Below are 115,343 nucleotides of genomic sequence, written 5' to 3'. Positions count from 1 at the left end.
TCTGATGCGACGACGGAACTATGGCTGTCGATTCGACGGAATCCTGAAAATGAAATTCCAAGACTTCCATGCCTGGTGTACCAAACCGTGCATTCGCAGCAGTCCACAACGACGAGATGGGGTTCTAGCTCATTTGCTTAACCGTTCTTCACTCACGAGGAGTGAGATTCCTCTCACAAAAGCCGGCGACAGATGCTCAACCTCGGCGCGTCAGCTCGTAGTCAGCTAGACATCTTACAATCCTCGGTAGGGCTCGAGCAACGCGAGCTCAGCACCAAACCGTACCGACAGGAGAGCGATCCGATGTATGGCCGAATTGTTGGCTCATCTAGCCAATCCACAAGCGCTGCCCAGGGTGATGAAGCAAAGCATTCAGATGACGAGGGCTTTGCGGAAAGGCTTGCAGGCATGGCGCCCGATGCTGGCCCAAGTTCGTCTCAGGCAGCGACACGGCCGTACTTCGTAAGTTCCCAAGCTCCGATCCAAGAGATCGACATCGATGAGTTCGGGGATGAAGTGAAGGCCTTCTATGGTGAGGACATCAAGTACATTGCCGAGCGTCCACTGGAGTACTCGGATTTCATATCCACAAAAGCTCAGCGCGCGGCAAACGTTGCTAGAACCTATGGTCACACAGACGAAGATACGGACCAGGCGCGATATTACGCCTATCGCTTGGGTGACAAAACTGTCGGGCTTCTGAGGACAGAAGGCAAACTTCGGGTAGGAGGAAGGCGATTCAGCGCCCAGTTCCCCGGTCGAAACGAGGTCACATCCCAAGTAGATCTTCGGGTTACTCATCCGCTCGTCGAGAACGCTGGCGATATTCTACTCGAACATCAGCTTCGGCAAGACGGCGAACAAGCATTGATTATGTCAAAACCTGCGCTCCCGGGCATCGAGTCCCGCCTGGCTCAGATGGGCTTTGTTCCTGTGAGTGATAAGAATCACTGGGTACTTGATCCTCACCAGCATCCCGACAAGTGGACGCATAACGACGAAGGTAAATGGCAACGTGTAGGCAAACCTGAAGGATATCTTGCCGCCGAGAGTAGTGGTGCTCAGGCAAACATCAAGCGAGCTTCGAGTGAAGCAAGTGATGAGACAGAGTCGTCAGGCGATGACACGTCTTGGTACTTCGAGCGCCTAAATCTAGGTCCGGGGTCGGCTGCAGAATAGTCGTTGTGGACGAGGTCGGGCCTGAAAGCGGTGGCTACTTGAGCTCATCGAGGATGTTGCTGCAGAAATGGCTCGCCACTTCAACACGCGCCGGCGTTAGGCGGCGGGATCGCGCCCAGAGTGCTGCACCGACGCAGCGCGGGGCCGCTCGCCGCCAACGCGGCTTAGCACTCAGCTGCCTGCCCTTGCGCTGCGCAGCCCGGTGCTCCACCACCGCGTCGGCTAGGGGACGGTCTATCGACCAATCCTGCTTGAGCGGACATCTTGATGCCGATCGACGACATCGGCAATGCACCAAAGCAGAGCCCGTAAGAAGCGGCGGGCGCTCAAAAAGAGCCGGGAAGTGATCATAAAGCCGATCGAGGATAAGGTCTCTCTGCGGGACGGTCAAACCTAGCCGCGAGCCTGGTCAAGGATCGCGAAACCCTGCTGGCCTTCTACGACTTCCCTGCCGAGCATTGGGATCAACTGCGAAGCACGGATGAGATAGACTGGCGATTTCTTCATGGTGAGACGACGATTGCGGCGATCACTCGACTCCCCGTCCGCATCTGGCGCGGTATTGTTCGCAAAGACGTCGATTGCCGCTGCGGGCGGACGTCCGCGTCGGCTCCCAATAGACCTGGCGCGAATCCCTCCTGATGGCGGCTGGCACCGAGAGCGGTACCTTGTCCAAGATATTGGCGGTGTTGTGCAGCACCTAGCATCGCAGGTGTCGGGTCCAGGAAGCCTTCCAAAAGCCGAGCGCGCCGACGCCGACGGCAATTTCCGGGCCCATCCGGCAACCCGCGCTTTGCTTGATGTCGATCAGGAGCTCGCGCCTGATGGAACAGTATTGGTAGTGTCATTCACTGCGTATCGCTTGCTCGAGAGGTTTTGGCAGGCTTAGGGGCCGCTTGCAGGGTAAAGTGGCTGCAACAGCAGCAGCGGGCCAGAAGACGGACATTTCGCCGTTCCATGCGCGGGCGCAAGGGCTAGCCTAAAGGGGGCGCATGTTCGCCGCGTGCGCCCCCCGTTGCGGGTTGGGAGCGAGCGTTCACTTTGTGGGAAGGCACTTGCGATGCCGCGATGGATACGCGATCGCAGGGCATTGCAACCGGCCTTCCGCAGCGTGGCGATTGGCGAGCAGCAAAGACCAGTTGTCAAGTTTAGCAGTCCTGCAAATGGTCCAGAAAGGTTGGAGCTATGCTGGGCAGCCAGGCATGGAAAGGGCAGCAAGGCTCAATGCTCCTGCGAATTGTTCTGAATTTTGCGCGCAAGCGAAAGAAATTGGTATGCTGCGACGGCGAAGCTTTCGATTGGATCGCCGGAAACACGTTCCGGCACTTGTACACTTCTTGCACGGTGATTGCACAACGACAATGAAACGCGCCTTGCAACAACCGGGTGATGAATGCAGCCAAATCCCATCTATGCAATTTGCGGCTTTAACGACATTCCGAGCCGCCAAGCCATGGGATTCCATCTTATGGTCGTCGAAGATGACGGCAAGCACCGGCCGTGGTCCATCATCGTGGTGCGCTGGGGCAAAAAGGTGCTTGGCTATGTCAATAAATGCCCGCACAACAGCGTCAAATTGGACTGGGAACAGAACCAATTCCTCGATTCTTGCGGCACCCGGTTGATGTGCGGCAAGCACGGTTCGACCTTCGAACTCGGCACCGGGCGGTGCGTCGAAGGTCCATGTGAGGGTAGAGCGCTCACGCCGATCGCGTTGGCAGTTCTGGAAGGCGATATCTGCATCGTTGGTGTGCATCTTGTCGAAGACGATGCATGGGCAAATAACTGAAGACTGCGCTTAGACCGGCCGGTTCTCGTTGCGGTTTTTCACCGCTTCCATCCTCTTTAGCCCGTCGTCATACGAGATCTCCTCACACGACAGATCGAGATCCTTCGTGGCATCGAGGAGGCAATCAAGCTTACCCCGCGGATCGAGCTTCTTGATATCATCCTTGTTCAGCCCGACCAGGTCCATCATCTCCTTCCAAACGGTGGATTCATCGCAGGGTAAGACGTGGAAGTTAATATCGCCGAACTTCACTCTGTACTTCGCCAGCAAATCGATGTTGTTGCAAAACATGAAGTAGCCGCCGGTTGGGCTTAAGGTGCCGTCAAGGACGGTCGCGACGTCAGCAAGATATGCAAAGGAATGTAGGTAGCCGGCCAGCACCGGAATAGTGCGCTCTCCGTCCTGCGCGAACGTCAGAACCTGCTCGATCGAATAGTCTGGCGGTCGCTTCTCGTCCGCGACCTGAGTCTGGAACTTCAGTGCGACGTCGCCACGAAAGCCGAACCGGCCCGGCTTGGTAGTCGCACCTTTGAGTACGGCGTTAAGCAGGCGGCCCTCCTTCTCAAGTCTGCCAAGTGCGGTGTTCTCGATTGCAGTCATAAAATGCGTCCTTGATCTAAGCTCTTCACCGACCCGTTGGTCGGTGCCAGATCCGATGCAAATTGCCTGCCGCCGCAGCGTAGCGGCCCACCCTAAGAAGACAACGCGTCATTGGCTGGCACCGCCTAGAGTAGCCTTGTAGGAAATCCGACGCCTGTTCCAAAGCCAACGTGCGAAGGTGCGCATCATTAAGTGTCTGCGCGCTGGCACGTGGCTTGCTCTTGGCTACGTTCAAGCTGATGAGTGAAAGACGTGATCAACCTGACCGACAGCGCAGTGAATGCGATCAAGAGTGCGATATCATCGTCAACGCGCCCGTCCGGCGGTCTGCGCGTCATGATTGAAGCAGGCGGCTGCAGTGGCTTCAAATACAAGATGGGTCTGGCCGAGGAACCGAAGCCTGACGACACCGTGATCGAATGCGATGGGCTGAAGGTGTTCGTCGATAGCAAGAGCTGCGATCGTCTAGTCGGTACGACCATCGATTTCGTCGTGGCGCTGGAGGGCTCTGGATTCACCTTTCACAACCCGAACGCCACCGCAAACTGCTCCTGCGGGAAATCGTTCTGTTGATGAAAAACATTGTTCAGGTGATGAGAAGAAAACATCGAAGCGCGCCGGCCGAGCCAAAACAACTGAGGCAATCGTCGTCCACTACGACAAAGCGGGAGCGTCGCATTCGCGACGCGCTCGAACTCTTCATGCCTCATTCTATAACTCCACGGTGGCGGCTGGCAGCTGATCGGCATCGATGGCAGTCTGTTTATGGCTAGGCTGGCCGGTGCCTGTACGTCGTGTAAGCGTTCGAGGGCGAGCGTGGGACGTACGCACGTGGCTCGTGGGTAAAATCCGCGGATTTGGTCAGCTAATCCTCGTTTCTGGTACTGGTGGGGCAGTGGATTGAGCGAAGATCGAGCGCCGATTTACCTCGATAACAATGCAACGACACGGACTGATCCGTCCGTCGTGCAAGCAATGTTGCCGTTCTTCACTGAGAATTTCGGCAATGCCTCATCCAAGCATGCCTTCGGCAACGACGTCGCAGCTGCTGTGAGGCAGGCCCGGCGAAGCCTGAGGGACTTGTTAGGTAACACATACGATCATGAAATCGTCTTCACCTCGGGAGGGACCGAAGCCAATAATGCCGCGATCCTCTCTGCTCTGGCGACGCAGGAAGATCGAGACGAAATTGTCACTACTTCTGTTGAGCACTCCGCTGTACTTGCGCTAACTCAGCAATTGGCGACAAGGGGAGTCAAGACGCACATAGTACCCGTAGACGCTTGCGGCAGGCTCGATATCGAGGCGTTTCGCTGCGCGCTTGGGCCACGCACAGCCGTTGCCTCCGTGATGTGGGCCAATAACGAGACCGGAACGTTGTTTCCTGTGGAGTTTCTGGCAGGATTGACGCGTGAGGCGGGCGCGCTGTTTCACACAGATGCGGTCCAGGCAATTGGGAAGGTGCGTTTGAACCTAAGGGAAAGCGCGATCGACATGCTGTCGCTATCCGCGCACAAACTGCACGGCCCCAAGGGGGTCGGCGCATTATATTTGCGCAAAGGGACTAAATTCCGGCCGCTAATCTGCGGCGGATCACAGGAACGAGGGCGTCGCGGCGGGACCGAGAATGTTCCCGCGATCGTCGGCCTAGGAAAGGCTGCCGGGCTTGCGGCGGAGCGGCTTGAACCCGAGCGCATTCGCATTGGCGCTTTGCGCGACCGCCTTGAACGTGGAGTGTTGCGCAATGGGGAGTGCGTTGTGCTCGGTGACGTCAGCAATCGGTTGGCGAACACTGCCAATATTGCCTTCGACCACCTCGAAGGCGAAGCCATCGCCCACCATCTCGATCGGGCGGGCATAGCCGTGTCGCTCGGATCAGCCTGCAACTCCGGTTCAATGCAGCCATCGCATGTTCTGTGTGCTATGCAGGTGCCGACGTGGCGGATGCACGGCGCCGTGCGCTTTTCTCTGTCGCGTGAGACCTCGTTGGCGGAGGTCGATGAGGCCGTGTGCGCTGTGTCCGACGTTGTGGCTCGCATGCGCGCCATCTCCGGCGCCACTGTTAGGGAGTAGACCTCGTGAAGATCATGATCCGCCGGTCTCCGGAGGGCCTGTCCATCTACGTGCCAAAAAAGGATCTCGAAGAGAAAATCGTGGAATCCGAGTACGAGACTCTATGGGGCGGCTGGATCAAAGTGGCTAATGGCTGGCTGTTCGATTTGCCTGAGATGGCGAGCGACACCCGGTTGCCGATCACAATCAATGTGAAAAAGCGGGACGAGACCGGGCACAATCCGTGAAGACACTCCCGCAGATCGACTTTGTCGTTGCGGCGGCTGCGTGGGGCGCTCTCGTGGTTTGAGGGCCCCGAGCATCGTTCCATATCGTCCTGGCCACGCTGAATGGCGGAGATCCGTTCTGCCGACCACGCCAGACCGAATGCTCGGCTTCTTCGCCAGCAAGTTTGCGCCGCCGCGGGAAGTTAGGGGCAATACGGTCAGCGGCGACCCAGCATATCGAAATTAGCAAACATAGCGCCGTCGCAACGGAATTGACGACGCAGACAATCGCTCGCTCAGTTGAGCCGAGGCGGTTACACTCCATCCTGCGCCCCGTCGTTGGGCGTCCAGCAGGATCCGTGGTAGCCACTACTGGCCTTGTCGAGCCCGGATCCCCCCGCGTGTAACGGGCTTGCGAGAGCCGCAACGCGGCAAACGCGTTAGATGGAGCGGCGTTCGGGGGAGCTTAGCGCGAGAATGAATGCGCAAGGCATAGAGCTCTGGGTGAGAATAGCGACGTATCTGTCGTTTTGCTAACAAGCTCATCATGGCTGTTGTTGCATGCGCCAGTGCTAACGTAGCACTAACTCGATGGCCTGCTGCTGCGATTGCATCATTCTGGCCATGGCATGCAAGTTGCTACCCAGCTTTATGAGGCTCGCTCACGGATGGTCCTGGGAGAGCGACGATGTCTCCAGGGAAAAGCGAATGAACGCGGTCGTCGGACGCGGAACATATGTCAAAGCTGCAGTAAATCACGGCAAGATTATGCAGCCCACCACCGATCATAAGGGCAGCTGCGCTTCGGCCAAGACCGGGCAGGCGAGCTGCGGCTCGAAGGCCGGCCAAGGCGATCTGCCAACCGAAATCTGGGAAAAGGTTAAAGACCATCCCTGCTATAGCGTAGACGCGCACCATCATTACGCTCGCATGCATGTCGCGGTCGCGCCTGCCTGCAACATCCAGTGCAATTACTGCAACCGAAAATACGACTGCGCCAATGAATCGCGTCCGGGCGTGGTGAGCGAGAAGCTCACCCCTGAGCAGGCGGTCAGAAAAGTGCTCGCGGTCGCGACCACCATCCCTCAGATGACAGTGCTTGGCATTGCTGGACCGGGCGATGCTCTGGCCAATCCAGCAAAGACGTTCGAAACGTTCGAGCTGGTCTCCAAGGCGGCTCCCGACATCAAGCTTTGTCTGTCAACCAACGGACTCGCACTGCCGGACTATGTTGATACCATCGTCAGGTCCAAGGTCGACCACGTCACCATCACCATAAACATGGTTGATCCCGAAATCGGAGCCAAGATTTACCCGTGGATCTTCTTCAACCACAAGCGATACACGGGCATTGAGGCGGCAAAGATACTCACTGATCGCCAGCTGCAAGGCCTCGAGATGCTTAGCGAACGGGGTATTTTGTGCAAGATAAACTCGGTGATGATTCCCAACATCAATGATGACCACTTGGTCGAGGTCAACAAGGCGGTCACGTCGCGCGGTGCCTTCCTTCACAATATCATGCCGCTGATCTCCGCACCCGAGCATGGCACAGCATTTGGCCTCAGCGGTCAGCGCGGCCCGACCGCGCAAGAACTGAAAGCGCTGCAAGATGCTTGTGAAGGGCGGATAAACATGATGCGGCATTGTCGCCAGTGCCGCGCCGACGCGGTTGGTTTACTCGGGGACGATCGAGGCCCAGAGTTCACCACTGATCAGGTGATGAAAATGGACGTCCAGTATGACTTAGAGATGCGCAAGGCTTATCAGCAAAGAGTAGAGAATGAGCGCGTCGCCAAAGCCGAGGCGTGCCAAAAGGAGCTTGAGAAGCTTTCCGGAGAGATCAGCGCGATCACTCTTCTGGTGGCGGTTGCAACCAAGGGCTCTGGGTTGATCAACGAGCACTTTGGGCACGCAAAAGAATTTCAAATGTACGAGCTCTCTACATCAGGCGCCAAATTCGTTGGCCGACGCCGTGTGGAGGTTTACTGCCAGGGCGGTTATGGCGAGGAAGATAGACTTTCCACCATCGTGCGCGGCATCCGTGACTGCCATGCGGTCTTCGTGGCCAAGATTGGCGGCGGTCCGAAAAGCAATTTGATTAAGGCGGGCATCGAGCCGGTCGATCAATTCGCCTATGAGTTCATTGAGAAGTCGGCGATCACTTGGTTTAGGTCATATCTCGACAAGGTGAGGCGTGGGGAAGTCCAGCATGTAGAGCGCGGCGACGCCGCGATTCCGCTAGGAGCTCGGATCTCTGCGGCGTAAGGGGGAATATGTGCCGTTCAAAATCATCGCCTCGCAGTGCACGGGCTGCTCAGCCTGCGAACCCTTATGCCCGAACGTTGCTATATCGGAGAAGGAGGGGAACTTTGTCATTGAAGCGGCGAAATGCACCGAATGCGTTGGCCATTTTGACGAGCCGCAATGTGCAGCCGCCTGTCCGGTCGACAATACCTGCGTGGTTGACAGGTCCTTGCCTCGCTATCAAGCGCCAGAGTAAAGCGTGAGGTCTCATGAGCGGCAAGGTAAGACCTGGTGCTGAATCCGTCGCCCTCGTCGCAGGCGCCGGGTTCGCGCCCTTCGGGACGGCAACCGCTCTGCATTGTCCTGCGGTGGTGCTGCTGGGTCGGCAGCACGGCCTGGCGGCATCTCAGCGGTGCGAGGGCGCTTCGTGGTACGAGAGCGCCCTCCGAGGCAGCCCTCCCATCGTCGATGCGATTGACGATCCGGCGGGTGGGCACGAAATGATGCAGAGTGTTGCCCGCGTAGGCTAGGCGGCTTCTCTGCATCTGAAGAGGGAGCGGTGCATGAGGAGGGGTATATGAGCAGCATTGTTCGTGACAGCGACATCGTCGAGCTCAGCGACCCACCCGTCTTCAGCTTTGGCCAAAAGCTCCGAGCCAATCGCACCATCCGAAACGATGGCACCTATCCCGGCAAGGAGATTGGTGACGTCTTAGTCAAGAAGGGGGAGGTGGGTTACGTCGTCTCGATCGGCACTTTCTTGCAGCAATTCTACATCTACGGTGTGGCATTTCTGGACAGCGGCCACCGGGTTGGCATGAAACGCAAGGAACTAGAGCCGGTGGAAACCTGCGAGGAGATCGATGATCTGCCGTTGCCGGAGGAGTCATGACTCAGCAAGCCGTTCCGAAATATCGACGGGGCCAGCGAGTCAAAGCCGCAGTCGACCTCACCAACGATAGCTCATTTCCGAACGCGGAGCCCGAGGGAGTGTTGCTCACCGCCGGAGCGACCGGCGAAATCATCAAGGTCGCTATCCACACCGAAGCGAACGTGCCGGTCTATATTGTCGATTTTGGTGAGGCGCTGCTGATCGGCTGTCTTGAAGAAGAAATAGCAGTGCTTTGAAGGAGGCTTTCGCCATGAATGCCGCGCTGATGAGGAAAGCAAAGACGGGGTTGCTGCCTCACCCAAACGAGCTCGATCGCAAACGAATTGAGCGCGCCTTGAGCGCGCGCAAGCGCTATCTTTACGTCTCGCCGAAAGTTGGGCCGGTGAGAGGGGGCTACCTCGTCGAGAGCCCTTGTTGCTCGCGCAACATCGACACGGATGGCGCTCTCATCGATGTCGCCCTAATTCTTTATGATACCGTGAGCGGGATCTGGAAGCTTTTTCGCAAGAATCATGCCCAGGGAGTCTGGGAATTTTACAGCCTTTACCTCCGTTTGCCTTCTGCAATCGATGAATTGAACGCGGATCCTGAGCGCCTGTTCTGGCAATAAGGGGCCAGCCTTTTAGTTGAAAAGAAGCCACGATGGCGCTCACTGCGAAAGAATTGATCGAAATCGACCGACCAGCTTGCTGCGGATGGCGCCGGCTTGAGCCCGGGGCCAGTTGCCGCAGATTTATTGGGCCGCTGCGATGCTTCAGACGATCAAACCAGCCGTTCCGACAATTTCATCGTCTCGATCTTCATATGCTCGATCGATCGGATCGCAGATTACGGCCGACCCAAAGCGACCGACTAGCGGCCCGTTGGCGCGAAAGGAACGGTGTGCGGTGAGCACTGAATTTGCGGAGTGTCAGCTGGATGAGCGCACACCTATCATCGCAAGAGATGAGCAGGCGGGGATACGTGCTTTATACATCGTGACCCGCGCTGGAATGCCACCGGCGGCATGTACTCGTTCAGGAAAGGGGGAAGAAAAATGTTCCAGACGAGGGCGGACAAGGCCTGCTCAATCATAACAAGTATCGGCGTCAAGGGCCCGCCTTGAGGCCTGCGCCGAGTGCCCCGGGGCAAGCATGCTATCATCGAGATCGTTGGTCTCTTCGGCCCGTGATCGTGAGTGTTACCAAATAGGGATCGTATGAACTCGCAAGAAATCGTCATCCACGTCCGCTTCGCCCCGAACGGGAGGGTGATACAAATCAGCGAGCGTCCGGCACAGCTCACGCCAGACCAATGGTTTGATGTCCTCAACACCCGTGCCAGCTCGGCTTATCGGCCACTCACTCGTGGCCGCGGGGTTTTTCGGCTGAGTCGGACTGCGGTCGATATCTTCAGGCAGGAAACTGCGAGGCCGAGATGAGCGAACAGCAAACCGGCGGGACCTGATGAGCGAATAGTAGGGCTTGGGCGTCTTTCCGGCCGATGCCATTGACCTGAAAGAAGCCGTGGGGCTGTTAGGCCGGTTGGGGACCGCTGATAGAAGCGAGAAGCCAACGACAGATCGCTTACTTCGGCAATACTTGCGAGGCGCGCCGCCCAAAGCAAAGGATCGTTGCAGAAGTGAACGTTGCACATCTGATGTGATACTTAGCTGACTTGGATCGAGAATAAGCGACGGGTGGATAAACAGATCGACATGACAGGAGCGAGCTTGAAATTGACTAATAGGCGGCGCCGGTACGCGCAGGTCCTATCGCGCTTCTTTGGCGACGACAACCACTATGGCGCCGGCTCATCGCGCCTGTTCCGCAAGCGCGACTGGGACTTATGGTGCGTTCAATCGTAAGAGACTACTGGGCATTACGTGCTCGCACCCCGCTTCTTCAGCATCAACAGAGGATAGGCGCATGAACTCAGAAGAAGAAATGGAGCTTCCGCAGCTGTATCGGCATCATGTCTTTGCCTGCAACACGCAGCGTCCACCAGGACATCCGCATGGCAGTTGCGGCGCCTCGGGCGCGCAAACCCTGTGGGATCGAATGGGCAAGGCGATCGAAGCGCAAGGCCTCAACGATATCGGTTTCACGATGGCGGGCTGCCTTGGGTTTTGTAACTCTGGTCCCTTGCTGGTGGTCTATCCCGGCGGAATCTGGTACCGCGTGACCACGCCTGAGGACGTTGACGAGATCGTCAAATCCCATCTCAAGCAGGGCAAACGTGTCGACCGCCTTGTGATGGTGCTCAAGCGAAGTTAGAGGCGTCCTGGCGACCACTTGACCGGACCCGCAAGCATGGACGGCGTGCTCGTCCAGGAGCTGCTCGGCCGCTCGGATCGTCTGAGGTTGACCGTCCAACCCGAGCTCCGGGTCGCTAACAGTAGGTCATTGACATGTGCGCGGCGCATCTCCTCTTCTGAGGCCAAATAGGCAAAGTTTGTCCTTTGCAACGCGCGCCCACGCAGTAATAGAATTATAACGCGCCCATATGTTCGTATCGTCACTTACGTGCCGCCCGATTCGTAGCTCACAGCGAGAGCAATGCTGGTAATGATTGTCTGCCTCTGGCCAGCTGACGCGGCGATGACGTGTCAGCTAGCTTCCCACTGCACACGATGAGGGTAGGAGACACGCTTGACGCGCTCGCAGCGTCCGAGTCGATAACGGAGTCTCCTTGACCCTGTTCTCGCCCTCAGAACCTGTAAGCGACGCCGCCGCTGACGAGCCATGGGTCGATATTGGCGCGCCCGGTGACGGCAACCGCATTGTTTACGGTCGCGGAGTACTCCGGCCGCAGCCACAGCTTCTTCACGTCCAGGTTGAGGCCCCAGTGACGGTCAAGCATATAATCGAAGCCGAATTGGACCGCCGCGCCGAATTGGTTTCTGATGTGTAGATCCGTGACGGTAAGACCGCCGAACGACAAATTGGCTGCCGATTGGTTGAAGAATGCAGTGTAGTTGATGCCCACGCCGATATACGGCTTTATCGGGCCGAAATCGGTGAAGTGATACTGAAGGGTTAGTGTTGGCGGCAATAGCCAGGCGGTGCCGATATCGAGCCCCGTGAGTGCGCCATTGCCGCTGATGTGATGGCGAGTCGCGCCGAGAACAAGTTCAGCGGCTACGTTTTCTGTGAAGAAGTAGGTGATATCGAGCTCTGGTATGGCTCGCTCGCTAAGCGAAAGCCCTGAACTCGGTGACGACAGCGATGGCGTTCCAGCAACGTTGACTGAGCTACCTGCGGTATCCGGCAGAACGCCGAGCACGCGCAGGCGGATCATCCAGGGACTGGAGGCCACAGTTGGAGGCGCTTTATAGTAGACCGGTGCCGGGCCCAGATCCGCACCTTGGACCGAATTGCTAGCCAACGAGCTCGCAAGCGCGAGGACCGATGCCCTCGTCAGAACTGCTAGTACTCTCATCTAAGTCTCCATTCCAAAACTCGCGCGAGCAGCCGCGCGAGATCTCTGTCACACATGATGAACGGAGTAGTATTTGATACCGATCAAAAACAAAGCGACCGTTAGCACAATTGTCCCGCTAAGTTGCATTAGGATCACGGCCACGAAACATGTTCTGTTTTGATCGTAATAATCCAGTAGTCAGTTTGAACGGACCCTTTGACGAATCTGCTTCGCGGCGTTGGCGCTCCGAGTCAAGGCAGGCCGCGGAGGTCGCGCGTGATAAAGGTTACAGAATGCGACTACGTCTCTCACACGTTACAAAGCGGCGAGCGCGGCACTCCAGTGCAATACCGGCGATGCCGCGCTACGAGCAATCACTCGCGCGCCGTCTTGGCGGAGGTTACCCGCGGTTACTTCGCGTGAAGCAAGCCCGAAGTGAAAAACCACATTGTTGCCTTGCTTGTTCGCTGGCAGGGACGCTCAGCGTCTTCACGCCTGCCGGCACGGCGTGCAGTGTCCTTCGTGCAAGCATAACTCGAGATCATCTTGCGTCTTGCCGCCAAGCAGCGACAGCGCTGGCTCACGATCGAGTCCGGCACTTCGTGCCCCGTCTACGTCGATCAGCGGTCGTCGTATCAGGAGCGGATCCCGTACCATCAATGCGAGTGCGCTTGCCGCGTCGAGAGCATCGGGATTGACTTCGCCTGACTTGATACGGGGCCCGGCTCGGTTGAACCAGGAGTTAACGGGCATATTGCGAAAGAAGCCGCGCAGTTCGTCCGCATGCCATGGCTGCTTCAAGATGTCTTTCACGACCACGTCATGGCCGGCGGTCTTGAGCGCTTGAATCTGGCGCGCGTTATTTGCGCAGCCGGGTTTCTGATAGACGATGATTGTCGCCATGGCCGACCTATGTAGGGGTGCTGAGCTGACCAAGTGGCAGGCCGCTGCGGCTCCCCGCGAGCCCAGTTGAAGTTCTTCGGTCAACCCCGATATCTGCGCACCAAGCGCCATTCCGCATTTGCAACACTCGCCGCTGGTCCGCCAGGTTTCCGTCCGGCATATTCATTCTCCCGAAATCGCTCGGGTTGCGAGAGGAACAGCAAGCTCCGTTCCACAATTGGAGAGATCGGAATAGATCCCGTGATGCCGGCTTTTGTCGTTGATGTTTGTGGTTGTTTGTTTGTTTTCCGACAGGCCGCAGAACCCGTCACATCCGCAACAGCCAACGATCACGCGCCGGCTGGTTGGCTTTTTTTATGTGTAATCAGAAGTTCAATGTGTGGTTCAGGCGCTGGCACGGCTGTTGCTAATGAGCTGCAGCAACACTGAGTGAGGGCTGAGTGCACGCCGACGCCCAAGGCGAGCGATGCGCTCCTTCCCTTGAACCCGTGTGCCCCCGCTTCTGTGAGAGAACCAAGCTCGCACAAGAAGCGCGCAACGTTTGGCAAATCGGTTGATGGAGAGCAACATGTCTTCACTGAGACAAATCGCGTTCTACGGCAAAGGCGGAATCGGCAAGTCCACCACTTCGCAGAACACGCTGGCGGCGTTAGCCGAGATGGGTCAGAAAATCCTGATTGTAGGATGCGATCCGAAGGCGGACTCGACCCGCCTGATTCTGCACGCCAAGGCGCAGGACACGATTTTGAGCCTTGCCGCGAGCGCCGGCAGCGTGGAGGACCTAGAACTGGAAGACGTCATGAAGGTCGGCTACAAGGACATTCGTTGCGTGGAGTCCGGTGGTCCTGAGCCAGGTGTCGGCTGTGCCGGCCGCGGTGTCATCACCTCGATCAATTTTCTGGAAGAGAACGGCGCTTACGAGAACATCGACTATGTCTCGTACGACGTGCTTGGCGACGTTGTTTGCGGCGGCTTTGCGATGCCAATCCGCGAGAATAAGGCGCAGGAAATCTACATCGTGATGTCCGGTGAAATGATGGCGATGTATGCCGCGAACAACATCTCCAAGGGCATCCTAAAATACGCGAACTCTGGCGGCGTGCGGCTGGGCGGTCTGATCTGCAACGAGCGGCAGACTGACAAGGAGCTGGAGCTAGCGGAAGCGTTAGCCAAGAAGCTAGGCACTCAGCTGATCTACTTCGTGCCGCGCGACAACGTGGTGCAGCATGCAGAATTGCGCAGGATGACGGTTCTCGAATATGCACCCGATTCCAAGCAGGCTGATCACTATCGCAATCTTGCAACCAAGGTTCACAATAATGGCGGCAAGGGCATCATCCCCACCCCGATCTCCATGGACGAGCTCGAGGACATGCTGATGGAGCACGGCATTATGAAGCCGGTGGACGAATCCATCATCGGCAAGACCGCCGCCGAACTCGCGGCCTCGTAAAGGCGCGCGACGGATGCCGGTCTCCTCAACGCCCATCCCGGGAGGCCGGCATTCTGACGAGCGACCCTGATCAAAACCAGGTTGCGGCGCGCAAACCTGACCATTGTGGAGACCCGCAAAGTTATGTCTGACGCGCACTTGCTTCCGTCGCTGGCTGCTTGTGCCGTTGATATCAACAGCCAGATGCATAGGGGAATTGCAACCTACCGCATGCTCACCGGTGTGCATCCTGCAGATGCCGATATTACCATTGACAGCAAATTCGATCGCCATGTCGTGGCGTCTATCCTGGCGGCTGCCACAATGGATGGTGGCTCCCTTCCCGAGAAGGCTGGCCTGTCCGGCCTTGAACTGGTGGCCTTGCTGGAGCAGTACTTTCCCACGCTTGAGATCAATCTCGCAAAGCAGCTTTCGGCTTTCAACTGCGAAGAGGACGACGAGATCGCAATGCTGCGCGATCTCTTGCTCAAGCAACGATCGACGGAAGGGGATATCGGCCGCTGGCTGGCTTCGATGATCGCGCGCCGCGCGATAGAGCCGGACCATCTGTGGGAAGCTCTCGGCTTGCGCAATCGTGGCGAACTCTCTCGGCTGCTGAGCCGTCATTTCGCGCCGCTCGCCGCGCGCAATTTCAACAATATGCGCTGGAAGCGCTTCTTCTACCGCATGATTTGTGAGAATGAAGGTCTCGTGATGTGCACAACACCCGTGTGCAATCAATGCAACGACTTCAACATCTGCTTCGGTGAAGAAAGCGGTGAGAGCCGGATGGCCGTGCGCCGGCGCGATTTTCTGTTGTAGGCGGCTCGGCCGGTGGTTGCCGGCGACTGGCCATCTGAACTGCCGCAAAAGTCCGCTATCGCCCAGTCATCCGAGAAAGCCTCGCCTGATTTGGTAAGCCGCGCGGGACGTCGAGCGCGCGGCTGGCGCCGGTTCCATGTGAGCGAGTGAACATGTGTTCAAGGCCGCGGCGGCCCCCAAGTCTCGGCGACAATTCTCACATCCTGGCGAGCCGCAATTGCTAACGTTCAACTTGACGTAACAACAGGCAAGGCGTCCGCTTCATGACTTGTCGCATTTGCGACAATTCATTTGCTCAAGAAGGTCGAGGGCGGAAGCGGTAGGGTCATCAATGGGTTGGCCGGTACGGCAGGCCGGCATGCTGTTTGCTGAATCGTAGGTAGGTCAAATAATGAGGAGCTGTCGCGTGAGCGCCGCCAGCACCCCCGCCAAATCGTTTCGGCCCGACCAGGTGCGCGCCAAGCCGACCGTGCTCAACGACACGACATTGCGCGACGGCGAGCAGGCACCTGGCGTTGCGTTCACCACAGAGGAAAAGCTGGCTATCGCGCAGGCGCTGGCGCGGGCCGGAATCACGGAGATTGAGGCGGGAACGCCGGCGATGGGCAACGGGGAGATCGCCGCCATCCGCGCCATTGTCGAAGCAGATCTTCCGGTGACCACCATAGGCTGGTGCCGGATGCGGGAATCTGATGTCGACGCGGCGATCGAAGCAAAGGTGTCCATGATCAATATGTCGATCCCGACCTCGGATGTCCAGATTGCGGCCAAGCTAGGTGGTCATCGCGGCCTGGCGCTAGAACGGGTGAAGCGATTGGTAGGCTATGCCCGTGAGCGCGGACTTGAGGTCGCCGTAGGTGGTGAGGACTCCTCCCGCGCCGAGGTCGATTTTCTCATCAGACTGATGGCGACTGCAAATCCGAAGGAGAAATTTTCGATGATCAGCTCATCCATGCCAGCCGGTATCCTGGATCGGCTCAGCAAGGCCTCGTCGGCAGAGGAGTTTTTCTCGCTGCTTGGCGTCGATTACGACCCCAAAATCGTGAATGTCGCGCGCCTTCACATCTTAAAGCGCATGGGACAATATTTTGCTGAAGAGCAATTTGCTGGCACCGAAGAGCCGGAAATCAGAGCTAGGTGCAAGGCGATACTGGAGCAAGCCTATGCAGATTTCGTGACATCGTCACCGATCGATCAGCGAGTGTTCAAGGTTTTGAAGGATGCCGTCGCAGACCCTAAGAAGGCCGCGGCCTTTGTCCCGTTGAGCGAGTTGGAGTGACGCTGTAAGCGAATTGCGACCGACCGGCGCCGAGGCGATCCGATATTGGGGCCTTCTCTTTCGTGCTCAACTATCTGAAGCAATGACCGGAGCGGCGGTTGTCGTATTCCCGACCCATGTCTGGACTGCTCGCGTCAAAGGTATCGGCCGTTCGTTGAATTGTGTCGCAGGACATTACTTTCGACTGGCTTTCAATGGTCTTTGCAACTGGTACGACACTTGCTGTTGTCCTGCCATCCAAGCCGACAGATGGCAGTCGACCGCATGAGTTTGAAGGAGGACCTATGATGCTGCTTTTACGACATGCTGAGATCTGCGCTACCATTCCGAGGCCCATAGTCGCGTTAGCTTCCTTGGATACGGGTTTTGACTCGATCAGAGCTCTGCAGCGTCGGTCAGATGCTGGTCAATGGTAAGTCGTCGCTTCGCGTTACTCCTGCAGTCGGTATGCATAACAACATCTGCATCAAAGCGGTCCTCGATCCCGCTCAGATCGGTGCCCATCCCTTGGCGGATGGGAACTGTGCCACGAACAGCGCCAGCTTCGGCCCATACGGAATGCTTTCGTTTGAGGGGTGGGATGGATTGCGTGACAGGAGTGTTGCCAGGATCGCCCTCGTTTTCGCCGCCAATCTGGAGTCGTTGGGCCGAACTGAGTCGCAGGTACTGCGCAGCGTACGAACTCGCCAACTCAGGTATCGAAGCTATCGGTTAGAATCACCACGGCGCCTTGCCGAGCCGCGGTGGCGCTCGTCGAACCCGGCGAGTAACGGTTCGGTTTGGCAGAGCCCTCCAAAATCAGTCGGACGGGTGCTTCTTTTGCGACGACGTGTATTGTTGTCCGGCCGGTCCAAGCACGCAGGCGGCGCAGAGCAGCCAGCCACTTGCTAACCGAAAGTGATCTTCAGTTGACGAAGCGAACAAGCAATCCGTGGCGCCGGCGCCCCTATCGTTGAGGAGGAATTTGAAAGTATGAGCAACGTCAGCAGAACGGCCATGCCAGCGGCCGCCGGCCGCGCAGCAGCCAAAAAAGAGCTGCCGGAGCGCTTTAAGGCGTACAAGCACGTCTGGGTCTTCGTCGAGCTTGAGCGTGGTCAAGTGCATCCCGTTTCCTGGGAGCTTATGGGTGCAGGGCGCGGCCTTGCCGACAGGCTAAAAGTGAATCTTGCCGCTGTGGTTATCGGTCCGGAAGGGCAGCACACACGTAACGCCGCGCTTGAAGCCTTTTGCTATGGCGCCGATCTGGCCTATCTCGTGAGCGACAATGTTTTATCGGATTACCGTAACGAATCCTACACCAAGGCGCTAACCGAGCTCGTCAACACCTACAAGCCCGAGATCCTGCTGTTGGGTGCGACGACGCTCGGTCGCGATCTGGCAGGTTCCGTGGCGACGACCCTGTCGACGGGGCTCACTGCCGACTGCACCGCGCTGCACGTCGACGCCGATGGGTCGCTTGCGGCGACGCGTCCGACCTTTGGTGGCTCACTGCTCTGCACGATCTACACCCTGAATTATCGTCCGCAGATGGCCACCGTCCGCCCGCGGGTCATGCCGATGCCTGAGCGTGTTGACCGCGATGCCGCTCGTATCGTCGTTCATCCGCTCGGCCTTTTCGAAGAGGATATTGTCACAAAAGTATTGTCATTCCTGCCCGACCGCGATGCACAAACGTCCAATCTGGCCTATGCCGATGTCGTGGTTGCGGGCGGCCTAGGACTAGGATCGCCTGAGAACTTCCGGTTGGTGCGCGAGCTCGCAACCCTGCTTGGGGCTGAATATGGCTGCTCGCGTCCTCTCGTGCAAAAAGGGTGGGTTACGTCTGACCGGCAAATCGGCCAGACAGGCAAAACCATCCGGCCGAAGCTCTATATTGCCGCCGGCATTTCCGGTGCGATCCAGCACCGGGTTGGCGTCGAGGGCGCGGATCTGATCGTCGCCGTCAATACTGACAAGAACGCTCCGATCTTCGACTTCGCCCATCTCGCGATCGTCAGTGATGCCATTCAATTGCTACCGACGCTGACGGCTGCATTCCGCGCGCGGCTTTTGCCAGAAGCGCGCGCCCGGATCGCGGTCTAGAGGAGATGAGCATGATTGAAGAGAAATTCGATGCGATCGTAGTCGGAGCCGGTATGGCCGGGAACGCGGCGGCATTGACGATGGCCAAGCGCGGCATGAAGGTGCTGCAGCTCGAGCGGGGCGAATATCCCGGATCGAAGAATGTGCAGGGCGCCATCCTATATGCCGACATGATGGAAAAGCTGATCCCCGAGTTTCGAGAGGAGGCGCCGCTCGAACGCCACCTGATCGAACAGCGGTTCTGGATGATGGACGACCGCTCCCATGTCGGCATGCACTACCGTTCGGAGGACTTCAACGAGGAGCGGCCGAACCGCTATACGATCATACGCGCTCAGTTTGACAAATGGTTTTCTTCCAAGGTGCGTGAAGCTGGTGCGATCGTGCTGTGCGAGACCACCGTCACCGAGCTCGTACGGGACGATCGTGAAAGGATCGTCGGTGTTCGTACAGATCGCAGAGACGGGGAAATACATGCCGACGTCGTCGTCCTGGCCGAAGGGGTCAATGGCCTGCTCGGCACGCGTGCAGGCCTACGCGCGCGCCCGACAGCCGAGAACGTTGCGCTCGCGGTTAAGGAAATGCATTTCCTGCCTCGCGAGACTATCGAGGCGCGCTTCAATCTCAGGGGCGATGAAGGCGTTGTGATCGAGGCGGCCGGCACCATTTCTCGTGGCATGACCGGGATGGGTTTCATCTACGCCAATAAAGAGTGTATTTCGCTCGGCATCGGTTGTCTCGTCGGCGACTTCCAGCACACCGGCCAAACGCCGTACGGACTGCTCGATCAATTCAAGAGGCATCCCTCTGTGGCGCCCCTGATAGCAGGATCCGAAGTCAAGGAATATTCGGCGCATCTCATTCCCGAAGGCGGTTACAAGTCGATCCCGCAGCTTTTTGGGGAAGGATGGGTCGTAGTGGGCGATGCGGCCCAGCTCAACAATGCCATTCATCGTGAGGGATCCAATCTCGCGATGACCTCCGGCCGTATCGCCGCGGAAGCGATAGGTCTGGTCAAATTACGCGGCGAACCGATGAGTGCAACAAATCTGTCAATTTACAAGAAGATGCTGGACGATTCGTTCGTCATCAAAGATCTGAGGAAGTACAAGGATTTGCCGCCCCTAATGCATACTCACTCCCAGAACTTCTTTCTCACCTATCCGCAGCTCATCTCCAAGGCGATGCAGAACTTTGTGCGCGTCGATGGTACGCCCAAGGCTGAAAAGGAGAAAGCGAGCCTGAAATCCTTTGTCAAGGCGCGGTCATGGTCAGGTCTGTTCGGCGATGCTTGTCGTCTTGCGCGGGCCTGGCGCTGACCGCAACGGTGTGAAGTCCAACAATGGAAGGCCAAAGCATGAGTTCCGAACCCGCGGTGCGCGTCGAAGACAAGCTGTATTACAACCGCTATCTTGTCGACGTCGGAAACCCTCACGTCAAGGTCCGTGCGCACACAACGCCATCGCCGCAGCTACTTGCACTTTTGAAAGTCTGCCCCGCGCGGTGCTACGAACTCACCGACAGCGGCCAAGTCGAGGTAGCGGTTGACGGCTGCATCGAGTGCGGTACCTGTCGGGTTATCGCTGAGCCGACCGGCGACATCCAATGGAGCCATCCGCGCGGCGGGTATGGTGTGCTGTTCAAGTTTGGGTGATTGTGAACGAACGGCCATCGGCGACCGAGGCTAGGCGATGGGAAGTCATCCTATCCGTGGCGCATCGCGTGTCATTTGCGGGACGGCGGGAATTCGACCACGACGCTCTTCATAAGGACGCTGCGCAACATGACTTGCCGACGTGCCCCGCCGTGAGGCTCGTTCGGGAGCCGCAAAGGCCTTGTTGTGGCGCCACTGCGTGGCGCCCCAACTGCGTTGATCGAATGGCAGAGTAGAGATCAGCCTCTCGCCTGAGCGGGGACGGGCCCAGCGGCCTCGATAGCGATCGCCACTGACTGCGTGATCGCAGCAAAGCGCACGGCGGTGTGTATCGCTTTGGAAGAGACGCCCGCGGCCCTCAGTGTCTTCTCATGGGCATCAATGCAGACGCCGCAACCATTTATGACGGAGACAGCAAGCGACCACAGCTCGAAATCTGTCTTGTCCACCCCGTGATTGCCGATCACGTCCATACGTAGCCGTGGCGGCATCGTCTTGTATTCCGGGTCGGAAACGAGGTGAGCGAAGCGGTAGTAGACGTTGTTCATTGCCTCCACAGTGGCGGCGGCCTTCGCTGCGGCGATCTCTACAGAGGTCATCACGGCGGACGCCGCGGATTCCAGCGCGGCCACCAGCGCTGCATTGCGGGTGGCAGCCGCACTCGCCAGCAGCAGCCCGTATTTTCGTTGCAGCGAAAACGTCTCATCGGACACCACTGAGATCAAGTTAAGCCGGACATCCTTCGCGAAATCGGGAATCCTTATTTGTTCGATCCACGACATGCTGCCTCAAGCAACTTTCAAGGTTTCGCCGCCGATTTCGCGGTTGCAGGGACAGAGCTCGCCGGTTTGCAGCGCGTCCAGAACGCGGAGCGTGTCCTTAGGACTGCGCCCCACACTGAGATTGGTCGCATAAACGTGCTGGATCGTGTTTTGGGGGTCAACAATGAAGGTGCAACGATAGGCGACCCCTTCGGGTGAACGCACCCCAAGACCATCGACGAGCATTCCCTTTGTATCGGCAAACTGCCAGATTGGTAGATTGTGCAGGTCGACATGCGAACGCCGCCAAGCAAGCTTGCAGAACTCGTTGTCGGTCGAACCACCCAGTACAACCGCATCCCGGTCAGCGAATTCCTTGGAAAGACTGGCAAATTCGGCGATCTCTGTCGGGCAGACGAATGTAAAGTCCTTGGGGTAAAAGAAGATAATCTTCCATTTTTCCGGAAAGCTCATTTCGGTCAGCGTCTGAAATGCACTCTGCCCTTCTTCTTCCTGCGCATGAAAACCGGGCTTCACGCCTGTGATGTCGAATGACGGCAACTGACTTCCAATTCCGAGCATGCTGTCCTCACAAACTTGCTTCTTGTAGATCGTGACCTCACTGATGGAGCAAACTATATGCCACCCGTTCTTAGGTCCGGAATGGGTGCAACAAGGCCAGCCCAGCGGCTTGGATCCGGGCATGCTCGCGCGCTTGGTGGCTCGATCAGCACTAAGCTGACGGTCATCTAAAGCACCAAAGATCGCACAAGGCGTTGGGGCCAATCTGCAAAACACCGCTATACGTCAGCAGAGCAATAGCGACGGTCGCGCTGCCTTTGAGCTCGACGGCACGCGGGCGCTGGTCAGGCGCTTGGCGGGAAGATGGCAGACCTAAACCGTAGCGGTCTCGTCATTTGACCAGCAGGCACTGCAAAGCCGACTATGGACTTAATGTCGGCTTGCGTTATTTAGCGCGCGCGACGTCTCGCCATTGAAGGTCCACAATCGGTACATTTGCAAGACATCAAGGTGGCCAGCAGCGGACGCCGTAGCTAAGGTGGCTTCCGAAATGGCGAAGAGTTCGATGGACGATCGCGGAGCCGACCTGCTCGGCGGCCCCACTGTCACGTTAAGGTCGGCCGATATCGTTGTAACCAAAAAACCGCAGCTCGGGTTGAAGGCCCGGCCGCGTGGCACGTCAAGGCAGCAGCGTGCCAAGTCCGCGGTGAGGCTCGCCAGTCGGCAGTTCACGAGCGCTTCGCAATAGGACCGATCGCCTCCCCATCAGCAAATTCGCCAAAAGAACGAGAAGCAGCTGGTCGGGCCGAGGGCTGCGGCCTCGGCAAGCCTGTTTATATCAAGACAGAACATTGCTCTGCTGCCGGGTGGTTGCGAAATTGAGATCTTTTCTCCCCTGGCAACATCGATTGCGAGTATCATCTGCGTGCCATTTGCTCGCCTCGACTGTCGCTGCACCAGCTGCCGATGCGTACGTTTTGGTGCGCGACGTCCTGAGCCAGATCGGTCAGTAGCCGATCGAGATCGCTTTTAAGGCAAAGAGATACCCGGAACATTATTCGGATTATCTTATGTAGACCGTCGATCACGGCCGGGATCTTGTTGGTGTTCTTCTCGCATCGGGGCATAGCTGTCGAAGGTGCTCATGCGAATGTGGCAGGTGTTGCAAGCAACCGCTCGGCAACCCGAGCGGAACGGCGCGCGCGACCTCCGCGAATACTTCCCCTCCATTGCTAAGCCGTAGCGCATCAAAGGAGCGGCGTGTGATGCGCGCCAAAAGCGGCACGCCAGATCGGCCGGTTTCAAGGGTCAGAACCAAGGTGACCTCAGCCTCGCCGTGCGGCAGAGAGGCTTTTATGCGTGCTGGAAAAACATTGAGGATAGAGCTTGCTCGCCGTGGCTCGCGCGCGATGCTGACGTCGTCGGCAGCGATGCGTAGCCGCAGCTGCGCCCCCGGTGTAAGCGGCACTCCAGGTATCAGAAAGCGCACAGCTTTGAGGCGAAGCTTGATAAGCCCATAGCGCCCGTCATAGCCGCCGACCGTAGTATCAAGACAGACTGCCGCTTCGCCGCGCTTGGCAAGCGCCGAATCACTCTGAAGGACACTGAGCGGACCGGCCGTAGTCACGGCGCCATCCTTCATCATGACGAGATGATCGGCAAAATGCTCGATGTCAGCGATGTCATGGCTGAAGTAAATCATCGGCAATGGAAGCGTTTGCCGCATGCGCTCGAGAAAGGGCAGGATCTCGCGTTTGGCCGAGCGGTCGAGCACAATGAGTGGATCGTCAAGCAAGACTAGCCGAGGCTGGCCCAGCAGCGCACGGCCAAGAGCGAGTCGCAGTCGCTCCGCTCCGGAAAGAAGTGATGGCAAACGCTCGAGCAGTGGCGCCAAGGCGAGCAATTCGACCACACCATCAAAATCGATCAGTGTCGGTTCCGATTTGGACGCGTTGTATAAGAGTATGCGTCGGACAGACAAATGAGAAGAGAGAATCGGTAAGCGAAATACATATGCGACGTGACGCAGATGAGGCGGTCGAAATATAGTCTCATCCTGCCAGATCTCCCCGTCAATTGCACAGAATCCATTCGGCAGGCGCTGGACCCCAGCGATGCAGCGCGCGAGCGTAGTTTTGCCGCACCCGGGGGGACCAGAAATCGCTGTGACGCCTTTGGCTGGTACGCTGAATTGCGTATCTAGCGGAATACTTCCGAGAGAGCCGTTGAAGGCAACTTCGATACAGCCCTTTTTGGCTTCTCTAATGAAGCTTCGCATGTTCTGCATCTTCTCATCTAAATCAGGAGGCCAATGGCAGCAGTGGAGCTGATGGCCATGCTTTCGACGATGCCGTTTATGGCGCGGCAGCACGGCGTTTCCGCTCACGTGAGGAGCCTTGGGTGGGAGGGCGGACTGCAGATTTGTATCAAGCTCTTGTTAGCAGCTCCGCGCCGCTAGGAGTGTGGCAACCGGACGTTGCCCGCTGCGCTTGCCAATCAGAGGTAAAGCGCCATTCCAGCAGCGCAAGGTTGTCAGTCTGCTTGGCGGGCCGAGGGCTTCTAATGAATGTTGGAATGGCGCGGCTTGAAAGGCTTGGCAGTGAAGCTGTCGGAACACGCCGGAGCCGGATACTGGCTCGGGGCCAGAATTCGGCATCACGGATCCCACAGCTTTCCGAGCCGATTTGAAATTTGCGTCGGTCGTCACAATGTTGGCCTTTGCACTCTCAGGTGCGAGTAGCAGCAAGGCTAGGTCGATCAGGATGAATCGAATAAACCTCATTGGAATCCCGCCTCCGCCGCGACCGCTTTCTTCGCGGCAACTTGCTGATCCTTACCCAGCAATCGGCGTGCCGTTTTAAGGAATATCTGGCCGGCTATTTGCCAAGGGAGGCTTTGCATCGGCCTCCACCCTGCGTCTTAAATCGCTGCATCGTATTGTAGGACCTTGGACGTTCAACGTCGCCAACCGTACATGCAGGAGCTATGAGATGGCACCTGAGGGTGAACCATGCCTCTCGCGTTGGAGATGGTGCTTCGGCGAATGTGCGGCCACGCGTCGGTGATGCACAAGTCCCTGCCTCCGGCCGACGCACCTGCGCGAAGGGAGGTCGGCAGCCGCTCGCTGGTAAAAAGCGCTGATATGAGACGATATCCGCCGCCCGCTCGCTCAAAGTGCTTGAATCGATCGTAACGTCAGGATGTAGGCATTGCGAAGCAGAACGCCGTATTGGAGCCAACATCGGCACACAAGCGCTAAACGGCCGATCTCCGTGTGATCCCGGTCTTCGCAATGCGTGTTGCGCCTAGCGGTACGATGATTTCCGAGCGCCGGTATCATTGCGGCGCCCGGAACAGCAAGCCAGTGGCTGCCGAGGCGCTGCAATCCGGTAAACAGATCAGCCTGGCGGGGCAAAGAAAAAAGCAGTGAAGTATATGCGGTTTAAGAGAGGTTTGGTGAATCAAGCGCGACGAATAGGCGGGACTTGCAATGCGCATCGCTATGCAGCCGTCTTTGCTACGATCGCGATAGCAGCGAGCTGGTGCACAGGATACGCTTGCGCGCGAGATCGTCGGGCCGAGGAAGTGTTAGTGTCGTGCAAACCAGACGTGATCCGCTTCTGTGACCGCTTTACAGGCCGCAACGAAGCTGACGTGGCGATGTTTTGTCTAACAGAAAATTTCAAAAATTTACGCCGCGAATGCCGACGCGTTATGCCGACCGCCGCCGCGGGCAGAAACGACCGGTCGAGACAATCTCTCAACAAGCGTCCAGTAGGCCTTTATCGAGAGTGAGGCACGGCAATTGCGAACTCGAACAATAGTGAGATGTTCGGCCTGACCGGGCCTCCGGCTTTGGCCAGCTCGGTGGTTGCAAGTTGATCGGACTGGAGCATCAGCCTGCCGACGCGCGGCTCAACTATCTGAGGACTGATCCGCGGACCAATTGGCAGCAGTCGCGCTTTAATCAGCGCTGCAGCCATTCGGCGACTTCGAGGCTTTCGTGATTCGCGGTAACGGGTCCGATCGACAACTGTGTCAGCTGAGGGAGGAGGAATTGCCGGGATATATGCTGTAAATCCGTACTCCGCACCAAGCTAGACTGTTTGTGGCCGGCGATTAGGTGCTTTTGGGCAGGGGCTATGGGGTAGTAACAGGCAAAAGAGTCGCCCGAATATTTGCGTTGGAGGGTTGTTTCATTGCGGTTTCCCTTGGCTTCTCAGCTTGGGACTACCTTGGGCTGGACTGCCGGGTTCAAGGTAAACAAAGTGAGGTAGCAAAACCGCTTTTGTTAGCCGCTGATCGACTTCTCGAGGCATCCGCTTGATGCCATTGCGGCGTTCTCGATGGGCGCTTCAGGGGAGTCGCTTCGCCCGATCGTGGTGCTCTTGACCGAATACACTTTAGAGCTCAGGGCTAATGGGAACGCCGTCGACAGAAGTCTCTCAAAGGCAGAAAGCTGTTCATGCAGACGCTTCTCAACGGCCTCCCGCTGCGCGCCAGGCAGTTCAGTGCCAAGTGATCGACGGCAACGCCAGATTTCGTTTCGCAACCATCTGATCTCATTTAACGTATCATCAATCGAAGTCATCACAGATATTCGTTCCTGGAGTATCAAGCATGACGATCGTCTGAGCGGCCGTTGCTTGGCTCCGCATTTCTGCCGAATAGTTCAGCCGACGCCCGCCCGTTCGTCCCCGGAGGCGGCGAGCAAGATATGTGCAACTCTTGCCGGTCAATATCACCCTACATCGGGCGTGTGACGGCAAATCGCGGCAGAATTCGCGGTTTCACGGCGTCCCAATCGTGTGTCCTGCACAATTTCAGCGCTCCACAAGATCGGTTGGCCGACGGGCAGTTAAGTAGATCCGGCCTGCTATAGGCATGCACAATCGCCTACCCTAAACAATCTACGGGCGAGGTGGAACTTATCAACAACATGGGAAAGTCATGAGAACGAACTTTGAGGAGGGCAGCGATCCACGGCATGCGCCAGCTGATCAAAGAAGCGAACGCGGTTGCGGTTGGTAGTACAAGACAAAATGTCGATGGACGCAGGGTCGAGGCAGTTGAGCATTCCACAGACGGTCAATGCCGTCGACATCCGCTGCGCACCCCTCTGAAGATCGATTGAATAGCTTGGATCGCACGCTGCACCAGGTTGTACCGTTGCTGATGCGTAAAAGATCAAGGCTCACATGGCAGGCGTTGACGTCCCATCCCAAACGGAGATCACGACGACGACCTGCTAGTTTCCAGTTTGCTTGCCTGCGGGCGATGGCCGGGAAAGCCATTTAAGATGGACGGCACGGAGCGCCCGGCCGGCATCATCAGTACACTTGCCGGTTGGAGCGGCGAGACAGCGTCGATGATGGAATGAAGCGGGCATTAAAATGTGTGTGACCCAGCCAAGCCCCGTCTTTCCATCGCGCCGGGATCCGTCAGCTTACCGACAGCTAACTTTCGTATCATGAACGTCGCTACTCGCTTGCAGGCTCGGCTCAAAGGGCGCAGATCTCGCAGGCGAGACCGGGGCAGATTCCGATATCAACCGATCTGCGAGCGACACGTCGCCTCGTTCGCTGCACTGCTTGCAGTTGCGCGGCGCTACTTGCGCAGGCGTATTCGCGTCAGTCGTGCGGAACTGCCCGGTTGTGGGATTGCACCTCATTTCGGTTGGCCGGTGGAGCGTCAGCCATAGTGGGGGATTACCAGTTGTAAGATGCGCCGCCCCGGCGCGTTCGCTCCATTTTGACACGCAAGAAACGATATCGATGAACGCAGAACAGCTCGGGGCTGGTGCTCCTTCCGCAACTTCCGATTCAGAAAGCTCCGAACCCGGCTCCGCCGCCGCATCGCAGTGGGGCGAGGCGTTGAGGGACATGCACGGGTCCGGCGCCGAGGGGGCCGCCCGGCCCGAGTTGCTGGCCGACTGGGCTGCCGAAGACGGGCAGGGGCAACATGAGGATCGGCAACTGGCAGTAAGTCGAACGAGAGCTTGGCGCGGTACGGGTGATCTCAATGAGCTGCTAGATCTATCGTCCCTCTCCCTGACCGCCTTATCTGCGCCCATTCTGGCCGGAGTGCGCCGCCTGAATGTCGACAACAATCAGCTGGCAAGTCTGCCCGAACGCCTTCCAGAAACGCTTCAGGAGTTGGACGCGAGCGGTAACCGCCTGACCCACCTGCCCCGCCTTCCAGCCGGGCTGCAGAGTCTGAACGTCGATCACAATCAGTTGGCGAGCCTGCCCGAGCCTCTCCCGGCCGCGCTCGAATGGCTCAGCGCCAGCTACAACCGGCTGACCAGACTGCCTGAGACGGTCCCGCACCATCTGATATGGTTCGGTGCCAGCGACAATCTGCTGACCAACGTGCCCGAGACTCTGCTGACGCAGCTAGGCGGTGAGTCGAGCGTTAATCTGGAGAATAATCCGCTCGCCGATTGGGTGCAGGCCTGCCTGGCAGAAGCGATGCATGCCGGACACTATGCCGGCCCTCAGGTTTTCTTCTCGATTACCCCTGGAGCGGTGCAACTTCAGCCGCGGTCCCTGCAAGAGGTCGCCGCGGACTGGCTTGAGGGCGAGCCGACGGCAATGTCCACTTGGCAGCACTTCGCCCATGAGGCGGGGGCCGCGGACTATGCACGCTTCCTCGACCGGCTCCGGGGCACCGTGAACTACCATCATGAGGCGTTCCGTCAGGCGGTTGCTGATGACCTGCGGCAGGCAGCTGTCAGGCCGCGTTTGCGTGAGCAGTATTTCGAATTGGCTTCGGGAGCGAACGCGAGCTGCGAAGATCGCATTACTTTGGTCTGGAACGGCATGCAGACTGCACGCCTGAACGCTGATGTCGAGGACGGCGTCTATGACGGGCGACTGGGCGAATTGCTCCAGAACGGCCGCGTCATGTTTCGCTTGGAAGCGCTTGATAGGATCGCGCGCGAGAGGGTCAATTCACTTCGTCGTGCCGATCCCGACGTCGATGAGATCGAGGTCTACCTTGCCTATCAGACCCGGCTGCGGGACGCCCTGGAGCTGCGGCACACGGCTCCTGACATGCGCTTCATAAATGTCTCTCACGTGACCGAGGGGGATGTGGCCAGGGCCGAGGTATTAGTGCGGGAGCAGGAGGCGGCGGAATTTCCGGACTATTTGGCAGCGCGCTGGCAACCATGGGAAAGCGTGGTGAGGCGCATCGCACCCCAAGACTATGCTGACATGCAGGAGCGGCTCCTCGACGCGATGGGCGTACAGTTTGAAACCCGCTTGGATGAGCGGCTGGCCGAGCATGGTCTGACAGGCGATGCCGATGCCGAACGGGTCCTCGGCGCCCAGATACGAGACGAGATCGCCCGCGAGATCAAAGGCGCGGTCATGCATCAGGTGCTCGGCAAATTCGGCCTGAAGCTATGAGCGCTCCCGAAGGAAGACCTCGTCGATCCGGCTAATCGCTCACAAAGTCAAGGCGGTCATGGTTACTTCGAGGATGGGGCTGTCTGCATCAGCCATGGCGAATGAGCTGCTGTCGATTGCCCCTCGCGCTGTCCGTGCGCACGATTGTAAGGATGGAGATCCAAGCGGAAAAGTCGTATACGCGCAATGCGTTCGCGACGAACGCCATTGAAGTCAGCGGTCAACGAACCACTCATAGGCCGGACGAACAGATGGTGATCAGGCCGAACTCTTAAGTAGCCCTTGTGCAACGTAGGCTATCGATATCCGTTCCCCGTCGACGGTCAGACCTTCGCAGCGTCACATTCGAATCCAGCTCGCGAAACATGCTGTAATTGCGTCGAATCCATTGATGCAGCTCGGTGGACCAATCCTTCTCGTCGCGCAGATATCCAGTGAAGGAAAAGCTAAGCCGGTCTATATATCGTTTAAGGAACAGGGGAAGTGCGGAAATCCGAATCACCCGCTCGTGATCCATCACTTCCGGTAATTCGCCACGCAGCACGAATTCATTGTGGACGGTGACCAGCGACGCCGGCGGAATTCGCCGCCGTAGCATTTCATAAGCGCGAAAGGAGATGCGGTCTGCTCCCGCGACGAAGAGGATGATAGGGGCGACATAGCAGCGCGCTGTCTCCTTCATGAAGCCAATTTCCTCGCACATCTTGAAGAATTCGTCGAAGACGTGAAAGCCGAGGTCAATTACCTTGGGTACCCGATCGTGGATGATCAGAGGGTCCATCAGCTGCATCTTGCCGTAAGTGTCGATCACATCAGCGGTCTCCGTAATGTTGGGGAGATAGTCGAGCAATGAAGGCTCTTTCAAGTTGACATCGAACGATAGCGCTGTGCCGTTTTTCAGCAGCAAGAACTCGCTCATCGCCCGAGCGATGAGGGTTTTACCGACCTGCGGGCTAGGAGAGCAGATGATGTAGATGGGGGTCGCTAACATAGCCAGCAGATCAATTTCGTTCCGTATGTAGGCCCGACCGGAGCTCGCCGGATATGCCGCTACTTTTCGCCGGCCCGGGTGGCGGACTTGGCCCCCGCCAATTCCGTCAAGTTGATGCGATCAAATTCGCTCCAGACATTTGCCAGCCAGTGCCGGACATAGCCGCGCAGGACGAAGGAGTTGTTCGCGGGTTCATCGTTGCGTCCCTTGTTTGCCACGAAGTCTATGAATGGGACGGATGCGACTTCCACCTGCTCATAGGCCATCTCGTTGAGCTTCGGTATGGTCAACTCAGTCGCATGTTTGATGCGGTGAAAATAGGAATTATAAGTCGCTTGATCCCACTGGAAAAATTGAGTGTCGTTGATGAAGTTCTTGACCAGGTAGTACTTTGCGCCGCTCATGAAAGTCGCGGTTTCCGCGATCTCGTCTAGCGAAGCGATGGATGATCCCAGGATGTGGAACACGGCAAATGTGATCTGGCCCGACCGTGCTGAGTCCAGAAAGCCGATGTCGCGCAAGGAAGCCAACGCAGAGGACAGTAGGCCTGCCCGAGCATCGATGACGGTGACGGATAGCCCTGAGTTCAAGGTATCGAAGATCTTCATCTGGTCCGCCGTCGTGGTCATATCGACGATCTCAGTGATCTCGGGATAGAAGCGCTTCAGCGTTCCGCGGGGCGACTCTGTGTCGAAGGCGCGTGTTTGCACGTTGTTGACGCTGAAGTAGTCCAGTAGCGTTCGTGATACGGTCGTCTTGCCGACTCCTCCCTTGTCCGCACCGACCACAATTACAACTGGCTTAACCATCAACATCTCCTGAGACACTCGTTATTGCCGCGCGCAAGGTGCGCAATCGGCACGTCTCTGCTTTTGGGTGCGATCATGGCAGAAAGAAGGGGCAATGAACCTTCGATGCTGGAGCTCTGCAACTGATAAACGTTTTCAACATTGAGCGAGTAACATCGTCCGATGATGCAAGCCGGAGAATGGGACTAATCGCTTGTATTGGTGATCTACGTCAGGTTTGTGGGCAATTGGAATGCGCGGGCAAGAATCAACTGTCCGCCTGTTGTGATCGTTGTAACGACATAGGTTATCCATAGATGCCGTTGCTGTTGTTACTACTTTTCATGAAGCGACGGAAACTAACGTGGCGTCAGATTGGGAACTCGGCAGATCAAGGCGATGCGACGCGGTGCGCCTATGGCTTGGCAGACCACAAAGGTCTGCTGGATCAGATGGTCGTCTTTTCGGCAAAGAGCGAACCGGCTGGTTAATTTCTGAAAGATGATCCTGAACGACCGAGCTCTCACTCTGCTGATGAATGTCGGGACACGCGAAAGGTGGAGCGCGTGGGACACAGATTCGCCGAGCTACGTCCTACCGGTCAAGGAGGTTCTTAGTGGAATGAACGATGGCCATGGCACTCTCGTTGGCCGCTTCCTTGAAGCGGCAGACAGTGTACGCTCCGGCTTTAAAGCGCTTACTTTGGCTAACCCGAAGATCCAACCCGGATTGTCGCCTTGTTCAAACGCGTTTGCGCAAGAGCCGGCCTCGAGCGGTCGCATGGTAGCTGCCTCGCCCTGGAATATCTCCACAAGCTAAAGGCGGGTGCTAGATGCACTCTGCACGCAAGAGCGATGCGCTTGCTAAGCGGCCAGCCCTGCTAGAAAGTTCAATTGGGCGGCGTTGTCGCCCCGGCGTCTGGCTGATCGGCGCCTAGCTGGGGTGTGGTCCCCGTTGGCATGGGGGTGCACTACGCTGCGTCGTTCGAGGAGCGGCCGACGATAATTGTGAGCAGACCCTCACCCCACAGCCGCTGCGCTGCTCTCTTGGCGTCCTCCAGCGTCACCCCATCGACCAGGGCATTCTGCTTTTCGAAATAGTCGATGGGCAGCTTGTCGATCTGATTCTTCAGTAGCGTTCGCGCAAGCTTTGATGATGTGTTGAGAGCCACGTGTTGCGCGCCCTTCAGGTAAGACTTTGCGTCATCGAGTTCCTGCTGAGTAGGTCCTTCCTCCGCGATGTGGCGGACCTGCTTCTCGATTTCCTCAACCGTCTGACCGGCACGATCTGCGCAGGTGCCGCTGCTGCCGAGAAAAATGGCTGAATGGTCCAACCAGACAAGGTGCTCACGGACGAAATAGGCCAGTCCGCGCTTCTCGCGGACTTCGCGGAACAGGCGAGACGTAAGGCCGGCGTCCCCGAGAATGTGATTGACGATGTAGGCGGCCATGAAATCCGGCTCGCTCCGACGGACGGCCGGCCCCCCAAAGGTCACAACTGTTTGCGGCACATCGACCGGAATGAAGACCCGCTGTGGCGGCTTTGCTGCGATGACTTCGGTAACCGGCACCGCTTCTGCGTTGCTCGGCAGGCCGCCAAATGTCTTGTCGAGCAGCTTGCAGACGACCGCTGGATCGACGTCGCCGACAATAGCGATTTTGAGCGTGTCTTTTGCGATCACGCGTCGGACATAACCCTTGAGATCCGCGACCTCGATCTTCGGCACGCTTTCCAGCGAGCCCTCGGCTGGGCGAGCGTAAGGATGATCCCCAAACGCGACTTCGAGAAACTTGCGATGGGCCAGAGACGAAGGATCGGTCGAGGCGTGCCGAAGGCGCGCAAGCACAGTAGCACGGGTCCGTTCGACGTCGGCCGAGTCGAAACGCGGTGAGGTTAGCGCCGTCCGTAAAAGCTCGAAGGCCTCGTCCGCGTTGTCTTGGAGCGTGCACAAGGCACCGCGAAAGTGATCAGGGGTCACATGAAAACCCAACTCAATGGCACGACGGTCTAGCCGCTGATGAAAGGTCTTGAAGTCAAAGTCGCCGGAACCTTCCTTGAGCAGGCCAGACACCATGTGACCGACGCCAGGTTTTTGAGCGGGGTCCTGAGTCGCGCCGCCGGTGAAGGCATATTCCATCGTGATCAATGGGACGGTAGAATCCTGCACGAACCACGCCTCTATACCGCAAGACGAAACTAGGCGCTTGATCCTGGTTCGGCCAAGTGAGCTCGCGGCGGCAACTGAATTTGGCGAAGCGAGCATAGCGATGGAGAGCGACGCTCCGCGGAGAAGGATCCCACGTCGTGTGCAAGGATAAATCACTAGAGCTTCTCCCAGTGTCGTGGAGTAGACTCTTTTATGAGATAGCCGGTCACCGCTCGTTTCTTGTCGAGCCAGTTCCGCAGTGCTTCGTGCACCTGCCGTGCACCGACAGCGCGGATGTCCTCCGGCCAGCGTTCAATATCCTCAATGCATAGTCCCGTCGTCAGGCCGCGGCCATACCGGTGCGCGAGCATTTCCTGACTGTCCTGGGCATAGGTGACTTGCGCAATCAGCCGCGTCTTCGCGCTCTGCAGATCTTCGGTGCTCACGGGATTACGGGCAATGTCGGCGATGACCTCGTCGATGGACTGCTCGATCAGGCTGAGGTGGACACCAGGTTTTGGTATGGCGGAAATCGCGAATAGCGAGGGATCGAGTGCGGCAGATTGGTAGCTCGCTCTGACAGTGACCGCGAGCTGCTTTTCGACAACAAGCGAGAGATAGAGATATGAATTGACACCGCCGCCCATCAACTGCTCGAGCACCTCAAGCGCCGGACCTTCCCCAGCGGCGGCGGTGCGAGCCGACGGTACGAGATAATAGCGGTGCAGGGCTGGCTGCTCGACGCGGGAATCGGCCAACGTCACTCTGCGCTGCGCGGCCGGCGTCGGCTCCTGCGGCCGCAGGCGTTGCACGGGAATCGACGGTTGCGCGGGGATGCCGCCAAACGTCTCCTTCACCAGCGAGAGAATTTCCTTGGTGTTTACGTCGCCAGCGACAATCAAGATCGCGTTGTTGGGTGCATAGTAGCGCTTGTAGAAGCTAAGCGCGTCCTCTCGGGTAAGCGTTTCGATTTCCTGGCGCCACCCAATAACGGGGTGGCCATAGGGATGGTTAAGGTAGAGCGCCGCCATCATCTGCTCAGCAAGCCGGTTACCTGGTTGGTTGGCGACGCGCATATTGAATTCCTCCAGCACGACGTCGCGCTCGGACAGCACATCCTCGTCCTTGAGAATGAGACCGTTCATGCGGTCGGCTTCAAATTCCATCATCTTACCGAGGTGCTCGCGAGGCACGTGTTGGAAGTAGCTGGTGAAGTCGAATCCGGTAAAGGCGTTCTGATAGCCGCCGGCGCGCATAACAGCCTTGCGGAACTCATCCGCCGGATGTTTGGATGTGCCCTTGAACATCAGGTGTTCGAGGAAATGCGCAAGCCCCGATTTGCCAGGCGGTTCGTCCGCGGAACCGACCTTATACCAAATCATCTGAGTCACGACGGGTGTGCGATGATCCGGGATCACGACGACCTGCAGGCCGTTCTGAAGTGTGAAGCATGCTGGTTGATCTGATTTGCCTGGATCGGCAAAGACGCTGGCCTCGTCAGGAAGGTATAAGCCGGTGCCACTCTCCGTTTTGCGCTCGACCGCCGGGGCGGTGCGCGTCGTCGACTCCGACCTTTCAGCGGCGGTGCTTGCCGCCTTGCCGGTGACCGAAAGCCGGTTCTTCATGGCATCGCCTTTCGTTTCATAGTTGTCACTATCGTAGAAAATCCGACACGGCGGGGAGCCGCGCCTCGTCTTGGCAAACAGTGGAGCAAAATCCGGACCAATCGCCGGATGGCGCCTCGCGTACGCAACGGTACACAGCGACCTTGCGCGCAACGCCTCAGGAGAACTTCGCGTCCAATCGAGAATTCAGGTCAATCGAGCACGACGTGACGTCAGCACAACATCCGGCAGGCTCGCCATCACACGTCTCGCTCTAGAAGACGAGTGGCTTGACAATATTTCTCACCGCCCCAACGTGGCAGTCGGCGAGCAGCTCCTTGGAGTACATTGCGCCGAAGTAGTGCAGGACGAAGGTGCCAGAATAGCGGAGATTTTCGGTCGCGCGGATTAGGTTATTCGGTGCGAACCTGACCTCACCAAAGTCGGTCTGGCCAATCGCTCTTGGTAGTTCGTGTACGCTCTACATAAAGTTATAGTCATCATCATACGGATCGTTCGTGGGCATCGCCACGCTTTCGGCACACTTGGCATTGCTGCTGTAGTCTTCTATCGCGGCAAGATACAAAGGCGGTCTACCCGTTCGCTGCCATTTGCCGTCTTTGTTCTTCCATTTGTCCTGGTGCTTGTCGGGATCAAGCACCATGATCGAGTCACCTACCTCAAGAAAGCCCAAGGCTGCTGCGCGGGAGTTCGCTTCCGGATTGAAAGAGTGGGAGAGCACAAGCGGTTTGTTACCGTCGATCTGGACCTGATGTTCAAGCAAGATATCGCCCGCGCTATCGACGAGCGGGTGGGTAACCTAGCGGTCGGCAAGCTAGCATAAGCTTCGCTATCTCCGCCTCCCTCTTCATCGCCACGCTTATCTTGAACGAGCCAATGCGTTCCGGCCGCCCGCCTGCGGTGCTGAGCTGGCATCGCCGGCCTCCTTCTTGCCTTCAAGGGCGAGGGACAGTCCGAAATTGTTGCGCAGCATCGGGTTTGCGGGTTCCGCTGCGAGAGCTTGGCGGTATAGTTCTTGGGCCTCCTGATGGCGGCCCTCGTGATCGAGAACCACCGCTTTGGCATTCAATGCGCGCAGGTCGCCAGGGGCTGCCAATAACACGACGTCGAGCACCTCGAGCGCATCATTCGGACGGTTGCGGGCCAGCAGGGCTCGCGCAAGAGGAATCGCCGCATCGATGTTGTTCGGCTGTTGCTTCAATGCATCGCGCAGAGCCCCTTCATCAGGATCCCGGCCGAGCGCGTACGAAATGCGCTCGCGCACCGCGGGATCGATGTCTTCGTTGTGTGCGAGGCCAGATGTGGACGTCTGCTGCGGTGAGAGGCTATGTTTATCTGGGGCAGCGCAGCCAGCGAGCAGCACAATAGCCAGCATCGCAAGCAGAGCGGGCCGCGGCCCTGGACTGGCGGAACACAAATGCCGGCGGCACCTGGTTTCATTTTGTTTCATCGGCTACTCACGGGGAAGTGCGGCGCATTCTTAGTTTGCAGCTGCTAGGAGCCCTCCTGAGGAAGGCGCCTTGGGAAGCTTGACGGATCCAATCGGTTGGACCGTGAAGTCGGCGGCGAGATCTTGATAAGACAGAACAGGCAGGTCGATGCCGTTGCGCGTGAGAAAACCACGTACGAAACGGCGGATATCCATCGACCCAAGGACGACAGGTTGGCTCTTACTTTGCGCGATGGTGGCATGGATCTGACGAAATTGTGCAAGCAGCTTTTCGCTCTGCCATTCATCCAAGACGAGGTATGGGCCGACGGCAGTTTCCCGTACTGCGCCGCGGATGATTTCCTCGCTCTCACGCTCGATGATAAAGGCGACCACGACGCGATGAGCGTTAGCATACCGAAAGCAGATTTGTCGCTTTAAGGTAGCACGAACATATTCGGTGAGCAGGACGGCGTTTTGCTCGCGCTCGCTCCATTCTGCCAATGCCTCCAGGAGCAAGCGGGTATTGCGGATTGGAATGCCTTCATCGAGCAACCGGCGCAGGACCTCGGCGATCCGAGGGACGGTGGCCGTACGCAGCACCTCCTTCACTAGGTCAGGATATTCCTGCTCCATCCGGGCGAGCAATTGGCGGGTTTCCTGGATACCTACCAGGCGCTGTGCATAGCGTGTCAATGTGGAATGGAGACGTAAGGCAAGAACTTCGCTCAGGCGATGATATCCGATTCCAGCGGCCTTGAGAGCCGCTGCATGCCGTTCTTCGATCCAGACACGATTCGTTTCCGGGTCTTGCTGAAAGGGGATGCCGCTCAACTCGATGTTCGCCACATCGTCGTTGAGCGCCAGGTGCCCGGGATTGATCACATCGCGCTCAACTGGCACACTATCGACATCCACCCTGAATTGCGACGAGGACAAGCTCTCGCCGATTTGGGCCGGGATGCGCGGAATGGTGATGCCAAGGTCCGCCGAGACCAGCCTTGAAACACGCGAAATGCTCTCTTCCAGCTCGTCTTTGTCGATCGAATCCGTCAGGTTCGGCGCAAGGAACAACGCGATCGGAAGTGCTTCCGCATGTGCGGTCTGCTTCTGGGCCGCTGCCGGAGCTGGCGCCGAAGCAGCGGCGCTTGCTCCAATTTTAGCGGCAGGCTTGTCGCCTTTGGCGCCGATCTTGACGAAGCTGGCCGCAGCGAACAGGACGGCCAGCACGACAAACGGGAGCAAAGGAAAGCCGGGAACAAGCCCCATGAATACCAATACGCAGGCCGCTAGCCTAAGTGCCTGCGTACTTGCGGTAAGTTGGTGAACGATATCGGCGCCGAGTTTGAGTTTGGAGGGCCCGTTGACGCGCGTGACAATGGTCGCGGCGGTAATTGACAGCAGCAACGCCGGAATCTGCGAAATGAGCGCATCACCGATCGTCAAAAGCGTATATTGATGCAGCGCGTCATCGAGCGACATACCCTTTGAGAGCAGACCGATGCTGATTCCGCCCAGCATATTGATGCAGATCACGATTAGTCCGGCGATCGCGTCTCCCTTAACGAACTTCATGGCGCCATCCATCGCGCCATGAAGTTGACTCTCTTGCTCCAAGGCGGCACGTCGGCGGCGTGCTTCGTGTTGATCAATGTGGTTGTTGCGAAGTTCCGCATCGATCGCCATCTGCTTGCCTGGTAGCGCGTCAAGCGTGAAGCGCGCAGACACCTCTGCGACGCGTTCGGCACCCTTGGCAAGAACCATGAACTGCACCATGGTCACGATCAAGAATATGACAATGCCGACCGCGATATTCCCTGAAATGACGAAGTCACCGAAGGTGTGAATGATGCTGCCGGCGTCGCCCTCAGCAAGGATCAGCCGCGTTGTTGCAATCGTTAACGCCAGTCGAAAGACGGTGGAGATCAGGATGACGCCCGGTAGCGACGAAAAATCAAGCGGTGTGGTGAGATAGAGCGCAACCATCAGCAGCAATATGGCAAAGCCAAGATTGAAGCCGATCAGCATGTCGATCACGATGATTGGGATTGGCATGATCATCATGCCGATCGCTAGAAGCAGCATCAAGGCAACCATGAAATCCGGGTGGGCCGGAGCGCGCACGATGAAGTCACGCAAGACGTTGGCCATGATAGATCCCTATTGCTTTTTGATGAGGGCGGCCCTGCTCGCGCGCAGTGACACATAGCGCTGGAAGACCTCGCGAGCCTCGGGCATGCGGCCAGCGTGCCGCAGGGCGTGACTGCGCAGCAGCGTCATCGGTATGCGGGAAGAGGGTTGCGTATCGAGTGCGTCCAGTCTGTCCAATACGTCGAGTGCTTCATCACCAAGGCCCTCGGAGATTAGCGCGTAGGCGAGAATGCGGAGTAAACCGATGTCGTTAGAATGCTCGCGAGCTGCAATTCGCAACAGAGCCAGACTTTGTGCGCTCTGCCCGCACGCGAGATGTACATACGAAAGCGCGCAAAGCAGGTCGCGCTCCGGCCCGGAGATCGACAGAATATCGCCGGACTTGGAGAGTTCTGGAACCATGGGAGCGGGCCCATGCTGCAATCCATCAGGATCGGCCATGGCTAGCCCTTGATTAAGCTGTTTTGATTTTGCCGGAGCATTAATAACCGCTGTAGTTCCTGCTGCAGGATTACCAAACACTCTCGTGCCGTATTGTCCTCCGGTGTCGCCTCCAACGTCCGCGTCAAGCGCTCCAAAAGAGCACCATGCTTGTCGGCGCGCAGTACGTCCGGATGACGGAGGCGTGGAACGACGAAGGAGAGTAGTCCGCGGGACAGATTGGGACCATAGAGCAAAGCCAATACCGCGCGTGGATCTAGCTCATTTGCTCCTGCTTCGCTTTCGAATAAAGTGACGCGAGAGATGGCGCCGACGGAGCTGACCTCGAGCGTCGCTTCGCTCGCAACATCAATTGGCAGATCATGCGAAACCGTATCCCGCCACGATGCGCGCTTCGCGCCGCTATCCGCATGGGCGCCTTCGAGCTCGAGTTTATCACCTCGCGAGGGAGACGAGCCGATGACCGGTGCGTGCTGGCCCGCATCTAATCCCTGCGATCCGGTGTCGGGCCCTACGGAGTGCTGGGGCAGCCTAGCCATCGCCTTCTCCTTCTTTCTTGCAGGCTAGAGACCTCAATATGGCAAAGCGGCAGATCGGCCGTTGCGACTGAGCAGAACACGTCCATCCTCAATTCGATCAACGGTCCATCCATTGCTTAAGAGCGCACCGACGAAGTACTTCTGCCCGGCAATAAGCAGATAAGGTTCGCTTCCGCGCCAGACGGCTTGGACAGCAATTGAAGACGGCATCTTCTCCTCTTTCACCGTGACAGCATTCACAAGGGTCGTGGTGCCGTTGGTTTGACGATCGAACCATTGCTGGATCTCTTTCCATTTTACGACGAGGTTCGGCGTAATTGTGCCTTCCGCGGTCACAACGCCGGGGCCGCGCCCGATCTTAACGTCAAGAAGGCCCGCTCGTTCGATCTCTTGCCGCAGCGATACGGCCATTTCATCAGCAGCTCTCGGATCAGAATGATCAACGGTTGGCTTAGTGGCAATCTCGACCGTGCGCGACGAATGTGTACTTGGCACCACCGCTCTATCGCCTGGGGCGAAGATAGTTGAGACGGTGCCGATCACGACAGAGCTGAGCAGAACCAGGCTGAGTGCTAAGGTCAAGCTGCGGGAGCGCTTGCTCGAAGAAACCGGCTGGATATCCTCTGTCGACCAGCGGATGGACATCGCGCCAGCATGAACGACCGCGGGGAGGGGCACTCTGACGCGCTCACCTGAAGCGATGCTCGCGAGACCGTCTATGCTGATGTTGGCGGCGAGCGCCTCGACCTCGATCGAATCGTGCTGCGCGATGACACGAAGGTGATGCGGCTCAAGCCCTTGTTCAACGAAGATCATGTCTGCATCGAAGCCACTGCCAACAATGCTGTCGCCGCCCGCTGCCTTCCCCTTGAGCCCGGTATAGAGTCCCGAAAGCACCTCGAACTCGAGCGAAACAGAGCCCTTCACGACAACCTCCTGAATAACGAGAGAAGCCGTACGGCAGCGCCGTACGGCTCATCCAGATTTCGTCATTCACAACTCGGCGACGGTAGCAACGCGGTGAGCCACCCGTCTCGCAGAATTACTGAACGCGTTCGTCGGCGACCTTCTTCTCGGACGAGAGCTCGGTCGTGATTCGACGCATTGCCACGGCCTGGGCCTGAACCTTCTGGCTAACACGCTCGAATTCAGCCATCTGATTCTGGAAGCCCGTATCGCCCGTCGGCTGCGCCCCAGCAGCGCCGCCATTTCCGCCAACATTGTCAACTGCCATATCTACTTACCTTTCTGTTGGGATAACCTTGGTTCTGACTTGTTACGAGTTGTGGGCCGGCGAGATGATCGCGGGAATTGAGAGGACCATGGGCGTACCGCCGAGCGTGCTGAGCCCAAGGTTCAGCTCCGGGCTCTTGCAGAGGGTATCGGACTTGGGTTGTACCTCGCTCTTGTCGCCGGCGTCTTTGTCGTCTACGGCCTTATCGTGGCTACCCTCGTCGGGCACCAAGGTGTGGACCACCTTGTCAAAGACCTTGTCAACGCTCCCGCCCAGTGCCGAACCAATGGCCGCTCCGGCAGGCCCGCCAAGGTATCCGCCGGCAGCACTTCCGATCATTTCTCCGATCATCGCATTCTCCTATCCTCGTCTTGTTGCGCTCAATAGACGACTGCTCGCCTAGATTTCAGCGGCCTCATGCTAGGGGCGCTAGCTTTCGAAAAGCTGACGAGCCTCATGTTGAGGCGAGTGGGATGATCTTTTGCGGCAGCGTTGCACCTGCTCGCAATCATCGGCTCGCCCGGGCCGTCCCAGCCCGTTTATAATCGGCTTTGCTCAAGGCCCTGTGGGTGGTGCTTAGCTGCGCGTTCAGGAAAGAGTTTACCTTGCGGAGCCTGCGCAGGCGCGTGGCTTGGCGGATAGAGTGCGGAAGCGGGATAAGGTCATGGAGTTGTGCGGGTCTCAGCCCGCGCTAGACTCGTTTGGTCAACATGGGCGGCTTGTGCAAAGTCAGGTTCCGCGAAGATCCTCTGATGCCGGAGAGACTGGTCCGCGCACGTGTTCAACCCATCGATCGCTCCTCGCAGATGATGTGCACGATCGGCGGGAGCGCTGATTGCGCGGTGAGGATGGGATGACTGGTTGATAACCGGCAGACCTCGCGTATCGCGAAGACATAGGGCACCTCTGATAACAGCCGTTTCGTGCGAAGAGGAGGGTTGAAGGTTGCGATACAGCTTGGCGAAGGATGCGTCTCGGACATTCGATCAATGTCAAAGTGGATGCGGCTTCGCTCGCCCATCGTCGTCAGCTTTTCGACAGGTATTCGGGCTACGGTCGCTGTGAGTTAAATGGGCGTGATGTGATCGTGCAGCACTTAGTGTGGTGCGACGAAAGGAAGATCTCATTAGGGCTGCTGGTCTGGCAAGAGAAGTAGTCGTTCGTCCGGATGAGCTAATGGTGCGTTCTCGTGCAAATCGAAGCAGCGTACCTTGGTTGAGTATGCGCGCAGCGCTCGCGGTTTTACAGATTTCGTCTATGCAACAGGAGTAAACTAAATGCCGTATCTTCCCGTGGCTGGCCTTCAGGTGGTGGGCGCGTCCGACTCGATGAACGGAGTGGTGCCAGAAGGCGCGGTTGTCACTCCCGCCTTCAACGCCTTGTTGGGACAGTATGCTCCGGCGAGCTACCAGTACCTACCGGTAGCCTCACCAGCCCTCGTCAGTTCGGTCGCCGTTCCGGTCGTGGTAACGCCAGCCGTCGTTACGACCCAAGCTTACATGATGGCGCCTCCTCCTCCCACCATGCTGATGAGCCAGCTGAATCAAAATTCTGAGCCTGCTGTGGATCCGGTGTGGACGCACGAGGTCAAGGATGGCAAGGCCACGATCAACCTTGGGGACAAGTATACGATTACGGCCAATGAAAAGGATGGCACCTGGACAGTTCGCAACAACCAGACCGGGCATGTCACCGTAATTCATGGCGACCCCCACGTTGATGCCGACGGAGACGGCAAAGATGACTTCGATTTCAAGAAGGATATGACGTTTGAGCTCGACGACGGCACGAAAATTACTGTCAACAATGTTGACTACGGTAATGGTCAGGCCATCTCTTCAAAGCTTACCATTACCAACGGCCACAACGCGATGGTTGTCGAGGGGCTCGGCGACGACAAGGATGGAAAAAACAATCTAAGGGTGACCCAGTCCAATGCTGGCATGACCCTTGACGAGTTGACGTCCGATGGTGCCCAAACGATCCATGAGAGTGGCCAAGGCTGGGTCGATGGGGCCGGACGCGCGGTGAATCAGGCGAGTATCGATGCAGGCGAACAAGGGCGCGGGCCCGGTAATTACCAGTATGGAAGCGCAGCGCGTGCCTCTACCGCCCCCGTCTTCTTCGTTCCTCCTCCGCCGCCGCCTCTTGCGATGGTGCCTGTTGCGGTCGCCCAGGCGCCCACGCAGTCGTCTCAGCCGGCGCCGATCTGGTCGCATGAGGTCAGGGGCAGCAGGGCTGAGATCAAGCTTGGTGATAAGTATTCGATGCTCGTGGACGAGCATGACGGAACGGTGCTCATTCGCAACAATCAAACGGGCAAGATCACAGCGATCAAGGGCGACCCCCACGTCGATGCCGACGGTGACGGCAAGATCGATTTCGATTTCAAGAAGAACATGACGTTCCAGCTCGACGACGGCACGAAAATTACCATCGACACCGTTGATATTGGCAACGGCAAAACGATGGCCTCGAAGCTGACCATTACCAACGGCGACAATGCCATTGTCGTCGAAGGGCTAGGAGACCGCTTCGATGGTAAGAACAATCTTAAGGTGACGCAGTCGAATGCAGGCCGTACGCTTGATCAGCTGACTTCAGATGGAGCACAGACGATTTACGAACAGCCAGGCTCGGGCTGGGTTGATCGGTCTGGACGCCAGGTTAACCAGGCGATCATCGACAGCAATGAGAATCCAGGCACACCGTCGGACGCTTGAGTTGGCCGCAATCCTGGCTGGTCCTGCGAGGCGATCCCAGCTTATCGGGTAAGTCACTGAAGCGGGCGTTAGCGCCCGCTTTTCGTGTTCGGCGGCGCCAATCGTACCCACAGGCCCGCCATGACCCACGGATCAGGTACCCGCAACATTTTTCGATGCTGTTGTCAGCGGACCGGGAGCTGCGCAGGTATCTGCGCAGCGAGCGCCGAAGCTACCGACGTTACGATCTCACAGGATCTCTCTGGCACGCCATTTCGCGGGCGGCTGCAGTACCGATCCAGCACAGCCAGGTGACGGAATTGATCATAAAGGGAGAAGCGGTTGGTTCAGCTTGAAGCGTGCTGACTGAAAAGCGTGATGAACCCTCACTGAGGAGTGAGGCGCACGGCCGCGTAAGCTAGTCGCTGCGGTGTTTTCCGAGAGTTCCAAGTGCGATCGGATTGCGACCGGCCGCACCGCCCACCTGGAGGATCACCTAAGACGCATCTGGCGGCTGGTTTGGCAAGTCGGCGGCTGCGCCAGGTCGTTCTCGGTTCAGCTTGCCTTCCGAAGGTCCTTCCCTGTGCGCCTCTGATAATCCGGACCTTCACCCATCATCTAGCTCGCTCATCGCGTCATCCATATCTGACTGGGAATCGCTTATAACTTGGGTGGCGACGGCAACCAGAGCCTTTTCGAAGGCTCGCTGCAACAATGCTGCGGGCGAGTTTTCGCCGCCGTTCCCGGCGTTATCGGTGGTTGCGCCAGCTTCTGGCGCCGTTGCTGCGATATCGGCTGCGGCTGTGTCCATGTCATAAAACCAAGCTAGCGGGGGTGCCGCGAGATGACCTATTCCAGCGGTTCTAGCAGGCACAGCTTGCAAGAAGCTGACGAAGAGTGAGGCTGGATTGATACCGTGATTCCCTGTGCTCAGTGACTCGGTGGCTCCGCCCTTGGAGTTTTATGTGAAAAGGACGGTGCCGGTTGGAATCATTCGGCCGCTGCGTGGTTACCGAAAATCAACGCGTTCGGTTCGACTCCAGGCGCAGCTGAGAGCCAGTGGATCGGATGGGCATTTGCGTTGCCTGCAATAGAGAGCTGGCCTCTATCTCACGATACGAGCTAAGAAAGCGCACTAGCGAGGTGTGCCTTGCGCGGCTTCTGAAGCAGGCCATCGCGCGGAAGCAGCTGCGTTCGGCGCGGGCTGCATAAAGGAGATGAAGACCTTGGGTGGCGGGCAGAGTTTTCGCAAATCAATCCGGCGATCTTGATGATATTTATGCTTTCGATCACCGGGGGCATACTCTCTGAGAGCTGCTATCAGCAGGCCATTAACGCCAGATGCCAGAGTCCTCGCTTTGCGAATGATCAATCGTTTGCCAGGGAACGAGGACAAGCGGCGGCGTAAGCAGTTCGATGTTGAACGTGCTCAGGGGACGGTCATACCCTGACTCTCCTGATCCGGAACCCCCTTACCCTCGGCTCGACGCACGATCGTCTCGCGGTGCTCCTAAAGCGCAGCGTGACTCGCGGGGCTGGCACGCCAATTCTGAATTCGCAGCTAAATTGCAATGTTCTTCTCCGCGGGCCGTTGTGTTCTCAGCGAACCATATGAAAGCCATTTCGTGCATCCGGCTCGAGAGGTCTTTGACTAGGCCGCTGCCCCTCGCGAGCTGGTCTGGCACTTATGAGTGGCCGGAAAAGAGAAGAGTGGCCGCGGAATACCCCCGGGGCGCCTCTCACCAGGTGTCCTGCCATCTCTAAGTCTTTGTCGGCCGCGGGGAGTATCACCCTGCCGTGGCACGGCTGCAGCCGTCAGCCGATGGGCGAATCTTCCGCATCTATCGGTTGGTCTTGCTCTAACTCTCAGGCCAAAGGGTCGGATCACGCGAAGGTGTGAGACGAATGAAGCCGTCCTCTCTCCATTCGGCCGTGTGAGGCACACCGAGCATGGCGAAAACTGTTCTCGGGTTGTCTTTGCTTGGCTTCACTCCGCTGCGCTCCAGCATGTCGATCTGAGCGCCGGTGGCTGTTTGAGGCGCAAACACCCAAAAGTCTTTGGCGAGATGTCCGTCCCACATGCGGAACTCGGAAAGTTCTGACGGAGCTGCGGAAGACCCAGGTTGGGGCGGTCCCGCCTGCAGTGGCCGGGCATGGGATGGGCCAGCGTGAGACGGCTCACCCTGAAAAGCGGCGGTGTGCGATGGTCCTGCATGCGATGGACCCGCTTGTGGCTCACTGTGCCGTGGCTCGGCATGAGACGGGCCGGCATCCAGATTCTGCCATATCACATCTTGATCGAAGCTGGGATGTTCCTCGATCGCCTGGGCGATGGTCTGGGGCGAGAGATGCTGCCGGTCGTTTTCCTGCCCAGGCGCAGCATATAGATCATCCTGCCAACCCGAGTCTGGCGAATGGGGATCCGCTAAATCCTCGTAAGGCGGATTCAGGTGTCCGATATCAAAGTAGGGAGAGTAGGGGTGACCCGCGTTCAGATACGGTGAATAAGGCTCGCCCTGCAGCACTGGATGGGCGACGCTCTGCGCCAAAGCGGGAGCCTGTGCGCCGCTGAGCTGCTGCTCGAATTCGGTTGCATCTGAAGGCATCTGTGCTGTGTCCGGACCCGGGCTCGTATTCGCCGGGGCGACTGCATTGAAATCCACCCTGTTCCTCCTTCCAACTGATGACACGCATCGAGTTACGCGAAGCCTCAGCTAGCTCGGAAGCACGCGTGCGGAGGCCCGCATTGATCTCTAATACCTCGCGCCGCCTGCAAAAACGGCACTACCTAATTTCCCTTGGGCGTCTGGGTCTCTGGTCCCTCTATCAGGGTTGCTCCAAGCAAGGCAGCCGCCCAAACCTCGCATGCTCAAGCTGGGGACCGTAGCTTTCGAAAAGCTGACGATCGGATGAAATAGGCGTACGCCGGACGGACCGACTTTGCTCGGAGCGGTCTTGCACCTTCGACCTCACTTCTGGCCTGGACCGGTTTCGCGCAAAATGCCCTCATGGTGCGGTGTTTCGGGAGAACCTTCCGGCCGCCCGTCTCGCAAGACCGTGCTCGATGAACCGCGAAACAACATCAAGACCGACTCGCGTTGTGGCCTCTCGGCTGCGACGGGACTGCGCCGTGCCTGCGCTTCCGCCACAAGGCCTTTAAGGGTCTGATCCACCAGCGCAACAAATCGGGGTGGGCCAGAAGCAAGGATGAGGCCCTCTCCCGGAGCTGGTTTCACGATATAGCGTTCATCCGAGATGTTGAGGGCGTCGAGCGCGGAGTTGAACGCATCGAAGCTGATCGGGTTCAATACGATGAGCCGGCTTTGCGCCTCGTGGGCGGCGGAGATGTAAAGGACGAGCCCGTCGTAATACCACTGAAGATTGTACAGGGAAGTCAAACGGTCAAGGAATTCTCGTGGCGGCAAGTCAGGCATTCGCCCGCGAATCCGGCCCCTGACCTCGGCGCTGACATTGACCCTGATATTGAGATTGTTGCCGAACTCCTGCAGCGCCGCAGGAAGATCCTGATCGAGAACGGTGTAGCTATAAGGGGCAGACGGCAGGGAAAGGGATGCAGCAGACGAGCGCATTATGCCGATACAGATTAAAACGCCGGCACAAAGAGTTCTTTTTAGAATATGTACCATCGTAGATCGCGTGAGCATTCCCGGACGCCTTCCGCTCATCATCAAGTTGGAGTTTCGTTCTAGCTTGAAAACCAAAAGTGATCTTTAGATGACGCAGTCAGAACGATCTCCGTCAGGTTTTCGTCAGCTCGCCAGCCTATGAACTTGATCGGTTCATCGGTTAACGCCTAGGTCTCATCACAACAGCACAATGACTCATTCCATGTTGTTAGGCGCAACGCCGATCTCTCCCAGTTCGGCTGACTGTCTTTCCAGTGCCTGCTCGCCCGCAGCCGCTGGCGAGCAGGCGCGCTTCGAGCAGTCCCTGGCGCAAGTAGCTGCAAATCACGGATCTGCTCTCCCGCCCGCGGATCGGCCCGTAGCGGCTTCGCCGATATTGGAGGTCCAGCGTACGAATGTGCTGGCAAGTCCGCCGGGTGACCGAATCCTCCAAACCCTTTCCAGTATGTACCAGGGCCGCGCCGTTCCTCCGGCGGTTGCGTCGGCTGTCGTGACTAGTGTGCAGCCTGGGCCGGCTACGCAGCCGCTTTTGCAGACGGATAACGTCGGTGCACATGCGAATGGTAAACCGGTTGGAGCCGATTTTGAATCGATGATGACGAATCTGCGAGACGTATACAGGGACGTTATTCAGGTTTCCCTTGTCTCCAAGGGCACCAGCGCTGTCAGTTCGTCGCTCAACAAGCTGCTATCGGCCGGCTGAGTAAGCTGATGACTGGCGATACGAAAAGGGGTAGCTGTGGCGGCCGTCAATCGTGGCGGCGGCTTCGCATGTGTCTTGCGATGCCCCTTCTCCTCTCGCTGATCGGCTGTAAGGCTGATCTTTACACCAAAATTCAGGAGCGCGAGGCTAATGAGATGCTCGCGCTTCTCCTTGGCAAGGGCGTTGATGCTGCCCGTGTTGTCGCCAAGGACGGAACCAGTACAATCCAGGTCGAGGAAAAGCAGCTCGCTTATTCGATTGACCTGCTAAATGTCGAGGGGTTGCCGCGCCAATCCTTCAAGAATCTCGGCGAGGTGTTCAAGGGATCGGGCCTCGTTGCCTCGCCGATCGAGGAGCGGGCACGTTACGTTTATGCTCTAAGCGAAGAATTGTCGCGCACGATCAGCGATATAGATGGCGTCCTTTCAGCACGCGTCCACGTCGTTCTGCCGAAGAACGACTTGTTGCGACAAGATGCGACCCCGTCCTCAGCCTCGGTCTTCATTCGCCATGGCTCCAGCGCGAAGCTCTCGGCACTGTTGCCGCAGATCAAGATGCTCGTCGCAAACAGCATTGAAGGCCTGTCCTATGACAAGGTCGCGGTCGTCTTCGTGCCGGTCGAGCGCGCTCCAATCGAGCAGTCTGCCGCGCCGGTAGTCCCTACGGCTCAGTCAGCGAGAGCGGGCTCAGCGCCGTTACTTCCGCTTGCTGTGGGAGGCGCCGGAGCGCTATTCGGCATCGTATCTTGCGTATTGCTGGGCCCGCGCATGCGTCAGTTTGGACGATCATCGCGCAAGCTGAGCATGTTTGGTAGGGGCTCGCGCGTGTCTGCTGAGCAGGGGGCGGACAAAAAGTTGATTGCTGATGCGACATAGTCTGGACGCTCATGTCGGCATCAATGTCATCCACAAAACTCAATCATTCGTTCACGCTCGCAGTCGATCGACTGCGCGAGCTTGCTGCCTCGGTCGATCCCGGTCGTTTTGCTGGGCTTCTTGACCCGCTGCTTTCGCCTTCCACGTTGGCTCGGCTACAGCAGAGTGCCAGGCTGCAGCCAAGGCTCGCCGAACTGCTGCTGGGCAGCAAGGTAGAGGTGAGCTGCGCCGACTGGGACGAAGATGCTCTCCTTGGGCATGATCCGCGGCGGGCTGCGCTGCTCGCGGGCAGCATCTGGCATGCGCGCTCCATCCTCAAGTTGGTTTCCAGGCACGATCTGACGATATTAGTGCAGGTGATCGGTGCCGAAGCGCATGCGTTCGCAGTCCGGCATTTATCCAGTGCCGTCGCAATGACCCCGATCGTCGAACCGGAGCAATTGTCGCGACAAATCGAATACGATGGGCACGCTTGTCTCGGCGCCTGGCTCGAACAGACTTCATCGCTTGGTCGTATCCGCGTGCTTCTACGCTTGCCTGTTGGGACGGCGGCCGAGAGTCCAACTGCTGAACACCGTAGCGCAGCAGGCGCGCTGCTTTCTCTCGTCATGGCGCATTTGCGTACAGAGGCTGCCGGAGTATGACGGCCGATGACCCCGCATCACCCGCGGCCCCGCAGATTCGGCCACTTGGACCGTTGATCCCAGCTGCGCAGCTTGAGATCTGGCACGATGCCGTACGGGCGCGAGCCGCTGCCGAGCGGCATCTGCAGCGGGTTCGCGGGTGGGCACGCCAGGCTTATGAGCGGGAACGGGCGCGGGGTCGCGCCGAGGGCGCAAAGGCTGGCGCAGAGGAAATGGCGCGGCTGATTGCGCAGGCGACTTTTGAAGTGGCCCAGCGCAAGGCGCGTCTCGAGCGGGAATTGCCGCAACTGGTCTTCGAGATCGTTCGCGATCTGCTTGGCGCGTTTGACCCGGGTGAGCTGCTGGTCCACGGCGTTCGTCATGCGATCGAGCAAAGATACAAGAACACGGAGGTTTGCCTCCACGTACCCCCCCTGAGGGTCGACCTGCTCGCCAGTGAGTTCAAGGACTATGACGGACTTGAGGGCCGGCCGAAGGTCAGGATTGAGGCGGATCCGGCGCTGAGTGCGGACCAATGTGTCTTGTGGAGCGAGTTTGGCAATGTCGATCTTGGACTTGCCGCGCAGCTCCGCGCGCTGCGTCTCGGGTTTGGCTTGTCAGAGGAAGCTCAATCGTGACTGTGCAGCGACCAACCTACGATGCCGCCGCCACAGAAGCTACTGTAGAGGCCGCACTCTCGTCCTTGAGATCTTCCGCCAAGCACATCGATACACGCGCCATCCGCGGCCGGATCACGCGGGCGGTGGGCACGCTGCTGCACGCCGTCTTGCCGGAGGCTCGGGTCGGAGAGCTATGCCTATTGCAGGATCCTCGTAGCGGATGGTCGCTCGAGGCCGAGGTTATCGGCCTGTTACCGGACGGGGTGTTACTCACGCCCATCGGGGACATGGTGGGGCTGTCCAATCGTGCGGAGGTGGTGACGACCGGGCGAATGCAGGAAGTGGCTGTCGGCCCCGATTTGCTCGGCCGCGTCATCGACAGTTTTGGCCGACCGCTCGATGGCAAGGGCCTGATAAAAGCCAGCGAAACCAGACCGCTACGCGGCAGGGCGCCGAATCCGATGAAACGGCGCGGGATTGAACAGCCGTTCCCGCTAGGCGTTCGTGTCCTGGATGGCCTTCTGACATGTGGAGAAGGTCAGCGGATCGGAATCTATGGCGATGCAGGTTGCGGCAAGTCGACGCTGATGTCGCAAATCGTAAGAGGCGCGGCGGCCGACGTCACCATCGTTGCGCTGATCGGCGAGCGCGGTCGAGAGGTGCGTGAATTCATCGAACGTCATCTTGGTGAAGCCCTCCACCGTTCCGTCGTTGTAGTGGAGACCTCTGACCGTTCGGCGATGGAGCGGGCCCAATGCGCCCACATGGCGACAGCACTGGCGGAATATTTTCGGGATCAGGGGCTTCGCGTCGTTTTGATGATGGATTCGTTGACGCGCTTTAGCCGCGCCATGCGTGAAATCGGCCTCGCCGCAGGAGAGCCGCCGACCCGGCGCGGATTTCCGCCCTCCGTTTTCGCGCTGTTGCCGGGCTTGTTGGAGCGCGCCGGCATGGGCGAGCATGGCTCCATTACGGCCTTCTATACGGTGCTTGTCGAAGGTGACGGCACCGGCGATCCAATAGCGGAAGAATCACGCGGCATCCTTGATGGCCACATTATTCTGTCCCGCGCGCTGGCCTCTCGGGAGCATTTTCCGGCTATTGATGTGCTGTCAAGCCGCAGCCGTGTCATGGATGCGATCGTGTCGGTGCCGCATCGCAAGGCGGCATCTTTCTTCCGTGATCTGCTCTCACGCTACGCTGAGGCCGAGTTCTTGATCAAGGTCGGTGAATACAAGCAAGGCTCTGATCCGCTGACAGATCGAGCAATCGCCTCAATCGAGCAGCTGCGGGCCTTTTTGCGCCAGGGGCAGGGTGAGGTGTGCAGCTTTGAGGAGACGGTCGCATGGATATCGCGTCTAACGGCCTAAGTCCCGCTCACGCCTCAAAGCTGCGGCTCGTAAAGGATATGCGGGAACGAAGCGCCCTTCGTGAATTGTCCAACATGGAAGCCAAGCGCCACCTCGCGGTTCAAGCTGTCCAAGAAGCTTGCGAGCATCTTGCACATGCCGAAGAGCGCCGCGCACAGCTCGAGGCGGAGCTCTATCGGGAAATGCTAGCGGCCGATGCGATATCTGTGTGCGAATTGCAGCGACGCTATCATCTCATCATCGGGCGGCTCACAGACGAGATCAAAGCGGCGCAGCGGGTTCTTGACGAGGCCCGTGCTGCTCAAGAGCAAGCTGAGGCTGCGGTTCTTGAGGCCCGATCCGTTTGGACCAAGCGTTCAGCGGCGAGCCAGAAATGGCGTGAGATCGATCACGACGTTCGGCGCATCACGGATGCACATTTCGAGGCTGCCGCCGAAATCGAAGCCGATGATGAAGTCTTGCTCCGCTACCGGCGAGGCCGATCAGGGCAGACGGGATGTGAGCGAACATGATTGCAGATCCTCTCCCGCGCGAGCTAGGGGCCTGCGACGCGGAAGCCGCATCCGCGCCATATCGGCCGGCGGAACGCGCAGCCTTCATACCGACGATGATCCTCTCGCGCGCCGTGGCCTCGTGGCTTAACGAGATCGCAGCGTCGCGTGCGCCTCTGCAAGCGCGCCTCGGCGAGAAGCCGATGTCTGTGCGCGTGAGCCGAACCGTCTGGCAGGTGGAGCCGGCTGTGACGTCGATGCTTGACTGCGTCTTCGACGTAAATGGCGAAAGCTTGATTCTGTCCTTGCCAGCTCCGCTTGCGGAAGCGCTGATTGCGACCGTGCAGGATGGCCTTACCTTACCTTCTGAGCCGACGCGTTCGCTGGTCCTGGAACTTGCGCTGGAACCCTTGCTTGCCCCGCTGGAAAGATTGATGCAGCGCAATCTGCAGCTTGTTCGCACCGAGGAGGCGCCGAATATTAGGCCTTATCTTGAATTTGACGTCGCCTATGGTGAGCTCGCCAGCAAGGCGCGGCTGCTTCTATTCTCGCCACTTGACGGTCCCGTTCCGCCGGCTTTCACCGCGCTCGGCGAGCTGCTCGGCCGATTGCCGCGACAAACGGCCAGGCTGCCCTCCGAACTCCCGGTCGTCGTTGCAGGCCAAGTCGGTTCGCTTCGCGTCGCGATCGGCATTCTTCGCCGAGCAGAGCAAGGCGACGCGCTGCTCCCGGACGTAATTCCACTCGCGCGAGGCCAGATCATTCTCGCAGCAGACCGATTGTGGGCCCCTGCAGAGATCGGCGGCGACAGGCTGGTGCTGCGAGGACCATTCCGCTCGCGATCCCACCCCCTAACAAGTGAAGACATGATGCCCCAAAGCCAGGTGCAACAGCAGCCTCCATCAGAGGCGGATATCGACAGCATCGAGATTACACTCATATTCGAATGTGGCCGCTGGCCGATGCCCTTGGGAACCTTGCGTACCCTCAACGAAGGCCACGTGTTCGAACTTGGCCGGCCTCTGGATGGGCCGGTGGATATCCTTGCCAACGGCCAACGTATCGGCCGGGGCGACATCGTGCGGATTGGGGACGAGCTGGCCGTCAGGCTGCGCGGCAGGTTGACGCTTAATGACTGAGGTTCAACCCAGCATCCTTGCGCTTCTTGCGATCACCGTCGGCCTTGGCCTGCTGGCCTTTGCAGTCGTGACAACGACCGCCTTTATCAAGGTCTCGGTTGTTCTCTTCCTCGTGCGCAATGCGCTTGGGACTCAATCGATACCGCCGAACATCGTGCTTTACGGAGCGGCACTGATCCTGACCGTGTTCATCAGCGCTCCGGTGTTCGAGCAGACCTATAACCGGCTTACCGATCCGCAACTTCGCTACCAAAGTTTCGATGACTGGGTGACGGCCGCCAAGGAGGGACAGGAGCCGCTCCGAGCTCATCTGAAGAAATTCACTAATGAAGAGCAGCGCCGCTTCTTCCTGTCCTCAACGGAACACGTCTGGTCGGAGGACATGCGCGGCAGCGCCACGGCAGATGATTTTGCGATTCTCGTGCCGTCGTTTTTGATCTCCGAACTCAAGCGTGGATTCGAAATCGGCTTTCTTCTCTATCTTCCCTTCATCACGATCGATCTCATTGTAACGACGATTTTGATGGCAATGGGTATGTCGATGGTATCCCCCACGGTGATATCTGTCCCCTTCAAGCTCTTTTTGTTCGTCACGATCGACGGCTGGTCACGTCTCATGCACGGGCTGGTATTAAGCTACACGACGCCAGGAGGTTGACCATGAACGAAGCCAGCATCCTTACACACCTGAGTCAATCTCTCGTGCTCTTCATGATCTGGGTTCTGCCGCCGCTGCTCGCAGCTCTCATCTCTGGGCTGATCATTGGCCTCATCCAGGCGGCAACTCAGCTCCAGGATCAAACCCTGCCACTGACGGTCAAGCTTCTGGTTGTCGTCGCCGTGCTCGCCGGGTTTTCTCCCGTGCTCAGCGCTCCACTGATCGACCAGGCCGAGCACATCTTCAGTGAGTTTCCAGCACTTACCGCAAGATACTAGCAGAGGTTGGATGGCTGGCCTGTCACCCGCAGAGGCGCAAGCTCTGGTTCAGGGCACGATCGAGCTCGTGGCCGCAGCCGGCCTGAGTGCGGCCCGCGCCCTCGGCATCATGCTGGTGCTTCCCGTCTTCACCCGGCCGCGCATCAGCGGTTTGGTTCGGGGAAGCCTGACGATTGCGATCGGCCTGCCGTGCCTCGCTCACATCAAGCTAGGTCTGCAGGCCCTGGACCCGAACACGCGCCTAGTCAGCGTTACCATGCTTGGCCTGAAGGAGGTGTTTGTCGGTCTTATGCTCGGCATCCTGCTCAGTATTCCACTATGGAGCATACAGGCAGTCGGCGACATCATCGATACACAACGAGGAATTTCAAGCCAAGTTGCGGGGGAGGATCCCGCGACGCATAGCCAAGCGTCCGGAACCGGTCTTTTTCTCGGTGTTACGGCGGTTACGATCTTCGTTCTGGTCGGCGGGCTGCAGACCATGGTGAGCGGCCTTTATGGCAGCTACCTAGTGTGGCCTGTCTATCAGTTTCTGCCTGCCGTCACAGCGCAAGGGGCAATGGAATGTCTGGCCCTTCTCGACCGTATCATGATGACGACCTTGTTAGTCGCCGGGCCGGTGCTGGCCCTGCTGCTGCTGGTCGATGTCTCGGTCATGATGCTCGGCCGTTTTGCATCTCAGCTCAAGCTGAACGATCTCTCCCCAATGATCAAGAATGTTGCATTCGGGGTCATCATGGTCAGCTACGCCGTTTATCTGCTTGAATACGCCGGAGCTGATATCCTGACTTCGAACAACATGCTCGAGGATCTGAAGAAACTGTTGAAATGAGCTCTACGAGTGAGGAGAAAAAGCTTCCTCCGACGCCCAAGAAGCTGCGCGATGCCCGCAAGAAGGGGCAGAGCGCGCGCAGCTCGGATCTGGTGAGCGGCGTCAGCGCCTGTGCCGGTTTCGCCTGCCTGTGGTGGCGAGCGGGTGCGATCGAGGACAAGTGGCAGGAGACGGTCCGTCTAGTCGATAAACTGCAGGAGCAGCCGTTCACAAGCGCGGTGCCACAAGCGCTCAGCGGTTTGCTAGAACTTTCGATTGCCACGGTCGCTCCGTTGCTCGCCGCTGCCGTGACAGCAGCTCTTCTGGCCAATGTCCTGGCCAATGGCGGCTTTATGTTCGCTTCGGAGCCGCTCAAGCCGAAGCTCGAGAAACTGGATCCCATCAAAGGCTTGAAACGCATCGCCTCGAAACGTTCGGCCATCGAGCTGGGCAAGACCCTGGCTAAGGTGGTGTTGCTTGGTGCGACCTTCTTTCTCACCGTGATCGCGAGCTGGAAAGCGCTTGTGTACCTGCCAGTCTGCGGCATGGGCTGTTTTGGCTTCGTCTTCACCGAGGTTAAGCTGCTGATTGCGATTGCCGCTGGAGCTTTTCTGGTCGGCGGATTGGCTGACCTCCTAATCCAGCGCTGGCTGTTTATGCAGGACATGCGCATGACGGAAACGGAGGCCAAGCGGGAGAACAAGGAGCAGCAAGGCAATCCGCAGGTGAAGCGTGAGCACCGACGTCTGCGGCAAGAATCGGCCAATGAGGCTCCGCTCGGAATCAGTCGGGCCACGTTGATATTGCGGGGGTCGACAACGTTGATCGGTCTGCGCTATGTGCGCGGCGAGACCGGCGTGCCGGTCTTGGTTTGCCGTGGCGAAGGCGAAGCTGCTTCACAACTACTTGGTGAGGCGCGCGCGCTGCGCCTCACCATTGTGGATGACGATGTCCTGGCGCGTCAGTTGCTCGGCAAAGCAAAGCTCGGCAACCCTGTTCCCTCACAATATTTCGAGTCGGTCGCAAAAGCGCTCTATGCGGCGGGGCTGGTGTAGGTCATTCTGTCCTGACGCTGCGATCTGCGGCCAGGCGCTCGATGGACGCTCGGATGTTCCGCAAGGCGACGATGCGCTAGCCCGAAAGCCTCTGGGCCGCGGCCTCGCCGACCGGATCACCGCGTCAGCTGCGGCGCCAAGAGGCGCCACAACCTGTTCGCCCATTTCGAGAGCTTCAGCGCCTACAACTCAGCCGGCCTGTACCGCCGTGGGTAGAGGAGTCCTGCCATTCGGTTGACAAGCCGGTAGTGCTGATCGTCAACTAAGACGGCTGCCATCTGGAGCATGCTCTCTGTCGCCTATCTCGAGCCGCGCTGCTACAGGTTCATAGTCACAGCGTTTATACGTCTCAAGATCGGCCCGAGTGCCACATTGCGCCGCACACGTTCGAGAGCCGCAGGACATAATCCTGCGTGCGGGGAGAAAAGCAAGCCTCCAGCTAAACTCGGGGCTAAGGGTATTGCAGCCATTGTCCATCGACGCCGTCTTCCCGCGCAGGGTGCTTACAACGTCGATTGCTTCACCTAACCGAACTCGCTAGCTGACACCGGACAAGCTTCGGCGAACATCGCAGGTTCGCGCCGGCAGTTAGCTCGTCCTATCGAAGCATGGTTTCGCATTCGGTCGGCAAGAACCTCTGGATGATCCCGTATAGATCGCGTTCACTCCCTCCTTTGCTGGCACGTTACCAAATGAGGCAGGTATCGCGTGTTGGCAATTGTGGTACCTTGTAGGGGATGATCGAAATGAGCCTAGGTGTGGAGCGCTGCAGTGGCTTCAGCTGACCCGCCAAGAGTCCTACGATTGCTCTGAACTCAAGATGCCGCGAATTATCTAGCTCGTATTGCCGTAGATACCTCTGTTTGTCGAATAGATCTCTTGTTGGGCGGAGGGAGGCAGAGGCTGCGCGCTCAAGGGGGCACAGATCCGGTTGGGCGGCCGATGCCGGGATGAGTGATGACGTGATCGCCACAAGTCGGGGCGTCGGCCACTTGGTGGTCTGCCACCCTTCGACGTTTTTGTCGAAGGCAACCTGGCGGAGAACCAAAGCGAAGAGCCGCCTACCGCGCAGAATGCGAGCTCAACGACAAGGAAGAGGCCCTTCTGGTGGCCGCCTGCAGTCCTCCGACAGGCCGGGTGCTGGACACCGGAGCTGCTGGCTGGCGCGATCCTCAGGCTGACGTGGTACCAGAGCCTGTCGCCGGAACGTCGTTCTCACTCTCGACCGCGACTGGCCCACACGGGCCGCTTTCGTTTTGGGAATTTTCGGGTCTCGTCAGCTTTCAGTAATCCAGCCTGGATACAGAGCCGTTGTGGTTAACGGGACGTGGCAGGGACAGCGCTATCTATCCAGAACGGTCAGCGCCGAGTCACGCTTTCCGCTAAACTCAACGGCAGCGCGGGGCGGCAGGGATAGTGCCTTTAGCCAACCCCCCAAGTCGGTAGGCGCCAGGCCGCGCCCGCGCTGCTTCCTGTCGCTGACCTTCTGCAGTCAGCTTTAGTGGTTTTAAGCGTTCGGAGGGGGGACATGACGGCTTCAACTCAACATCTTCGACTTATGCGCCCAAGTGCGGCGCAACCAGCCGTTGCCAAGTTTGTCTCTTTATGTGCCCCCGAGCTTTCAGCACGGAGATCAGTGGGCGCCGGAAGAACTCAAGTTGCGAATGGGTTTGCACAAGCTTCTGCCATCCGTGTCTGAGCCAAAGAAAAGTCTCGCTCTCGGGGACGTGAACTACACAGCCAGTATCGGGCCGCCGGACTCGGAACACGAGATTTTTCTCCGCAGAAACTGAACTGGCTTCCGATTGAAGTCAGCCAAGACGGCGAGTCGTGCCCGCGCTGCCTGCGATCCGAAGCTGATGCCCGAGCCACGTGAAGCGACTACCAGTCTTGGGGCTATAGCTTCGTCGCCTTGGCCGAAGGTCTGCAGAACGCGCTGTGGTGGCTCGGCGGGCCAGCGCGTGAGCATCGCACCGGGCCAAGGCTGCTCAGTGACAATGGTTCGAATTGCGTGGCGGACGATCTGGCCGAGTGGCTCGACCGGAGGGCATGCAGCAGGTGCGCGGCGCTCCGTACGTCATCAAGACAAGGAAGAAGATTCGCCGTTCTCTGACTGGCCTCACTTTTGCTTGCTGCTCGTTCGCTGGAGGGCAGATCTGAGGTGGAGATTAGAATGTCTGCATTGTCGACTCTTAACGTACTTGCGCTTCCTTTGGCGACAATGATTGCGCTATTCCCAGCATCCGCAAAAGCGCCGATCTGGAGTTCGAGCGATCAGTATGGTACTTTTTCCCTTGATGGTTATTCCTGGAACAACGACGTATATGGTCAAGGTGTTGGGCCTCAGACGATCTCAGTGTATTCGATCAATCAATGGAGCGTGCGGTCGAATCAACCTGACACTGATGGCATTAAGAGCTATCCCCACGGAGCTTTCAATGTCGGGAAACCGCTGAGCGCGATCAACGACCTCAGGTCAAGCTTTAACCAGAGCGTCCCGACTGGCGGCCGTTGGAACTTCGCCTACGATATCTGGGATAGCTCAAATGCCTATGAGATAATGCTTTGGACCAACTACACCGGAAATCCCGACGGAAGCGGTGATGTTAAGCCCATTTCTTACAAGTATAACTCTTCAGGGACCGCCGCGATTCCAGTCTACACAGGCGTGAATGTGGGGGGAGCCACTTGGAACGTGTTTGAAGGCTGGAACAAACACAAGGTTATTTCGTTTCTGCGCAGCTCCAAAACCAACAGCGAGACTGTGGATATCAAGAGTATCCTGCAATGGATAAAGTCGAAAGGATACTTCGGCGACATAATCGTCGGCAGCGTCCAATACGGCGTTGAGATAACCTCGTCCCCAGGCGGACAAACCTTCGACGTCAATCATTGGGCTGTAATCTCGAAGTGACTACCTTGGGACCTACGAGCGGGGACAGCGGCAAAGGCAGTGCCAGAGCCGTTGTTCGAGCTGAGGTCGGGAGTCGGACTGGTCCATACTACCTGTGAAGTCGTCGAAGGTAAGGGACGATCGAGGGAAGGGACCAGCCCGAGGGGAGCCTGCTTCCGGCCGGGGCTGAATCCTCACATGGCGCTTGATGCTGTGCATACGGTGATCACGAACCAGCACGTGAACTGGGTGCTCGATGCCGACATACCCAGCTTCTTCGACTAGGTCGACCACGAGTGGCTGTTGCGGATGGGGGCGCACAGGATCGCCGATCCTCGCATCTTGCAGCTCATCGGGCTGTGGCTGCGAGGCGCGTTCTTTAGAGCGGCGAGAAGCAAGAGACGGACAGGGGCACGCCGCAAGCGGCGGGCATCAGCCCGCTCCTTGCCAACATCTTCCTGCACTAAATCCCCGATCTCTGGACCCAGAAATGGCGTCATCGCCACGCACGCGGTCTTATCGTGATCGTGCGTTACGCGCACGACTTCTTCATGGGCTTCGAGAACAAGGCAGATGCGCGGGAAATGCTCTCTTTGCCCTCAAGGCGGGGCTGGCCGGCTTCGGCCTGATGCTTCATGAGGTCAAGACGCGGCTGATCGAGTTTGGCCGGTTCGCGGCTCTCTCGCGTCAGCGGCGGCGAGCGGCGGCCAGAGACCTTCGCCTTCCTCGGCTTTACCCATTACTGTGGGCGGAACCGAGATGGCCGGTTCATCGTGAAGCACAAGACGGAAGGGAAACGCCTGACGCGCAAGCTAACGGCGTTGCGCCAGGAGGCCTAGCGCTCATGCACGCGCCACTGGCAACGCAGCACGAGTGGCTCGCCGCCGTTCTGCGCGCACACTATGGCTATTATGGCAGGCCGCACAATTGTCCAGCGCTCGACGGCTTCCACCGCGAAGTGCGTCCGACCTGGATGTTGTCTGAGACCGCGTAGCCAGAAAAGTCGGCGCATGGGCTGGCCGGAGTTCGAGACCCTGACGGCACGCTTCCGCCTGCCAACTCCACGCATCACTCGCACATGGGCGCAGGCGCGGATATGACGCGGGTTACCCTCGGGAAGAGCCGGGTGCGGGAAAGCCGCCTGACCGGATCTGTGAGGGCAAAGCCAAATGGCCGAGCTCCTCGACCACTTGCTCTGCAGAGCGCCGTGCTGCCGAATGCTTACTTGATTGATAGCTTCTTGAGATCATGGTGGCACTGGAAAGGTCGGATTTGCTCATCGCCCGGCATCGTTGAAGCGTCCATCTAAGATATCAGGAAGGAGGAGCTGTCCGAGGTGCCGAGGAGCCCCTCATTCAGCCAAATTGTGGCTGATGGAAGAGAAGAACGCGGCCTCCCGGTAGGCTTTCTGCCGTGTAGAGCTGACCGTGGATAAAAAAAGCGGTCATTGGGACGTCCCGGCTCGGCAGAAGGCCTAGACTCTGCAGAGTGTCGATCACGGCGGGCGAAGCCTCTTGGGAGGCGTGCGTCCATCCGTCGCCCAAGAACTCTCCCAGTTCAGGCGCTTGCGGGACTGGCTGATGGCCTGATGCAGGTGCGGCAGACGACAGAGGAAGGTTCGGCGCCAGCACCGAGGGAGCGTCCCCGCTCCATTCAAAGGGAGCCGCCGAATCAAGGCCTGGCGCCAGACCGCCGTAGATATCTGAGCGAGTCCTCGGTGCCGCAGGCGTAGCTTCGCCCGGCAAAGCGGGCCGAGGGTGATGAATGAGCTGAACGTCCTTGGGCCCTGCCGGTCCCAATATGGCCGTGTAGCGTTCGCCGCCGATCTCAAAGTTCATGATTGGATGTTCCGCAACAGGCAAGAAGTCCCACTGGCCCAAGGTGGTCAGCATCATGTCGGGGGCCAGCTGGGTGCGATGGGAAAAATTCTTGGGAACGGCGAACGAAACATCGAACGTATCACCGACAGCGGGCGACCGCAGATGGACGAGCTGAACATCATCAAGTCCTCCCGGTCCCAAGACGGCCATATAGCGTTCACCTCGAATATCGTAGGCCTTTACCCGCTGTGCTGCATCCGGCAAGAGGCCCCAGCGGCGAAGCCTGTGCATCATATTCGGCGGGGCCTGAGTCCCATGGGAGAAATCTTCGGGGACGCTCAAAGACGCATCAAAGGGCTCGCCAGCTGCCACGAACGTCTGCTCAAGCGTGGTCTGAGCCCCAGCGCCTTCGTTCATCATCTGCCGAAAGTGGTCTTCAGAGGCGGAATTCGGCTCCCTCGAGCTCGCCTGCCAAGTGGCGGCATCGAAAAGCTCTTCCTGAGCAACACTTTGCATCGGCGAGGGGACGGTTGAACTCATCGTTGGCCAAGGCAGCAGTGCATCGAAGGTTGGCGCCGGCATGAGGTTCTCGCGATCCGCGGCATCGAAAAGCGCGTCCTGAGGGACACTTTGCACCGGCGAGTGGATGGTTGAACTCATTGTTGGCCAAGGCACCAGTGCATCGAAGGTCGGCGCCGGCATGAGGTTCTCGCGATCCGCGGCATCGAAAAGCGCCTCCTGAGGGACACTTTGCACCGCCGAGTGGATGTTTGAACTCATTGTTGGCCAAGGCACCAGTGCATCGAAGGTCGGCGCCGGCATGAGGTTCTCGCGGACCGCGGCATCGAAAAGCGCGTCCTCAGGGACACTTTGCACCGGCGAGTGGATAGTGGAACTCATCCTTGGCCAAGACACCGGTGCATCGGAGGTCGCCCCCGACAAGAGCTTCTCGCGGTCCGCGGCATCGAAAAGGGCTTCCTGAGCGACACTTTGCACCGGCGATTGGGGCATTGAACTGACCGTTGGCCCAAGCATTGTCGCGGGCAAGAGGTGCTCGCCATCCGCGGCATCGAAAAGCACATCCTGGACGACACTTTGTACAGGAGAATGGGCTAACCCCACTCCATGCCAGACCTGCGGAGCATTGAACCCGGGCGGCAATGAGCCGCGCCCCTCCGCAACGTTTCCTGTCGGCTGCTCATCGGCCGGCCGCATGGGCGAGGAAGCGGACGGCTGAGTGACCTTGCGCGAACTGCCTCCTTCCCCGCCCAAATTGTTCTGCCTGATCGCGCGATAGTCGCGAAAGGCGTTCAAGGCGGCGATGAGGGCCCTGTCATTCGGAAACAATTTGTGCGCGTGGCCAAGCAGTTTATCATCATTGAGCTCGGCAATGGACAGGGGGCGGAGCGCTGCCGCCAACTTCCGCAGAGCGCTCGCATAGCCCTCGGCCCGACTCTTGCCGATCCGTCGACCAAAGCGTGCCTCGGCGGCGTCCCTGATGAGATTCTCATCTTTCCTGGAAGGACGATAATGTGTTGAGAGGGGGCCAGCGTTGGCGTCGGGCTCGCGATACCGACTGACCATTGACAATGCTGGGGCGATGATCTTATCGCCTGGCAGCAGCTTCTCAGCGTAGCGGCTCAACGTATCGTCATCCAGCCCAGAAATTGATTTGCCAGACTTCTTCAGTGCGTCCGCCAAGTTGCGAAGCCGACGATCATACATTTCGACGGTGGTTTTACTCGGCGGCTGCCCTCGATCGAGAGCCGCGGCCGACGCCGCTTGGATGAGGCGATCGTCTTCCTCAGTGACATCATATAGCGCTGCGTGAGGATATACGGGGCCCGCTTCTCGCACGCCTGCCAGGTGCTGCTCAAACGCAGCATTCGGCTGCTCCGGCTGTTCGACGGTCGCGTCTGACGCAGTGAACTCTTTATCGGCTGGGTTGATCGTGTTGAATCGGTCCATGGTCAGTCCGCTGGCATCGTTCTCTCGTTACTCCGCTACTCACGTTAGCTTTCCAAAATCTGACGTGGCCAGGCGGAAAGGTAGAATGAAAGGGGAATACGGCCGGCGGGACATTCCATCGATTGGATGGGACGACGATGATGCAAACCAGCTGCCGAGCGGGTTACTGAAATGGAGCTAGAAATGGGCGCTCCCTAGTCATAACGCCGTGGGGTCAAACGACCGGTGGTCGCCACGCCTAAGTCACCCTCTTGGACACGCCCCATAGATCGCAAACTCTCTCTTCCGGCGTCGATCTCGCACAAGCAGGTCCGGTCACGGTTTCACTGTCGAAGCGCTCAGGGTGATGATGGCGACCTTCTTGAGCACGCGCAGGCGACGTGGAATTTCCGGACGAGATCCATTGGTGCGGGTGAACAAGATCCACCACCCGTTCTCGATCTGAGCCATGCGGCACGTTGCGCTTGATCGTCACCACTCCCAAACCATAGCGCGGCTTTGCGCGTCACGATCGACTCGTCTCTCCTTGCTGACCACATGGAGGGCAGCGGTGTTGATTTCCGGACATTCGCCAAAAACTGCTATCGGAGCGGCTGTACATTCGGTGCTGTCGTTCCCGCCGCGTTCGGGGCTCCCGTACCTGGTCCCTCTTCTCCGTTGCTCTTGTTACGCGGGGGGAAGGTACCGTAGTTGGCCAGAGGAATGGCGGCGCGATCGCCATTACTTGTGATGACAGACCGATTATCCAGCAGGTCGAGCGGATCGTTTACCATAACTGCCAGATTGTTCTTGGTCGAGCAACCAAGCGTGGGTTCGAACGAATTGTCGTTCACGGCTGGTCCGACGATCAAAAGCGACGGACAGATCGGAGGATGGGCATCAAAGGTGATCGCCTCGATCCTCACGCCGGAACGGAGCGGCAAATCGACGGGGGAAGCGGACAGGCGGATGTTATAAGGAGCAACGCCCATGGCGCGGGCCTCGTGCGCCACTTGGGCAATGAGCCTGGGTGAGCCGGTGACATCCACGTGGAGTGCATCCCGCCGGCCGCCGCTGACGTTCGCGATAAAGCTCCGCAGCTGACGCTTTTCGGAGCCACGTAGGCTCTGCAGGAACAAGATACGTTTCTTCTGCTCTACTTGTATTGCTTGTTCAGCCGGCCCGAGATGGACCGAGGCACTATTTGCGCAGCCGCCCAATGTTGTCCCAATAACGATCAAGTGACACAAATGTCGTAAGGTCATTGACGATCCTCATTCGATGATAAAGCCGGCGCTGCCGGTCAATCCTGGTGCGCTGGTGCGAGGCGCATCGCGGTCCCGCGGCGGCCGGGCCACCGTGTTCGTCAAAATGCGCCCCGCGTCTGACGGAGGTGAGATGCGGTCCGTCGGCGCACTCATCTTGTTTGGGTTCGATGCCGGCCGCACGATGTAGGGCGTGACAATAATGACCAGCTCGGTTTCACGTTTTTGAAAATCTGAGGAGCGAAACAGCGCCCCTAGGATCGGCACATCGCCGAGCCAGGGAAACTCGCGGATGTCAGTGTTGAAGTTGCGCCTGATGAGGCCGCCGATTGCAAAGCTCTGACCGCTGGCGAGCTCGACAACGGTGCTCGCGCGTCGCGTCGAGAGTGCAGGGACCGCCATGCCATTGATTCTGACTTCGCCTTCGCTCGACAATTCGCTGACTTCGGGTTTCACACGTATATTGATCTGATTGTTGTTAAGCACAGTCGGGACGAATTCCAGGCTCACGCCGAACTGCCGGAATTGGACGGAAACCTGTCGATTGTCCTGCATGACTGGAATCGGGAATTCTCCGCCGGCGAGAAAGCTTGCGGCTTCGCCGGACATTGCCGTCAGATTCGGCTCAGCCAGGATTGAGGCGAGGTGCTCGCTCGCGAGGGCGTCGAGAACAGCGCTGAGGTTGGTATTGCCGGCGCTAACCCCGATACCGATTGTGCCGCCGCCGCCGGCCGCGCCGGACCCCCCCTCTTTGCCGCTAATGAGGAAAGCGCCGCTTGGGCCGGAGGCAGTGAAGTGGATATTGAGATCCTTGACTGCGCTGCGGGAGACTTCTGCCACCCGTACGCTGAGATTCACCTGCAACGAGCCAGCGACCTGTATCTTGTTGGCAACCAGCGCGCCCGCCCCAAGAAACTGCTCAGTGACCTTCCTGGCGTTCTCGACAACATCGGCATTGGGCGCGGTCCCGCTAAGAATCGCGCCGCGGGGGGTATAGCTGACTTGTATCGGATAGTCGCCGACCTCGGCCTTCAGCGCGGCCCGCAGATCCTCGATCGGTTGAGTAACGACAATACGCAGCTCAGCCAGCGCCTCTCCCTTGTCGTTCAGGGCGAACAGGCTCGTCCGTCCCGACTTTTTGCCAAAGACGAAGATCGTGGTGTTCGACGGCGCCTGATAGTCCGCAATCGCCGGGTCCGCGACAAAAATGCTCGCAGCCGGTCCCGTCAGATGAACTGTCTTGCCCTGCGAGGATGTAAGGCTAAGCGTGCCAGTGCTGCTGCCAGATCCCGCGCGTGGCTGTTCTGCTTTGCCATCTCGCTTTGTCTGAGCTGTGGCAGCAAACGGAAATAACAGAGCGACTGCGCACAGGGCGTAGCAGAGACGGTGAAAAGTGGCATGGTGCGAGCGGCCTGCCACCATGGACGGCTCATCAGCGCAGGCGGCATTGTCAACGATGTTCAAGGGAGTATCGCTTTCAGGTTCGATTGGCTAGGCAGCCGAGGCTGCGCCAATGAGTTCAAGGGTGTAACCGACACCGCGCGCGGTCTTGATCCTGAGCGTTGCACCCGCCTGGCTCAAATGCGTGCGCAAGCGATAGATCCCGACTTCCAGCGCATTGGTCGAGACTTCGTCGTCAAATGCATACAAGCTATCTTCAAGCGATGCGCGCGGTACGGTACGGCCCGCTCGGTTGAGCAGATGTTCAAGAATGCACACTTCCCGGCGCGCAATTCTGAGGATACGACCACCGACCGATACCTGTCGCGCGATCGGATCGAAATGCAGATTCCCGAATGTCACCACCGGCGCCGTCATTTGCGTTGACCGTCGTAAAATCGCTCGCATACGAGCAATGAGTTCGTCGGTAGACACGGGCTTAGGCAGAAAATCATCCGCGCCCGCATTGAAAATCGCAATCCGCCGGCCGAGATCATTGAGACTGCTCATCATCATGGTGGGCATTGACCGTCCCTCGCGCCGCAACTGCTTCAGCCAGTCCAATCCGTCGCCATCGGGCAAAGCCGATTCGAGCAGGACCATGTGGTAGTTCGCGCAATCGAGCGCGGCCGCCGCCTCATCCAGCGTGCGTGTTACGTCGACGGCGAAGCCGCAACTTAGCAGCACTTCCTTCACGTGGCGGGCAAAGTCCGCATGATGATCAACCAGAAGAATTCGCATTTCATTGCCTCTCGTCCATCCACGAAGACCTGAGCGCGTCACGGTTGAGCGTGGGGCTCGATGGGACTGAGAGGAGGCTGGACTGGTGTGAGTTTGAACAGCCGAAACGAGAGGGTGGAGCGGACCGCTGTGGCCTGCTTACGGCGTCGGCGCCGCTCAAGATGCCCCTCATGCCAGATCTGATTTTGTTTAAGAGACTGGCAACCGCGGCAGCCCGCTGAAGCGTCCGTGGGCCGATCGCGGCCGTTCTTGCACGCACTGACCCGGCCCCCGCAGTACGAATCGCGCCGAGCCGCGTAAGCGAAACCAAAGCGCGGGAGACGATCGGATTTGTGGCTGAACAGATGAGCGAAACCGACATGGAAACTCCCCAATTCGTCTTGGTCTGCGGCCAGTCTTGCTGGGCTGTCGAGCCTGTCGTGTCGTGAAGTCACGACAGTGCAAGTCTTTCCGGTATTCATGGACACCTCACGCGAGGCAGCTGGCCACTGGCTTCACAGGCCGAGATGCACGCCGAAACGATCAATGCCCCTCGCGGTCGGAAGAGCACCCTCTCGCTCGGAATTGTTCGGACGCAAGGTGTCAACCGTGCTTAAGTTCTGACGCGCCCGAGGTCCCCGCATACGGCGCAGCCCGGCGAAAGCTGCGAGCCATTGCAGAAACGAGCTCCACAGTTTTGCCATCGCGCATAGATCCCGGTGCCTACACCAGAACCATTTCGCCTCACGGAGTGCACGGCGCCAGAACGATCGGATCTCGACTTCGGAGTTGGAGTGTGTCCCGCAAGGCCGAGATAGCCGCTGCCAGCGTTCTTCTCGCACGGCGCATCTTGATTCGCTTGGGATAGCATCGGCGCTGCATCCTTTGATCTTCACATGGGCGATGTGGGACGCTGGTCCTGGAGAGGAGCTATCCAGCAGCATGATTTGGCGGCGCAGCGGAGCATTGTTCTTTTGAGACGTTCGCAATTCTTGCTACCTGTCAGGAAGAGTTCACGCGAGCGGGGTCGGTGTCGCGGTTGTCAGAAATCCTACAATCTGACGCTAGGTGAGGTTCAAGTGCTTTTGACCGCTGGTCCGTGGCAGTGCTCTTGAACTCGCAAGGACTCTTTGGCCATGACGACACGTCCTAACCAAACTATCGAGTTGCGCGTCGCGCGCGTCCATCTCCTCAATGTCATGAGCATATCGTCGGTCCAAATCAAAGCTTAGCTTGAGTCAAAGGCGATGACAGTGTGTGAAGGCGGTGGTCTTTGCTGGCCCTTTAGGTGTGACGTCGCGGTCGTGCGGTCGACTTCGTGCGTGCGATTTCAGCAGGGGGACAGTGGCGCCCCGTAATGCGATCTGAGGCGCAGGAGCTAACCTCTGCGATGCAGCCGCCGGAGCTCGCGAGCTGTTTTAACAGGCAAGGGACTGGAAGGGTTGCGAAACGACATTCTTGAATGCTGCCTCCATGCATCACGAGCGACTATGGAGCTTTTAGGCAAGATCGGCAAAATCGATTGTTTTGATGGAACGCATCCAGGTGGCGAATAGACCATTGTGCTGCGGCACGGCTTGCCGCGCGAGTGAGACTTTATTGACTTGATCTTTGATACGATCCTGTTCGATCTCTTGGGATCGATCGCACCATCAATGGCAGGTCGAGGTGCGGAAACGATCGATGCGCGGCCTTAGCGGCTCGCGTCGTCTGAACGTTCTTCCGAATGGTGTCGGCGGCGGCTGGATCGATGCGAGGAGGCCGCAGCACTCGAATGAGGCCGGGGAAGAACAAACAATGGCACGTGTGTGTCCTCCGCCACAATGTCGGGTACCTCTTGCGATGTGGGCGCCCCTTCTTCCCTCGCACGGGTCAAGGGATAGGTATCAGAGCCTGTGGCCAAGCCATTATCGTTGTTCGTGAAGCGGGCTCGCGGGGATGACCCTTCCTTCGGGTGGTCATCTAGTCAGCATTAAGGGACCTACGAGCATGGCGCAGTCGCCAGTTGGACTAATCGTTACTCTCCAGTCTTCCGCTTGAAGGGATTGTCTTCGCTGGCGACACGATAGGTTTCCAAATTGCCGCCCAGGAACAAGCGCTCTGTCTCACTAGTTGGCGTTCTGCCAAGCGAGCACATCAAATCCACATCCCCATCGATGTTGTCGCTATCCTCCACATTCATTGCAAGGCCAATACTGCTCAGTACGTCGTCGGGCGTCCACACCGCAGACTTCGGCACGACGTAGGTATGCAGCGTGTTGGCATTGTTTGCGATCGCTCTCGACCAGTGGTCGCGGGAAACGCTGAGTTTCGAAGGGTCTTCGACCAACGACACGAATGGAGAAGCGATCTGACCGCGCATATGCCATCCAGCCTGGCGTGCCAGGTCCAGGGGATATCGCTCCAGAGGGTCCCCAATGGACGAATGATCTCGCGCCGTGTTACGAACGTGTGATATTGCAGATGTCGTGGCTTCCGTGCGCGGTTTGCAATCGCTGTCCTGGTTCTGGAAACGATGCAGCTTGAGATATGTTGATGCCGCTATATTGTCGTAAATGCGATCCCGGTCGACACTGTTGTCCGCCGCTGGCGTCCATCGCGCTGATTGCTTTTCGGCGAGGGCGATCTCGTTCTTGAGCTCTTGGAGCGTGGCGCCCATTAGCGTTGCCGCAAGCTGGGCGCGCGCGCCGACAAATGATGGGGCTGGATAGCGACTGGTTTCCGAGGCCGCCGCGCCTGGCCCAGACGAGGAGCTGGCGGCGGCGAAAGGTGCCGCTAAGGGGAGTGAAGCCGAGGTTGGGTAGACCGAATCTACATCGTCTAGAGTCAAGTCATGCAGCTGCTGCTCGAAGCTTGCTGGGTCGTTTGAACTGTGCGCCGGCGCGCTGATCTGGGCGTTAAGCTCATCCTGGGGCACGTGGACCCGGCGCGGCTCCTGTGGCGGGAAGGGAGTGTCTGCGGCATTTCCTGGATCAACATTCATCTCCGTCTCCCTTCGAAGTGCAGGCGGTCGGCGTCGATCGTTGCAGGTGCAGCTTTCGAGAAGCTGACGGACCAGGAAGGAGGTCATTTAGCTCTGGAAGGAATCGAATAGATTCAGGCAACGTGGCGAACGCACAGCTGGACGGAAGCCGCCCGAAGCGACGGATCATAATACGGTGCTGCCTTGTGCCTTCCGGCATTGGTGTTCGATCAGGTCGAGATCGGGTCCGCTGGGTGAGCTTTTTCGGACCGCCGCGTCGGGTTCGCTCCACCACCTCATTGCGGACGCTTCATCTAGGGAGACGGCCCTTGCACAGCAAGACGGGCGAACTGGCGCTTGCCGGTGGTCGAGTGTCTTTCGTAGATCGTCTCTTTATGCAGATGTGAGAACTGCATTCTCTCGCCCGTTAGGACTGCGACGGACAAGCGCAACGGGCTTCCGTTTTGTTGTTTCCAAGCGGAGGACGAGGCTGGATCAAATCGTTGTAGTCGACGTGCGCGAAGCTAAGCCACCTCGGCAAACCTGACCTACGAGGTTGTGATGTCGGAATAGCTATCACAGCGACTTGCGCCTCATTGCGACAGGCTGCTTTTGTACAGGCGCGAGCGCGCGTTTGTCTGGAATCAGACAAGTGGCTTGCGAGCACGACGTCGTTAAAAGCGCAATCTGCGGTACTTATCGAGGGAGAAGAGCATATGAAGTTTACTGGCCGAGCACTAACGATCCTGTTGTCCTTGCTTTCGGCCGCGACCGCGAGCGCGCCGGCGAGAGCCGACGAGCCCTCGCCGAAATACACCGAGGTGCTTAGTGCCCTCCAGGCGGGTAAGAATGTAAAGCTCATACTAGACATGAGCCGCTGTAGCACAGCGGAGGGTGGCAAGCCTGCGTCGGCGACGCAAGCCGGTCTGGTCATCAATGCCTTCAGGGTGACCGTCCAGAACGGCATCAGCTTCGCCAATGCTCATCAAACGGTCGACAGCTCCGGACATGCCGTGACCGAGTACATCCGCCATAGCCTTAGCCGCGAAGGCAAGCTGACGGTGCGAGCCTCGAAACTTGTCGTCGGGACCACCGAACTCGTGAACCAGGGCGAATTCATCTGCGAACTGCCGGATGGCGCAAAGTTCATCTGGTAACGAAGAGCATAGAGCAGGGGGCGCTTCAAGGACTTAATCCTTTAATCGCGCGGACACCTTCGCACGGATACGGATCCTTTCGATCGTCAGGAACGATCAGAGTGTTTCTGACGGTCGTTTCGTCGGGCGAGGATCAAGTTGCACGAACGTGCTGCTCAGGTAACTCATGAGGGCCGCCGATCTAGATTCGATATCAGGGATTGGAAGATCGGCGGTTCAGGCAGTCGTCGGATGGGGGGAGCAAGGCTCTCACTTGAACGCTTCAGATGAACTCGCCAAGGACGCCCTCACGCAGTCTCCGGTCATCGTAAGAACATTCCAAGTCGATCCAGCCGCGGGCTCGCGTTGATGACACTCGACCTAGGCCGCCCAGGATGCGCTCGTATCCTTCATCCGCCTCTTTGGGGGTCCTTTCACCTTGAAATCTCGGTGCTGCCGAATGCAGCCACAAGTTGATTGAACCATCCCGCTTAAGATCATTTGAGCTGGCCGCTATGGGTTTGCTCATTCGTAAACTGCGTTCGCGCGCAGATCGAAGCTCTCTGAGCAAACGATCCGTGGTTTCGGCAGCTTGGGCAACTGCTCGAGGTGCCGACGAGCACCTCGTTCAGGCAAATTGCGCGCCAACGGAAGAGCTGAGCGCGGCCATCGGTTGGGCTGATCGCGTTGTATCGATCCATGCTGCGGTCGGCGGGCATGGTTACCTCGTTCTGTCGCGACTCAGTTAGCTTCGCAAAACCTCGACCTGGCCAGGCGGAAAGTAGATTGAACAATGATCGGCAAGGGCGTTCCAACCCGCGGATAAGTGCGGCGAACTTTAGAGACGATACAGGTTCGGGCTGAAACTCTCATGTTTCCAAGCGCGGTACTCGGCCAGTCCCCCGCGCTGGCCAGTTGGGCCGGAGTATTATTGGTAGCGTGAAACGCTACTGTTTGATTCTTCCGAGCGTCGGAAAAGGCAAGTCACCCTTTCCGAGGCCTGTACCACTCAGTCGTTTGTTCCTGACGTTTTGTATGGATTAGATGCGCTAGCGGTCCGATAGTCATCCAGGTTCCCGCCCAGAAATAGTACCTCACGCTCCTCGGTTGGGGTATCGCTCACCCAAGCCAGAGCGGGTTCGTCATTCTCAGTCCCGTCCTCGAGAATACTGACGATGTCTTCCGCCGTCCATGTTGTGACTCTCGGGACCGTGTAGGTGTGCAACTCATTCGCGTTTTCGGCGATTGCTTTGGCGCCATACTCGTTGTCATCGTCCGGCGAAAGGAGCAGTTGTGAGGCCTCCTCGGACAGTGACACAAAAGGCGAAGAACTGGTACCTCCCCTCATGTGCTCTGCCGCTGTGCGACCCAGATCAAGTCGTTGGCCTCCCCAGATATTCCAGGGGGCGGCTTCGTAACGCAAAGCCGCCATGGAACGCAAATGGGCCATCGCGCTTTGACGGTCCAACGCATGTGGCTTGCAATGGCTGGCGTGGTTTTGAAAGCGCTCCAGCTCCACGTATGACGATCCCACCACGTCGTCGTAAACGCGGCCACTATCGACGCGGTCGACCAACGATCCACTCGCTCGTGACCATTTTGCTGATCTTTGCGCAGCGATTTCGATTTCTCTTCTGAGTTCCGCAATGTTAGCGCACGTCAGCGTTGCGGCAAGTTGAGCGCGCGTTCCGACAAAGGATGCAGCCGTGCACCGTTCATTCTCCAGGATAGCTTGCGCTCTCTTGTTACCGTCTGTTACCGTCCGGCTCGATCCAGCCCCGGGTGAAGCCAATGCTGCGAGGATTGGCTGAGACTCTCTAAGCCGCTGCTCAAAGTCTGCTTGCGCTGTCTCTTCCTGTTGCGGCTCGAGGTGATCCATCCGAGCCTCGGATCGGTTGACGTCCTCAAATGGGTCCATGTCGGTCTCCCTTTGCTAGCCTTGTCAATACATTCGTACGAAGTTGATCCGATAAGGATCAGAAACCGAGATGCCGGCAATGTCGATAAGACGCACCGGCTCCGGTTCTCGAACCGATCGGTGTGTTGAGGGCGTATGGGTCGGAGTGACCGCCGATCCTAGTCATTCTTCTGTTCCAGAGTGTGGGCCATCAAGTCGGCCTGCTGTCCGGATAAAGATGCTGCCATGCTAGAAGGCTTAGCTGTCGAACAGCTGACCAGACTCATTGCTTGAAGAAAACGCGGTCTCCTTTCCGGCTACCCCGCGAGCCTGTTGTTCATTGCAGAGCAGAGTTTGGGAGATAGGGCCATCGTCGCTATCCGCCACGCCAGCGCCGTGTGAAGGTCCGGGGAAAAGCAGCGCGGCCGAAGCGCCGCTATCGGTGAGCTTGAGCGGCGTGGAGAAGTATGCCTGGGCCAGCTTGCATCGGCTCCGAGTGGATCTTCTTTAAGTGCTCGTCAAGATGCTAGCTGTGATCCGAACAGCTGAGCCTGGCTGCAGACGTCGGGCTCGTGTCCGGGCCGGGGTGGCGTGAAGCTCATTCCTCTGTCGGGACTGCTGAAACGAGACCTCGCGTGGGTGCGCCGGCCGCTGGCCGTAAACAAGAGCCGGGCGTGCGATTGCGATTCACGCATCCGCAACACTGGGGAATGGCTTAACTGACAACATTAAAACGCTGTGCGGGCGCGAAACGTTGAACTGCCAACCAGAGCTTGGCCGGGCCACAAACGATTCGGGTGCATAGAATCCGCGGCGGCAAGAACTGGCACACGGGTGCCTCGGTTCGGAAAAAGAAAAACGGGGCGTTGACGCTTGCAGCCGATGCGCCACACAATGCACCACAACGTCGGTCGCGCCTTACAAGCATATCGCCCGCGCAAGCCTTTGGTGTGGCCGGCAGGCGCAGCTGAACAAAAAGTCCTAGGGCAATCATAAGTCTTCCTGGGTCGATCCAAAGCGACCAGCCCGGATAGCCGAAGGAAGCGGCTCTTGGCGCTCGCGGGGTTTCATTTCTGTTGCTAATGGCGGGACGGCGATGACTTAGGTCAGAACGCCGGGCCTGCGTTCGTCCACCATGCTCGCGCGCAGCGTGTCGTCCGTGATCTTTCTCGCTGGAGGTGGCCGCGGACCTCGAGGCGAGCCAGACGGTTCGAAATGGCATTGATGAAGCTGATAGCCTGCGATTCATCACGAAGGCGCGCCCGACCCCATCTGCCGGTAAGTGACGCATTCGATACCCAACTGAGTGATTTCGTGAACGGTGATGCTCCCGATGTTTTACGCTCCAAGGCGTTTGTCTTCAAAAGTAACTGAGTCCCGTGCACATATCGCGGCGCTCTCATGAGGGAGGCCTCGAGGACGGGCATTCCTGCAAAGTCGCGTCGCGGTCGGTCATCATGCCGATAGAAAAAGCGAGAACATGCAGCGCCTGCAGGACAATCAAGCGAAGATCCGGAGGCTCTTCGAATGCAGCAGGCGCCACGGTGGTGCAGAACAAAGCTCAGCGCCCAAGCATTGCCTTAACGAGGCATCTATAATCTAGAATGTTTCATCGCATTATTGGATGGTTGGCTTGGCGCGGCCTTATTGATCGGATGTCGCTTTGCAACGGGGCGGTATGCGGTTGATCAACGATGTCTCACGAAATCTGTGGTGTGTTCTCGAGCGCATCAATTCATGTCCCTCGCTTTGAGCCGGCGCTGCCAATTAAAGTCGCTGCAATCACGCAGCGCATGTTCGAGGAGCGTGATCCGAGACCATTTGGGCTAAGCGATGAACAGATAGACGTCGCAATAGAAGGGGATGCCAACAGACGATAGTAGATTGAAATACTCAACTATTGCGTTTGTATGGTCTCGACCTCTAAAGATCCTCTGGTCGATCCTTGCTCGCCCGATCGCGAGTCCAAACGTTCCGATCGCGAATGGGCATCAGAACACCTTGCTGAGAAGGAGCTGGCTCGTTGATGAATTCTGGAGCGCCGATGTGAGTGTACTCGTGTGGGATCAACTAGCCGCTGGAACTGGCTGTCACGACGGCGTCAATCGGCAACCGCCGTGGTCGAAGCTCTTGCGGGCTGCGCCCGCGCGCAGAACATCACAGCACGCAGCCGAATTCCTCTTCGGTGATAGTTCTCTAACATCAGCCGACGGTTTGTTATCCCTGCCTCTAATCGGCTGCCCGGCGCACATTCAGCGTGAGCTTGCGCGAAAGGGCAGGGTGGTCGCTGACATTGACTTGTCCTCAAGGCCCACCAAGTGGCTCAGAGGCCGCCGCATTAGGGGTTGTGATGTCTTCGGTTAACTCCATGCTTCATCTCGGCCTAAATCTTCATGGCGCTGGTGGCCATTCCGCCGCGTGGCGCTGGCCAGGTACAAATCCAAGCGCCTTTTTCGATATCGAGCACTACGTCCGGGCTGCGAAGGTTGCGGAGCGTGGTCTGCTGGATGCTGTATTCCTCGCCGATACTCCCGCGATAAGTTTCGACATTACGCACCAGCCACCGCTGAATGGGCTCGAACCTACCCTCGTTCTTGCGGTGATTGCACGCGAAACGCAGCGGATTGGCTTGATCGCGACAGCGTCGACGACCTACAATGAGCCATACAATCTCGCTCGGCGATTCCAGTCGCTGGATGTCATCAGCCGTGGCCGCGTTGCCTGGAACGCAGTCACGACGTCGAGCCCGGCGACGGTAGCAAACTTTGGCGGTCGAGAAGTCGGGCGAGCGGATCGCTACAGACGGGCCGAGGACTTCGTTGAAACGGTCCGTGCTCTCTGGCTGAGCTGGAGCGGCGAGGTGGTCATCGCCGATCAGGCTGCGGGAGTTTACGCAGATCAGAGTCAATTCCGCCTGCTCGATCCCGATACCAATAGTTTCGGCATCCGAGGCCCACTGACGCATCCCGCTTCGCCCCAAGGTCACCCAGTCATCGTTCAGGCGGGCGGTTCGGATCCCGGACTACGGCTTGGTGCCCGCAGTGCAGATGTCGTGTTTGCGGCCGCCGGGGACTTGACGACGGCTCTGCGGGAGGCAGAGCGCCTGCGTGCGCTCTCTCGGCAATTCGGCCGCCCTGCGGGTCCGCTCATCCTGCCGGGCCTTGTCACCTGTATCGGGGGCACCGAGAAAGAAGCGGCTCGTCGCAAAGAAAAGCTTGATGGGCTGCTCGATCTGGAGCGCGCCACTGGCGCCCTTGCAAGAAGCATGGGTGTGGCGGTCGAGAAGCTCAGCCTGGAAAGGCCAATCCCGGAGGAGGTTCTGCCTGATGCAGATCATGTTCCGTTTTCTGTCGGTCACCATCGCACGATTGAAGCTCTGGCGCGTCAAGGTCGGACGGTTCGCGAGATCATCAGCAGCGTTCAAGCTTTTGGCCACCGCTTGCTTGTGGGTACACCCGAGCAGATCGCGGAGTCGATTGAGGCATGGTTCCGCGCCGGCGCGGTCGATGGTTTCAACATCATTCCGGATGTTCTCACCGATGGCACTTCAGCGTTTGTCGACAATGTGGTTCCCATCCTGCAGAAGCGCGGGCTGTTTCGCAAAGAATATCTGGGACAGACACTGCGAGAGCATTTCGGCATCTCTACTCCGTTCGAGCCGGCACGAGCCACAGCGAGCTCACCGCTCTGACGCTTCCTCAACACCAAATCTCTGGAGCCTGGATATGCATTTAGCCAATGCGCGGTCAGCGGGGCGCTTCACTGGCAAGTCCAACCGTCAAGCAAGAACAGTAGCGGCTACCCTTGTCATGCTCTTGGGCCTGTCCCAATTGGCACCCAGCGTTCATGCGCAGGAAGGCTTTGCCGGCAGCGTCAAGCGAGGAGGCGTTATTCGTTACGGGCATTTTCAAGAGCCTGCCTGCCTGTTCGGAGGATGGGTGCAGCAATGGTATCTGCAACGCCAGTACAGCGACAATCTGGTTGCGCGCAACGAGGACGGCAAGATCTTGCCATGGCTGGCCGAGTCTTGGACCATCTCCGACGACAAAAAGGTGTACACATTCGAGATAAAGCCGAATGTAAAGTTCACTGACGGGACCGCCCTCGATGCGCACGCCATCGCTGACAATATCAACGGATGGCTCAGCAATAACCCCGATCTTCGCAATCCGACTGCTGCTCCCTATCTCGGCGAGAGCTTCGAATCGGCAAGGGCGATTGCTCCTCTGAGATTGGAAGTAAAATTGAAGGTGCCGTTCCAGCCCTTGCTGAACGTCTTCGCCCAATCCTCACAAGGCATTCTCTCGCCATCGGCACTCAAACGTGGACTTGCGGTCAATTGCGAGAACCCCGTCGGTTCAGGTCCATTCATTGTCGACAAGTGGCACCATGGGCGAGAAGTCACCTTCCGCCGCAATCCCGACTACAATTCGGCGCCGGCCACCGCAAAACATCAAGGGCCGGCTTACGTTGACGGGATTAGTTGGAAGTTTCTGCCAGATCAGACTGTCCGATACGGTTCGCTGATCGCGGGCGAGACCGATGCCATATACGACATTCCGGCTGTCGCATGGAAGGACGCCAACTCCCGCTTTCCAGTATTGCGGCACCTGACCGGGGGCACCCCTCTGCGCCTCGCTTTGTATACGGCCCGGCCCCCATTTGACGACGTGCTCGTCCGCAAGGCCTTTGCCTATTCTACTGACCGAAAGGCCGCGGTCGGCACATCCTTCCTCGGCTCTTTACCGTTCGAAGGCAACGGTGCGCTAAGTCAGAGCTCGCCGGAATACCTGCCTGAACTCGGGCAGTCCTATGGGTACGATATTCGCAAAGCCAATCAGCTGCTTGATCAGGCTGGTTGGACTGAGAGAAATCCTAACGGCATTCGCGTCAAGAACGGTCGTCCGCTGATCGTGCGCATTTCCTATTCGTACGCCTTTCTGAAGCCGGATGGCGAGCAAGCCTTGCAAGTTGTCCAGCAGCAGGCGAAGGCGGCCGGTTTTGACGTACGTCTTCAACCCACCAATCCGGCTGACTTCTTCGCCGGGAAAAACCTCGGACCCGATGATTATGAGGTCGTTCTCCTCTATTGGGTTGCCCCCGGCGCTGAGATATTCCGGATCTCGTGGAAGCCCGATCAGAATGGCGAGCCCAATCGCTTCAATCCCTCACGCTACCAGGATTTGATGCTTTGGGACATCATTCAAAGGGCGGAACAGAATTTCAATGGAGCTGAACGTACCGCCCTTTATCAGCAGGCGGAACGGAAGATCGTGGATGAGGCGCCCGTTATTGGCCTTACTGTGCTGGACGTAACTTTGGCGACCAAGCCGACCCTGAAAGACGTTTGGCTGGACCGTGGGTCAGTTGGCGAACCTGTCTTCTATGATGCGCATTTTGATGACAAGAAATGATGCCATGAAGATAGCAACCCATCATCCCATTGGTTGGTTCACGCGCCGGATATTGTCCGGCGTGGTGGTGGTGTGGGCTGCCGCAACGTTTGCGTTCTTAATTCAGTGTGTGCTGCCTGGCGATCGCGCCCAGATCATCATTAATGTGACAAGTGGCAACGTCGGACCGGCATCCTCGGCAGAACTCGCGGCGATCAATGCGAAATACGGCTTTGATCAACCTCTCGTGGTTCAATACGGAAAATACATACTGGGAATCCTACATGGAGATCTTGGTGAATCCTACCAGCAGCATCGGCCTGTCGCAGGGATCATCACGGAGCAGATTGGGCCTACGATTATTCTGGCGGTCGCCGGGCTGCTGATCGCATGGATTATCGCCATCCTGACAACCTTGTTCATCGCCGGCAGAGACAACATATGGTCGAAGCTGCTCAATGACACGCAAGTCTTTTTGGCAACAGTGCCGCCTTACTGGCTGGCCACAATTTTGCTGGTTGTTTTTGCGGTAAAGCTGCGCATTCTTCCGGTCATCGGTGGAAATTCTCCGGTCGGGCTCATTCTGCCGACACTTGCGTTGGCTCTTGAACTCTCGGGCTTTTTCGGACAAGTCGTTCAGAACGAGTTCACGCGCGTGCTCGAGCAGCCATTCGTCACGTCCGCGCGGGCCAGAGGTATGAGTGATTTTGGCGTCAGGCTTCGCCATGTCCTCCGCCACGCCGCATTGCCCGGGATTACCTTGTCAGGCTGGGCGCTCGGCAAACTCCTTTCGGGCGCGATTTTGATCGAGGTGGTTTTCGCCCGTCAAGGCCTAGGTGGAGTCCTCGTCGCTGCAACGTCCTCGAGAGACGTTCCGATTGTCTCGGGAGCTGTTTTGATCTCTGCGGGCGTATTCGTTCTTGCCAATTTGATCGTCGATCTGACTTACCGGCTGGTCGATCCGAGGATCAAGCTGACATGAGCATGTTCGCCGAAGCCACCATATCTCGTTCGCTCAAAGAAGTCCTGGCAATCACGCGCCATGTTCCCTTCCGGGTTACCGTCTCTCTTATCATAATTGGCCTCTTTGCCTTCGCGGCTGTGGCCCCAAAGGTACTGCAGACGCACGATCCGCTCGCTATTGATTTGAGATCGTCATTGCAGTCTCCGTCGATCATTCATTGGTTGGGAACTGATCAATTGGGGCGAGATCTTTACTCTCGAATAGTCGAGGGAACGGGCCAATCCCTCGCCATCGGACTTGGCGCAACGGCGCTGAGCATGTCCATTGCCATCGTTTTCGGCGTCGCCGCAGCGCTTTCTGGTGGCGTAGTCGACAGCATTCTTAGCCGGATTGTCGACGTGCTCTTCGCGATTCCCACGCTCTTGCTCGCCCTTGTGTTCGTGACCGTTTTTGGCCCGTCGGTAGTGACTGAGGTCATAGCTGTCGGAATCGGCACAGCGCCAGGCTATGCGCGCATGATCAGGGGCCAAATGCTTGCCATCAAAGGGACTGGGTATGTGGAGGCGGCCAAGGTGCTGGGTCATCCATTTCCCCGTATTGTCTGGAGGCATATTCTTCCGAACGCCATGAGCCCGCTGACGGCAATGATGACGATCGGCGTAGGCCAGGCGATTATATGGGCCTCGGGTCTTGCTTTTCTAGGCCTGGGCGTCGCTCCCCCGGCCCCTGAATGGGGCGCGCTGCTCAATGCCGGGCGCAACTATGTGATCTACGCCTGGTGGCTGGAGATCATACCCGGTTTGGCGGTGACGGCGTTTGCTCTCAGCGTCACCATTGTCGGGCGCCATCTACAGGACCGTCTGGAAGGAAAAACGTGAATGTCCCAGGGCGGCCCCCAGCCTCTCTTGCAGCAGGCAGACCTCCTCACAGCCGATTCGCTGCGTGTTTCTTTCGGGCGCGGCATCGCCCAGAAAGCGGCTGTGCGCAGTATATCCTTCTCCCTGCGGCCGGGACAATGTCTTGCGATTGTCGGTGAATCCGGCTCGGGCAAGAGCGTAAGTGCGCGGGCTCTCATAGGCCTTGCCGGTCGCCACGCCAATGTTCATGCACGCCAGCTGAGCTTCGAGGGGACGGACCTGATCGGCCTTAATGATCGCGCTTGGCGGCGCATCCGCGGCAACAAGATTGGCTTCGTATTACAGGATGCACTCGTCTCGTTTGATCCACTTCGGCCGATCGGCAAAGAGGTTGGTGAAGGCTTACTCCTCCACAATGCGGTATCATCCCACGAGGAGCTCGCGCAGCGGGTCATTGCTCTCCTTAAGCTCGTCGGTGTCCCTGAGCCGGAGACGAAGGCCGAGCAGCTGCCGCATCAATTATCCGGCGGTCAGCGTCAGCGAGCTCTCATCGCGGCGGCTCTTGCACTCGATCCACGCGTCCTCATCGCCGACGAGCCGACTACCGCGCTCGACGTGATGGCGCAGGCTCATGTGCTGGCACTCCTCCAGGAAACCAAAGCCAGGGGCAAGGCGCTGATCCTGATCAGTCACGATCTGGCAGTGGTCTCCCGCGTGGCGGATGAGATCCTCGTCATGCGAGGAGGCGAGGTCGTCGAACGTGGCCCCGCCGTCCAGATATTCAAAGATCCGCGACACCCCTATACTCGTCAGCTGCTGGACGCTGTGCCATCAGGCCGGCCGCGCCGCTCACGTCTCTCACCATCGACTATTCTGCGCTTGCCTGGCCGGCAAACACAGCCGCCCGTGCAATCGTTGCCGCCAGCTCGTTCCATCCTGCTCGAAGCGACAGGTCTGGTTAAGCGCTTTGAGGGCCCGGATGGCACTTCACGGGCGGCTGTGGACGGCGTCTCCTTCGAACTGCGATTCGGAGAGACTTTGGGCATCGTCGGTGAGTCCGGATCAGGAAAATCGACGATGGCGCGCATGGTCATGGCACTGGATAACCCTGACGATGGAGTCGTTCAGTTTGCAGGCCGGCCTTGGAGCACGCTCGCGGAACGCGAACGGCGGGCTCGGCGGCGGGCAATATCGATCATCTACCAAGATCCTCTTGGCTCGTTTGATCCACGATGGACGGCCGGACGCATCATATCCGATAGTCTTTCGGGCGACGTCGAGAAACGGCAGCGGCAGGAGCGCGTTATTGAGCTGCTCGATATGGTCGGACTATCCGAGGCCTTGCTGGACCGACGGCCGCTCGATCTCTCGGGCGGCCAGCGCCAGCGCGTTGCGATAGCCCGCGCGATTGCATCAAATCCTGCCGTTATCGTCTGCGATGAACCCGTTTCGGCGCTCGATGTCTCAATCCAGGCGCAGGTCTTGGACCTGCTCGGCGATCTGAAGGACCGCCTCGGCGTAAGTTATCTCTTCATCTCGCATGATCTCAGTGTTGTTCGTCATATCAGCGACCGCGTCATAGTTATGCGCCGGGGGAGAATCGTCGATAGTGGCACCACTGAAGAGATTTTTCGTAATCCACAGTCTGATTATACCAAGAGCCTTATCGCGGCCATGCCGCGCCTTGTGCGTGTTGGACGGAGTGGTCATTCAGCTACGATCCTCGAAGAAGGCATCGCGTGAATGCCTTCGAATTCGACTTCCTTTCTCCAAAATTGTCTGTCGCCGATCGCGGGGGCAGCCGCGTTTGCCCGCGATTTGGTCGCGATTGCGCCCTTGCTCATTGCTCGGAAAGGACAATCTGTGGATCACGGGTTAAAACAGGGGACCGGCCGGCGCGCGAAGCAGGCCCGGCCGAGTTCGAATATAGGCTAAGCAAGAGGCCGACGACCCGCACCTGTGGAGTTGCAAGCCATCAATTGCCTGCCCGCAAGGAGTGCGGCTCTTGCTCTCCTGCAAACGGAGCTCGGAATCTTCGCTTTCGCGATAGCCTAGCCACGGTGCGGTTCCCGACAAAGACCGTGTTTGTCAGATTCGAAACATTCGGCGTCAATTTTGAATTCATGACGCCCTATTCAGTTCGCTAATTTCGACTGACGAGGCTGGCACGGTCGTTGCTACCGATAAGGTGATGGCGGGTTGAGTGCAGCCGTTGATGAAGGATCACTTTCCGCCCGCAAGCCGCGGGTCCATTCTGAAAAAGAAGACCTAGAATTTTGCGCATTCGGTTTGATGGAGAGTGATGTGGAGTTTCCCAGAGCTGACGAAATAATCCGCACTGTCAGATATATCGGCACTGTCAACGGACAGATCGTTGTCGAGGTTGGCGGGGCTTGGTGAACAATCGCGCCGAGTAGCGGTGGGGACGCATGACTAGGATGCGGCTGACGTGTTCAAGCGTCGGCTGCGAAGAACAGGCAACAGGAGCCTCATCGGCGCATCGTGTCGCCAATTCGCAGACGAGTTCACCACAAAGCGCATAACGTGGGTGCACGCCCAGCACAAAGAGGTCAATAAAAGGACCTCCAAAATCCGGCAATACGGAACCCTCGGCATGTCGCATAGGATCGGCGCTGATAGCGAGTGCACCGTGAATGAAGGGGCGGAGCATTGCTCAGATCCGAAGAACGAGCTTTCATCAGATGGCGAGTTCGTTCGGTACTGGAGCCGAGCTGCTGATAGGCTGCGCGCAGTGGCTGCTGTCGGCAGGCGAACCGAGGAGGCGATCAAAAGGACCGGGATTGGTTTGCAGCTATCCTCCGAGAACTTTAGCGGTCACGACCTCTCAGATTTCCCGATGCGGCGCTGTACCCTCAATCGCGCGCAGCTGTACGGAGCAAAGTTGGATCGTGCAGACCTTTCTGAGGCGAACCTTATCTGTCCGGGGCTAGAGCGCGCAAGTTTCCTTGGCGCCAAGCTTGATTTTGCCTATATGCACGCCATAGCAGCGCAGGTCTGCAACTTCGATGACGCCAGTCTGCGCAATGTAATTGATGCAACCGGCAGCCTGTTTCATGGTTGCAGTATGAAAAGAACACGCTTTGACAACGCGATGCTCAGCGGGCTCCTCCTTTATCAGTGCGACGCGAGTGATGCTGTATTCGATGGCGCGGAATTGCAGGGGTCAACTATCAATGAATGCTTCCTTCCTTCCGCTTCCTTTCGCTTTGCTAAGCTGAGCCAAGTCACGATCACGAAGACGCATCTGGCGGATTGCTCGTTCTTCCAGTCAAAGGGAGACTGTTTATCGATCGTGCGTCCCACCTCCATCGATGGTCTTGTCTTGCAAGGTGCTCATCTTCCGTATCTGAGACTCTCAAAGGTGAGCGGGCGGATTCGGGCGAGAGCCCTGAACGCCCCATTCGCTGATCTTCACCTGTCAAATCTCGCGAGCGCTGAGCTGGAACAGGCAGACCTCACCGAGGCGCGGCTTCTGTCCGTAGGCCTGGCCGACGCGAACCTCGCCGGTGCTGTGCTCAACAGTGCATCTATTCACTCCTGTCAGCTGGACGGAGCGGACCTATCTCAGGCATCAGGTGAGAGCATTTCGATAACAGAGAGCACAATGCGAGCCGCCAAACTCACCGGTTTTCGCGGCCGCTGCGCCTTTGTGCGCGACTGCGATCTCGAACATGCGGACCTATCACAGGCTTACCTCTACAGGTCGATGATCACCGGTGATCCGCCGCAATCAATGGCATTGGGTCACGCAAATCTCGAAGGCTCCAATCTCGTTCAGGCATATCTCGCCGCGGGTATGACCGATAGCAACCTGGAGGCAACACGGGCCGCATACGTTCGCATGAACCAATCGTCCCTGCGTGATGCGAATCTGAGTGGGATATCGCCATTCCAGGCCAGCTTCGTGAAAGTCGACTTTTCAGGCGCTAAGATAACCACTTTCGAGCCGCCGTTTTTTGCTGACCGTTGTCGGGGACTGCAGGTCGCTCTGGAGGGGGATCAGCGGAGCGAGCCATCGAACTATCTGGCTGAACTCTCATCGTTGATGCGACGTGGTCGAGAAGGGTCAACCTGACTCCTTTGAAAACCGCAAGAACAGAGGGAGCTGCAGTGCCCATGAGCTTAGATCAGCTTGATGCTGTGGTTCGAGCTGTAAGCGGGCGTTGAAGCTCTTTGGAGTTCGTCTGCGTGCGCGGCCCACACGGGATGCCCAGGCCGCGCATCTTCTCCACTCTTTTTGCGTTCAAGAAAACTGGAGTAAGAACATGCATCTGGCAGGTCTTTCCGCAGGCAAGGCGTTCATCCGGGAGGTCGCAAGAACAGGTCAGACCATTGGCACGGTACACACTCTGGGCGCCCTGCATCTTGGGCATGCAGAACTGATCAGAAGAGCGGCCTCGGAGAATGACGTCGCGATTGTCACAGTGTACCCGAACAAGATCCAGCTTAGACCAGGTGGGAGCTACGATTTCAATTTGGACGATGATATTGGACTTGCCCTACGTTCGGGAGCGACTGCCGTGATTTCCTCGTGCGACACCGAAATGTTTCCGCCTGGCTATCGAACGTTCGTATCGCAAGGTGACTATCATTTGCGTTTAGATGGACCTGAGGCGTGCTTGAAGGAAGCCGTAACCGGTGCGGTCCGTTGGATCTGCTATGCGCGGCCAACTCGCAGCTACTTCGGCCTGAAAGATATCGGTCAGGCGATCCTGGTGAAGCGCGCCGTTGCAGACCTCCTTCTCGATTGCGAGATAAGGTTTGTGCCGACCGTGAGATACAAGAATGGAGTGCCGATTTCGTCGCGCTTGAGGCGATTTAGCCGGTCTGAGCTTGATGAGCTGTCGTGCCTCTTCACGGCGCTCAACCATTTAAGGGAAGAGATCGTCCGAGGAGCGTCGAGCGTCAAGGACCTTGTAGCGTCGGCTGCATCTCACATAAAGTTACGACGGTTTAAATTCGATTTTCTTCGGATTGTCGGCGCTGACAGCTTCGAAGATCTAGAGCAGGTCAAGCTCCCTTTCATCATTATTGGGGCGGCAACGGCTCATGGCCTGAGGGTTTTCGATAGTATCTATGTTCCAGATCAGGATACCCTCCTAAATGGTGCTCCGGATCTCTGGATCGACCTGCCTAAGCACTCGTAGCTAGACCATTTTTCACCGCATGGCCTTCACGGAACTGGTACACTGGCGTGGCATGTAAACAGCATGCAAAAAGAAATCTGAGCTGATCGGTTGGCGCGCTAACATTTCCCCGACATTCACTGGCCGCGAAGTCTAACCAGCATGCATCCCAGACTACCACCCGCTCGGGCGCCCAGGGCGCTAAGCTGGCGCGGCCGCTCCCAAAAATATTTGCTCTATTCGACATTTCCGCGAGGGTGACATGTTTGATGTCTATCGCAATAACAGGCGGGACTTCCTTGTCATAAGCAACGGGTCTGCGATACCCGCACTTTACTCATCCAATAAATGGCGCAAGAGCAGAATTAGAGTTCTCAAAGTCAGCGACGAGATAAAGTCGGCCGTTCAGCGACATGGGTACTACGTTCGTAGCTTTCGAGTTGGTAAAAGGGGAATGAGCTAGGGCTTGAACCAATAACGCCATGTCGGCTGACGAGGGCCAAGCGGAAAACATCTGCTCGGGATGAGTTTACCGGTTTCAACCCAAAGCGGACACGTCGGAAGCAAGGCGCATCTTCGGCAACGCTAAAGCATAAACTCGGCTCCGAAGCGGCGCTGACCGGATAGTCGATAGTTGCGCTAAAGACGAATTTTTACAGGAGGTTGGCACTCCCGTGACTGCTATTTCCTGGAGGTACAGCCTACAAACATCATCGCGTTCCGCGGCCTATTCAGCGGCGATTCGCGAGATCAGTCTGTCCAAATAAAGAAGCAAGCTAGGCGGGCGCCGTCGGTATTATCTTTTCGGCATTGATCGGCAAGATGAAGAGGATGTCCACTCATCCGTCTCGCTGTCGAGGGCTCTGACCGGGCTTACGCTAGTCCCGCTCGTGCTCGTCCCTCAATCTCCGCTCGAGGCGATCGGCTTGCTCTTTGGTCAAATTGACCGCCCCCCAACTAATCCCAACCAGAGCCGGCCCCTTCCGTTGCCGATCGTAAACCATCCAGCCCCTTAGCCCCCTGACGAACAAAAAATCGGCGCGGTGAGGGCGTCGCGCACCGCCATGTCAGATCCGCGCTTTGATCATCTGATCATCACCTGATGGTTACCCGAGTTCGCTCAAGACAACGCGCCTCCGGAACTCGTGCGCGGCAGCTTTCAAATCGCAGACTCCGATCAGACCGAGTTGCCTCAAGCTTAAGAGAGCAAGCGGTCACACAGCTCGACACAAAGCCCAGATCCCAATATCGCTATGGCGCGTTGCTCCTCCGAATCGAGATCAGCCCATGATATGCTTTCATCACGCGCTCCGGTTTCTCAAAAGCCAAACGCATGCCTGATGTGCCGGAGCATAGCGATCGCCGCGTCGGTGTACCGACCGTGCGTGAGGAATTGATCCAGTTGCGTTGTGAAAACCAGCGCCGCAACTGCCGCCGTGAAGCCCTTGAACATTGGGCCTCTCCTGAAAGAGACCGCCAAACCGGGCGTGTCGAAAAATTAGATGTTCTCAGATTGGCTGCCGCCAATGGCGAACGAATATGGAAATGGTGACAGTGAATGGTAACTACTCTCTTAAGGGGTGCGGTGGACAGGTACCCCGAAGCCGCTAGACCCCGTACCGCTTGACCCACTCACGATTTCGAACCGGCGGACTGAAAAGAAGATAGGGCTGCATGATGCTTGACGCCACGGAGCGGACCAAACGGAGACCGCGTTCCGCATACGCGATCGGGCCATACGCTGTGTGAATGAAAGAAGCCGCCAATTGAGATGGCCTCTTGTTGCATGAGAAAATTGCGCTGCTCAGAACGACAAGAGCGCTATCGCTGCGAGCACCGTGTTGAGGGCGCCAATGGCGATGATGGCCGCCGTAACGATCCGGTCATGGCTCATCACTTCCTCCACTGTTAAAGACAGGATTAACCTAACACATCTATCTAGGCGGGAAAAGGTCTCGACTTGATCATGGGGCGGGAGATCTCAGCGTATCGGCGCATTTTAGCGCCGATCTCACACTGACGTGCTGTTCGCACATTTGCCTCGGGCGGGCTGCCCCAGGTTTTGCTGCTCGACCTTGTCGCGAAGGCGTTTGGCTTCGGCGACTAGTCGGGACGGCGCTCCGTCCTGCGCGGTTGCTCCGATTTGCCCCGCCTCCCGCGTTCCCCGACCGAAACGGTTTCTGCAGCGTTTCGGTGCAAGGCTTCAGCCTCCATTTTACAGTGTCCGAGCCTTCCAGAGGCCGGACACCGCATCAGGTTTGAAGCCTCACCGGCGCTCAACTTGCAGACCTGCGGACCTTACCTGCACCTGCTCGCGTCCGCATTTCAGAGCCTCCTCGCACCCCCCTCTTTCTCAGGTTACCCCACAGGACACCCCAATTCGGGAACTACTATCCAAGCGATGGAAAGATTGCCGCCTCCAGCTTCGCTGCATTGGGGTGCCTCGGCCAAGATCACCAGATGGGCGGCAGACCGCCGAGCCGCCTCAATCGGTCTCCCTGGGCTCGAAACGACAGTGAGAGGTCGCAAAAGGCTGGCTAGCTTGGGAGTGTGTATTCGATTGGATGTTGGCTTCCGCGCAGCCCTCGTCCAACTCGTGGTGACAGCTCTCACTGATTGAGTAGATCGGGTCGGAAAGTCAATGCGATCCTTACTGCCCGACATGGTAGGGCTAGGCCAGCCGCGCTTTGAGATAGTCTGGTCGGGCGGCCCGTCGCAGCCAAGCGCTCACGGCAGCTCGAAACGGTGAATCGTGACCCTAGATCTGTAACCTCGCGGGAGCAAAATCTGCGGAGATGATCATGAGCAGGCGATCAGAAGATCATGAAGCAGATGACATTATCCCGCTGAGCGAGTTGGATGTAAGCGAAGGCAGGCGCTTTCAAGACGACAGCATATGGGGTTTCTTTGACCGGCTGCGAAGAGACGATCCCGTTCACTACTGCAAAGACAGCCCTCATGGTCCATATTGGTCCGTGACGAAGTATCGGGACATCGTAGCGGTAGACACAAACCACAAAGCATTCTCATCAGAGCAAGGTGTCACTATTGTCGACGTGCCTGATAAGCACTGGACCCAGAGTTTCATCAAGATGGGGCCTCCCAAGCACACCGAGCAGCGCAATACCGTGAGCCCGATCGTCGGACCGGAAAGCCTGACGAAGCTCGAAACCTTGATACGCTCTCGGGTCAGGGCGATTCTCGATGGCTTGCCGCGCAATGAAGCCTTCAATTGGGTAGACATGGTCTCGATAGAGTTGACGACGCAAATGCTCGCTACGCTCTTCGACTTTCCATTTGAGGATCGGCGACTACTGACCTATTGGTCAGACGTAGCTGTTACGACTCCAAAAGCAGGCCATGCGATCGACAGCTGGGACCAGCGAAGCACAATCTTATCAGAATGTCTGGAATATTTCACAGGGCTTTGGAACGAGCGCATTAATGCCGAGCCGCGCCTCGACCTGATTTCCTTGATGGCGCATTCGCCCGCCACACGCCATATGAAGCCGAGTGAGTTTCTCGGGAATCTGATTCTGTTGATCGTTGGGGGAAATGATACCACGCGCAACTCGATTACCGGTGGCCTCCTGTTCATGAGCCAGTACCCCTCCGAACTGCAAAAACTAGCCGACAATCCCAAGCTGGTCTCGAGCGCCGTGTCCGAGATTATCCGATACCAGACACCGATCGCGCATATGCGCCGCACTGCCGCGGTCGACAGCATCGTAGGCGGAAAACAGATCCGGAAAGGCGACAAGGTCGTCATGTGGTACATCTCCGGCAACAGAGACGAAGAGATCATTGAGAACGCCAACAGTTTCGTGATCGACCGGAAGAATGTACGGCAGCACCTCTCGTTCGGATTCGGAATCCATCGCTGTCTTGGTCGACATCTTGCGGAACTGCAGTTGAGAGTCCTCTGGGAAGAGATTTTGGATGCGAGACTGGAGATCGTGATCGTCGGCGAACCCGAGCGAATCGCATCTAACTTTGTGCACGGCTATTCGGCTCTCCCCGTGCGGATTGAAGCGTAAGGCCCTGGTCGCGCCAGTCCCCGGCCGCCGGTGCGCGGTCGGGGTGGATTGATCTGAACTATCTTGTTCAAGCTGTGCAGATGGCTCGATCAACGCGAAGCATTTGCAATAGGCTACTCATCGACCGAGCAGACGCTTGAAGTCCCCGTGAGAAGCGACATGTCAGGCGCACGTCTCGACTTGCAAACGCCTGAGATGCCGAAAAGGCCTGAACAGCAACTCCGATGCCGCGTCTCCGGGTTGACTTGGATAGCCGGAACCGTGGACGCCGGCATCCTTCCTGCCGGTTAAAAGGCCGCGAACGATCTGAAACATTTAGTAGACCGGCTTAAGAACCGCGCCAGCAATTTCGAAGCCGGTCATGGTTTGAGCCTCGTGGTGGTCACCGGTTGACGTTGTAGCTGCGGCCGATCTCGGCCAGGGCCTCGCCAGCTTCTCGGCGGACCAAGGCCTCGCGCTTCTGTTCCGGCGTGAGCTTCGGCGGGCGGCCCATGTGCTGGCCTCGGGCGGTCGCCCTGGCTCTGCCTTCCGCCGTTCGGGTGCGGATCAGGTCGCGCTCCGCGTCCGCCATGCCCGCCATGACGGCCAGCATCATGCGGCCGGTGCTGGTGCCTGTATCGGCCTAAGGCTCCGCGATAGAGGGGAACACGGCGCCGCTATCGTTGATGCGCTGAACAATTGCAAACAGATCGAAGAGAGACCGCACCAAGCGGTCGATGCGAGTGACCGTCACCGCGTCGCCAGGCTCCAACTTGGCAAGCATGCGCTGCAGCTCTTTGCGATCGACGTGGGCGCCACCGGCTGTATCCTTGAAAATCGGATCGCACCCCGCTGCCTTCAACTGGGCCAGCTGGCCGTCGAGGGTCTGCCCTGTGGTGCTGACACGGGCGTATCCAACGAGACGATTTTGGGCGCTACCTTCGTTCATATCTTTTGTGCATTGTAACTGGCGCACGGGTCGCGCCGTCTCCGAATGGCTCGAGGTCGAGTGAGATTGACGGCCTGCTGGCGATTTCCTGCTGAACGCATCGAGCAAGGGCTATTACGTCTGCCTCGTGCGGCAGCTCTCGTGCGCGCAGAGCAATGAGGTCGGGGCGGCGATCATGTCAGCGTGCCGCGCGTCAAATCCGCGTTGATTCCCGCGCTCAAGCCGCGTTCAGCGCCTGCGCGAGATCGGCGATCAGGTCCGACGGGTTCTCGATGCCGATCGAGAGCCGGATCGTGGAATCGAGCACGCCGATTTTTTGGCGGATGTCGGCGGGAACGCCGGAATGGGTCATCGTCGCCGGCAGGCTCGCGAGCGACTCCGTGCCGCCAAGGCTCACCGCCAGCTTGAGAATCTGCAGCGCGTTGAGGAATTTCACCGCCGCCTCCTTGCCGCCGACGATGTCGAACGAGAAAGTCGATCCCGCGCCGAGGCATTGCCGCGCGAACACGCGGCCCGAGAGCGAGCCCTGCTCGTGATGACCGAGGTAGTGCACCTTGGCGACCTTCGGGTGGTCGCGCAGGAAGTCCGCCACGAGCCGCGCATTCGCATCGGCCTTCTCCATCCGCAGGCTGAGCGTCTCGAGCGAGCGGTTGATCATCCAGCAGGAATGCGGATCGAGCTGGGTGCCGATCGCGCCGCGCAGCGCTTTGATGCCCTTCATGATCGCTTTCGATCCGAGCGCGGCGCCCGCGATCAGGTCGGAATGGCCGCCGACATATTTCGTCAGCGAATACAGCGAAACATCCGCGCCATGCTCGATCGGCCGCTGAAACACCGGCCCGAGCAGCGTGTTGTCGCAGGCGATGATCGGCGTGTGTCCCTGCGCCTTGCCGATGGCATCGGCAAGGCGGCGAATCATGGCGATGTCGACGAGGCCGTTGGTCGGATTCGCCGGCGTCTCGATCAGGATCATCGACACCCGCCCCTTGCGCGTCGCCTCTTCCGAGGCCTGCTTGACCGCCGTCTCGTCAATGCCGTCGGCAAAGCCGACGGCGCCGATCGACAGACGCGCGAGCGTGTTCGTCAGCAGGGTCTCCGTCCCGCCATAGAGCGGCTGCGAGTGCAGGATGACATCGCCGGGGCGAACGAAGGCCAGGATCGTGGTTGCGATGGCCGCCATGCCGGACGAGAACAGCGCGCAACTCTCCGTGCGCTCGTAGATCGCGAGCCTGTCCTCGACGATCTCGCTGTTGGGATGATTGAAGCGCGAATAGACCAGGCCCGCGCCCATGCCTTCCGGCGGCTCGCGCCGGCCGGCCACGTAGTCGAAGAAATCCTGCCCGTCCTCGGCAGTCTTGAACACAAAGGTGGAGGTCAGGAACACCGGCGGCTTGATGGCGCCCTCCGACAATTGCGGATCATAGCCATAGGTCAGCATCAGGGTTTCCGGATGCAGCATATGATTGCCGATGTGAGTCTTCGACGGGAACGGTTTTACCATGGCTGCCTGGCTGTTCTGATGCTTACCGCGCGTTGCGCGCCTATCGGTGGTGAACGGCGGTGGTTACGAAATTGACCCCGGCCTTTTGGAATCCTTGCATTCCGGCGGTTTTCGCGCAGTTGCGGCATCGGGGAAGAGAGCTCCACTCTCACCGCTACTTGCACTAATTCTAGCCGCTCACCTGAGCAATGCGCCGGTCTCTAAGCCGGCGCTCCGCAGTCTGATGTACATCGCTAAGTCTCATGCGAATTAATAGCCTCCTTCAGTCAAAGGCTGCTTCACAGCCTGAGGCCGTAATCATTGAGTATCCTATCCGTTAGAGCGCCCTTGATCTCGCGGGCAATTTCCTTGCGGACCTCGGCACTTAATTCTCGCTTGGCATCCTCGACCGCGCAGATCTGTCCTGCCTCAAAAGGATGCATTCCATACTCCCTTGCCAGGACTGAGTAGACCCAGTCCACGTACGATACGTTGTAACCTCTGAAGCATTTACCTGTCGGTAAGCTGACGAAGAAGCTGTCACGAGTCGCGACTCGGAGTTGGAAAGGCGGTGATGGTTGCGCCTGCCTGAAGCTGCGCGACCATTTCGGCGCGATCACCATAAGACAGGGACGTATCCGCGTGGAGGCGCCTGATTTTTCTCCTCGCCGTGCCACCGCCCCCTTGGTTTGCGCGGCCGCCCCCTGTCGCTGCCTGAACTGTTAGACTGCCCGCGCCGCACACATCGCGCGCGGCCTCTCGGCGAGGTCTCAACGCTCCAAGTTTAGGCTGATGAGGTATCCCAGCAGATTGTTACCGTAATAGTTGCGCGTCGGGCAATCGGTGCCGGTCTCGACGGCGGCGCGATAGCGGTTGCGGCCGTTGGCAAATTAACCCTTGAAAAGACCCTTGCAGGATTACCGAAATGGCGCGGTCGACCTCACGAAGTTGCAGCCGCCTCTCGGGAACATCCTTTCCGCAGTCACATGGCGTGCTCGCAGTTCAGCGAGCCGTTCCATGCGTTCGGCGAGCCGCAGGGCGGCCTCGTTCACCACGATCGACGCGATCTCTTCAGCAAGCCGGCCGACTTCGTCGTCTCCATTTGGACGCCGAGCTCGATCTCCTCCCTCTGCCACCGGGCACCTCACTCGTCCAGCCAGGTGGGGCCTCGGGTACATCCGCAAGCGGAGCGAGGCGCTCGCGGATGCCGCGCAGTGCCACAAGCCGTGGCATTGCGACGAGATGGCGCTGGATCTCGTCAATGCGTCACGAGTGCGGGTGCGTTCGGAGACGGCCTCATCATAATGCGCCTTGGACCGATCCCTAGTTTCAACGAGCCGCCCGTGATCCGACGCCGGAGGGTCGAATTTCTCCCGCTCTGCCTTCAGCTCCACGAGCCGCGTCTTGAGGTCCACGAGCGCGCCGCTGCGTGCCCGCAATCTGTAGAAGCTATCTGCCTCGCTCCTGAGATCGATGGGCCTTTGGCTGAGATGAGCAATGCCTGCGCTCGCAGAAAACAGCAATTGTCCGAGATCGCCCTTACTTGCTAGAATGCTTTCGCCACCCTTCTCGAGCGTCTCGTCGTCGAGCGAGAACATGGTGCGATAGCGTCACGGTCGATGCCCCTGAGTCGCCGCGAATTGCGCTTTCCGGGATAGGGCGATCATCGGCGTCAAGCAGGCTGTTGTGCGGAAGTTTGATGCGCGCGAAGTCCCGCTTTTCGGCACCGAACTCCAGTGTTCCGCCAATCCGCATGGTGGAAAAGGGATGGAAAAAAGCGAACGGACTCTGCGTCGCAATTCCGAACAACAAATCGAGAGACGCAGTAAAGGCGGTCGATTTGCCAGCCTCGTTCGGTTCGTAGATGACATGTAGGTCAGGCTGATCGGTGGGCCGCTCGCCGAAATCGTACTGTGGTCGGTGAATTTCCCGTACCGGGTAAGGTCGAGGCTGCGCAGGCGCATGTCTTAGCCACCCTGTCCGGCAGGCTGAAGGCGCGCCATCACGCTTTCCGCTCCGTCAGGCCCCATGCGCGTGAGCGCCTCCCGAAACGACACCTCGTCAACCCCTAAGGTGTCGCGGATTTCCGGGGGGAGCTGCGCTCTTATCTCCTCAGCCATGCCAACGAGCTCGTTCTGAAAGGCGTCGGAGGCGAGTATGTCCTCCTCGATCACGCGGTGGAGCTCGAAAAGCGGGTCCTCGGATGGCTCCCTCCGACCGCTCGGTCGGACGGCAGAGGATCTCCAGCTTCTCAACCCAGCAGGTCCCGATGACCGAGGCCCTGTCGTCCGCCTCCGCCTTCAGCAGATCCGTGTCCCGGCGAATCCGCCAAGCGAACAGAGTTACTCCCTCTATCCTAACGCGCGCGACGAGATGATCTGAACTAACCCCGCTGCGCTTCCTTTCTAAGGCACGCGATATGGCAGACACTAGCTCGCGCCAGTCTTTTATTCCGTCCGCATCCACCAGAACGCGCTCGAACTGCGAGATGCTGGTGGTGCGCTCTTCGATGTGAATCGAGCGATCGTCCTCGATGGTCACAAGCGTCACGGATTTCGGGCCAGCCTCGCTGATGTCCCGGCCCTGCGGCGTGCCCGGCATGACAATGGCCCACGCCCCTTCGACGGCCGAACTCATGTGTACATGGCCGAGCGCCCAATAGCGCAAGCCCGTGGCGGTCAGATCAGCAATGGTGCAGGGAGAATAGAGGTCGTGGCCTAGCGCACCGCCGAGGTTGGGGTGCAACACGCCGATGTTCACCGCCCCTCGATAGCCGGCTTGTACCTGCCAAGCAGGCTCTCGGGTGCACCGATGAATTGATGCTGAAGATTGTAGCGGGTTGCAGCGAGCCTCCTTAGAGAAGGGATTTGGATATTCCCCGAGTTGATTACCTCAAGGTCCCTGGGAAGACCGGCAGTAATTTGGCAATTCCTGTGGCCGAAGTTTCTCCTGATACCCTTCGGGGCATCTACCTCATATTCAGATAAGCGCTTCGCCACATGCATCTGAAGAAGATCATTGCTGCGAAATAGTGGGAGCTATTCTGGTAGCGGAGCAGAGGTGCGGACACCCAATCCGCTGATCGGGGTGACGCTCGGTTGCTCGGTACGCTTGCTGCCACCTTCCTATGAGTGTGATTTAGCCGGCCTGGGCGGCGGCCCGGCTCTGGCGAGATATAGTTTGAGGGGAGTTGCGCAACGTTGATTCTGCTCAGTTCGAACGGGCAAAATGTTGTTGCTGATCGCCACCGGCGTCTCGCCACACCCGTGTATGGCTGGTGACTTGGTAAGCTCTTCGGTCGAAGTCTGTTTACTGGATAGCGGGATGCGTGTTGCGAGCGCAGGTCTGCCGATCGACATACGCTCGCCATTTCTGCTTGGCCAAAAATCGGCCTTCAGGAGGCGAGCGCCCTCCTGGCTGCTCTATAGCGTTTGGGATGACTTGGCCCAGCTCGCGTGCACAGAGCCAAGGCGTTCGGGCTGGGACTATCCCGTGGGTAGGACAGGTCGGGGCGCCGGTCACGTCTCAGCTGATCACACCGGCACTGATGCGCTAGTTCAGCAACACGACCAAGCTGCGATTGAAGTGGAACTCAAGGCGAGATCTTACTTCTTGTGCATCCCGATGAATGCTCTTGGTCAGCTAGTCGTCAGCTAGACGGCCTATCCAGATAGGCTGCGCACTCTCGACTATTCGGAGATGAAGTATGAAAGGTATTGGCCGAGCTGATCCATCACAGGGTGAGGCGGCGGGAGCGGACAGCGCCGGGGAATTGAGCCGTTCGAGCCTGGGGCCTGGTCTCTTCCCTGGGGAACGCGGTCAATCCTTCGATGCCGTCCTGGAGCGGATGCGCTCTGGGCCTCAAGACAGAACTGCGGCTTCAGATGTGGCGGCGCCAACGCGCAATGAGATCAAGGCAGCAAAGCGAAATTTGGACAGCCTGCTTGAGAAGTTTGAAACTTGCCGTCGAGCGGCCACGCAACGCTGCAACTTGGAACAGGCGCAAGAGCTGATCGATCGAGTGGTCGAAGCAGGCTCGACAGTTCTGGAGTATTACGCGAATCTGCCTGCCAATTTGGCGCGTCGTATCCTGCCCGACGATCAGGCTCGCCGGCTCCGCGACGACACGCTGGATGCGGGCAACCAATGTAACGAAGTGGCCACCCGGATTCTTTACCCACTTGAGAACAAGAGAAAGCAAGCAGAAGCCCTGCTCGACAAGGTCAAAGACACCGCTCCGCCCGACCAGTTGAGCCGCGTCGTTGCGGGCGTCGCGAACCAGTTTTCTGCCTGCATGGACTGGTGGGGTAAGAAGGCGTTGCGCTTCGAGCGGATGCAGTCAGTCTGTGCGGCTACTGCCCACTTGCCAAGCAGCACGCCCGAGATGCGCAAGGCCGAAGAGGCCCAACTCAGGCTCAATACGGGCTGGGCGCTCAATACCAGATGCATGTATCTGCAATCGCGGATCGCTCTCGCGCAGCTCCTGATTGAGTCGCGAGCGAGCACGTTAGCACCTGACGTGCGAGCCGCCCTCATGGACGAGAGGGGGCGGGTGCGTCTGCTCGGGACCTTTGTTGACGATGTTTTTCCGGCATTTATTTCGACGGGCGACGCCGTTCGCGGGGGAGCGGTGCTCGACGCCGAGCACCGCGCCGTTCTGGAAGGAGTGATGGAGCGGCTTTCGGAATTTGCATCCCAACTGAGGGGCATGCTTGAGCCCCTGAGGGAGGCTGGAACGGAAGCTGACCTTCCTTTGCAGTTGCTTGGCGAGATCGTTGACGGTGCGTGGGTGACGGCGAACGATGTCATGCGGCTGCTGGCATTGCAGCCAAAGGCGGAAGTGACGATTGAACCGCCGGCTTGGGCTGCGCTGCCAGAAAACACTGCGCTGGTGGGTGAAGGCACTCCAGTACGCAGAAAGGGCAAAGCAAGGCGCGGAGCAGCCGCGGGCGAGGGGAGTTCGACGGCCAGCCCGCCCGCGCCGCAACTCGCCAGGCCCGATGCCGCCGGGGCCGCGACGGGCAAGGTCATCGTGCTCTCGGATCTCGGTACGAAGAAACTCGCCACGCCGGAGGAGGCAGCTGCGTCATCCGCTGCGACCGATCACCTCCAGATGTGGCAGGCTCCGCCCTCCAGGAAAGCACTGCCGGGATTACTTGAGCGATTGGACGAGCTGCTGCAGTTCGATCTGCGGGCACAGCAAAGTGCCGTCTCGCAAGCGCGCCAGATGAAGCCCGAGGACGCCGAACATGTCCTGAATCGCGTGATCAAGCGCTTGCAGACGCAGTCCTCCGAGATTGAGGCCTGTGTAGTCGCGCTGGAGGAGCCTCGCCGACGGGGCCTGCTCACGGCTGCGCAGGTGCCCGAAGTGCACGAAAAGATAGTCCGGCTTCAAAGGATGGGGTCCGAGGTTCAGGGGCAGGCAAAGTCATTGAGCGCGCGAAAGGCAGCAATCACGAGCGATTGCATGAAGATCTATGCGTTTCCATCGCAGAAATGCCTTGCACAGTTACGGGCAGCGGGGGAACTGGCGTCAGTGGATCCACCTCGCGCCTTGAAGGGAGAGCCAGGGACGCTGTTCGAAATCAAGCTACAGCCCATGGCGCTGAGCAATGGCGCGACGCCAAGGCCGATGTGGGTACACATCCATACCAAGCGGCCGGTACATGTCTGGCAATTGGCAACGCTGGGCGATCGCGAATTCGCCGCTTGCCACGTGAAGTCTGACGAGCAGCGCGGCTACAATCAGCACTGGCAGAACGCTCGAGCCGCCGAGGGGCACGAGAACGTCGTGATCCACCGCGGCAAGCTCACTCCTGCGTTCTGTAGGTCCTTGTTGAGCACCGCCGCTGGCCAGCCGTGGCAGCCCCTTCCCGACCCCGAGCACGCTTCAGCTCAGATGGCTCGACTGGGGATCTAGTGAGCTGGTTGTCTTGCGCCGGTGAGCCGTTCGGCCTCAGAGTTCATGCCTTTCGGACCGGCTCGGCGGATCGCCTGAGCTGCGCCGAGCCTCGTCGGGGTCCAGCTTACACAAGGATGGAGCCCGGGAGAGAACACTGCTTACGGGAGGGTTATCGGCTGGCGATCCGGAGGATGGTCGGTCGTCGCACAAGCAAGCTGCCATACTGCGGTGGCGAACTTCGGCGCTCAGGCGAGAAGCTGGGCCGCTGACGATTGCAGGCGGGAAAGATACCTGATGCCGGCGGCGATACGCCCGGATGTCACAGTGCTTTCACCTGCCTGCCCGCGGCGAACTGGCGCGCAAACTCTGCCGGCGAGCTTCAACCGACCGCGGATGGTCTGGATGTACGGGAGCTGAGCGTCCCGGCCGCTTTGACGAATCAAATCGGGCGGCGCACAACAACCCGGCCTATTTGCTGCTCTTGCATTAGGCTACGACGGCCCCAGCATCGTGCCTCCTTGGCCCCCAAAAGATGCTGGGGCTTGTCGTTGTTCATTGAGCGCTCGAGTAAGTCGGAGCTTCTTCGTTTCAACTGCAATGGCGCCGAGCGGCGCGGAGGCAATTTCAGTAGACCGGCGTATGGTCAGTCATTTCCCTGCTTTTTCAGTCGCCCACGAGCTTAGCAACGTTGGCATCGGCGGAAGAGCAGGCTCGGTCGCTCGATCAGCTTTGGGGAATTGAGTGATGGCCACGAGCTCACGACCGCAATCGGTATGACGGATCTGCCCGATCTCTTACAGCTCGATGCCGTGCGCCCTAAGCACCCGGTGCATCACCTCGATTTTGATCTCGCGGGCGATCTCGTTGACGATTTGAGGTCCGATTATCCGCTCGGCGTCAGCATCGCCCGCAAGACCCACTTCGGCGAGCCGTTGGTTCAGCCGAATTTGAAACTCCTCGCCCATCGCATCGATGAGCCGATCGTCCATTGCTGCGTGCTCTTCGGGGGCAATGCGCCTCAGCACCGATTCCCAAGGTTGCCAGCGCGTCGCTAGATAGTCCGCAAAACCTATCGTTTCCTGCTGCCGCACCGTTGCCAGGGCCCTCTCAACGTCGTCGCGGGTGACGCCAGAGACGGAAAAAAAAGCGCATGTCGGGGGCGACGTGTCGCAGCTCCAGTGGATCGCGCAATTGGGTCTGGTAGGCGAGATAGACTTCGGTCTCGTCGACCGGTCTGGAGTGACGAAGGACATTGACCTCCTGGCGCGCTATTCCGTCTAGCGCCTCCAACCGGAACATGACGCGCGCATGCTGGAGCAACTCGGCGAGCCGATCGTCGTACAGGCCGTCCTCGATGTCGGCGTTCAGACGTGCAGTCTGCATCCCGTTCCAGGCCAAAGTGATCCGATCCTGACAGCTCGCGCATGCATCGGAGGCCAACTGGAAAAACAACTCCCGCAGTCGAGGCCTCGCCGCTGCCTGCCGCAGATCCTCGACCACGGCCTGCCGGAATTCGCTATTGCCGTAGTTCACGGTGCCGGCAAGCCGGTCGAGGAAACGAGCGTAGTCCCGCACGCCAGGCTCGTCGGCGAAGCTTTGCCATGTTGCGATCATGGCTAGGTCCTGCCCAAACCAGTTTGCGACAACCTCGTGCAGCGGCCGGGGCGTAGGTTCCATTGTGTCTTCGCTCAAGGAGAAAAGGATTCGCGGGCCGGCATAGTCCGCAGCACTCCTTGCTCTCAGTAGATTGCTCTGAACCCCCTCCTGCAGCGGATTGTCGGTCAAATCGAGGGCCGCATCGCTGGCTAGCTGCAGAAGGCTCGCCGGTACGTCCGTCAGCCGATTATTGCTAACATCAAGTACTTCGAGGGAAGCGGGGAGTTCCGGCAGCCGGACCAGTTGATTGTCGCTGGCCGTTAACAATTCGATCGCCGACGGGAGCGGCTCAGGCAGTTCGGTCAGCTGATTGGAATCGAGAACCAGGCTTTCAATGCTGGCTGGAAGATCGGGCAGGCTGGTAAGCTGGTTGCTTGGCGCGACAAGATCCCGGAGCGTTGACGGAAGCGCGGGCAGATTGGCCAGTTGATTGTCACCGGCGTCCAGGTTCTGAAGCACGGCTGGAAGGTCAGGCAAGCTGGTCAGCTGGTTGCCTGCAGCATGGAGCTCCTCAACCGTTGCTGGAAGAGCGGGCAGGATGGTCAATTGATTATTATCGACGACCAGGCTCCGCAGCCCGGCTGGAAGATCGGGCAAGCTGGTCAGGTGGTTGCTTGCAGCGTAGAGCTCCTCAAGCGTTGTTGGAAGAGCAGGCAGACTGGTCAATTGATTATTATCGACGACCAGGCTCCGCAGCCCGGCTGGAAGCGCAGGCAAGCTGGTTAGGTGGTTGCTGTAAGCGCTGAGTTCCCGAAGGGTTGCCGGAAGGGCAGGCAGACTTGTCAGTGAGTTTTCGCCGATGATCAGGGACCGGAGCCGGGATGGCAGGTCGGCTGCCGGGTTCTGAGGCCTCGGATTGGGACGCTTCGGAGCCGAAAACTGAGAAAAAGCCGTCGCTGTCAAGCTGCGTCCGATCTGTATTCATTGTTGTCGCCCCCTATGGCAAAATGAAGAAAATGCGCTGGAGCGCCGCTTCCACAAAGCCGGTCTTTCATTGTGAGGATATCCAAGAAGAAGCGGGCAATCATGGAGCGCGGCCCAACCTGGAGGGCCGAACATGCTGGTCGATTCGGCGCACCAAAGACGGCGAGATGCCCGCGCGGATCTAATCCTCGAAAGGCTCGCCACCTTGAGGGGGATCGGCTGCTTCTCCTCTTCCAGATTGAGCTGATCAAGGTCGAGCCTTGTTGTCTGCTTCGAGGTGTTTTCAACCTAGGACATTGAGCTGTCGAGAAGCTGACTAGTCTCATCGCTAGAGCCCTTGCAGCTTTGCTAGATGCCTGCTGCTAATGGCTGAGATGAGTTCAGCCGAAATGCGCTCATCGTCACCCTCGCCTCTTCGCTCCTCGCCTGACTAGTCTTACAAGATCGGGAAAGGGCCTGCGTCGACGCATATCGCGGCCACTGGCACGTTCTGGCCCGGAATGTCGTCGTGCTCGGTGCCTAACATGCCCCGCGGTCGACTGCGTCGAAGCCTTGCCTTGTGGCCTGCAGCGCAGCCGAACCAGAGAATTGGTAAGCGGCTTTCGCGGTCCTCTCTCTTGGTGACGAACAATTACGCGACCAATTGTGACGCAAGTGCGTTCGGACACATGTGTCGACACCATGCAACCGACTGTGGCCTGATCCGGACGATACGACTCAGATTCAACAAGACTCTCTTGTCGGGTGCTCCCGGAAATGCACGGACGCAGGCACGTCGAGCGTTCGATCATAAAGCGGGTCTGCAGGTGCCGAGCGAGTAGACAGAGCGATACGGTGATGCCCGAACTCATCCGTTCGGTCGATAGATCTGATCGAGAAAATCAATTTTACGATTTGGAGCGTCGTCATATAGACCGTCGAGAGCGGCTGGGGCTAACCTAAGGAAGCGATGTCTCGAATGAAAAAATCTGTGTTAGTGACCGCGAGCGCACTCGCGCTTGCAACGGCGGTGGTGCCTCCTTTTGCTGCAAACGTTGCCGCGCAGCCGGTTGCGGCAAGTGCTCCGGTAGCCGATACATCATATCCCGAGTGCGTGGATGACCCGTTAAATGGTATCTGTGATTTGTTCTTCTGCTTGACCGATCCCTCGTGCGTTCGGCACTGACAACGGAGACATGTCAAGCAGAGAATGAGGATCGAGCCTCGTGCGGCCGCTGCTCCGACAGCGGTCGCATCCTCATGCCGTACGGTTGGGCTGGCAGATGGTACAAGCCGAGCCTTGTTGTTCTCTAGATGACCAGAGTGACGCCTTCGTTACACTTTGATGTCCGCCAATCCGTAACTGTCGTATCGGCGAAGATTGCGTAAACGGCACAAGTTATTCAGACGGCGACGCTGGGTTCGGACAGGAGCCCCTGATCAATGTAAAGCTGCTCCAAATTCAGGATAGATTGTTCTTCCGTGCTATGCTCCGATAGCCGTCCCGGCTCGATGTTTCGCATTTCGGACATCATAGATGTCATCCTTAGCTGTTCGGGTATGGCTAGGGTAACGGTCGTGGCGCTACGGACGTCCGTCTATGGTCGGAAGTGAGTGGCGCCGTTTCCGGCATCATAAACATGGCACAGAGCGCGGCTGCGCCCGCAAAAAGCATGTACCAGGCGGGCACGAGTGCACTTCCGGTAAGGTGGATGAGCCAGGTGACGATCGGTTGAGCTGTGCCTCCAAAAATTGCTATCGCAAAAGCGTAGATTGTCGCGAACGCGCCACCACGAATGTGCCTGGGCAAACCTTCGGCCATGCTCACGTAGAAAGCGCTATACGAAATCGTTCCGATCAGGGTGAGGACGCCGAGACCTCCTAGAAGTGCGAAGGCACTGCGGCTCTCTGCAATCCACAAGAATACCGGATACGTCATGAGCAGTGCAGCGACCTGCGGCCATATCATGATACGTCGACGGCCTACGCGGTCGGCGAGCAGGCCGCCCAGCAGTGCTGCAGCAATCCCCACCGTGTTGCTGATGAGCGTAGTACCAAAGGCGAGAGGCGCGGAAACGCGGAGGGTGTTCAACGCGTAAGTGGTCATATATCCGGTAACATAAGTAGTGATCGTGCAGCCGGCCAAGATGACGAATCCCAGGCTCATGATGCGGCGATCGGGAGGCGATCGCCCAACAGGCTGGGTGACCCGAACCGGCGCCTCGGGGCAGTGCAGCGTTTCGGGCAGGGCGCTCCGCAACCAAAGTCCAAACGGCAACGTAGCGGCGCCGAGCAACAGCGCGATGCGCCATCCGTACGCATTGAGCGCCTCGCTTGTCATGGTGAGCGAGAGTATCTCTCCAACCAACGCTCCGGCCGTCGCAGCTAGCTGTTGGCTCGCGGGCTGAAAAGAGACAGCAAGCCCCCGGGCTTCGGTGGGGGCTGCTTCCATCAAATAGGCGGTCGTCGGACCGAGCTCACCTCCGAGAGCAAAGCCTTGCAGCAAGCGTGCCACGATAGCTAGTGACGGAGCGGCGAGTCCTATTGTCTCGTACGATGGCGTGAGAGCCAATAACAGGACCGAAGCGCTCATCATGGCAAAGCTGGCGGTCATCGCGGGGCGGCGACCGGCTCGATCCGAATACGAGCCGAGCACGATGGCCCCGATCGGCCTGGTCACAAAACCTGCGCCGAAGGTTCCGAGTGACAGCATGAGGCTGGCGAACTGGTCGGTTGCCGGGAAAAAAGCCTGACCGATCTGTATTGCGAAAAAGCTATACGTCCCGAAGTCGTAGAATTCGAGAATATTGCCGATGGTTGCGCCCAACACCGCGCGGCGTGTCAAGCGTCCGTCTGCCGGACCGAGGAGGGGCTCCGGCCTCTCTCGAGTAGATTGCCTCGCCATCCCTTGACCTAATCTGCAGCGCGATGGCTAGCCCGAACATTTCGACCAGACGCGCAAAGTTGCATTCCATTTGCCCGAGCTCGTCCTCAGGGACCGCCTGTCCACGTGCAAGCTGAAGCGCGTAACGGCGAACTCATGGTAACGTCTGCAATAAAAATGCCCGCCTTTCGCGGCCCACTTAATCCTTGTCTGATCGCTGGCCTTGCCGGTGCGACAAATATGAAAGTCTGCTGCAGTTGTCGGGCGCCGCAGACATTGCGCTGCTGTGGGGAGTTTGCGACAAATTGGCGGACGCCGAACACGATTGGAGATGTCTCGCGCCATTTCAGCCGATTGCAGGTTGCCTTCGCTCCTGAAGAAGTCAGCGTGCAACGCCCTTCCTGGCCAAGGCGCTTGCCGCCGCTCAGCGCGCCTGCGGGGGTCGTCGCGCGGCGGACAAGATCCTTCAGCTATCGGTGCTGCACCTTTGCGTCACGGCCGGGATCGCCGGCGAGGAGGGCGAACGCCTGCTCGCGGGACGCTCGCGCCTGGCGACCATCACGGCCCGCGTCGTCCGTCATAAGCTGCATTCGGCGCCGCTCACCCGCGCATCTTGGCTATCTCCTGCGCGAGGGCGTCACCCGAGAGGCCCCGGCTATTCGGCCCCGACGCCAAGATCCCGATCCCAAGTCGCTCCGTGAGCGTTGCCAAAAATTCAGGGTTGTACATCTTGGTCAACCACTTAGACAGCTGTTAGTGACGCCAGAGTAAGAGGACTAATCGTGTGCCCGGACGGGCGAGCACGAATGCGACCTACGTTTCCTCGCTAACGGACGCTTAGGGAAGCGGACATTTCGGCGGCAACGTCGCTACCGCGTGCTACGAATTGCGACGAGTTTCCGTATTCAGGACACGAGCTAATTTTCTTTTCAACACCCTGACACGAACGCCATCTGCCTGACGCAGAGCGTCAATAGAAGCCGCGGCATAGTTGGCGTGTCGTATTGCCTGGCCTGAACATGTATCTTCCGCTTGACCGATGTAGCTCCGGCCTGCCAGGCCTAGGTTGCATCGTGGGTGCGAAGGATCGGAGGCGGGGACCTCGCGGAATGCCCATCCCAGCAGCGGCAGGCGCAGTCCCGGTATCATCCGCACCGCCGCACCTTCGGCCCGTACGCGTGATGATTGTCGGCTGCTTTGCGTCTGGGCGACTTCGTTCTTCATTCCATCAGGTGAACACGTCACTCCGCGCTTACCGGAATCTCACGTGGGTCCCGCTCTCGTCTGTTCTCGAGCTGGCCGCGGCTATCGGAGCCATTCTGGTTAGCGGCCCCGAGCATGGGCGCGAAGCGGCAGCCAGAACGACTGGTTCGCGGGCAGCGGGCGAACTAGGTATGTTCAGTGCAAGACTGGGTCTGGCTGCGGTCCGCATCACTGGACCTCCTAACCATCTTTACGACGAAGTGCGCAATGCACGACGCAGACCCGCGCCCCGGTTGCGAGCCCAAGCGGAATGAGACTTGGCTCGGAGATGATCGCGTCTGCCGTGGCAGATGCGGCCGCAGATTTATCTCCTTCTTCGACCTTTGTCAGCTTCTCGAAAGCCAGCCTCTTTAACATCCGAACTTGGCCTCTCGATGACGAAGCCACCCATCTCTGAATTCGTGACGAACTCAGCTCATTCCCTGGGGGAGATCTTCAAGAGGCCTTTGTTCTCATAACAGGAAGGAGAGCTTTATGGATCCGAACCCGATCGATAATGCCCATTCACCAGAATCGCCGACGGCACACGTCTGGACACAGGAAGATCATGATTTGTTCAGTCAGGTCATGAATGAAGCTGGACCATCATCATCTGCCGCACCTGAGGAAGCGGTAGATGTCTCATTCGCCGTTCCACAGAGGTTTTCACACGGTTCGCAAATCGCCCCTGACGCGATGGTTGATAGGCTATTCCACCACGGTCTCTTGCCGGACGCGGACCAGCGGACGATGACTTATGAAATCCTAGGTCACCGCTACACGGCCGGTTTGGATGAGTCCAATCGTGTTCGCCTTGTTCTTAACCCTGCGGAGGACCAAGTGGTTGGGGCCGGCCGGGCGGGGGTACCGGACTTCGGAGCCTTCTTCACGGAGAACCGGCGTTTTGGAACGCCGCTACCACGGCAATGGGCGACACCTGCCCTAATGGACAAGCTGCGCCAAGAGGGTTTTATGCCGACCGCAGATAACTCCACCACAATCCTACTTAACGGACGGGCCTACAAAGCCGAATTAGCCGAAGGAGGGTTCGTTAGGCTTACACGGGAGACAACCGGGCGGTGAACCGATCGCGCGGGGCTGGAGGACTGCGATCACTTCGGTTGTCCTTAGCTGGAGAGACATTCGCCCCATAGTGGATTATTCGCGCCGCCAGTGGGTACGCATCCTCGGGCCCACTGGCAGCCCACGAGATGAACGGTCATCCTGGCCGTTTCGTCTCGTGGCGGCGGCCTGTCAATCCCACCCCGCCATATTGCCCCGGTATTGCCTCATCTGGGGATGTTAGTTTCGCTTGATCGATGTAGGTCCGGCTAACGTCAGTCCGGGATTGCACCATGCCGCGCAGGATCGGAAGTTACTGGAGTGGCGGAATGCCCAACACACGCGGCCAGCGCCGCAGCTTTAGCCGTGCCGGATGATCGTCTCGGCTGCTTTGCCTGAGCGATCCCAACAAACTCTGCAGGATGGTGTGGTGCAGGCGGATCTGTTCGGGGCGTTGCTTCGCGAGGCGACTGAGGATTGCATGCGCGGTCAAACCGGGCTCGGCCGCAAGCCAGCGCTCGAAGTCGGCTGGGTCCGCGCAAGTTGGGTAGCGAAACCGGTGACCTGGAGGGGGTACTCGGAAAACGACGTAGGCCCCGCCGATGCGAGCCTAGATAGCCTTGGCAGACGGGCGAGGTATTCTCAAGGAGCTGGCAGCAAAGGTCGTGTAGCCGCAACCACTGTCGCAAGTGGCTTCGCGTAGCGGTGGGATCGCGTGAGCGTATTTATCGGTCGGGAGTCCGGCCATTTGGCTACCAGATCTGGGCGTTGGCAAGCAGTACCTTCGCAGTAGGATCACGGCAAAGAGCGCATGCACATAGATTTTGCGCAAACAGCTTCGAAACGCGGAAAAGAACGCCATGGCGAACATCAATCTCAGCTCCCAATCCATTGCAGGTGCACGCGCCGGACAGCGAGCCATCACCGCCCTGAGAGTCATCAAATGGAGAGTGCTGGCCCCGAGACGTCGAGGTTTCCAGATGACACGCGGAATGAAGCCGATGACGCGGATGGTCGCAGCAACAAGGCGCGCGCTCGCCATGTACGATCTCGACCGGTGCTGCGCAATCTGGTGGCTCTATCGTCTCCACTTCGGAGTCACCGGCGACGCGATGTTGGGGCTCGCCGCGGTCTCGGTTGCCCAGGAAAGATCGCGCTGCGGAATTTAGAAATCGTGCATCGAGCGCATCCCAGCTCGGTTGCAATGGGGTGCTCAATCGGCTTTGATGCGAGCTCCGTCCGAGCCAAGAGATCGAGCTGTTATTAGTGCAACGAGCTTTTTGGTGGACGAGCTTTGGTTCGGGGGCGAGAGTTGGGCTCGCCTTGTCCAAGGCGGGTGATATGCAATCGTAACAACCGGGTGTATAGCGTCAATCGCAACGTACCAATCCTCGGCTTCAGTTGCGCGCCGAGGACTGGTCATCAGAAAACTTCAGAACGGCATCTAACAATCTGAAGTTTGGAGCCTCGTTAGTGAGGTCCTTAATTGAACTTGTAAGAGGCCTGAAAGAACGTGCCCCACCGTTCCATGCTGTACTTCGCAAATGTTGGCGGCCACCGATCGCAGCCGGGTTCGCAGTGCCTGCCTTTGGCATCCTTGTTTGTCCACATGGCCCAATAGCGGCCTCCAACGCCTAGACTGATATTCTTGGTGACAAAGTACGACAGAAGGCCTTCAATTTGGACTCCGCCGCCACCATTGCCGTATTGTTCAGAAAAGGTGGTCTCATCTCGCAAGAGATGATAGTCGCGGCCTTTGAAATCGGTCCAGGGCAGGTAAGCGATATCAGCATTCAGGCGCCAGCGCTTGGTCAGCATAGTTTCGGCGCTCAAGCCGATTCGAGGCGCATTCCATTGTGTATCCTCCGCACCGATGATTCTAGCCTCGCCCGGCTTCAGACATGCTTCATCCCGAGGGGCGATCCGAACGCAACCAATGGAGTCTGAGCTCTGGCTGTAATAGGCCCAGCCTATAAATGCACCGACCTTGTAGTTCGCGCTGCGCAGGAAATCGTAACCGGCGTCCGCCGTGTAATATGCGAACCTTCCATTTGACTGACCTGAAAGTGTAGTTTGGTACGGGTATAATTCGTTCAGGACCCCCCAATCCTCGTCGTTCATCTTCCCTTTGTTGAAGCTTCCGATGCCAACGTTCCCCTTCAGGAACACTCCCCAGGGACTGTCGACGCGGCCGAATACCTCCCCCGAAAGCCCGTCCAGTCCGTGATAAGTGAGCCGCGATACGAGTATGCTGGGGTCTGGGACATCGTTATTAAAAATTGCGCTGTGGTCCCACTGGAATCGTCCCCGGCTCAGCCAGAGCCGCGAGCCGCCTTCGAAGGACCAACCGGGCGCGTAAGGAATGGGTGGTACGCTGCGCGCTGACTCCGCATACGGCGCATCGGACCTTGGTGCGGCCCCTGGGTCCACGCCAAAGTGGTAGTTCAGACCAACTCTTCCGATGTGATAGTTGCTGGACAGGCTAGTTGTGTTCGCCGGCAGAATTGTAGGCGGAGATAATTGCGCCGTCGAAGCGGTGGCGACACTCGGTCCGGCAAAATGCAAATAGTCGTACTCGACATTCACCGACCATGCAGGCGTAAGGGCTTGCGAAAGACCGAGCCCGATGACGCCACCAACTCGGCCATAGTCAAAATGGGTTTCCTCCTGTGGCTGGTCCTCCGGTTCCGCGTTGTTGACGACGTCGCCCCGATTGTTTTGCCAGGCGACGCCCGCCTTGAGATAGGCAAGCGTCCTCCCGAGCGCGCCGAAGGCGTAGCCGATGTGGCCGGTCCCGGTCGCAAAGAGGTTGGGACCTGCGTTGCAGTTTGCGCTTACAATCCAGTGGGAGGCGGCTAGGCAAGTGTTTGAGCCATTGGCGGCAGCTACGCTGGCATCCAGTTCGAGGCCGAACACCCAACTGCTATTCTGCCAATTGTAGCCGATCTGGCCACCTGCGACAAACAATGGAACATCGATAACGTCGCCATAGATTGACGGGCCAAAGGGATTGCTAAAGGAGGTTCGGCCGTACCCGCCGCCGCCGTGCCCGCCAATGTAGCCTCCAGACCAGTTCCACACCGCCGGTGGCAGTACTTGTCGCTCGCGGTTCGCCATAGCTGTACCCGTTGTGACGAGCGCCGCCGTCGTAGCACCCAAAAAGAGAACTCTTGATCGCATAATGATTGCCCTGCACTTTCCCGAGACGCGGTCCCGCTCGCTAAGTATCGCCGCACGGCAAATCATCGGAGCGACCAGACACGTAATGACGCGCCGGGGCTGCTCCGAAGATCACCGCACTACGATTGGTGATGAAGTCCCGAACGAAGCAAGCCGCGTGCCGGACTAATTCGTATCTTCTGCGCGCGTTTTCTAAGAGTGTGTCGCGTCAACTTCCTTATGGTGGTTTGAACGCGGACAATTGAGCGTCGATAATCCTACATTGCGTATCGAGCGTAGAAGGCACGCGCATGTGGGACGTTTATATTTGTTCATTGAAGTGTGCGCGGACCCGTTCCGATCTTGATGAAACAGCGTACTCTAAAGTGCAGTGTTCTTGTCTCCGCGCCAGCTGCGGTGACGGCAAGCAGCCGGTCGTTGCGAGTACAGCTCGTCTTAGTCTTTGGGAGCGTGAGTGCCGCGAGTAAGGCTAGGAGTCGTGCCCGGACCGCTTTTGCGGCGCCCCGTTGTCTTACGGCTTTCGTCGCCTTCGTTGCGTCCTCGATCGCGTACTGAACGACGGCAAGGTCGGATGGAGCGCGGGCCGAGCTCGATCACTCTTTAGTGGCTGATCTCATGGCCCAAACGGATCTCAGGGGCGCGCCTGGATGGGAAATGATCTTCTCTGCGCTGCGCGCGAAAGTAGATCGAGGGGCAAAGATCGAGTCACAAGCGATCGTTATCAAGTGCCCTTTGTGAACAGCACATCTGCGACTCTGAAGTCACGCGGCATAATCAGCGTATGCTAAGATGCTATCAGACTCAGTCCCTGCAGCATGTCAGTTGCGGTTGGGAATTGATCGAGCATCATCAGATTGTGTAGTAAATGCGATATCGGGCATACTCCCGCGGAGATCTTGCCTACGTTAGGCTCTACAAATGTTGTGGAATCCACGTCGCGGCTATGCGTCATGGTAAGCACATTCCTGGCCTTGGGGTCACCGCACTCTGCACGCTAGGGATGTCGAACAGCGCTGCGCTCGCAATAATCTCCAGGCTCAAGGAGGCAGCCGCAAAAGAAAAGCTGGGTCGGTCCACGGCCGCAATTAGTTGCCGAAGCTCTTCCCGTAAATTTCGCAGACGATTCAAGTCGTCAGACCGCGAACTGAATCCACTGCCGCCTAGCTCGTTGGGCACAACATTCACGGATGGTTCTTTATTCCGCGATAGGTCACGCGTCGGACCGAAAAGCAGTCGTAAGCCAGTTCTTCATCAGGTTGTACGTGACGCGCCGTTAGAAGTCGGCGATGATGGTGTTGATATGTGTTTGGCTGACTGCTGTTGTTCATGAAGCGGGCGTTGTCAGCATTGTACTCTATAACGCCATCATTAACCTTGTAGTCTCTTGGATAGCCATGCTTACCAATAGAGCCAGTTGGAGCTAGAGCTTCGCTTCGGAGATCGCCCGGCTGCGCCAGCGGAACGAACGGCCGCGCATGGAGCGCTACCTTTCAAAAAATCGACCTCGATCTTTGCCGGAACCCGAACTGTCATTTTCGGATGACTGCAGAGGCCTTGTCGAGAGCGTCGCCGATGCCTGCGCGATGCGCGCCCAAAGCGCTGCATGGTTTGCCCTTACCGCAACGTTTTCAGCGATAGCCTTCCGCAAGGTTTGCGAGGTGAGCCACATGCTCAATGCAATTCATGCCTAGCCGAGTTGTGAGTGGCCGAACCGAGGGCGCAAACGATTGTCGAAGACGTAGTGCGACTATGAGCAAGGTGGCCGCTGCGCAACATGTCGCCTTTACCAAGAACCGAGTGTCAGGTTTAAGACGGACGTCCAAAAGTCGACACTTAGATGGGTTGGGAACGCCGGAGAACCTCGCCTTTCAAACGGCACGCTGCTTGCTCATTCGAAAGGCAGCGGACGCACTTCCTGCATGCCTGCGGTTTGAAGCCGAGCATGCATCTTCCGAATGCTTCCACTCACCTAGCAAGATGCTCGAGGCCGGCTAACTTCAGGACAATTCCCATGAAAAATTCTCTCTTTCTCGCAGCGTCGCTATCCATGAGCTGTTTGATGGCCACGGGACTTTCCCCGACGCCAGCGCCTGCGAGCGTGGCTGAAGATCCTTTTCTTTGGCTTGAAGAAATCGAAGGGCCGCGCGCATTGGCTTGGGCTCGCACCGAGAACGACAAGACACTCAGTGCGCTCCAATCTGATCCACGTTACCAGCGCTTCTACGGGGAAGCGCTCCACATTCTTCAGGCCAAGGACCGGATTCCGTACGTCTCAATGGGACGACGCGGTCTCGACAATTTTTGGCAGGACGAGAACCACGTGCGCGGCGTCTTGCGGCGTACTACGCTTGAAAGCTATCGCAGCCAAACCCCCCGATGGGAGACCATCCTCGACGTGGATGCTCTCGCTGACGCGGACAAGAAGAACTGGGTTCTTCAAGGGGTGAGCTGCCTTCCGCCCGAAGAGCGCCTATGCTTGCTCAACCTGTCCGACGGTGGAAAGGACGCTGTGTTCGTCCGGGAGTTCGACGCAGTTGCCAAAACCTTCGTCACAAAGGGCTTCGCACTTCCCGAGGGAAAACAGCAGGTCACTTGGGTCAATAGCGACACGGTCCTGGTTACACGAGATTGGGGCGAAGGGACCATGACACAAGCCGGTTACCCTTTCGTTGTGAAGGAGCTCAAGCGCGCTCAGTCGCTGGCGGAAGCGCACGAGGTCTTCCGTGGCGAGCCGACCGATGTCGAGGCTACACCATTCGTGCTGCGCGACAGTGAAGGTACGGTCCATGCGACCGGCGCCGACCGCCGCATCAGTTCGTTCGAGCATGAGTATGTTCTCTTTGGGTCCAAGCCGATTAAGCTCAATCTGCCAAAGAAGTCGACCATCGGAGGCATCGCGAGTGGTCGCCTGCTGGTGACGCTAAACGAAGACTGGATGCCGCCGTCCGGAGACACGCCCTTCTCAGCGGGCTCAATCATCTCGTATGACCTGACCGAATGGAAGCAGGATCCGCTGCGCGCCATGCCAACCCTCGTGTTTAAGCCTGGGCCTCGACAAGCGATCAGCGGATTCACCGCCACAAGAAACTTGTTAATCCTAACGATTCTCGACAATGTTCAGAGTAGGGCGTTCGTCTACAAGTACCATCAAGGCGCCTGGCAGGCCACGCCGATCCCGCTTCCAGACAATGCGAGTGTCGGTGTAGCTGCGGCATCGGGTCAAACCGACGAGGCGATGTTCACCGTCTCCAGCTTTTTTAGCCCGACGATGCTCTGGTACTTCGACGCCGCAACCGGTCGCCTTGAGACCCTGAAGACGACACCTCCTCGGTTCGACCCCTCGAGACATGTCGTCGAACAGTTCGAGGCAATCTCGCGCGATGGCACCCGCATTCCTTACTTTTTGCTACGACCTAAGAGCGCCCGGTTTGATGGATCAACTCCAACACTTCTCTACGGCTATGGTGGGTTTCAGATTCCGCTCATCCCCGCTTACGCCGGCCTCACCGGACGACTCTGGCTCGAGCAGGGCAACGCGTATGTTGTCGCGAACCTGCGCGGCGGCGGTGAGTTCGGGCCCCTATGGCACCAGACTGCCCAAGGAGCAACGAAGCAGCGGACATGGGATGATTTTATCGCCGTCGCGGAGGACTTGATTCGGCGCAAAATCACTTCTCCCCGCCGGCTAGGCGTGGTCGGCGGTAGCCAAGGTGGCCTCCTGGTAGGGACCGCAATCACCCAACGAACCGACCTCTTCAATGCGGCCATCTTACGGGTTCCGCTGTTCGATATGGTTCGGTTCACGAAGCTGGGCGCCGGGGCCTCCTGGATCAGCGAGTATGGCGATCCGAGCATTCCCGATCAGCTCAAGTGGCTCGAGGCTTACTCGCCCTATCAGAGGTTGGTGCCAGGCAAGACCTACCCGGCCCCCTTCATTCTCACGTCCACCAAGGACGACCGCGTCCATCCAGCGCATGGCCGCAAGGCAGCGGCAAGGCTCGCTGCATTGGGCCAACCGTACTTCTACTATGAGAATACCGACGGGGGGCATAGCGCCGCCGCCAATCTAATTGAACAGGCACGCCGGATCGCTTTGGAATATACGTACCTATCCCAGCGGCTTGTCGATGAGTGATGGCGAGGACGAAGATCTACTTCAATGATGACGCTTGACGGACGACGTTATCGGCAGCGGCGTCAGCAAGCCGGTCTTTGCTCATTCTCGGCGGGAGATGGTATCTCGCTGGCGATGAATGCGACCGATCAGCTACGTCCGCCGTCTCGCCTATCAGTCCCTGTCGGTCACTCAAGGCCGGGTTCTCGTTAACACCCACGAGGCATTTCCTGTGAACAGCCCTCAGGGCAAAGCCGGCGCTAGCCTCTCAATCCCGTGGCCAACTTCAATGGGCGGATACAGATAGGGATAGCGCCTTTCTCATGAAGTCGTGACAGAACAGCACTGAGCGGTTGCAGGAACTACCGTGGCAGATTGAGCCGGTATTGATAGGCCACGCTTCCATTGACCGATTGCGCAAAGGCCTGTCAGCTTGCGGTAAGCTATCACAGATACAGAGCCCTTGGGGTTAACGGGATGTGGCAGGGACAGCGCTTTTGCTCCAGACGCGATCCGCGCCGAGTCACCTTTCCGCTAGTCTCAACGGCAGTGCGGATGTGGTAGGGACTAGTTGGTCTGGTTTCACGCCCGGGTCGGTTAGTACCGAGCCGCACCCGCACTGTTTTACATCTCGCTGTCGACGGAAGATAGCCGACGCCTTGCATCCCACGAGCAATTTGGGATCCGAGGCTCGCCTCGGCATGGGCGCAGCCGCGCATCGAACGGCGCGGCGGCAGCAGGGGGGTAGGCTGGGTGCTTGCGGAGTCGGACATTAACAACAGAACGCGACGGCGGCGTAAGTCCGGTTCTAAGCAATCTCGTTTTGGGTTTGTTGCAATCGAGCGCTCGTGACTCGCACATAACACGCTTGCGCGAGCACTCCCGAGGGAAGCGAGACGGCGTACATAAGCTATTGCAGCGCAGCCGGTTTTGCGAGCGGGACTATAGTGTGCCAAGCGGGGGCTTCTCGTTCTGGGTACGGCTTATCGCGGGTACGGATCCGGAGAGGTTTATTGACGCTGCAAGCCGCGAGCACGACGTGCACCTTACAAATGGTCGGAACTATGGCCCACGAAGTGGCGGTCACATGCGCCTGTGTTTCAGCGATCTTCCAATATCTCTCATTGAGCAGGGGCTGGAGCGCTTAGGGTAATTTGCATGCTAAACTCTAGATGCATGTGGTATGTTTCAGCAGAGTTTCCCCATCTGACGCGGGGTCGCAACTCCAGCGTCAAGCGCCGACACTTCTGAAGAGCGGGCTTACGCGGACACACGAGTCGCTGTCCTGCTTTGTTGCCCGCCGGCAAGGTCGTGCGCTCTAATCGACCCTCCCATCACTCGTCCGAAGTTCGAAGAAATGTTCGAGCTATAAGGGGGCGTCGCTCCCATGCACTGGAAGCAAAAGTATACGATCCCGATTTGGAGCAAGAACGGCTCGCGACGAGCCGCTTACTGAAGAGCCGGTCAGGGGCGTCCCAAACCACAATCAGTGCAGCGCGAATGGAAGCTCCATACGTCCGGCTTGGCCGCCGCGGTACGGCCGATCCCGATGCCCGTCCACTGACAGTGGTCGGATCGCGTGCTTACGGTCTCATCTTGACGGTGCAAAGCTCGTCCAGGATTCATCTCTTATCGCGCCGACCGATGACGCTCGGCCAGGGCTGATGTGATTTCGCACTTTGCGCGCGTGCTGATCGTCCCTGCCGTAACGGCCACACCCGTGCGTGCACCTGCGGCGCCGCCGGTATGCCGTTTGCGATCCAAAAAATGACGAGTCGTCGGCTCCCATGCCGCCGCAAGACTTCATCGGCCGGGAGGAGGGCGGGTCCTGAAGCCCAAGAAGCCCAGTGACGATCAAGAGCCGCGGGGCCATTTCGTTCTGGAGATGTCGCGATGCATTGCCTCACGAAGGGACGGCCTCGTCAGCTTCTGGAAAGCCTATCCATAATAGGATCAGCTCAATTGATGTCTTGGACGTGAGGCTAGCGTGGACCCGTACAATTCCGATCCATTCAATCCAACAGCTTGGTCCCAGGTGCAACACGCGATGTTGGAAGAGGACCAGGGGGGCCATGCCAGCCAAGAGGGTTTTGAGCAGCACTTGGCCGAGGCGCGCCCGCCAGATCCGGGTCCTGTCTCCGGTGGCGGCCGCAGCGGCCGCAACTACCATCCCCATCTCTCTGCAGAACATCGGGACATTATCGACAAAGCGATTGCCCAATATGTGGCTCAGAAAAACCCACAACGGAAGACGGTTAACCGCTACACGCAGGCGCTTCGCCGACTTGGAAATGATCTTGGCGCTAATCGAATTATGATTGATTTGGGGGACCACCAGTCCCTGGTCCGTTACGTCAAGACTTACTTCCCGAAGGTCGAAGACATGAAGAAAGGGTTGGGTGTCCTTCGTGCGTATCATGATCCGAGCTATGTAACTTCTGGCGGGCGGCCGCGCACGATCCCTTCAGCGGAAGACGCGCCCCTCTCAGAGCGGCTTAGTGCCAGTGGCATGAAGCCGGGCAGTGCTGCTCGTCATGATCGTAGTCTTCGCAGATTTTCTAACGCGCTTAATCTTGCGGGCTACTCGATATCGGGGCTAGACCACGCTACGCGCATTGAATTCGCTCAGAAGTTGTTCCCAAAGGATGAGCATCTGTTGTTCGCGTTGGGTAAGGTGCGCGATGACGAGGACGTTTCCGGCGCGGGTGCGTCTCGGGAGCCCGGCGGTTATGCTGTCCCGTCGCCCACATCGCATCTTTATCCGGATGACGCCCGCATCATTGATGGCCTGGAAAAGGCAGAGCTGGGCATGCTCAAACCCGAGGATACTAGCCGGAAAAAAGTTGCTCAAAATCTGGCCCGCAACCAACGAAGATTCGGTGCTTGGCTCCAAAGGGAGGGGCGGGGGAGCATAGTGAGCCGACTCACCGGCACCAGTGAGCAGCAAAAGTCGTTGAACGACGATTACAAGGACTTTAAAAAATCCAGTCGAAGCGCGGACATGGGCTTCGATCGGGTTCGGAACTATTTATTAATCGTCGAGGCGAACGCTGCGCTGGGCGTCTCCCCTGAACAGGCAGGCGGGGAGCCGCGGCGCGGCGGGTCGAACTCAACGTGGTCGCCGCACCTGCCGCATGATTTTGAGGGGCCGGCGGCGGAAGCGGTGCCAGATGGGTCGTCGGCGATCTACCAAGGTCTCGACTCCTTCGTTGATCTGCCATACACGCCGCAGGCGGTGAGAGACGATGCTCAGTCCGCGCCGGTGAGTGGGGCAGCCGCCAGACCGCCTCTCTTAAACGGACCATCGGACGCGCCTGCTCAATCGTCGGACATTTTCCGCGGTCTTCAGTCTTTCGTTGATCTGCCGTACACACCGCAGCAGATGCGAGACGATGCTCGGTCGCGGCCGGTGAGTGGGGCTGCCGCCAAACCGCCGCTCTCCACCGGACCATCGGACGCGCCAGCTCAGTCGTCAGACATGTACCGCGGTCTCAACTCTTTCGTTGATCTGCCGTACACACCGCAGCAGATGCGAGATGATGCTCAGTCGGCGCCGGTGGGTTCGGCTGCCGCCAGACCGCCGCTCTTCACCGCACCATCAGACGTGCCAGCTCAGTCGTCAGACATCTACCGCGGTCTCAACTCTTTCGTTGATCTGCCGTACACACCGCAGCAGATGCGAGATGATGCTCAGTCAGCGCCGATGGGTGGGGCTGGTGCCAGACCGCCGCTCTTCACCGAACCATCAGACGCGCCAGCTCAGTCGTCAGACATATACCGCGATCTCGACTCTTTCGTTGATCTGCCGTACACACCGCAGCAGATGCGAGATGATGCTCAGTCAGCGCCGGTGGGTTCGGCTGCCGCCAGACCGCCGCTCTTCACCGCACCATCAGACGTGCCAGCTCAGTCGTCAGACATCTACCGCGGTCTCAACTCTTTC

At 58.3% G+C, this 115,343-nt stretch carries 86 protein-coding genes and 4 pseudogenes; 51 read left to right on the top strand and 39 right to left on the bottom strand.

The features are described from left to right. Positions 1–303 precede the first annotated feature (303 nt). Both AC24YW_RS32770 and AC24YW_RS32765 read left to right on the top strand, forming a co-directional pair. Positions 304–1,179 carry a host specificity protein gene (locus AC24YW_RS32770; RefSeq protein WP_487486571.1) on the top strand — a complete coding sequence of 292 codons (876 nt, stop codon included), beginning with the start codon at positions 304–306 and terminating at the stop codon, positions 1,177–1,179. 1,393 nt (positions 1,180–2,572) lie between these two features. After that, entirely contained in the window at positions 2,573–2,968 is a 396-nt protein-coding gene (locus tag AC24YW_RS32765) for a Rieske (2Fe-2S) protein (RefSeq protein ID WP_172787738.1), read from the top strand. A 9-nt stretch (positions 2,969–2,977) separates the two neighbouring features. Here the strand turns inward: AC24YW_RS32765 and AC24YW_RS32760 are convergent, their stop codons facing one another. After that, positions 2,978–3,568, bottom strand: coding sequence for a hypothetical protein (locus AC24YW_RS32760; protein ID WP_172787737.1), 591 nt, complete (start codon positions 3,566–3,568; stop codon positions 2,978–2,980). Positions 3,569–3,820: 252 nt separating this feature from the next. On the opposite strand from AC24YW_RS32760, the gene AC24YW_RS32755 reads away from it, so the two are divergent. From AC24YW_RS32755 to AC24YW_RS32715, 9 genes are all read left to right on the top strand, one after another. After that, positions 3,821–4,141, top strand: a complete 321-nt coding sequence (locus tag AC24YW_RS32755; RefSeq protein ID WP_487486570.1) for a HesB/IscA family protein — start codon at positions 3,821–3,823, stop codon at positions 4,139–4,141. 327 nt (positions 4,142–4,468) lie between these two features. Then, positions 4,469–5,641 (top strand): cysteine desulfurase NifS, encoded by a 1,173-nt coding sequence (gene nifS, locus AC24YW_RS32750; protein ID WP_487486569.1) that lies wholly within the window; start codon positions 4,469–4,471, stop codon positions 5,639–5,641. 5 nt (positions 5,642–5,646) lie between these two features. After that, a complete protein-coding gene (gene nifT, locus AC24YW_RS32745) occupies positions 5,647–5,868 on the top strand; it encodes a putative nitrogen fixation protein NifT (RefSeq protein WP_487486568.1) in 222 nt (73 codons plus the stop codon). 687 nt (positions 5,869–6,555) lie between these two features. Continuing rightward, a complete protein-coding gene (gene nifB / locus AC24YW_RS32740; protein ID WP_487486567.1) occupies positions 6,556–8,115 on the top strand; it encodes a nitrogenase cofactor biosynthesis protein NifB in 1,560 nt (519 codons plus the stop codon). Between the two features lie 10 nt (positions 8,116–8,125). Continuing rightward, a complete protein-coding gene (locus AC24YW_RS32735; protein WP_271596643.1) occupies positions 8,126–8,350 on the top strand; it encodes a 4Fe-4S binding protein in 225 nt (74 codons plus the stop codon). A 321-nt stretch (positions 8,351–8,671) separates the two neighbouring features. Next, on the top strand, positions 8,672–8,986 hold the full coding sequence (locus AC24YW_RS32730; RefSeq protein ID WP_271596642.1) for a nitrogen fixation protein NifZ: 315 nt from the start codon (positions 8,672–8,674) through the stop codon (positions 8,984–8,986). Then, positions 8,983–9,222, top strand: a complete 240-nt coding sequence (locus AC24YW_RS32725) for a nitrogen fixation protein NifZ (RefSeq protein WP_172787731.1) — start codon at positions 8,983–8,985, stop codon at positions 9,220–9,222. Before AC24YW_RS32730 ends, AC24YW_RS32725 begins: the two co-directional genes overlap by 4 nt. 14 nt (positions 9,223–9,236) lie before the next feature. Further along, positions 9,237–9,596 carry a DUF3024 domain-containing protein gene (locus AC24YW_RS32720; protein WP_487486566.1) on the top strand — a complete coding sequence of 120 codons (360 nt, stop codon included), beginning with the start codon at positions 9,237–9,239 and terminating at the stop codon, positions 9,594–9,596. A 1,297-nt stretch (positions 9,597–10,893) separates the two neighbouring features. Then, positions 10,894–11,241, top strand: a complete 348-nt coding sequence (locus AC24YW_RS32715; RefSeq protein WP_487486565.1) for a (2Fe-2S) ferredoxin domain-containing protein — start codon at positions 10,894–10,896, stop codon at positions 11,239–11,241. 433 nt (positions 11,242–11,674) lie between these two features. On the opposite strand, the gene AC24YW_RS32710 is transcribed toward AC24YW_RS32715, so the two are convergent. Both AC24YW_RS32710 and AC24YW_RS32705 read right to left on the bottom strand, forming a co-directional pair. Further along, complete coding sequence (locus tag AC24YW_RS32710; protein ID WP_487486564.1) at positions 11,675–12,406, bottom strand: OmpW/AlkL family protein; 732 nt, start codon at positions 12,404–12,406, stop codon at positions 11,675–11,677. A gap of 471 nt (positions 12,407–12,877) precedes the next feature. Then, positions 12,878–13,291, bottom strand: a complete 414-nt coding sequence (locus AC24YW_RS32705; protein WP_487486563.1) for an ArsC/Spx/MgsR family protein — start codon at positions 13,289–13,291, stop codon at positions 12,878–12,880. A 568-nt stretch (positions 13,292–13,859) separates the two neighbouring features. Between AC24YW_RS32705 and nifH the strand changes: the two genes are divergently transcribed. From nifH to AC24YW_RS32670, 7 genes and pseudogenes are all read left to right on the top strand, one after another. Next, complete coding sequence (gene nifH / locus AC24YW_RS32700; protein WP_027571409.1) at positions 13,860–14,744, top strand: nitrogenase iron protein; 885 nt, start codon at positions 13,860–13,862, stop codon at positions 14,742–14,744. Between the two features lie 123 nt (positions 14,745–14,867). Next, positions 14,868–15,545: a nitrogen fixation protein NifQ gene (locus tag AC24YW_RS32695; protein WP_487486562.1), complete on the top strand. Its 678-nt coding sequence runs from the start codon at positions 14,868–14,870 to the stop codon at positions 15,543–15,545. 391 nt (positions 15,546–15,936) lie between these two features. Continuing rightward, positions 15,937–16,461 (top strand): annotated as a pseudogene (locus AC24YW_RS32690) (beta/alpha barrel domain-containing protein); the annotation flags it as partial. Positions 16,462–16,482: 21 nt separating this feature from the next. Beyond that, positions 16,483–16,824, top strand: coding sequence for a nitrogenase stabilizing/protective protein NifW (gene nifW, locus AC24YW_RS32685; RefSeq protein ID WP_487486642.1), 342 nt, complete (start codon positions 16,483–16,485; stop codon positions 16,822–16,824). A gap of 972 nt (positions 16,825–17,796) precedes the next feature. Further along, a complete protein-coding gene (locus tag AC24YW_RS32680) occupies positions 17,797–18,906 on the top strand; it encodes an electron transfer flavoprotein subunit alpha/FixB family protein (RefSeq protein WP_487486561.1) in 1,110 nt (369 codons plus the stop codon). An 11-nt stretch (positions 18,907–18,917) separates the two neighbouring features. Further along, positions 18,918–20,225, top strand: a complete 1,308-nt coding sequence (locus AC24YW_RS32675) for an FAD-dependent oxidoreductase (RefSeq protein ID WP_487486560.1) — start codon at positions 18,918–18,920, stop codon at positions 20,223–20,225. A 38-nt stretch (positions 20,226–20,263) separates the two neighbouring features. Further along, positions 20,264–20,560: a ferredoxin family protein gene (locus AC24YW_RS32670; protein ID WP_172787725.1), complete on the top strand. Its 297-nt coding sequence runs from the start codon at positions 20,264–20,266 to the stop codon at positions 20,558–20,560. A 239-nt stretch (positions 20,561–20,799) separates the two neighbouring features. On the opposite strand, the gene ahpD is transcribed toward AC24YW_RS32670, so the two are convergent. From ahpD to AC24YW_RS32650, 4 genes are all read right to left on the bottom strand, one after another. Beyond that, on the bottom strand, positions 20,800–21,342 hold the full coding sequence (ahpD, locus tag AC24YW_RS32665; protein ID WP_487486559.1) for an alkylhydroperoxidase, AhpD family: 543 nt from the start codon (positions 21,340–21,342) through the stop codon (positions 20,800–20,802). Positions 21,343–21,348: 6 nt separating this feature from the next. Further along, the gene (locus tag AC24YW_RS32660; RefSeq protein WP_487486558.1) at positions 21,349–21,903 is read right to left on the bottom strand and encodes a peroxiredoxin; all 555 of its coding nucleotides are present in this window, start codon (positions 21,901–21,903) and stop codon (positions 21,349–21,351) included. 1,024 nt (positions 21,904–22,927) lie between these two features. Then, complete coding sequence (gene modC, locus AC24YW_RS32655; protein WP_487486557.1) at positions 22,928–24,121, bottom strand: molybdenum ABC transporter ATP-binding protein; 1,194 nt, start codon at positions 24,119–24,121, stop codon at positions 22,928–22,930. 2,013 nt (positions 24,122–26,134) lie between these two features. Then, on the bottom strand, positions 26,135–26,434 hold the full coding sequence (locus tag AC24YW_RS32650; protein WP_487486556.1) for a hypothetical protein: 300 nt from the start codon (positions 26,432–26,434) through the stop codon (positions 26,135–26,137). Positions 26,435–27,617: 1,183 nt separating this feature from the next. Between AC24YW_RS32650 and AC24YW_RS32645 the strand changes: the two genes are divergently transcribed. Beyond that, positions 27,618–29,255 carry an NEL-type E3 ubiquitin ligase domain-containing protein gene (locus AC24YW_RS32645; protein WP_487486555.1) on the top strand — a complete coding sequence of 546 codons (1,638 nt, stop codon included), beginning with the start codon at positions 27,618–27,620 and terminating at the stop codon, positions 29,253–29,255. Positions 29,256–29,526: 271 nt separating this feature from the next. Here AC24YW_RS32645 and AC24YW_RS32640 read toward each other — a convergent pair whose 3' ends face one another. From AC24YW_RS32640 to AC24YW_RS32585, 12 genes and pseudogenes are all read right to left on the bottom strand, one after another. Next, on the bottom strand, positions 29,527–30,246 hold the full coding sequence (locus AC24YW_RS32640; protein WP_487486554.1) for a hypothetical protein: 720 nt from the start codon (positions 30,244–30,246) through the stop codon (positions 29,527–29,529). Positions 30,247–30,305: 59 nt separating this feature from the next. After that, positions 30,306–31,055, bottom strand: a complete 750-nt coding sequence (locus AC24YW_RS32635; RefSeq protein ID WP_109145653.1) for a P-loop NTPase family protein — start codon at positions 31,053–31,055, stop codon at positions 30,306–30,308. 949 nt (positions 31,056–32,004) lie between these two features. Next, entirely contained in the window at positions 32,005–33,357 is a 1,353-nt protein-coding gene (locus AC24YW_RS32630) for a M16 family metallopeptidase (protein ID WP_487486553.1), read from the bottom strand. Next, positions 33,357–34,805 carry a M16 family metallopeptidase gene (locus AC24YW_RS32625; protein WP_487486552.1) on the bottom strand — a complete coding sequence of 483 codons (1,449 nt, stop codon included), beginning with the start codon at positions 34,803–34,805 and terminating at the stop codon, positions 33,357–33,359. The genes AC24YW_RS32630 and AC24YW_RS32625 overlap by 1 nt, the downstream gene beginning before the upstream one ends. Positions 34,806–35,265: 460 nt before the next feature. Further along, positions 35,266–35,592, bottom strand: a pseudogene (locus AC24YW_RS32620) (hypothetical protein); the annotation flags it as partial. A gap of 72 nt (positions 35,593–35,664) precedes the next feature. Next, on the bottom strand, positions 35,665–36,255 hold the full coding sequence (locus AC24YW_RS32615) for a tetratricopeptide repeat protein (protein ID WP_487486551.1): 591 nt from the start codon (positions 36,253–36,255) through the stop codon (positions 35,665–35,667). Positions 36,256–36,285: 30 nt separating this feature from the next. Beyond that, positions 36,286–38,385 (bottom strand): type III secretion system export apparatus subunit SctV, encoded by a 2,100-nt coding sequence (gene sctV / locus AC24YW_RS32610; RefSeq protein WP_487486550.1) that lies wholly within the window; start codon positions 38,383–38,385, stop codon positions 36,286–36,288. A gap of 9 nt (positions 38,386–38,394) precedes the next feature. Then, complete coding sequence (sctY, locus tag AC24YW_RS32605; RefSeq protein WP_487486549.1) at positions 38,395–38,826, bottom strand: type III secretion apparatus assembly chaperone SctY; 432 nt, start codon at positions 38,824–38,826, stop codon at positions 38,395–38,397. Between the two features lie 2 nt (positions 38,827–38,828). After that, entirely contained in the window at positions 38,829–39,365 is a 537-nt protein-coding gene (locus AC24YW_RS32600; RefSeq protein WP_487486548.1) for a hypothetical protein, read from the bottom strand. 33 nt (positions 39,366–39,398) lie between these two features. Next, the gene (locus AC24YW_RS32595) at positions 39,399–40,292 is read right to left on the bottom strand and encodes a SctD/MshK family protein (RefSeq protein ID WP_487486547.1); all 894 of its coding nucleotides are present in this window, start codon (positions 40,290–40,292) and stop codon (positions 39,399–39,401) included. A gap of 115 nt (positions 40,293–40,407) precedes the next feature. Beyond that, positions 40,408–40,599, bottom strand: coding sequence for a hypothetical protein (locus AC24YW_RS32590; protein WP_036014847.1), 192 nt, complete (start codon positions 40,597–40,599; stop codon positions 40,408–40,410). Positions 40,600–40,641: 42 nt separating this feature from the next. Next, the gene (locus AC24YW_RS32585) at positions 40,642–40,950 is read right to left on the bottom strand and encodes a hypothetical protein (RefSeq protein WP_487486546.1); all 309 of its coding nucleotides are present in this window, start codon (positions 40,948–40,950) and stop codon (positions 40,642–40,644) included. Positions 40,951–41,876: 926 nt separating this feature from the next. Between AC24YW_RS32585 and AC24YW_RS32580 the strand changes: the two genes are divergently transcribed. After that, positions 41,877–43,322 carry a DUF1521 domain-containing protein gene (locus AC24YW_RS32580; RefSeq protein WP_487486545.1) on the top strand — a complete coding sequence of 482 codons (1,446 nt, stop codon included), beginning with the start codon at positions 41,877–41,879 and terminating at the stop codon, positions 43,320–43,322. Between the two features lie 586 nt (positions 43,323–43,908). On the opposite strand, the gene AC24YW_RS32575 is transcribed toward AC24YW_RS32580, so the two are convergent. The 3 genes from AC24YW_RS32575 to AC24YW_RS32565 all read right to left on the bottom strand — a co-directional run bounded on the left by AC24YW_RS32575 (position 43,909) and on the right by AC24YW_RS32565 (position 46,966). Beyond that, positions 43,909–44,112, bottom strand: a complete 204-nt coding sequence (locus tag AC24YW_RS32575) for a hypothetical protein (protein ID WP_487486544.1) — start codon at positions 44,110–44,112, stop codon at positions 43,909–43,911. 1,048 nt (positions 44,113–45,160) lie between these two features. Further along, a complete protein-coding gene (locus AC24YW_RS32570) occupies positions 45,161–45,964 on the bottom strand; it encodes a hypothetical protein (protein ID WP_487486543.1) in 804 nt (267 codons plus the stop codon). Positions 45,965–46,270: 306 nt separating this feature from the next. Then, a complete protein-coding gene (locus tag AC24YW_RS32565; protein ID WP_487486542.1) occupies positions 46,271–46,966 on the bottom strand; it encodes a secretin N-terminal domain-containing protein in 696 nt (231 codons plus the stop codon). A 172-nt stretch (positions 46,967–47,138) separates the two neighbouring features. Between AC24YW_RS32565 and AC24YW_RS32560 the strand changes: the two genes are divergently transcribed. The 13 genes from AC24YW_RS32560 to AC24YW_RS32500 all read left to right on the top strand — a co-directional run bounded on the left by AC24YW_RS32560 (position 47,139) and on the right by AC24YW_RS32500 (position 59,458). Continuing rightward, positions 47,139–47,651 carry a nodulation protein NolB gene (locus AC24YW_RS32560; protein ID WP_487486541.1) on the top strand — a complete coding sequence of 171 codons (513 nt, stop codon included), beginning with the start codon at positions 47,139–47,141 and terminating at the stop codon, positions 47,649–47,651. An 8-nt stretch (positions 47,652–47,659) separates the two neighbouring features. Further along, complete coding sequence (gene sctJ / locus AC24YW_RS32555) at positions 47,660–48,526, top strand: type III secretion system inner membrane ring lipoprotein SctJ (protein ID WP_487486540.1); 867 nt, start codon at positions 47,660–47,662, stop codon at positions 48,524–48,526. An 11-nt stretch (positions 48,527–48,537) separates the two neighbouring features. Further along, positions 48,538–49,170, top strand: coding sequence for a nodulation protein NolU (locus tag AC24YW_RS32550; RefSeq protein WP_487486539.1), 633 nt, complete (start codon positions 48,538–48,540; stop codon positions 49,168–49,170). After that, entirely contained in the window at positions 49,167–49,787 is a 621-nt protein-coding gene (sctL, locus tag AC24YW_RS32545) for a type III secretion system stator protein SctL (RefSeq protein WP_172787705.1), read from the top strand. The genes AC24YW_RS32550 and sctL overlap by 4 nt, the downstream gene beginning before the upstream one ends. Then, positions 49,784–51,139, top strand: coding sequence for a type III secretion system ATPase SctN (gene sctN / locus AC24YW_RS32540; protein ID WP_487486538.1), 1,356 nt, complete (start codon positions 49,784–49,786; stop codon positions 51,137–51,139). Before sctL ends, sctN begins: the two co-directional genes overlap by 4 nt. Continuing rightward, positions 51,115–51,651: a hypothetical protein gene (locus AC24YW_RS32535; protein ID WP_487486537.1), complete on the top strand. Its 537-nt coding sequence runs from the start codon at positions 51,115–51,117 to the stop codon at positions 51,649–51,651. The genes sctN and AC24YW_RS32535 overlap by 25 nt, the downstream gene beginning before the upstream one ends. Beyond that, positions 51,648–52,769 (top strand): type III secretion system cytoplasmic ring protein SctQ, encoded by a 1,122-nt coding sequence (sctQ, locus tag AC24YW_RS32530; protein WP_487486536.1) that lies wholly within the window; start codon positions 51,648–51,650, stop codon positions 52,767–52,769. The genes AC24YW_RS32535 and sctQ overlap by 4 nt, the downstream gene beginning before the upstream one ends. Further along, entirely contained in the window at positions 52,762–53,427 is a 666-nt protein-coding gene (gene sctR, locus AC24YW_RS32525) for a type III secretion system export apparatus subunit SctR (RefSeq protein ID WP_172787701.1), read from the top strand. Before sctQ ends, sctR begins: the two co-directional genes overlap by 8 nt. Positions 53,428–53,429: 2 nt before the next feature. After that, the gene (locus tag AC24YW_RS32520; RefSeq protein WP_036014823.1) at positions 53,430–53,705 is read left to right on the top strand and encodes an EscS/YscS/HrcS family type III secretion system export apparatus protein; all 276 of its coding nucleotides are present in this window, start codon (positions 53,430–53,432) and stop codon (positions 53,703–53,705) included. Positions 53,706–53,715: 10 nt separating this feature from the next. After that, positions 53,716–54,537 (top strand): type III secretion system export apparatus subunit SctT, encoded by an 822-nt coding sequence (gene sctT / locus AC24YW_RS32515; protein WP_404538197.1) that lies wholly within the window; start codon positions 53,716–53,718, stop codon positions 54,535–54,537. Beyond that, positions 54,534–55,571, top strand: a complete 1,038-nt coding sequence (locus tag AC24YW_RS32510) for an EscU/YscU/HrcU family type III secretion system export apparatus switch protein (RefSeq protein ID WP_370156270.1) — start codon at positions 54,534–54,536, stop codon at positions 55,569–55,571. The genes sctT and AC24YW_RS32510 overlap by 4 nt, the downstream gene beginning before the upstream one ends. Positions 55,572–57,744: 2,173 nt before the next feature. Further along, positions 57,745–58,485 (top strand): GH12 family glycosyl hydrolase domain-containing protein, encoded by a 741-nt coding sequence (locus AC24YW_RS32505; RefSeq protein WP_404538199.1) that lies wholly within the window; start codon positions 57,745–57,747, stop codon positions 58,483–58,485. Between the two features lie 823 nt (positions 58,486–59,308). Beyond that, positions 59,309–59,458 (top strand): hypothetical protein, encoded by a 150-nt coding sequence (locus AC24YW_RS32500; RefSeq protein WP_246708926.1) that lies wholly within the window; start codon positions 59,309–59,311, stop codon positions 59,456–59,458. A 361-nt stretch (positions 59,459–59,819) separates the two neighbouring features. Here the strand turns inward: AC24YW_RS32500 and AC24YW_RS32495 are convergent, their stop codons facing one another. The 6 genes from AC24YW_RS32495 to AC24YW_RS32470 all read right to left on the bottom strand — a co-directional run bounded on the left by AC24YW_RS32495 (position 59,820) and on the right by AC24YW_RS32470 (position 68,639). Next, positions 59,820–62,252 carry a hypothetical protein gene (locus AC24YW_RS32495; RefSeq protein ID WP_487486535.1) on the bottom strand — a complete coding sequence of 811 codons (2,433 nt, stop codon included), beginning with the start codon at positions 62,250–62,252 and terminating at the stop codon, positions 59,820–59,822. Between the two features lie 315 nt (positions 62,253–62,567). After that, positions 62,568–62,702: a hypothetical protein gene (locus AC24YW_RS32490; protein ID WP_404538205.1), complete on the bottom strand. Its 135-nt coding sequence runs from the start codon at positions 62,700–62,702 to the stop codon at positions 62,568–62,570. Positions 62,703–62,833: 131 nt separating this feature from the next. Then, the gene (locus AC24YW_RS32485; protein WP_404538207.1) at positions 62,834–63,496 is read right to left on the bottom strand and encodes a CpaD family pilus assembly lipoprotein; all 663 of its coding nucleotides are present in this window, start codon (positions 63,494–63,496) and stop codon (positions 62,834–62,836) included. Positions 63,497–63,505: 9 nt separating this feature from the next. Next, on the bottom strand, positions 63,506–64,918 hold the full coding sequence (locus AC24YW_RS32480) for a type II and III secretion system protein family protein (protein WP_404546122.1): 1,413 nt from the start codon (positions 64,916–64,918) through the stop codon (positions 63,506–63,508). A gap of 69 nt (positions 64,919–64,987) precedes the next feature. Next, complete coding sequence (locus tag AC24YW_RS32475) at positions 64,988–65,677, bottom strand: response regulator (RefSeq protein WP_172787695.1); 690 nt, start codon at positions 65,675–65,677, stop codon at positions 64,988–64,990. A 1,996-nt stretch (positions 65,678–67,673) separates the two neighbouring features. Then, on the bottom strand, positions 67,674–68,639 hold the full coding sequence (locus AC24YW_RS32470) for a hypothetical protein (protein ID WP_487486534.1): 966 nt from the start codon (positions 68,637–68,639) through the stop codon (positions 67,674–67,676). 695 nt (positions 68,640–69,334) lie between these two features. On the opposite strand from AC24YW_RS32470, the gene AC24YW_RS32465 reads away from it, so the two are divergent. Then, a complete protein-coding gene (locus AC24YW_RS32465; RefSeq protein ID WP_487486533.1) occupies positions 69,335–69,775 on the top strand; it encodes a VirK family protein in 441 nt (146 codons plus the stop codon). 988 nt (positions 69,776–70,763) lie between these two features. Here AC24YW_RS32465 and AC24YW_RS32460 read toward each other — a convergent pair. Next, complete coding sequence (locus AC24YW_RS32460; protein WP_271596605.1) at positions 70,764–71,672, bottom strand: hypothetical protein; 909 nt, start codon at positions 71,670–71,672, stop codon at positions 70,764–70,766. 2,329 nt (positions 71,673–74,001) lie between these two features. Here AC24YW_RS32460 and AC24YW_RS32455 point away from each other — a divergent pair. The 10 genes from AC24YW_RS32455 (at position 74,002) to AC24YW_RS32410 (ending at position 88,049) form a co-directional block, all read left to right on the top strand. Next, entirely contained in the window at positions 74,002–75,342 is a 1,341-nt protein-coding gene (locus tag AC24YW_RS32455; RefSeq protein ID WP_370157573.1) for an NtaA/DmoA family FMN-dependent monooxygenase, read from the top strand. A gap of 34 nt (positions 75,343–75,376) precedes the next feature. Continuing rightward, a complete protein-coding gene (locus tag AC24YW_RS32450; RefSeq protein ID WP_487486532.1) occupies positions 75,377–77,065 on the top strand; it encodes an ABC transporter substrate-binding protein in 1,689 nt (562 codons plus the stop codon). 4 nt (positions 77,066–77,069) lie between these two features. Then, positions 77,070–78,026, top strand: a complete 957-nt coding sequence (locus tag AC24YW_RS32445; RefSeq protein ID WP_487486531.1) for an ABC transporter permease — start codon at positions 77,070–77,072, stop codon at positions 78,024–78,026. Beyond that, entirely contained in the window at positions 78,023–78,886 is an 864-nt protein-coding gene (locus tag AC24YW_RS32440; protein WP_487486530.1) for an ABC transporter permease, read from the top strand. The genes AC24YW_RS32445 and AC24YW_RS32440 overlap by 4 nt, the downstream gene beginning before the upstream one ends. Then, positions 78,887–80,608 carry a dipeptide ABC transporter ATP-binding protein gene (locus tag AC24YW_RS32435; RefSeq protein WP_487486529.1) on the top strand — a complete coding sequence of 574 codons (1,722 nt, stop codon included), beginning with the start codon at positions 78,887–78,889 and terminating at the stop codon, positions 80,606–80,608. Between the two features lie 706 nt (positions 80,609–81,314). Then, positions 81,315–82,961, top strand: a complete 1,647-nt coding sequence (locus AC24YW_RS32430) for a pentapeptide repeat-containing protein (protein WP_487486528.1) — start codon at positions 81,315–81,317, stop codon at positions 82,959–82,961. A gap of 190 nt (positions 82,962–83,151) precedes the next feature. Beyond that, on the top strand, positions 83,152–84,033 hold the full coding sequence (locus tag AC24YW_RS32425; protein WP_487486527.1) for a pantoate--beta-alanine ligase: 882 nt from the start codon (positions 83,152–83,154) through the stop codon (positions 84,031–84,033). Between the two features lie 241 nt (positions 84,034–84,274). Continuing rightward, complete coding sequence (locus AC24YW_RS32420) at positions 84,275–84,475, top strand: hypothetical protein (protein WP_271596596.1); 201 nt, start codon at positions 84,275–84,277, stop codon at positions 84,473–84,475. Positions 84,476–85,345: 870 nt separating this feature from the next. Beyond that, complete coding sequence (locus AC24YW_RS32415) at positions 85,346–85,564, top strand: hypothetical protein (protein WP_487486526.1); 219 nt, start codon at positions 85,346–85,348, stop codon at positions 85,562–85,564. 1,249 nt (positions 85,565–86,813) lie between these two features. After that, a complete protein-coding gene (locus tag AC24YW_RS32410) occupies positions 86,814–88,049 on the top strand; it encodes a cytochrome P450 (RefSeq protein WP_487486525.1) in 1,236 nt (411 codons plus the stop codon). A gap of 382 nt (positions 88,050–88,431) precedes the next feature. Here the strand turns inward: AC24YW_RS32410 and AC24YW_RS32405 are convergent. The 6 genes and pseudogenes from AC24YW_RS32405 to AC24YW_RS32380 form a co-directional block, all read right to left on the bottom strand. After that, positions 88,432–88,977: pseudogene (locus tag AC24YW_RS32405) on the bottom strand (recombinase family protein). Positions 88,978–89,194: 217 nt separating this feature from the next. Beyond that, positions 89,195–90,478 carry a cystathionine gamma-synthase family protein gene (locus tag AC24YW_RS32400; RefSeq protein ID WP_487486524.1) on the bottom strand — a complete coding sequence of 428 codons (1,284 nt, stop codon included), beginning with the start codon at positions 90,476–90,478 and terminating at the stop codon, positions 89,195–89,197. 278 nt (positions 90,479–90,756) lie between these two features. Continuing rightward, the gene (locus tag AC24YW_RS32395) at positions 90,757–90,900 is read right to left on the bottom strand and encodes a hypothetical protein (RefSeq protein ID WP_487486523.1); all 144 of its coding nucleotides are present in this window, start codon (positions 90,898–90,900) and stop codon (positions 90,757–90,759) included. Positions 90,901–91,374: 474 nt separating this feature from the next. After that, positions 91,375–92,055: an AAA family ATPase gene (locus AC24YW_RS32390; RefSeq protein ID WP_487486522.1), complete on the bottom strand. Its 681-nt coding sequence runs from the start codon at positions 92,053–92,055 to the stop codon at positions 91,375–91,377. After that, positions 91,997–92,323 (bottom strand): AAA family ATPase, encoded by a 327-nt coding sequence (locus AC24YW_RS32385; protein WP_487486641.1) that lies wholly within the window; start codon positions 92,321–92,323, stop codon positions 91,997–91,999. The genes AC24YW_RS32390 and AC24YW_RS32385 overlap by 59 nt, the downstream gene beginning before the upstream one ends. A 246-nt stretch (positions 92,324–92,569) precedes the next feature. Continuing rightward, positions 92,570–93,217 carry a metallophosphoesterase family protein gene (locus tag AC24YW_RS32380; protein WP_487486521.1) on the bottom strand — a complete coding sequence of 216 codons (648 nt, stop codon included), beginning with the start codon at positions 93,215–93,217 and terminating at the stop codon, positions 92,570–92,572. Between the two features lie 946 nt (positions 93,218–94,163). Between AC24YW_RS32380 and AC24YW_RS32375 the strand changes: the two genes are divergently transcribed. Beyond that, on the top strand, positions 94,164–96,377 hold the full coding sequence (locus AC24YW_RS32375) for a hypothetical protein (protein WP_487486520.1): 2,214 nt from the start codon (positions 94,164–94,166) through the stop codon (positions 96,375–96,377). 776 nt (positions 96,378–97,153) lie between these two features. Here AC24YW_RS32375 and AC24YW_RS32370 read toward each other — a convergent pair. Together AC24YW_RS32370 and AC24YW_RS32365 are read right to left on the bottom strand one after the other, a co-directional pair. Then, positions 97,154–97,348 carry a hypothetical protein gene (locus AC24YW_RS32370; protein ID WP_487486646.1) on the bottom strand — a complete coding sequence of 65 codons (195 nt, stop codon included), beginning with the start codon at positions 97,346–97,348 and terminating at the stop codon, positions 97,154–97,156. Between the two features lie 118 nt (positions 97,349–97,466). Next, positions 97,467–98,681 carry an NEL-type E3 ubiquitin ligase domain-containing protein gene (locus AC24YW_RS32365; protein ID WP_487486519.1) on the bottom strand — a complete coding sequence of 405 codons (1,215 nt, stop codon included), beginning with the start codon at positions 98,679–98,681 and terminating at the stop codon, positions 97,467–97,469. 155 nt (positions 98,682–98,836) lie between these two features. Here AC24YW_RS32365 and AC24YW_RS32360 point away from each other — a divergent pair, with 155 nt between their 5' ends. After that, the gene (locus AC24YW_RS32360; RefSeq protein WP_487486518.1) at positions 98,837–99,124 is read left to right on the top strand and encodes a hypothetical protein; all 288 of its coding nucleotides are present in this window, start codon (positions 98,837–98,839) and stop codon (positions 99,122–99,124) included. A gap of 1,358 nt (positions 99,125–100,482) precedes the next feature. Here AC24YW_RS32360 and AC24YW_RS32355 read toward each other — a convergent pair. Beyond that, a complete protein-coding gene (locus AC24YW_RS32355; RefSeq protein ID WP_487486517.1) occupies positions 100,483–101,823 on the bottom strand; it encodes an MFS transporter in 1,341 nt (446 codons plus the stop codon). A 1,716-nt stretch (positions 101,824–103,539) separates the two neighbouring features. On the opposite strand from AC24YW_RS32355, the gene AC24YW_RS32350 reads away from it, so the two are divergent. Further along, entirely contained in the window at positions 103,540–104,127 is a 588-nt protein-coding gene (locus tag AC24YW_RS32350; protein WP_172789398.1) for a hypothetical protein, read from the top strand. An 839-nt stretch (positions 104,128–104,966) separates the two neighbouring features. Continuing rightward, complete coding sequence (locus AC24YW_RS32345) at positions 104,967–105,275, top strand: hypothetical protein (protein ID WP_487486516.1); 309 nt, start codon at positions 104,967–104,969, stop codon at positions 105,273–105,275. Between the two features lie 313 nt (positions 105,276–105,588). On the opposite strand, the gene AC24YW_RS32340 is transcribed toward AC24YW_RS32345, so the two are convergent. Beyond that, positions 105,589–107,223: an outer membrane beta-barrel protein gene (locus AC24YW_RS32340; RefSeq protein ID WP_487486515.1), complete on the bottom strand. Its 1,635-nt coding sequence runs from the start codon at positions 107,221–107,223 to the stop codon at positions 105,589–105,591. Positions 107,224–108,761: 1,538 nt separating this feature from the next. Here AC24YW_RS32340 and AC24YW_RS32335 point away from each other — a divergent pair. The 3 genes and pseudogenes from AC24YW_RS32335 to AC24YW_RS32325 all read left to right on the top strand — a co-directional run. Then, complete coding sequence (locus AC24YW_RS32335) at positions 108,762–108,977, top strand: hypothetical protein (protein WP_487486514.1); 216 nt, start codon at positions 108,762–108,764, stop codon at positions 108,975–108,977. Positions 108,978–109,297: 320 nt separating this feature from the next. After that, the gene (locus AC24YW_RS32330; protein ID WP_487486513.1) at positions 109,298–111,421 is read left to right on the top strand and encodes a prolyl oligopeptidase family serine peptidase; all 2,124 of its coding nucleotides are present in this window, start codon (positions 109,298–109,300) and stop codon (positions 111,419–111,421) included. Between the two features lie 1,966 nt (positions 111,422–113,387). After that, positions 113,388–115,343: pseudogene (locus AC24YW_RS32325) on the top strand (hypothetical protein); the annotation flags it as partial.

The organism is Bradyrhizobium sp. USDA3516, assembly GCF_057651995.1.
The sequence above is the reverse complement of the archived record's forward strand: the minus strand, read 5'-3'. Positions and strand labels throughout refer to the sequence as shown.

Excerpts from the sequence above, each read along its gene's own strand:
- AC24YW_RS32770 (WP_487486571.1), top strand. The coding sequence starts at position 304 with ATGTATGGCCGAATTGTTGGCTCATCTAGCCAATCCACAAGCGCTGCC.
- AC24YW_RS32765 (WP_172787738.1), top strand. The coding sequence starts at position 2,573 with ATGCAGCCAAATCCCATCTATGCAATTTGCGGCTTTAACGACATTCCG.
- AC24YW_RS32760 (WP_172787737.1), bottom strand. The coding sequence starts at position 3,568 with ATGACTGCAATCGAGAACACCGCACTTGGCAGACTTGAGAAGGAGGGC.
- nifB (WP_487486567.1), top strand. The coding sequence starts at position 6,556 with ATGAACGCGGTCGTCGGACGCGGAACATATGTCAAAGCTGCAGTAAAT.
- AC24YW_RS32730 (WP_271596642.1), top strand. The coding sequence starts at position 8,672 with ATGAGCAGCATTGTTCGTGACAGCGACATCGTCGAGCTCAGCGACCCA.
- AC24YW_RS32725 (WP_172787731.1), top strand. The coding sequence starts at position 8,983 with ATGACTCAGCAAGCCGTTCCGAAATATCGACGGGGCCAGCGAGTCAAA.
- AC24YW_RS32720 (WP_487486566.1), top strand. The coding sequence starts at position 9,237 with ATGAATGCCGCGCTGATGAGGAAAGCAAAGACGGGGTTGCTGCCTCAC.
- AC24YW_RS32715 (WP_487486565.1), top strand. The coding sequence starts at position 10,894 with ATGAACTCAGAAGAAGAAATGGAGCTTCCGCAGCTGTATCGGCATCAT.
- AC24YW_RS32710 (WP_487486564.1), bottom strand. The coding sequence starts at position 12,406 with ATGAGAGTACTAGCAGTTCTGACGAGGGCATCGGTCCTCGCGCTTGCG.
- AC24YW_RS32705 (WP_487486563.1), bottom strand. The coding sequence starts at position 13,291 with ATGGCGACAATCATCGTCTATCAGAAACCCGGCTGCGCAAATAACGCG.
- nifH (WP_027571409.1), top strand. The coding sequence starts at position 13,860 with ATGTCTTCACTGAGACAAATCGCGTTCTACGGCAAAGGCGGAATCGGC.
- AC24YW_RS32695 (WP_487486562.1), top strand. The coding sequence starts at position 14,868 with ATGTCTGACGCGCACTTGCTTCCGTCGCTGGCTGCTTGTGCCGTTGAT.
- nifW (WP_487486642.1), top strand. The coding sequence starts at position 16,483 with ATGATCAGCTCATCCATGCCAGCCGGTATCCTGGATCGGCTCAGCAAG.
- AC24YW_RS32680 (WP_487486561.1), top strand. The coding sequence starts at position 17,797 with ATGAGCAACGTCAGCAGAACGGCCATGCCAGCGGCCGCCGGCCGCGCA.
- AC24YW_RS32675 (WP_487486560.1), top strand. The coding sequence starts at position 18,918 with ATGATTGAAGAGAAATTCGATGCGATCGTAGTCGGAGCCGGTATGGCC.
- AC24YW_RS32670 (WP_172787725.1), top strand. The coding sequence starts at position 20,264 with ATGAGTTCCGAACCCGCGGTGCGCGTCGAAGACAAGCTGTATTACAAC.
- ahpD (WP_487486559.1), bottom strand. The coding sequence starts at position 21,342 with ATGTCGTGGATCGAACAAATAAGGATTCCCGATTTCGCGAAGGATGTC.
- AC24YW_RS32660 (WP_487486558.1), bottom strand. The coding sequence starts at position 21,903 with ATGCTCGGAATTGGAAGTCAGTTGCCGTCATTCGACATCACAGGCGTG.
- modC (WP_487486557.1), bottom strand. The coding sequence starts at position 24,121 with ATGCGAAGCTTCATTAGAGAAGCCAAAAAGGGCTGTATCGAAGTTGCC.
- AC24YW_RS32650 (WP_487486556.1), bottom strand. The coding sequence starts at position 26,434 with ATGACTTCGATTGATGATACGTTAAATGAGATCAGATGGTTGCGAAAC.
- AC24YW_RS32645 (WP_487486555.1), top strand. The coding sequence starts at position 27,618 with ATGAACGCAGAACAGCTCGGGGCTGGTGCTCCTTCCGCAACTTCCGAT.
- AC24YW_RS32640 (WP_487486554.1), bottom strand. The coding sequence starts at position 30,246 with ATGTTAGCGACCCCCATCTACATCATCTGCTCTCCTAGCCCGCAGGTC.
- AC24YW_RS32635 (WP_109145653.1), bottom strand. The coding sequence starts at position 31,055 with ATGGTTAAGCCAGTTGTAATTGTGGTCGGTGCGGACAAGGGAGGAGTC.
- AC24YW_RS32625 (WP_487486552.1), bottom strand. The coding sequence starts at position 34,805 with ATGAAGAACCGGCTTTCGGTCACCGGCAAGGCGGCAAGCACCGCCGCT.
- AC24YW_RS32615 (WP_487486551.1), bottom strand. The coding sequence starts at position 36,255 with ATGAAACAAAATGAAACCAGGTGCCGCCGGCATTTGTGTTCCGCCAGT.
- sctV (WP_487486550.1), bottom strand. The coding sequence starts at position 38,385 with ATGGCCAACGTCTTGCGTGACTTCATCGTGCGCGCTCCGGCCCACCCG.
- sctY (WP_487486549.1), bottom strand. The coding sequence starts at position 38,826 with ATGGCCGATCCTGATGGATTGCAGCATGGGCCCGCTCCCATGGTTCCA.
- AC24YW_RS32600 (WP_487486548.1), bottom strand. The coding sequence starts at position 39,365 with ATGGCTAGGCTGCCCCAGCACTCCGTAGGGCCCGACACCGGATCGCAG.
- AC24YW_RS32590 (WP_036014847.1), bottom strand. The coding sequence starts at position 40,599 with ATGGCAGTTGACAATGTTGGCGGAAATGGCGGCGCTGCTGGGGCGCAG.
- AC24YW_RS32585 (WP_487486546.1), bottom strand. The coding sequence starts at position 40,950 with ATGATCGGAGAAATGATCGGAAGTGCTGCCGGCGGATACCTTGGCGGG.
- AC24YW_RS32580 (WP_487486545.1), top strand. The coding sequence starts at position 41,877 with ATGCCGTATCTTCCCGTGGCTGGCCTTCAGGTGGTGGGCGCGTCCGAC.
- AC24YW_RS32575 (WP_487486544.1), bottom strand. The coding sequence starts at position 44,112 with ATGGACACAGCCGCAGCCGATATCGCAGCAACGGCGCCAGAAGCTGGC.
- AC24YW_RS32565 (WP_487486542.1), bottom strand. The coding sequence starts at position 46,966 with ATGCTCACGCGATCTACGATGGTACATATTCTAAAAAGAACTCTTTGT.
- AC24YW_RS32560 (WP_487486541.1), top strand. The coding sequence starts at position 47,139 with ATGACTCATTCCATGTTGTTAGGCGCAACGCCGATCTCTCCCAGTTCG.
- sctJ (WP_487486540.1), top strand. The coding sequence starts at position 47,660 with ATGACTGGCGATACGAAAAGGGGTAGCTGTGGCGGCCGTCAATCGTGG.
- AC24YW_RS32550 (WP_487486539.1), top strand. The coding sequence starts at position 48,538 with ATGTCGGCATCAATGTCATCCACAAAACTCAATCATTCGTTCACGCTC.
- sctL (WP_172787705.1), top strand. The coding sequence starts at position 49,167 with ATGACGGCCGATGACCCCGCATCACCCGCGGCCCCGCAGATTCGGCCA.
- AC24YW_RS32535 (WP_487486537.1), top strand. The coding sequence starts at position 51,115 with ATGGATATCGCGTCTAACGGCCTAAGTCCCGCTCACGCCTCAAAGCTG.
- sctQ (WP_487486536.1), top strand. The coding sequence starts at position 51,648 with ATGATTGCAGATCCTCTCCCGCGCGAGCTAGGGGCCTGCGACGCGGAA.
- sctR (WP_172787701.1), top strand. The coding sequence starts at position 52,762 with ATGACTGAGGTTCAACCCAGCATCCTTGCGCTTCTTGCGATCACCGTC.
- AC24YW_RS32520 (WP_036014823.1), top strand. The coding sequence starts at position 53,430 with ATGAACGAAGCCAGCATCCTTACACACCTGAGTCAATCTCTCGTGCTC.
- sctT (WP_404538197.1), top strand. The coding sequence starts at position 53,716 with ATGGCTGGCCTGTCACCCGCAGAGGCGCAAGCTCTGGTTCAGGGCACG.
- AC24YW_RS32510 (WP_370156270.1), top strand. The coding sequence starts at position 54,534 with ATGAGCTCTACGAGTGAGGAGAAAAAGCTTCCTCCGACGCCCAAGAAG.
- AC24YW_RS32505 (WP_404538199.1), top strand. The coding sequence starts at position 57,745 with ATGTCTGCATTGTCGACTCTTAACGTACTTGCGCTTCCTTTGGCGACA.
- AC24YW_RS32500 (WP_246708926.1), top strand. The coding sequence starts at position 59,309 with ATGCACGCGCCACTGGCAACGCAGCACGAGTGGCTCGCCGCCGTTCTG.
- AC24YW_RS32495 (WP_487486535.1), bottom strand. The coding sequence starts at position 62,252 with ATGGACCGATTCAACACGATCAACCCAGCCGATAAAGAGTTCACTGCG.
- AC24YW_RS32490 (WP_404538205.1), bottom strand. The coding sequence starts at position 62,702 with ATGGCTCAGATCGAGAACGGGTGGTGGATCTTGTTCACCCGCACCAAT.
- AC24YW_RS32485 (WP_404538207.1), bottom strand. The coding sequence starts at position 63,496 with ATGACCTTACGACATTTGTGTCACTTGATCGTTATTGGGACAACATTG.
- AC24YW_RS32480 (WP_404546122.1), bottom strand. The coding sequence starts at position 64,918 with ATGGTGGCAGGCCGCTCGCACCATGCCACTTTTCACCGTCTCTGCTAC.
- AC24YW_RS32475 (WP_172787695.1), bottom strand. The coding sequence starts at position 65,677 with ATGCGAATTCTTCTGGTTGATCATCATGCGGACTTTGCCCGCCACGTG.
- AC24YW_RS32470 (WP_487486534.1), bottom strand. The coding sequence starts at position 68,639 with ATGAATGTTGATCCAGGAAATGCCGCAGACACTCCCTTCCCGCCACAG.
- AC24YW_RS32465 (WP_487486533.1), top strand. The coding sequence starts at position 69,335 with ATGAAGTTTACTGGCCGAGCACTAACGATCCTGTTGTCCTTGCTTTCG.
- AC24YW_RS32460 (WP_271596605.1), bottom strand. The coding sequence starts at position 71,672 with ATGGACCCATTTGAGGACGTCAACCGATCCGAGGCTCGGATGGATCAC.
- AC24YW_RS32455 (WP_370157573.1), top strand. The coding sequence starts at position 74,002 with ATGTCTTCGGTTAACTCCATGCTTCATCTCGGCCTAAATCTTCATGGC.
- AC24YW_RS32450 (WP_487486532.1), top strand. The coding sequence starts at position 75,377 with ATGCATTTAGCCAATGCGCGGTCAGCGGGGCGCTTCACTGGCAAGTCC.
- AC24YW_RS32445 (WP_487486531.1), top strand. The coding sequence starts at position 77,070 with ATGAAGATAGCAACCCATCATCCCATTGGTTGGTTCACGCGCCGGATA.
- AC24YW_RS32440 (WP_487486530.1), top strand. The coding sequence starts at position 78,023 with ATGAGCATGTTCGCCGAAGCCACCATATCTCGTTCGCTCAAAGAAGTC.
- AC24YW_RS32435 (WP_487486529.1), top strand. The coding sequence starts at position 78,887 with ATGTCCCAGGGCGGCCCCCAGCCTCTCTTGCAGCAGGCAGACCTCCTC.
- AC24YW_RS32425 (WP_487486527.1), top strand. The coding sequence starts at position 83,152 with ATGCATCTGGCAGGTCTTTCCGCAGGCAAGGCGTTCATCCGGGAGGTC.
- AC24YW_RS32420 (WP_271596596.1), top strand. The coding sequence starts at position 84,275 with ATGTTTGATGTCTATCGCAATAACAGGCGGGACTTCCTTGTCATAAGC.
- AC24YW_RS32415 (WP_487486526.1), top strand. The coding sequence starts at position 85,346 with ATGCCTGATGTGCCGGAGCATAGCGATCGCCGCGTCGGTGTACCGACC.
- AC24YW_RS32410 (WP_487486525.1), top strand. The coding sequence starts at position 86,814 with ATGAGCAGGCGATCAGAAGATCATGAAGCAGATGACATTATCCCGCTG.
- AC24YW_RS32400 (WP_487486524.1), bottom strand. The coding sequence starts at position 90,478 with ATGGTAAAACCGTTCCCGTCGAAGACTCACATCGGCAATCATATGCTG.
- AC24YW_RS32395 (WP_487486523.1), bottom strand. The coding sequence starts at position 90,900 with ATGCATCCTTTTGAGGCAGGACAGATCTGCGCGGTCGAGGATGCCAAG.
- AC24YW_RS32390 (WP_487486522.1), bottom strand. The coding sequence starts at position 92,055 with ATGTTCTCGCTCGACGACGAGACGCTCGAGAAGGGTGGCGAAAGCATT.
- AC24YW_RS32375 (WP_487486520.1), top strand. The coding sequence starts at position 94,164 with ATGAAAGGTATTGGCCGAGCTGATCCATCACAGGGTGAGGCGGCGGGA.
- AC24YW_RS32370 (WP_487486646.1), bottom strand. The coding sequence starts at position 97,348 with ATGGACGATCGGCTCATCGATGCGATGGGCGAGGAGTTTCAAATTCGG.
- AC24YW_RS32360 (WP_487486518.1), top strand. The coding sequence starts at position 98,837 with ATGGCAGGTCGGCTGCCGGGTTCTGAGGCCTCGGATTGGGACGCTTCG.
- AC24YW_RS32355 (WP_487486517.1), bottom strand. The coding sequence starts at position 101,823 with ATGGCGAGGCAATCTACTCGAGAGAGGCCGGAGCCCCTCCTCGGTCCG.
- AC24YW_RS32350 (WP_172789398.1), top strand. The coding sequence starts at position 103,540 with ATGGATCCGAACCCGATCGATAATGCCCATTCACCAGAATCGCCGACG.
- AC24YW_RS32345 (WP_487486516.1), top strand. The coding sequence starts at position 104,967 with ATGGCGAACATCAATCTCAGCTCCCAATCCATTGCAGGTGCACGCGCC.
- AC24YW_RS32340 (WP_487486515.1), bottom strand. The coding sequence starts at position 107,223 with ATGGCGAACCGCGAGCGACAAGTACTGCCACCGGCGGTGTGGAACTGG.
- AC24YW_RS32335 (WP_487486514.1), top strand. The coding sequence starts at position 108,762 with ATGGAGCGCTACCTTTCAAAAAATCGACCTCGATCTTTGCCGGAACCC.
- AC24YW_RS32330 (WP_487486513.1), top strand. The coding sequence starts at position 109,298 with ATGAAAAATTCTCTCTTTCTCGCAGCGTCGCTATCCATGAGCTGTTTG.